Here is a 113743-nt window from a genome sequence, read left to right on the forward strand (position 1 = left end):
CGGCGGAAGCGTTCAAGCTCATTAAACAGCAGGTGAACGTCCCGCTGGTGGCCGATATCCATTTCGACTACCGCATCGCGTTAAAAGTCGCCGAGTACGGCGTCGACTGCCTGCGCATCAATCCGGGCAATATCGGCAACGAAGAGCGCATTCGCGCCGTCGTCGATTGCGCGCGGGATAAAAATATTCCCATCCGCATCGGCGTTAACGGCGGCTCCCTGGAAAAGGATCTGCAGGAAAAGTACGGCGAGCCTACGCCGGAAGCCCTGCTGGAGTCCGCCATGCGTCACGTCGATATCCTCGATCGTCTCAACTTCGACCGTTTCAAGGTCAGCGTAAAGGCGTCCGACGTTTTTCTGGCCGTGCAGTCCTATCGGTTATTGGCCGCGCGCATCGATCAGCCGCTGCATCTAGGGATCACCGAAGCCGGCGGCGCGCGCAGCGGCGCGGTCAAGTCGGCGATCGGTTTGGGAATGCTGCTGTCGGAAGGCATCGGCGATACGCTGCGTATTTCTCTGGCCGCCGATCCGGTGGAAGAAGTAAAAGTCGGTTTCGATATTCTGAAGTCGCTGCGCATCCGCTCGCGCGGCATCAATTTTATCGCCTGTCCCACCTGTTCGCGCCAGGAGTTCGATGTCATCGGCACCGTCAATGCGCTGGAACAACGCCTGGAAGATATCATTACGCCAATGGACGTATCGATTATCGGCTGCGTGGTTAACGGGCCGGGCGAGGCGCTGGTTTCCACTATCGGCGTGACCGGCGGACACAATAAGAGCGGTTTCTATGAAGACGGCGTTCGCCAGCGCGAACGTTTCGATAATGAGCGGATGATCGATCAGCTGGAGGCCAAAATTCGCGCCAAGGCTTCCATGATGGATGAAAGCCAGCGCATTACGATAAATCTGGTTGATAAATAACCGCTCCGGCGCGGTCTGATGCCGCCGTGCGCGGAAAGATGATTCTTGAACCCGACGGGGAGGCTCTGGCGTTGAAGATGCAGTGCCGATCCCCCTATAATCGGGTTTATTTTTTGAAAAATAGATAGAGAACTGACGTGGCAAAAAATATTCAAGCCATCCGCGGCATGAACGATTACCTGCCGGCCGATACGGCGTTGTGGCAGCGTATTGAAAACAGCCTGAAGCAGGTGCTCGGCAGCTACGGCTACAGTGAAATCCGCACGCCGATCGTTGAACAGACCGCGTTGTTTAAGCGCGCCATCGGGGAAGTGACCGATGTGGTCGAAAAAGAGATGTATACCTTCGAGGATCGCAACGGCGACAGCCTGACGCTGCGCCCTGAGAATACGGCGAGTTGCGTTCGCGCCGGTATTGAGCACGGCATCCTCTACAATCAGGAACAGCGCCTGTGGTATTGCGGGCCGATGTTCCGCCACGAGCGTCCGCAGAAGGGACGCTATCGCCAATTTCATCAGATCGGTTGCGAAGTCTTTGGCCTGCAGGGGCCGGATATCGACGCCGAACTGATTATGCTGACGGCCCGCTGGTGGCGGGTGCTGGGTATTTCGCAGCACGTCAATCTTGAATTGAACTCGATCGGCTCTCTGGAAGCGCGCGCCGTTTACCGTGAGGCGCTGATCGCTTTCCTCGAACAGCATAAAGATCGGCTTGATGAAGACTGCCTGCGCCGCATGTACACCAACCCGCTGCGCGTGCTGGATTCCAAAAACGCCCGGGTTCAGACGCTGCTGAATGACGCGCCGGTGCTTACCGACTATCTCGACGATGAGTCTCGCGCCCACTTCGCATCATTGTGTGAACTTTTAACGCAGGCTGGCATCCCATATACCGTTAATCCGCGTTTGGTTCGCGGTTTGGATTATTACAACCGTACCGTGTTCGAGTGGGTGACGAGCAGTCTGGGCGCGCAGGGCACGGTCTGTGCCGGCGGCCGTTATGACGGCATGGTCGAACAGCTGGGGGGGCATGCTACGCCGTCCGTAGGGTTTGCGATGGGCCTGGAGCGTCTGGTTCTGCTGGTGCAGTCCGTCAATCCTGAGTTTAAAGCGCTTCCCGGCGTCGACGTCTATCTGATCTCTTCAGGCGAAGGCACGCAGATTGCGGCGATGAAACTGGCGGAGACGCTGCGCGACGCACTGCCGCAGCTAAAACTGATGACCAACTACGGCGGCGGCAATTTTAAAAAGCAATTTGCCCGCGCCGACAAGTGGGGCGCCCGTATCGCGCTGGTGCTCGGCGAGAACGAAGTCGCGGCGGGTCAGGTGGTGGTTAAAAACCTGAAAAACGGCGAGCAGGATACATTGGCACAGGCTGACGTCGCCGCAAGACTGGCGACGTTGCTGGATTGAGGAGAGAGACACCGTGGAAGTCTATACCACAGAGAATGAGCAGGTTGATGCGTTACGTCGTTTCTTCGCCGAAAATGGGAAGGCGTTGGCCGTCGGTGTTGTGCTTGGTGTCGGCGCGCTGGTGGGATGGCGTTTCTGGCTGAACCATCAAAGCAATAGCGCAATGGAATCATCTACGTCATATCAGCAAATCAGCGAGCGCCTGGCGGAAGGTAAAGCCGAAGGCGTCGCCCAGGCCGAGAAGTTTTCCGCCGAGAATAAAAATAGCTATGGCGTGCTGGCGTCGCTGGAGCTGGCCCGTCACTATGCGGATCGAAAAGATTTTGCCAAAGCCGAGCAGCACCTGATTCAGGCGCAGTCCCAAACCAAAGACGCCGATCTGCTCTCTCTGGTGAACTTGCGTTTGGCGCGCGTTCAGCTGCAAGAGAACAGGGCGGATGAGGCGCTGAAGACGCTGGATGCCGTCAAGCTGGATGGCTGGGTCGCTTTGGCGGCGGAAATCCGCGGCGATGCCCTGGTCAGTAAAGGGGATAACCAGGCCGCGCGCGAAGCCTATGAAAAAGGTCTGTCCGCTAACCCGCCGCAGGCGTTACAAGCATTCCTGCGTATGAAACTGAACAACCTGTCCAGCTAAGAGGAATTCCATGCAATTGCGTAAAACACTTCTGGTAGGACTGGTTTCCGCCGCCCTGCTGAGCGGATGTTCGCTGTTTAACAGCGAGGAAGATGTCGTCACTATGTCTCCGTTGCCGACGGTGACCAATCAGTTTACGCCGACGAAAGTCTGGAGCCGTTCTGTCGGCGGCGGCATCGGCGAATTTTATTCTAATCTGCATCCCGGCTGGCAGGGCGAGCGCGTATTCGCCGCCGATCGCAAAGGAACGGTAAAAGCGCTGGATCTCGACAGCGGCGCCGAAATCTGGCGCGTCGACCTGTCCGAAAAAACCGGCTTCTTATCCGCGAACAGGCCGGCGTTATTATCCGGCGGGGTAACGGTATCGGGCAATCATGTCTATGTCGGCAGTGAAAAAGCCCAGATATTCGCCCTGAACGCCGAGGATGGCGCGGCGGTATGGCAAACCAAGGTCGCCGGCGAAGTAGTTTCGCGTCCGGTAGTCAGCGACGGTGTGGTGCTGGTTCATACCAGTAACGGAATGCTGCAGGCGTTGAATGAAGCCGACGGCGCGATTAAGTGGACGGTTAATCTGGATATGCCCACGCTGTCTCTGCGCGGCGAATCCGCGCCGGCCGTGGCTTTCGGCGCGGCTATCGTCGGCGGCGATAACGGCCGGGTGAATGCGGTGCTGATTAACCAGGGACAGTTAATCTGGCAACAGCGTATTTCACAGCCGAGCGGGGCGACGGAAATAGACCGCCTGAACGACGTCGATACCACGCCGGTTATCGCTGGCGAAGTGGTCTACGCGCTGGGCTATAACGGCAACATGACCGCGCTGGATCTGCGTTCCGGCCAGATCCTGTGGAAACGGGAGATGGGCTCGGTACATGACTTCATCGTCGACGGCGACCGTATCTATCTGGTCGATCAGAACGATCGCATCGTGGCGCTGAACACCAATGGCGGCGTGAACCTGTGGCGTCAGAGCGATCTGCTGCACCGCAACCTGACGGCGCCCGTGCTGTATAACGGCTACCTGGTGGTGGGCGACTCCGAAGGCTACCTGCACTGGCTGAACACGGCCGACGGCCGTTTTGTCGCGCAGCAGAATGTCGATAGCTCCGGTTTCCTGGGTAAACCGGTGGTCGCCAGCGATAAGCTGCTTATCCAGGCGAAAAGCGGCGAGGTTTACGCCTTCACCCGCTAGCTGAAAACGGAAATATCCGGATCCCGCCGCCTGCGGCCGCGATCCCCCAACGGCTCCTGACGGCATCAGGAGCCGTTTCGTCTTTTATCGTCAGCGAGTATGCTTGCTGTAACGTACTGAAACATAAGTAATGAGGTTGTAACAATGATACCTGTCGTCGCGCTGGTCGGACGTCCGAATGTGGGGAAATCCACGCTATTTAACCGCCTGACGCGTACGCGTGATGCCTTGGTGGCGGATTTCCCCGGGCTGACTCGCGACCGCAAGTATGGTCGTGCGGAAGTGGAAGGGAATGAATTTATTATCATCGATACCGGCGGTATCGATGGCACCGAAGACGGCGTGGAAACCCGCATGGCCGGTCAGTCGCTGATGGCGATTGAAGAGGCCGATATCGTGCTGTTTATGGTGGATGCCCGGGCGGGGCTGATGCCCGCCGATCGGGGCATCGCCCAACATCTGCGCAGCCGGCGGAAAGCCACGTTCCTGGTCGCCAATAAAACGGACGGTATCGACCCCGACGCCGTCATCGGCGATTTTTACGCCCTCGGAATGGGGGACATTTATCCGATAGCGGCGTCTCACGGGCGCGGCGTCACCTCTTTGCTGGAAAAAGCCCTGCTGCCGTTCGTACAGGACGACGCGTCCGAAGCCGTCGCGCTGACGGAAGAAGAAGAAAACGCCGCCTACTGGGCGGAGCAGCTCGGGGATGAGCAGGCTGCCGCCGAGGCGCAGGCCGAAGAAGACGACTTCGATCCTGAAACGCTGCCGATTAAGCTGGCGATTGTTGGGCGTCCCAACGTTGGCAAGTCCACGCTCACCAACCGCATTCTGGGGGAGGAACGGGTGGTGGTGTACGATATGCCGGGCACCACGCGCGACAGTATTTATATCCCGATGGTGCGCGACGAACGGGAATACGTGCTGATCGATACCGCCGGGGTGCGTAAGCGCGGCAAGGTGACCGATACGGTCGAAAAGTTCTCGGTGATTAAAACGCTACAGGCGATTGAAGACGCCAACGTCGTGATGCTGGTTATTGATGCCCGCGAAGGCATTGCCGATCAGGATCTTTCGCTATTGGGCTTTATCCTCAATAGCGGGCGTTCGCTGGTGATTGTGGTCAACAAATGGGACGGCCTGTCGCAGGATGTCCGCGAGCAGGTGAAGGAAACGCTGGATTTCCGCCTCGGTTTTATCGATTTCGCCCGTATTCATTTCATCTCCGCCCTGCACGGCAGCGGCGTGGGCAATCTGTTCGAGTCGGTGCTTGAAGCCTATAACTGCGCGACCCGCCGCGTGGGCACCTCCATGCTGACGCGCATTATGCAGATGGCGGTCGATGACCATCAGCCTCCGCTGGTGCGCGGCCGCCGGGTGAAGCTGAAGTACGCCCATGCGGGGGGATATAACCCGCCTATCGTGGTGATCCACGGTAACCAGGTGAAGGATTTGCCCGACGCCTACAAACGCTATCTGATGAACTACTATCGCCGTTCGCTTCAGGTGATGGGAACGCCGATCCGTATTCAGTTCAAAGAGGGGGAAAACCCCTTCGCGGATAAGCGTAATACGCTGACGCCCAATCAGCTGCGTAAGCGTAAACGTCTGATGAAGCATATTAAAAAGAGCAAATAACGCCATTGGGGCGGGCATGCGGCGCGGCCTGGCGCGACTGAGTCACAAGGGAATCTATGTCTTGGGAAAACTGGAGTTTTGCGTTTAACGTTACGGTGCCTAACCTATTGATGCTGTTGCTCGGGATTGCGCTACGTAAGCTGAACCTATTGAATGACGATTTTTGCGATTCGGCAATGCGACTGGTTTTTAATGTCTCGCTGCCTTGCCTGCTGTTTTTCAGCGTCGCCGCCAATCATCAGCCGATTATTGAGCAACTGCCGCTGGTGGTTTATGGCGTCATCGGTACGTTGCTGACCTATTTATTGTTGGAAGTGGCCGCTGTTTACCTCGTTAAGCAGCCGTCCGAGCGCGGCATCTTTGTACAGGGCGGGTTTCGTTCCAATACCGGCATCATGGGGCTGGCATTTGCCATGAGCGCCTATGGCAAGGAAGGGGTCGCTGTTGGCTCCATGTATCTGCTGGTAACCGTCATTATGTTTAACGTGCTCTCTGTCATTACGCTGACGCGCAGTTTAAAGCGGAGCGCCGACGGACGGGGCGTGGGCACTCTCGCGTTGCTGAAGAGTATCGTCACCAATCCGCTGATTATCGGCCTGCTGGCGGGATTGTGCTATGCGAAAAGCGGTTGGCCCATACCGTCGGTGATTCAGCAGACCGGGAGCTTCATCTCCGCGCTGTCGCTGCCGTTGGCGCTGCTGTGCGCCGGCGTCAGCCTCGACTGGCGTATGATTTTTCGCTCATCCAACGTGGCGGCGCTCTCTTCATTGGCTAAGCTGCTGGTGGTGCCGGGTATTTTGACGCTGGGGGGCTGGCTGGTCGGTTTTCGCGGCGTGACGCTTGGGGTGATTTTTTTGTTTTCCGCCACGCCGACGGCCGCGGGCAGCTATGCGATGACCCGGGCAATGGGCGGCAACCCGACGCTGGCGGCCAATATTATTGGCTTAACCACCGCCGGTTCGTTTTTTGTGATCGCGCTGGGCGTCTATTTTTTACGCTCGCTAGGGGTGATTTAGCGGAGGGGAGCCATGCATTATCGTTGTCGTCGTTGCGAACATGAATTGAGTATGAACGACTCGGGGTTTCATTGTGAAAATTGCGGCGCGGATTACGCCCGCGCGGCCCGCTGTCCTGAATGTCGCCAGCTTTTACAGGTATTGAAAGCCTGTGGCGCGGTGGATTATTTTTGTCAAAACGGGCACGGCCTGATTTCGAAAAAACGGGTTGAATTTGTACCGCAGGAGTAAACCGCAAGGGATATCCAGGTAGCGTTTTACTCCGATACGCTAATAAACATAACGATTTGATATCGCATGATTCTTCGGTTCGCTCGGCGCCCGTTGCCGCCGCGCGCGAACCTTAGCGCCTCCTCGTCTCCATCCAGAGTTTTCTAAATTGCGTTGCCATTCTTTGTATACGGCAATACAGCACGAATGCGGCAAACGATCGGCTATTCATCAGCGCTCGGCCAAGGAAGAGGGACGATAATACGGCGATGGATGTCGTCAACGCGACGGGAGAAAAAGAGATCGCGTTCACGGCATTGGCGCAAGAATAAAAAAATTGGAATAGTCCCAGGGCGAGTATGACGATGAAAAAATAGTTATATAGCATGAGCCCGCGATTATATCCCCGCGACAACAGATAGCTCGCGGAAAATATATAAATAATAAACAGAATACTCGGAATGAAAAACAGAGCGACGTGCGCCGGCGGCGTATTAATCGCGAATAGATCCAGCAGAAATAATAGATTCAGTGTAAAGGATAATAAAAAGAGAAATAGCGTCAGCGCGACGGGGAAAGCGTTTTGTCGCGGAATTTCCAGGACGGGTTTGCCGAAATAACTTTCGAGCGCCTCTAATGAGCGCGCAAGCAACGTTCGATCGTTGCCGGCCATGAGCGCCTCGGTTTCCCTTCCGTGGCGGATAAGTTCGGCCATTTGCGCTCCGAGCAGTTTGCTGCCTACATTCATGCGATAACCCTAACAGATATTGGCCCGTCCGGGAGAGTCGACGATTCCGCCCGCGTCCGGCGAGAGCGCGCGGCGGCGTTGATTTAACAGCGCTATTTGCCTTCGCGCCATAGGGCGGCGAGCTCCGGTGGCGCCAGATCTTCCGGAATCAAAAACTCTTGTTCCATATGATGCGTTTTCTCTGCGGAGGAAGAATAGATATGGATGCGGTAATAGAACTGATCGCCGCGTCCCGGCGAGTCCGGTCTCCCCGGCTCGCGCGCCAGCGGCAGGGCGGTGCGGATCGCGGCGCAAATATGTTCGCGCGCCGGCGCCGGCAGGCCGGCCAGCGCGAAACGCCGCAGCCCGGCCAGCTTGGGGATCCAGGCAATGCCGCCTTCGCGCGCCAGCTCTATGACGGCGTCGTCGGTGAGTTCGGGCAGGTTCTTCATCATTCCCCCACCGCGGATGCCACGCCCACTTTTTCCCAGGATTGCCTGACGATATCGGCGACGGATGGGTCGAAAAGCCGTTCGGCATGCTGAATGGTCAAGCGGGAGAAAACGTCGAAGTCGGCGTTTTGCGGCAGCGACTTGTCGCATAGCGTGTCGTACCATATTTTACCCGCTTTTTCCCAAGAGTAGCCGCCCAGGCCGGTGGCCGTCAGGTAGAATGCCCGATTGGGGATCCCCGAGTTGAGATGCACGCCGCCGTTATCCTCTCGGGTGTTGATGTAGCCGTCCATATGGGATGGCTGCGGGTCTCGGCCCAACAGCGGATCGTCATAGGCGGTGCCCGGCTGCGACATCGAGCGCAGGCCGGTACCGTGGATCCCTTCCGCCAGCAGCTCTTCGCCGATCATCCAGTCCGCCTGCTCCGCCGTTTGTTTGCGGTGGAACTGTTTCACCATGGAGGCGAAGACGTCGGATAGCGACTCGTTCAGCGCGCCGGACTGCCTTAAGTAGATGAGTCCCGCTTCGGTTTCGGTCACGCCGTGCGACAATTCATGCGCCACAATATCGATGGCGATGGTGAAACGGTTGAAGATCTTGCCGTCGCCGTCGCCAAACACCATCTGTTGTCCATTCCAGAACGCGTTCTGATAGTCTTGGCCGTAGTGAACGGTGCCGGTCAGCGTTAATCCCTGGTTATCCAGAGAGTTGCGCTGAAAAATTTGCCAAAAGAAATCGTAGGTGGCGCCAAGATAGTCATAGGCTTCGTCGGCAGCGATATCGCCGTTGCCGTTTTGCCCCTCTTTACGCACCAATTTCCCCGGTAGCTGCTGCTGATTTTCCGCGTCGTAAATTTCGCGATAGGCCTGCCCCGCGGATGCCAGGGCGTGGGGTGCCGGACCGGGATGCGTAGTGACCATCAGCGACTGGACGTGCATCAGGGTTTGTTGGGCGCAGCGGCGCTGCTCCTCAGACCCGTTGGCGATGATTCGATGCAGAATGTAAGGGGGGATCACGCTGTGAATCGGCCTGGATTTCATACCTCTGTCTCCTCTTTTCTCTTGACATCGAGAAAGGTGGCTAATGGCAATCAGACGATCGAAAGGAGCGATGCTTAATAATTTATAAGGGTAAGTATTTATCCCTCATCTTTCAAGCCGCGCGCCCGCCGGTTTGCGTCGGCGCGGAAGCTTTCGGCATTTTCTCAAATGCGGGGGACAATCGGCGGCGCTAATCGTGCGCGGGCTTGCGTTGTTTGGCCGTAGATGGCGCCGCTTTTTCCGGCGTAAGCCGGGTGACCCGGCTTTCAACCCAGCCGTCCTGCAGGCGGGTTTGCAAAAGGTCGTCCGGCGCGACCTGGGCGACGCTCTTCAGCACTCTTCCATCCTGCGCGGTGGTTACGTTATAGCCACGCGCCAGCGTCGCCAGCGGGCTGACCCCCTCTAGACGCGAACAGGCGACGCCCAGCCGCTGCTTATGCTGATTGAGTCGACGCTCGACGGCGCGCCGCATCTGATACTGCAACTGCTGTAAACGCTGCTGGGCGCGATGAATTTTGGCCTGCGGCTGCTGCTGTATCAGCCGCTGCCTCAGGCGTTCGCTGCGGCGCGCCAGCTGTTTGAGCTGCGATTGCATCCCCTCATCCATCCTCTGGCGCAGCTTGACCAACTGCGTCTGCTGGCGGGCCAGACGCAGCTGCGGGTGCTGCTGCTGTAAGCGGTGTTGCAGACGGGTAAAATCACGGCCGCGCTGGGCAAGGTAATAATCCATCGCCATTTCCAGCCGCTGGCGCTGCGACTGTATCTGGCGGATAAGTTCAAGCTGATTACGGCTAACCAGCTCCGCGGCGGCGGAGGGCGTCGGGGCGCGCAAATCGCCGACGAAGTCGGCGATGGTAACGTCGGTTTCATGACCGACGGCGCTGACGACGGGAATACGGCTGGCGAAAATCGCCCGGGCGACCCGTTCATCGTTGAAACTCCACAAGTCTTCCAGCGAACCGCCGCCGCGGCCTACGATCAGAACATCACATTCGTCGCGTTGGTTCGCCAGCTCAATGGCGCGCACAATCTGCAGCGGCGCGTCGGCGCCCTGTACCGCGGTCGGGTAGACCACCACCGGCAGCGACGGATCCCGGCGTTGCAGAACCTGTAAAATATCGTGCAGGGCGGCGCCGCTGGCTGAAGTAATCACCCCGACCTGTCTGGCGGGGCTTGGCAATGCCTGCTTGAACTGCCGATCGAAAAGCCCTTCCGCGGCCAGGCGCTGCTTTAACTGTTCGAACTGCTGCTGCAGCAGGCCGTCGCCCGCGGGCTGCATGCTTTCCGCCAGCAACTGGTAGTCGCCGCGCGGTTCATACAGCGTAATCGATGCGCGTATCAGCACCTGCTGGCCGTTTTGCGGACGGAAAGTCACGCGCCGGTTGCTGTTGCGAAACATGGCGCAGCGCACCTGGGCGCGCTCATCTTTCAGCGTGAAATACCAGTGGCCGGATGCAGGTTGAGAGAGGTTGGAAATTTCGCCGGAAAGCCATATCTGGCCCATTTCCATCTCCAGCAGTTGCCGAACCGTCTGGTTCAGTCGGCTAACGGTGAAAATCGCGGCAGAGGGGAATTGAGACATTGTGAGCCAGATCAAATTTTAAAACAGTGACTTAATTGATTGATACTACCTGCCTGCAACAGGTAATCAAGCATTTTTTAAAAAAACACTGGAGACAACCGGTTACGCTCTGTATAATGCCACGGCAATATTTTATCTGTTCTTCACATTCACCTTGGTGAGATATTGCCCATGTTACGTATCGCTAAAGAAGCATTGACGTTTGACGACGTCCTCCTGGTTCCCGCCCACTCGACTGTTCTGCCTAATACGGCTGATTTAACCACCCAACTGACGAAAACCATCCGTCTGAATATTCCTATGCTGTCCGCCGCGATGGATACCGTAACGGAATCCAATCTGGCTATTGCGCTGGCGCAGGAAGGCGGTATCGGCTTTATTCATAAAAATATGTCTATCGAACGTCAGGCTGAAGAAGTCAGCCGCGTAAAAAGACATGAAAGCGGCGTGGTGGTCGATCCTCAGACCGTTACGCCGACCACTACGCTGCGTCAGGTAAAAGAGCTGACCGAACGTAATGGTTTCGCCGGCTATCCCGTAGTGGCCGGAGGCAATGAACTGGTCGGCATCATTACCGGCCGTGACGTGCGTTTTGTCACCGACCTGGAAAAACCGGTCAGCGCGGTGATGACGCCGAAAGAACGTCTGGTTACGGTAAAAGCCGACGAAGCCCGCGACGTGGTTCTGCAAAGAATGCATGAAAAACGCGTTGAGAAAGCGCTGGTGGTGGATGACGACTTCCATCTGCTCGGCATGATCACCGTAAAAGATTTCCAGAAAGCGGAACGTAAACCCAATGCTTGTAAAGACGCGCAGGGCCGTCTGCGCGTTGGGGCGGCCGTCGGCGCCGGCGAAGGCAACGAAGCGCGTATCGATGCTCTGGTCGCCGCCGGCGTTGACGTACTGCTGATCGACTCTTCCCACGGTCATTCCGAAGGCGTGCTGCAGCGTATCCGTGAAGCGCGCGCCAAATATCCCGATCTGCCGATCATCGGTGGCAACGTGGCCACCAGCGCCGGCGCGAAAGCGTTGGCGGAAGCCGGCGTCAGCGCGGTTAAAGTGGGTATCGGCCCCGGTTCTATTTGCACCACCCGCATCGTGACCGGCGTGGGCGTGCCGCAGATCACCGCGATTTCCGACGCGGTTGAAGCGCTGGAAGGCACCGGTATTCCGGTGATCGCCGACGGCGGCATTCGTTTCTCCGGCGATATCGCCAAAGCGATCGCCGCGGGCGCGGCCTGCGTGATGGTGGGCTCCATGCTGGCCGGTACCGAGGAATCCCCCGGCGAGATCGAACTCTACCAGGGCCGCTCTTTCAAATCCTACCGCGGCATGGGTTCGCTGGGCGCGATGTCCAAAGGCTCTTCCGATCGCTACTTCCAGAGCGACAATGCGGCGGACAAACTGGTGCCGGAAGGTATTGAAGGCCGCGTCGCGTACAAAGGGCGCCTGAAAGAGATCGTCCATCAGCAGATGGGCGGCCTGCGTTCCTGTATGGGGCTGACCGGTTGCGGAACCATTGATGCGCTGCGCACCCAGGCCGAGTTTGTCCGCATCAGCGGCGCCGGAATTCAGGAAAGCCATGTTCACGACGTTACCATTACCAAGGAATCACCGAATTACCGTATGGGTTCATAAGGTGATTACAGGCTGATTTAATTCGTTAAACCCGGTAATATTCACCGGGTTTAATTACTTTTAGCTTTTATATCCAATAGATTTCACGGCAAAGGCGGCGTAACCGCCGCGGCGACGTGAGATCCGCGGGATATATTCGTATTTGGAATACGTTTCCCATGACAGAAAACATTCATCAACACCGCATTCTTATTTTGGATTTCGGCTCGCAATACACGCAGCTGGTTGCACGACGTATTCGTGAACTGGGTGTTTATTGTGAACTCTGGGCATGGGATGTCACAGAAGCGCAGATCCGCGAATTCAACCCCAACGGCATTGTGCTTTCCGGCGGCCCGGAAAGCACCACCGAGTTCAACAGCCCGCGCGCGCCGGAGTATGTCTTTAACGCCGGCGTTCCGGTATTGGGCATTTGCTACGGCATGCAGACGATGGCGATGCAGCTGGGTGGACGCGTCGAAGGTTCCAGCGAGCGCGAATTCGGCTATGCGCAGGTTGAAATTAAAACGGACAGTCAGCTGGTGGGCGACATTCAGGATGCGTTGAGCGCCGCCGGCGCGCCGCTGCTGGATGTTTGGATGAGCCACGGCGATAAAGTCACGGCTATTCCCGCCGGTTTTGTCACGGTCGCCAGTACCGACACCTGCCCGTTCGCCATTATGGCCAACGAAGAAAAACATTTTTACGGCGTACAGTTCCACCCGGAAGTGACGCACACCCGCCAGGGGCAGCGCCTGCTCGAACGTTTTGTGCGCGATATCTGCCGGTGTGAGGCGCTGTGGACGCCGGCCAAAATTATCGACGACGCGGTCGCCCGTATTCGCCAGCAGGTCGGCGACGACCATGTGATTCTGGGGCTGTCCGGCGGGGTTGACTCCTCCGTCACCGCCATGCTGCTGCACCGCGCCATTGGCAAACGCCTGACCTGCGTATTCGTGGATAACGGCCTGCTGCGCCTGAACGAAGCCGATCAGGTGCTGGAAATGTTCGGCGACCAGTTCGGTTTGAATATCGTGCACGTCCCGGCGGAAGAGCGCTTCCTGGCGGCGCTGGCCGGTATTGACGATCCGGAAGCGAAGCGTAAAACCATCGGCCGCGTCTTTGTCGAAGTTTTTGACGAAGAAGCCTGCAAACAGTCTGAAGTTAAGTGGCTGGCTCAGGGCACTATTTATCCTGACGTTATCGAATCCGCCGCTTCCGCAACCGGTAAAGCCCACGTGATCAAATCTCACCATAACGTCGGCGGCCTGCCGAAAGAGATGAAGCTGGGTCTGGTCGAACCGTTAAAAGAGCTGTTTAAAGACGAAGTGCGTAAAATCGGGCTGGAGCTGGGCTTGCCGTACAATATGCTTTACCGCCATCCGTTCCCGGGGCCGGGCCTGGGCGTACGCGTGCTGGGCGAAGTGAAAAAAGCGTATTGCGACCTGCTGCGTCGCGCCGATGCTATCTTTATTGAAGAGCTGCACAAAGCCGAACTGTACGATAAGGTCAGCCAGGCGTTTACCGTCTTCCTGCCGGTGCGCTCCGTCGGCGTAATGGGCGACGGCCGTAAATATGACTGGGTTGTCGCGCTGCGCGCGGTGGAAACCATCGACTTTATGACCGCGCACTGGGCGCACCTGCCGTACGATTTTCTCGGCCGCGTATCCAACCGCATCATCAACGAAGTCGACGGCATCTCCCGCGTGGTGTACGACGTATCGGGTAAACCGCCGGCGACGATTGAGTGGGAGTGAGGATTTAGCATCCACTGAGTTCCGCTAACGTCTAAAATCGCCAGTAAAATCATAGGATTTACTGGCGATTTTTTCTTTTGTGAACCATGGAAATCATTGTAATCCACTCCCTGATGCCGTCATTTTTGGCGGTATCAGGGAACAACATGACCGGCGTCCGGCGGATATCATTGCGAATTTAAGGAAGTGGGGGAGCGGCGATGTACCATAAGGCTGGCTGGCGGTGGAAGGGACGGTGAGCGACAAGGCCCGGGCCAGTCTTTTACCGTTAATGTCATCCCGGTGTGAGAAAAAATGCATATAAACTCGTATCTAAAAGCACTCTATGAAGCCAACTGGCCCGCTTTACTTGAAAATGGTCGTCAGATTGCAGGCCCGGCGCCTACCAATCCCTTGCTTCTTTGCTTTAATGAAGCGGAATTTTTACAAGCGAATAAACGCATTTTGATCTGTGGTCAAGAGACTTGGGGGTGGGGGGCATTCGGTGCGACGGTTGAAGATTGTATGGCGGGTTATCGACGCTTCTTTATCGATGGTGCGTTTTATGACGGTTACGGCGTCAGCGCTTTCTGGAAGGCTTTCAGGTTTTTCGAATCGCAGTTGGTCCGGATTTTGGGCGGGCAGCAACTCCAGTTTATTTGGCAGAATTTAGCTAAGATTGGCCGCAACGATGGAAAGACCGGTGTTACGGATGAGATTCGCACTCTTGAGAGAGCGTATTTTCCTGTTTTTAAGGCGGAGATGAAGTTACTCAAGCCCGATATAGTTCTGTTTCTGACAGGGCCGGATCGGGATCTCGATATCCGGTTCCATTTTCCTGATGCGGTATTTTCTCAAGCTGGCGATGAATCCAATCTCCGGCGACGGGCGTGGGTTTCATCGGCTGAACTTCCTGCGGCCTCGCTCCGGCTTTATCATCCCAGGTACTTTGGCGCGTGGTCGCATCAATATAAAAACGAAGTCGTTTCCCTATTGAAAAGCCGGTTTTAACAAGGCATACCGTTCGCGACTTTTGGCCGTTGGTTTTTTTCCTGGGTTTCTCGGCATAAAACTTGATTAGGGGAAACGTAAGACAGCGATACTGCATTTGCTCAGAATCCCCGAAAAGAGGTTATGACGTTTGACGCCGATGGGGATATAAAAATGTCACCGCTTGTCAGGTTTCGGCCCGTCCCCGGCAAGCGGCAATAATCGTTCGTCGGATTGATTTTCGCTAAGAGCGAAACGCGCGCGAACTCGCGACGCGGTTAGCCATTATTTTATCTCATAGGTCACCATTTTTGATGCGGTTTTATATTTATTAACATGGGACATCATAAAAGAGATAATTTTACCCATCCGCTTATATTCACTGAATTCGGTAAAAAGCTTTGTTTTTACATGGGTTAATTTGCTATTCCAGCGCTCGATCTCTTTTTCGTCATCGAGGCCGAAGGAAAACTGCACGCCTGAATTTTTCACGGTATCATGTTTCGCGGAGTTTTTACTTAGCCAGGTATTAAGCATGTCGAAAATCATTCCGCTGTTACTAAAGTTCTGACAAAGCGCATTAAATATTTTTTTCACCTGTTCTTCTGTGAAATACATCAAAACCCCTTCTATAATAAAAAACAGATGTTCATCATGATGTAATTCTTTTTTTACCGCATAAATCCAGTCGTTATCCAAAATAGAACCGGATATATATTTTTCGTTTTCGTGGCAAGGGATTAATTTTTTCCGCGCATCGATCACATCCATTAAATCGATATAGTAAAATCTTGCCTGTTGGGCCGCATCGCCAATGCGTTGGTAGCGGGCATCCAATCCGCAACCGAGGGTAATTATCACCGGATTTTCGTTTTTATTAATAAACTCAATGGTTTCATTGTCAAAATATTTTGCTCTGATAGCCGTTCCCACGCGACTGGTTTTTTTGTTTTTATATTTTTTTATATCGAAACGCGTTTTTTTTAAGATATCGCAGGCGACATCATCGACGATGATGGGATGTTGCCGCATGCTTTCTTCAGCTTTACAGGCCAGTGGAATTAATAGCGTGTTTGATACTTTATCTTCGAAATAGTTCTCTTTCATTGTAATACCCTACCTAAATCGATATGCGAAAATAAATGATTCCCGTTATCATTATCGACGCTTATCTTAAGCCTTGCCGTTTTATTGATAAAGCCATTAGCGGAAAAATGGGGCTTTTTAACGTATTCGCTGATTTTACGCCCGTTTCAGCGCACGCGGCATCGTTCGGCGATAAAGTCGAGGAACACGCGTACACGGGTTGGGAGCTGCTTGCCCGGTCCGATAAAGAGCGCATGTATCTCTTCCCGATCGCCGGGATTTTCGCTCTCTAACAGCGGCACCAGTCGCCCGGTTTCTATGTCTTTTTTTACATGGAAATGCGCTAACCGAGCCAGGCCAAGGCCGGCGATCGCGGCGTTAAGCATGGTTTCGCCGTCGCCTAGCAATAAGTTTCCGGATGGAGGAAGCAGGTGTGGTTCATCAGGCCCATTGAATGGCCACGCTTTGATATGGCGGGTGAAACCGAAGCCGAGCCGGTGATGCCTCACCAGATCGGCTGGTGTCTTCGAGATGCCTTCACGTTCAAGATAGGCGGGGGCAGCGACCACCACCATGCGGCTACTCCCCAGACTGCGCATCACCAGACGCGAATCGGTTAACGGACCGGTTCGGATGGCGACATCGGTGCGATCGTCCAATAGATCAACTACTTGATCACAAAGAACGATATCCAGCGTTATTTCCGGATACCGTTTAAGGAATTCCGGGATCTGTGGCATCAGATAGTGTTTGCCGAACGCGACGTGCGAATTGACGCGGACATGACCGCGTGGCGTTGCGCCTCGCGTCGCCTCCATCTCCGCCGAAGAGATATCGTCCAAGATGCGCAAGCAGCGCTCATAGAATAGGGAGCCTTCCGGAGTGAGCTGACGCTTGCGCGTGGTGCGATTGATCAGGCGAATTCCCAGCCTGGTCTCAAGCCGGTGAAGAAGTTTGCTTACCGCAGAAGGCGTCATGTCCAGTTTCCGCGCAGCGGCAGAAATGCTCGCTGACTCCACGACCTGAACAAATGTCGCCATTTCAGTAAAGTGATTGGAACGGTTGAACGGGGGCATGGATTCGTGAATTTATTTCCAAGATCCATTGACCGTTGAATTATAGTTCAAAAGCACGAAGTCTTCTAAAGTTACCGCTACACTTTTCTGCTTGGAGATAAACGTGCAAGTTCGTTCGCATAATCCAGCATTGTGGGCGTTGATGCTCAGCGCTTATGGCATCGGAACCACGGAATTCGTTGCGGTAGGCATTTTGCCCAATATCGCGCTTGATATGGGCATTGATATTCCTGTCGCCGGCCTCGTCGTAAGTCTATATGCGCTGGGCGCTACCGTTGGCGCGCCTGTTTTGACTGCGTTGACGGGGCGGGTGCCGCGCAAGACGTTACTGCTGGCGCTGATGGCATTGTTCACTATCGGTAATATGGTCGCGGCGACCAGCGTCAATTACGGCGCTCTGCTTGGGGCCAGAGTGGTTACTGCATTCTCACATGGCGTTTTTTTTGCCATCGGCGCCACTATCTCTGCGAGTTTAGTTCCTCATGACCGCCGAGCTTCAGCTATTGCCATGGTGTTCTCCGGGTTGACTATCGCCATCGCCACGGGGGCGCCTATTGGTACCCTTGTGGGTCAACAATGGGGATGGCGGATAACTTTCTGGATGGTCGCCGGCCTGGGGTTGATTTCATTCATCGGTATCGCCTTGTTGTTGCCGCGTACGATTAACGTTGACCGTCCGGGAAGTTTGCGAGACCAGGCCAAAGTATTGAGCAGCGGACGGCTGTTAATCGCGTTTTCCATGAATCTGTTCGGTTATGGCGGAACGTTCGTTGCGTTCACCTACTTAGCGCCATTGCTGGAACAGATAAGCGGATTCCAGTCGAGCAGTATCGGTAAGATCTTGTTTCTCTATGGGCTATCGGTGATAGCGGGGAACGTTATCGGCGGGCGTATCGCCAACCTTAAACCGATACCCGTACTCGTGGTGTTTTTCACGCTACAGGCTTTGGGGCTGCTGATATTTAGTTTTACCGCCTATTCCCAAGTAGGCACGCTTATTACCTTAGCGTTCCTGGGGGGACTTTGCTTCGCCAATGTACCGGGGCTGCATTTGTATGTTGTTCAACTGGCGCAAAAGCATCGACCGAAAGGTGTCGATGTTGCGTCGGCATTGAACATTGCTGCCGCCAATTTGGGGATCGCATTGGCATCTTTTATCGGCTCGCGTGTGGTTGCCTCGCCTCTGGGCTTACAGGCGACGCCCTGGGTCAGTGCGTTGCTGGTCGTTGTGGCATTACTGCTCACGGTATGGAGTGGTTTCCTGGACCGCAAGGCTTTGGCAGAAAATAACGGGTGGAAACATGATGCAGATTAAAACGAGCATCCCCTCGGCCTTAGACCTGATACGAGTTCCCGGCCAATTAACGCTAGGGATTGAACTTCCTCTGGACAATGACTGGTCTGTTGGCGCGGAACAGCGTAGTGAAGAACGCTATCGTCCGCACGGTATGCCTGACTTAAGCCGGCAGGAAGGGTTGGTACGCCAGGTCGACGCCTCTGGCTTTGCCGCCATCTGGATGCGTGATGTGCCGGTTTTCGACCCGCACGGATTTGGTGACGCGGGTTCTGTCTATGACCCTTTTGTTAATCTGGGATTCCTGGCCGGTATCACTCGTCATGTTGCTTTGGGCACCGCCGCGGTGGTTCTTCCATTGCGTCATCCACTACTGGTGGCAAAAGCTGCCGCATCGGCTGACGTGCTATCAAAGGGACGGCTCATACTCGGTGTCGCAACTGGCGAGCGCCCCGTGGAGTTTCCGCTTCTGATCTATAGGTGTTTTTACCGTGTGGGTTTAGCCGAACAGGAAGATGCTAAGATTAGCCCCCAATAGGCTCAGGCGTTCGCCAGGCAGATATCAGCACTCGTGCATCTTGTTGGTGGTCTAAATATGGTCTATATTAAAACCGATACATAAACAATGACTATCAGGTGGACGCATCATGAAAGTAGAGACAATCAGCTACGTTAAGAAAAACGCGGCAACGCTTGATCTGTCAGAACCGATCCTGGTCACGCAAAATGGCGTTCCGGCTTATGTTATAGAATCCTATGACCAACAGCAGGAACGGGAAAACGCCATCGCTTTGCTGAAGCTGCTAACCCTGTCAGAGAAAGATAAAGCTGAAGGGCGCGTGTTCTCAAAAGACCATTTGCTGGATGGACTTGCGGATTAAGCACAGAGCATCCAACGTTAAGGGACTTCCATGGAACAGCAGGTTACCTTTGAGTACACGCTTACGGTAAAGCACTGCATCGACACAATTGCGGGCTTCCTCCGACGCGTTGATGTCGAACCGCGCCCGGTTATTGCAGATATACTTACACAGTTTGAGAGTACCGTTGGCCAGTTCCCGCTGGGATGCCAGATTTGTCCCGAACTACTGAAAATTGGTTGTGCAAAGTACCGGGAATTTAACCACGCTGAAGGTTACCGGGTGTTGTATTCTGTAGATGGAACGTTAGCGACAGCACATGCGATCTTGTCACATCGGCAGGACGTCCAGCAGCTGCTGTTTAAGCGCCTGATAATGGTTTGATAACCAGATTAGTATCTATCATGCAACCGCGGCGATACGGCGAAGGGCGGGACGCGGAGAGATCGCTTGTGGTCTGTCTCTTCCGGCAGGCGCTGGATCTGTTTATGCAGCTGCATATTCTGGTCGCAGGTTTGCCGTTTGGCAGACAAATCAGCTGGCGTATGAAATAAAAAGCCTCAGTCCATGTAACGGGCGGAGGCGAAAGAGGGGAGTTCTGCGTTATCGTTTTAACGAAATGACGCAGGTTGATCCGAGGATTATTTTTTATAAGTTGGCAGACGGTGCTTTCTTTGATGTGTGTTTTATAACCACATGAACTAAAAGGATTTAGCATGGAGATCATCGGTGATAACACCTGCGTAACCAATGTCAGATCGAGCGGTAAAGTCGTTTTGTGTAGTGGTGAACCGCATAAGTATTGGTTGGAACTGCAGTTTGTGGATGAGAATAACACGCCCGTTTCCGGGCTGAAAGTGCAGTTGGAGTATCATCCGCTTGCATCCGCGGAGCAGGTGGCGATGTGGCGTAAATTCGGCGGTCACGCTTGTAATCCCACTCCGCCACCCAATCCCCCTGCGGGTGTCACCGACAGCCAGGGGCTGATCCGGTTTGATGACCTGTACTGGCTGAGCGTGGACGTGAAAACGGACGGCCAGCAGATAGCCGATGAGATGACGCAGTGGCCGCTGGGCGTCCGGCGCAATCCGAATAGCCAACCAGTGAATAAAAACGCCTTCCGGCGGGAAATGCGGGACAAAAGCTGGCGATCGGACGTACAGGAAAAAACCGAAGCAGCCGGACACGTACATCACTATGTGACTATCGGGGAACTCTGTGACCGATTGCCTCAGATAGAGGGCTGATATGAGCAGGAGCCGCCGGAATTTCATTTTCCTCCGGGGCGTTCGTTGAAGGGCATGGCGATAGCCCCGGGAGAGTTGAAGCGACGGCACGTCATCGAAATTTGCCCGTTCCGGGCATGGGTGCTGGCGCTACACGACACGAAAACGTACGACCTCGCCAACGGGCTGAACCTTGGTATTATGGCCGATCTGGTTTACTCTGCTGAAAAAGAGAATAAAAACATCGACTATTTTTTCCGGGAGAAATGCCAGGATTTGTCTTCCATTCCTCAGTTTGCTGAGTTCCCGTCCTACTTTCACACGCTGGCAGTGGATGTGCCGTTCCGAGATCGTTATCTTGCGCCGGTGTACCTGAGCACGAAGGATAGCGAGCAACCGCAGGGCGATACTCGACTGTTTACGGTGGAATGCGGAACGCATGTGCTGGTTGCCTGGTGCGGTACTGACAGTCTGTTGAACGTCCTGACCGATTTATCCTTTGGGCCGAAGCGATACCTGCCGGAGTTGGGCGGGGAGGGAAATATTCATGGTGGTTTTCTGGAAGCCTATGAGCTGGCTAAACGGAAGTTCGGGGATGAACTGGATGCGGTGAAGACTGCCTTGGGGAAGCGAAAAAAGCTGTTTATCTGCGGGCACAGCCTGGGCGGGGCGCTTGCGCTGCTGTATGCCGCCGAGATGAAATCCAGCCAGCCGGTACTGTATACCTACGGCATGCCGCGCACGTTTACCCGCGCGGCGATGCCCTTGCTGGACGGGATCACTCACTACCGACACGTCAATGATAACGACTCGATCACGCAGATCCCTCCGGATGCCGATCTCGATAATGTGTTCTATGAAAAATGGGGGACGCTAGGCGATAAGCTGGGATTTGACTGGTCGCTTACCACTGCAGCCGGGCTCGGGGTGGCCGTGAGGGATTTGACGTTTCAGTCGGCGGGATTTGCGGAGAAAAAAGACCCGTACTGGCATCACGGCAATACGGTGGCTTTTCTCCGGGCGCAGCAGTGCGTGATAAGCAAAAAGTCGACATATAATCCGAGCGATCCTTTTCCGGTGACAATGTCTTATGTAAATCAACAGGCGGTGAAACTCTTTCTGGTGCCATCCCTGAATGATGAGTGTTTGAAATCCACCGGCGAGCATCAGGAAGCGTTTATCCAGTGTCTGAGTCCGGGGAGCCTGAAAAAAACCTTTCCGCAGAATACCAATCCCGTGCAGAAAGGCCTTGCCAGCAATCCACGCAACCATTCGATGGCGCATCGCTATCTGCCTTATATCCATAATCAGGTGCTGGAACTGGCGAGCCCAGAGCGGCCAATGAAAAGAAAGGCTATGCGCGAACTGTTCCTCGAGGAGATTGAGAAGGGGAATTTATGCAGCGGTAATCCGGATGAGGTCCAGCGCAACCGTGAGTTTCTGGCGCTCCAGGATATGTTGCCGGTGACGCTGCAACGGATGCAGGCGGAAGATACCGGGAAAAATGCCCTGATCCGCTTTGCGGCGGTAACGGAGGAAGAAATTGAACTGCCTAACTAAAATTCTTGTCATCGTGCTTGGCGCCACGCTGATTTGCGGGTGTGGCGACAAAACGGACCAGACGCTTTCTCCGCCTGATAATGCCCATTATGTCAGGGTGTTATTCCGGGTTCCCGACGGCACAACGCTGATGCCGATGCAGGTGCTGTACCGTTCTGAAAAATGTATGGATAAAAGCTATAACTCCAGTTTTGAATCTTATCCGGTACGGGGCTATAACGGCTTTACACAACCCTTTGTCCGGCAAGGGCACGGTAATATCTGGCAGACGTCTATTGCGATAGACGGTGGAGGCTCGTGTCAGTGGCAGTTGAACTCGCTGCGGGTGAGTTTTAAGATTGCCGATAATCATCCTCTGGTGAAGGGTAAAAAGGTGATTGAGACCAGTTATATCTTTGATTTCGGAGATTATGGCCTCAGCGACGGTTATGGGACGGGAAGGGCAAAAGAGGTCAGTGGCGATCTGGACTTAAAGACGGATTTTTTCCCGATGGTGACTAATCACATCGACAATACAGTGAGTTTGAAGTTTTTTGGGGGTGATACCGGGCTTGAAAAGTGGCGCAGACGCTTTCTGCTTAGTGATACACAAAATATCTTTATTGAACCTTCCGTTCATCTTACGAAAGTTGTTATGTTGAATCCCCCTGATAATCCGGGCAATCTGACGGCAATTTACCCGGATGGCAGCAGTGAAGAGATACCGCATATTTATCCTGATTATGAAAAATTGCTGTCGATGAAATAATTGAGATGCGTATCGAATTAAAAAGGGTTTTTTTGAGATTTTTTTCTGCGCACAGACTGGCATTTGCCCTGCCGACATTGTTGTAGGTCAATGGCGCTACGCGCTAATGCGTGTTCACATTCTTATTCTCTTTTGACTGGCCCGATTAAACATCAGCCCGAGCAGCGAATATTTCTGGGGCGCCGCTGCTCGGGAGCCTGCTGGCAGCGCGCCGGAATCAGTCATCCTCCTTTCTATTTAATACTGGCGGCCCGACATCACTCATCTCGGATAAATGCGGACTGCGCTTGCTTCAGCTTCATTTGTAGGTAGACTGGTCTACCTACTTATTTCGTCAGGAGGCCGATTATGGCGCCCGTATCCGCCGGTTCAGAGACCGCCTATGAAAAGCTACTCAGCGCCGCGTGCGTGCTGTTTTATAATCACGGTATCAACGGCACCGGCATTGATGCCATCGTGAAGCGCGCCGGTGTCGCCAAGAAAAGCCTGTACAATAATTTTGCCTCCAAAAACGCGCTTGTTGCGACCTACCTCAGGGTGCGCCATGAAGAGTGGCTTTCGCTGTATCAAAGACGGTTAGAAGCCGCCATAACGCCGCGGGAGCGGGTGCTGGCCGTATTTGATGCCTATAGGGATCATGCCGAATATGCCTATGAAAACGGTTTTCGCGGTTGCGGCTTGCTGAACGCGGCGGCAGAGCTGCCGGCGGGGGCCGCGGGGCGGCAGGTCGTGCGCGCGCACAAGGAGGAGGTGGAAGCTATTCTGGCTGCGCACCTGACTGACCTGATGAGCGGAAACGTTGCAGGCGCGCGCAGCATGGCAAAACACTTCGCTTTTTTGCTGGAAGGCAGTATTTCACGCGCAGGTCTGGAAGGTAACAGCGACTGCGTGACGCAGGCCGGCGTGATTGCCGAACGAATGATGGAGGCGTACTGATGCCGTCATCAAGACAACGCCTGAGCGGTATGGCGGGCGTGTTCATCGCGGCCGCTCTCTGGGGCACCACCGGTACGGCCGCGACTTATGCCCCCGACCTGAGTCCTCTGGCCGTAGGGGCGGTCGCCATGGGGATCGGCGGGTTACTGCAGGGGCTTATTGCCATCGCCGCCATTATCCGTCAGCGCCGGCTGATTTCCCGGCACCGGCATTTTCTGCTGACCGGGGCCGTCGCGGTGGCGGTTTACCCTCTCGCCTTTTACGCCTCCATGCGCTATGCCGGCGTCACGGTCGGCACTGTGATTTCCATCGGCTCAGCGCCGCTTCTGTCCGCGCTGATTGAATATCGCCTTGACGGACTCCGCCTGACAAAGCAGTGGATGTGCGGAGCGGCCGTGGGCATCGCCGGTATGATACTGCTCTGCCTGGCGGAAAGCGGCGGGCGCGGTACCTGCAACGATCACGCCACGACGGGGATCTTGCTGGGCCTGCTGGCCGGCTTCACCTATGCCTGCTACTCGTGGTCCGCGCGGCGGTTAATGCAGGCTGGCGTGGCTTCCCGCGCCGCGATGGGCGCCACCTTTGGCGCCGGCGGTATTCTGCTTATGCCTGTGCTTTTGATGACGGGGGCGCCGCTTCTGGCCGCCTGGAACAATACCGCCGTCGGTATTTATATGGCGCTGGTTCCGATGTTTGTGGGCTACGTCTGTTATGGCTACGGGCTGGCGCGCATTCCTGCCAGCATGGCAACCACTATTACCCTGCTGGAACCGGTGGTTGCCGCCCTGCTGGCCGTAATACTGGTCGGTGAAAGACTACCGGCATCCGGATGGGCAGGGGTTGGGCTGATTGTTGCCTGCCTTGTCGTGATTAGCGTTCCGGCCGGCATGCGCCCTTTCGCTCCAGCCAAGCGCCGCGCCGATTCTATTTAACGCGTAAACAGGAAAAGTAATCGTGAAGGAAAAAGCGACGGTTGACTTGTTTTCGTCCCTGGGTATGCGCACAGGGACCATTGTTAAAGTAGAAGAGAGTAAAACCACGAAACTAGCCGTTTGATACCCGCGATTGCAATCAACTTCTCCGCGCAGCGGGGCGGCGATAATCCTTATCCGGCTTTACCCTCTTTTTTAATTTCATCGAGATAGTTGTAAACGGTGTAGCGGGTAACGCCGAGTACTTTTGCGGCTTTCTCCACGCCTCCCCGCACAATGAACATGCCTTTTTCCTGCATTTTGCGGACTATCTCGACCTTCTCCTTTTTCGTCGTCCCGATTCTCAACTGTCCCGTCGGGGGAAGGCAGTCGTGAATAATCTCATTCATCTTTTCTTCCAGCCCCGTTTCGCCGCTCTCTTTGGCTTCAACGCCAGGCGGAAGCAGCAGCGCCAGCGCATCCCGGGCCGCGTTGATTGCGCCGTCGTCGGCATTGAAGCAGAGCGATAACGACGCCTTTCCTGACTCATCCTTAAACAGCACGGTAGCGCTGCGCAGCGGTTTGCCCTGCAGGCTGACGGTTTTATAGTCGGTAAAAATAGCGGGCCTGGTGTCTTGCGCCGATGGCTTGTGGTTAAGGATCCCCATAAAGCCCATATCATTTTCCGGTCCGTCAAGCAGCGAGCTCCCCGGCACCCGGCCCGAAAGATGGCCATTAATGATTTTCAGAACGGAAGAGTCCGGTTGCTGAAGATCGTGCAGGACGACCTCAATATTCTGGCCGACGACGGAAGCGAGGGCTTCCATAGCGGCGCTAAGTCCCTCGATAAGATGCGCCTTTGCGCTATCGTTTTTCATCCAGATTGGCCCCGTTTGCTCAAACAATTTCTGATTATGCATTTAAACAGATTGTTGAAAATCAACAAAGTATTTGTGCGGTCGCGGCAATCTCCGGGAAGGCGATGCCGACAAGCCGCAGCCCGGCTGGGCTTATCGTTATTCTTTTAATTCAACAATAAGTTGATAATTCAACTTATTGTTGCTAGTTTGATGCCATTATCGAACTTACCGGCCTGGTTTATTAGAGGAAATCATGAACAAAACGATAAAACGAGTCGAGAGCCAGCTTCCCTTTCCCTTTGCCACCGCGACGGAAGTGAACGGCGTGCTTTACCTCTCGGGCCAGGTGTCGATGACGGAGACCGCCGAGCCCGTTTATGGGAATGTCGCCACGCAGACGGCGAATATTCTCGGCAATATCGCCAAGACCCTTAAGGAGGCGGGCTCGGGCTTTGACAATATTTTTAAGGTCACGGTTTGGCTGTCCGACATGAAATACTTTTCTGAATTTAATCAAGAGTATGCAAAATGGTTTGCCGGTGGTTATCCGACGCGTACGGTCGTGAGCAGCAAACTGGCTTTTAATCTGGACGTTGAAATCGAGGCGCAGGCTTTGGCGGGGAAATCCGACGCCTGATGACGGTTCGTACACAATAGGTTTGGTGATATAGCATGCAACTACATATCAATACGCCGCTGCTTAACTCAAGAGCTCTGGGTCAGATCGCGGGGAGAAATGTCTGGCTGAAAATGGATGCGCTGCAGCCCTGCGGATCGTTCAAGATCCGCGGCATCGGCCTGGCCTGTCAGACATATTATGAAAACGGGGCCAGGCGCTTTATCTCTTCATCGGGCGGCAACGCGGGGTTGGCGGTGGCATACGCGGGGCGCCTGCTGGACGTACCGGTGATTGTGGTGGTGCCGGAAACCACCTCGGCGCGGGCGCAGGAGCTGCTGCGGCTTGAGCAGGCGGAGGTGATTGTTTATGGCGGTTCATGGCAAGAGGCCAATGAGTTTGCGCTCTCGCTGGTGAAAGAGACGGATGCCTTTCTGCATCCGTTCGATAATCCTTTGCTCTGGCAGGGGCACGCCACCATGATCGATGAGGTCGTCTCCTGCGGCCTGCGTCCCGATGCGGTTATTTTATCCGTCGGCGGCGGCGGTCTGCTTTGCGGCGTTATCGAAGGGCTACGGCGCAACGGCTTCTCAGAGGTTCCGGTGATCGCGGTGGAAACCGAAGGGGCGGCGTCGTTTCATGCCGCCGTCAACGCCGGCCATGCCGTTGAGATTGAACGCATCAATACCGTCGCCACCTCCCTCGGGGCAAAACGGGTTTGCGATCGGGCGGTGGAATATGCCGGTTCGCACGCCGTCATAAGCGAGCTGGTTAGCGATGCGGAAGCCGTCAATGCCTGCCGGAAATTTACCGACGATCACCGGGTTGTCACCGAGCCGGCGTGCGGCGCCAGTCTGGCCTGTCTCTATGAGAGAAAAGCGGTATTGGAGCCTTTTAGCAATCCGCTGGTTATCGTCTGCGGCGGCGCAACCATGACTCTGGAACAGATGATAGCGTTGGGTGGTTGATTCCGGGACGATAGGCGGCGCTCAGACAGGCTGCCTTCTTTTTGCGTTCCGAAATCGTGTTTTACTCGCTGACAGGCGCCATCGCGCTCAATTTTTTGGTGGCCTGGAATCATCGCAAAGAGTGGTATATAGCCAGCTGATGCCGTTTCCCACCATTTTTGCCGCGGGGTCAGCGCGGCGTGCGTTTATGCGGCTTATGGCCGGTTTTATCTCGCCGGATATGTAATAGCCGTCGATTGCCAGAAAACCGACCGCCGTTCAGATAGGGATATAGGTCAGCCATTCTTGCGTCTGGATCTGCTCGCCCAGCAGCAGAGAAACGCAAACCATCAGTACGGGTTCGACGTATCCCAGCAGGCTAAACAGACCGAATGAGAGCAGACGGCTGGCGACAATATAGGACATAAACGCCGCCGCGCTGATGACGGCGAGAAGCAGCAGCGCCGTTTGCGGGGGTTTCTGGAGGGGAAATGCGCGCCGGGGACAACGGGCGCGGCGCGTTAGCCGCCGAGGGCTGCGCCGGCAAATGGAAATATCGCGTGCGTATCGCCTGTCGGACGGCATCCGTTGCGCTATGCGTTTGCGCCGTATTGCAGAAGCGCGGCGTTCTCCAGCACCAGATCGCTGAGAAAATCCGCCACCAGCCGTACGCGCCGCGAATGCGCCAGATCGGCGTGGATCGCCAGCCAGATGGGCCGATCGCAGTCGATATCGTCGCGCACGCATACCAGCCCTTGTTCCCGCGCCAGCCAGTGCGGCAGCACCGCCAGGCCGAGACCGGCGCGGGCGGCGGCCATCTGCGTGGAGATTGCGGAGGTCAGCATGCGGCAAGGCCGTCCGCGCAGCGCGCTCTCCAGCCATTGCGCGGCGGGGAGGTGCTGCTGGGTCTCCGTCCAGCCGATGAATGCATCCGCCTCCTGCGCCGCCTCGCGCCGGCGCAGGTAGTCCGGCGCGGCGTACAGGCCGAATCCCATCATTCCCAGGCGGCGAATGCTCAGATTGCCGCGTTCGGGCTTGATCATGCGTATCGCCAGATCGGCGTCGCGCCGGTGCAGATTGACCGCCGCGACGCCGGTTACGACTTCCACGCTCAGATTAGGATGCGGCGCCAGCAGGCCGGGCAGCGCCGGCACGATAAAGTGGTCGGCCAGCATCTGCGTCGTCGCTAGGCGCACGTGGCCCGCCACCCGATCCGTGCGTCCCTGGGCGGCGGCGCCGAAAGCGTGCCCCGCCTGTTCGAGCGCCTCTGCGCGCGCGACGAGCGCCGTGCCATCGTCGGTCAGTCGGTGTCCGCCCTGGTCGCGGGTAAACAGCGAGACGCCCAGCGCCGCCTCCAGCCGTTCCAGGCGGCGCGACGCCGTGGCCAGGCCCAAACCCAGCGTCTTGGCCGCGCCGCTGAGCGTGCCCGTGCGGGACACGGCCAGGAACACCCGGGCGTCGTCCCAATGAAGTTCCTGGTGCGCCTGGTTTCCGATTTCGGAAAACTGATTCGCATATTTGTCCATTTATTACTCCTTATTCGGAAATCATACTAACAACCTTTCAACCGGACAAGGAACACAGAGATGCAACAGCGCGCACGCGAAAAAGATCTTCACGCTCCGGCCAGCGGCTTCGGCCGCATGGCGATAGGCGAATTTTACGGCCCGCGTAACGGCGCCGAAGACATTAAAGGAGGAAATGTATGAGCGGCGTGGGTACGCAGGGACTGGATTGTGGATGGCGAAACTGGCTGGCCGTGGCCATGCTGGGCGTGGGGGCGTTCGTCGTCGTCGCCACCGAGCTGGCGCCGATCGGCATGCTATCCGGCATCGCCGGCGATCTGGCGCAAAGTCCGGGCCGCACCGGACTGGTGGTGACCGCCTATGCGTGGATCGGCGCGCTGGCGGCCCTGGCGGCCGTGCTGACCGTCAGCGGCTGGCCGCGCCGGCCGCTGTTGCTGGGGATGATGCTGCTGCTGGCCCTGTCCAACGGGGCCGCCGCGGCCAGCGGCTCCTTCAACGCCCTGCTGGCGGCCCGTCTGCTGGGCGCGCTGGCTCACGGCGCCTTCTGGGCCATGGCGGCCACCCTGGGGGCTCAACTGGTGCCCGCGCGCCTGATCGGACGCGCCACCGCGATTATCTTCGGCGGCGTTTCGGTCGCCAGCGTGCTAGGCGTGCCTCTGGTCAACGTTATCAGCAACCATGCCGGCTGGCGCGCGGCCTTCGCCTGCCTGAGCCTGCTTGCGCTGGCGGCCGGCCTGGCGTTGGCGATTTCGCTGCCGCGCATGGCCGGCGGCATATGTTTACGTCCGACCCAGCTGCTGTCGGTCCTGGGCAATGGGGAACTACGGTGGCTTTACGCGATCGCCGCCGGGGCTATCGTTGCCCATTTCGCGGTTTTTACCTATGTCGAAGTGCTGCTATCGTCGCGCATGCGCGTCTCCGCCGAATGGGTCGCGATCTGCCTGTTCGCCTTCGGCGCGGCCGGCATCGCGGGCAATCTGCTGTGCGGCGTGCTGATCGACCACTGCCTTAAAGGCATGCTGGCCGCGGCGCTGCTGACGACGGCGCTGTGCCTGCTGGCCATCGGTTCCGGCATCGCGCAGGGCGCGGCGGCCGCGACGTTGCTGGCGCTAGGGTGGGGGATGGCGGTGTCGGTGCTGTTCGTCGGCATTCAGGCCGGCGCGATCCGTCTGGCGGGCGACGCGGCGCTGCCGGCATCGGCTATCTCCGCCGCCATCTTCAATAGCGCCCTCGGCGCGGGAGCGCTTGCCGGCGCCGGCGTCCTGGAGAGTTGGGGAAGCGGCGCGCTCTGCCTGAGTGCGGCCGCGATCGCGGCGCTCTGCTCCGGGCTAGTACGCCAACTCCGGCGCGCAAACGCCGCGCCTGAAAATTAAGGATGGGCTACCGGCATGCCATTTCGCCGACGCCGGCGCGGATAAATGGCATGCTAACTTCCCCAGGGCGGCTGCCGCCAGCGTTCGGCAAGGAACTCGATAAACGCGCCGACCCGGCGCGGAACGGGAGCCCGCTGTACGCGCACCGCCTGGATCGGCACCGCGGGTTCGGCCCAGTCGGGCAGTACGCGCATCAGGTCGCCGCTGCGCAGTTCCTCGGCCACGTCCCAGGTTTCGCGCAGCGAAATCCCCAACCCGGCCCGGCTCCAGGCTCGCAGCGCGTCGCCGTTGTCGCTGCGCAGATCGCCCGCGACTTCCACGCTCTCGGTTTTGCCGCCGCGGCCCGCATGTTTGAGCGTCCAGCGGTTTTGGCGCAGGCCCGGATAGGCGAACAGCAAGCATTGATGCCGGGGAAGTTCGCGCGGGTGCGCGGGCGCGCCCGTGCGCCGCAGGTAGGCGGGGGCGGCCACCAGAATGCGCCGGCTTTCGGCCAGCCGGCGGCTGATAAGGCGCGAATCGGCCAGTCGGCCGACGCGCACGGCCAGATCGAGGTCGCTGTCGTAGAGGTTGACGACGTGATCGCTTAATTGCAGATCGAACCCCAACTGGGGATGACGTTCGCGGAACGCGGCGATCGCCGGCGCCAGGTAGCGCGCGCCCAATGGCGTCGGCGCCGTCACGCGCAGCGCGCCCGTCAGGCTCCCCACGCCTTGACGGGCGACATCGGCGGCTTCATCCAAGAGGGCCAACGCGGGCCGGGCGCGTTCGGCGACGGCCCGCCCTTCGTCGGTAATGCGCAACTGGCGCGTGCTGCGTTCGAACAGCCGCGCCCCCAGCGACTGCTCCAGACGCGCGATCTGCTTGCTCACCGTGGCCGGCGCCAGGTCCAGCGCGCGGGCGGCGGCGGAGAAGCCGTTGCAGTCCGCGACCTTCAAAAACACCGCCAAATCATCCAGGTTGCGTATCGTCATTTATTCCAATCCATCACAAGTATTTCGCCAATTTACTCCTTTTCGGCAGTAGATGAAATTTCCAGAATAACGGCTGAATCGCTGCGTTGGTCGCGATCGATCGCGACGCGCCTTACTCTGGAGCTGCCCTATGCCTGCCGTTATCTCTATTTTCGCCTTCTGCGCCTTCGCCATCGGCTTCACCGAGTTCATCAGCATCGGGCTGGCGGCGTCGCTGGCCGACAGCCTGCAATCCAGCGCGGCGCAAGTCGGGCTGGCGGTCACGCTCTACGCCGCCGGCGTGGCGATCGGCGCGCCGGTTCTGACCGCCTTGGCGTCCGGGTGGGGGCGCAAGCGTCTGCTGTTGGCCGCTATGCTCGTCTTCACCGCCGGCAACGTGCTGGCGGCGCTGTCCACCCAGCTGCCGCTGCTATTGGCGGCGCGCCTGCTGTCGGGACTGGCTCACGGCGTCTTCTTCGCGACGGCCTCCGGCGTGGCGACGCGTCTGGTGGCGCCGGAGCGCGCCGGCGCCGCGCTGTCGCTGGTGTTCGGCGGCGTGACCGTGGCGATGGCGCTGGGCGTGCCGGCGGGCGCCTGGCTGGGCAGCGTGCTGCCCTGGCAATGGATCTTTGCGCTGATCGCGCTCTGCGGCTTGGCGGGCGCGCTGGGGGTGGCCCGATGGATGCCCGCGGGGGCGGGCGATAGCGCCGGCGGCGGCTGGCGTCAGCTATCGGTTCTGTTTGACCGGCGTTTGCTGGCGGGGGCCAGTTTACCGCTGTTGTCTTATACCGGCTCCTTCGTTGTTTATACATTCATCGCGCCGCTGCTGTTGCAGGTGACGCACGCCGATATCCGCGGCGTGAGCGCGATCCTGCTGGCGTACGGCATCGGCGCGGCGATCGGCAACGTCGCGGGCGGGCGGATGACCGACCGTATCGGCATGGACCGCGCCGCGCTCTGGCTGCTGGCGGGCATTGCCGCCGTACTGGCGCTCATCGGGTTGGCGCAGGGCAGTTTTCCGTTGATGGCGGCGTTGGTTCTGGGGCTGGGTCTGACGACCTACGGCACCATTCCGCCGCTGCAAGCGCGTATTCTGGGGCTGGCGCGCCGCCATCGGCCGCAGGCGGCGGATGTGGCCTCCGGGCTGAATATCGCGGCCTTCAATACGGGCGTGGTGGCCGGGTCGATGCTGGGAGCGGCCAGTCTGGAAAGCTGGGGGCTGACCAGTCTGGCCTGGGTGGGGCTGAGCGCGGCGCTGCTGGCGCTATTGGCGCTGGTCTGGCAGCGGCGGCTGCCGTCGATGCGCTTCGCCGCGCCGGCGTCGGCCGGGTACGGCGATCCGGATGCCGCCGGCGGCCTTCGCCGCGATCTGGCGGCTGATACCAAGCGCATTGAGCCGGATCGCGACCGCGACGATCCTCACCGCCCGGATGCCAAGGCGCCATTGCGCAAGCTGCCGTAGCCGGCGCAAGCGACGCCTTAGGCTGAGCGTCGCGCCGCGGCCTGCTCCCCGCGCGGGTTTCTCAGCACGCGCAGTCCGCAGAGCGCCACGAAGGCGCTATAGCCCGCCAGCAGCCAGAACGGCGTTAGCGGCGGCATGTCCGCCACCACCTGGCCGACGATCAGCGGCCCGAGGACGCCGCCGGCCAACGCCGCGGTAACGATTATCGAGCCGGTTCTGGCGTCTTTCCCCATCCGGTTCGAGCCAAATACAAAGAAGTTGGGGAAAATGCTGCCGATAAAGAATCCGGCCACCGGGTAGGTCAGCGTCGGGTAAATGCCGCTTCCCGCGCAGGCCAGCAGCGCCGCGCCGCCCACAAAACCGCCGATCAGCATCGGCGCCGCCGGCAGGCGGTGGCCGATAATGCTAAGAGTAATGCGCCCGCCCAGAAAGAAGGCGAAAAATAGCGATAGCGCGCCGGCGGCGGCGCTGTCGGAAAAGCTGGCGCCCAGCAGGATCACCGGCCCCAGGCCGATCAGACAGGCTTCCACCGCCGTGCCCGACGCGCCGACCAGCAGCGTCGGGATGGAGATCTTGCGCGTCCGTTTTTCGTCGGCGGCCGGTTCTTCCGTCCGCTGGCGCGGGAAAAAGAACGACAGCAGAAACGGCAAGATCAGCCCTGCGGCGAGAATGCCGAAACTTAATTCCGGGCTGCGGGCCAGCGCGACGAACACCAGCGGCGCGACGATGGCGCCACCGCCGAATAGCGCGTTCACCAGGCTGACCATCGAGGGCCCGGCTTTTTCAAACGCCTGCAGCAAACGGGAGTTGACCAGCGCCAGACTGGCGCCATAGCCGGCGCCGAAGATCAGCGATCCCAGCAGCGTAAGCGGCCAGTTAATCTGCGACGCCATCAGCGCCGCGCCCGTCACCAATAGACCGAACGCCAGACGGGTCCAGTCGCGCCGGCCGCCGAAAAATAGCGCGATAACGCCGAGCAGCGCGCCGACCCACTGCGCCGTCACCGCCATACTGGCGGAGGCGACCGATAGGCTGAAAATTTGGCGAAATTCAGGCAGCGCCGGCCCCATCAGGGACTGGCCCGCGCCCATAAGCACAAAGGCGATAATGCTTCCGACCAACAGCAAAGCGTTTTTTTTGACCGATTCCATATAACTCGCTCCGAACGATATCGATATCGTTTGTTATCAGGGTGATGTTCTACCGGGGGCGCCCGCCGCGACCCGCAGGCCGGCGCCGCTCTGGCGATGGGTACAGAAAAATTATAATTTTCAATTAGTAACATCTTATTTAGCCTAAATCCCTGGCTAATCAGCGCAGTGAATTTATGATGCCTGTTCACATTACTGTTACATTGATATTGACATTAGTCTATGGTTGTTGACATATGTAATGCATGCATAACGTTAAATAATGATGGATTCGTGAGGTAGATCGCATGTTCAGCAATGTAGAAAACAGTCAGTCACAACCGGTAAGGCGGCATGCCTGGGAAGCGCTGAAAGCCAACCCCGCCCCTGATGTCCTGATCATCGGCGGCGGCGTCAACGGCGTCGGGCTATTGCGCGATCTCTCCCTGAACGGCGTAGCGGCGACGCTGATCGACAGCGGAGATTTCTGCAACGGCGCCAGCAGCGCCTCTAGCCGCATGGCGCACGGCGGGCTGCGCTATCTGGAGGGGCGGGAGTTCGATCTGGTGCGCGAATCGGCGCGCGAGCGCAATATGCTGCTGCACGACGCCGGGCATCTGGTCAAGCCGCTGGAAATGGTGGTGCCGGTGATGCACTGGATGAAAGGGCTGCCGAAAACCGCGCTGCGTTTTTTCGGTCTCTCCCGCCAGCCGGGGCCGCTCAGTTTTGTCGCGCTGAAAAGCGGTTTGCTGGTCTATGAACGGTTCGGCGCCATCCGGCGCGCGCTGCCTCACCATAAGGTGGCCGTCCGCCGCTCGACGTTTCCGCCCGGCACGCCGCGGGCGGTGCGCGCCGTCATCAGCTACTACGACGGACAGCTTACCGGCCCTGAAGCGCTGATTCTCGAGATGCTGGAAGCCGCGATTAAGGTAGAAGGCGTAACCGCGGTCAATCACCTGGAGTGGCGTTACCGCGCGCCGGGGCAGTTTGTGATAACCGATCCCGTCAGCCGCGAAACGGCGACGCTGCGGCCGCGCGTGATTATCAACGCGGCCGGCGCGGCCATCGACCGGGTCAACGGCCTGCTGGGACGCCCTTCGCAGCTGGTGCGCGGGGTAAAAGGCGCCCACCTGGTTTTACGTCATCCTGAGCTGCATCGGCGTATGGCCGGGCGGGCGTTCTATTTTGACGACGGGCGCGGACGCATGGTGATCTCCCTGCCGGTTGAAGATGTGGTGCTGATCGGCACCACGGAGGTGGAAACCCGCGATCCGCACGATCACGATGTGGCGGACGATGAGATCGCCTACCTACTAAGCGCGCTGAATAAGCTGTTTGACGATATTCGCGTCACCTCGGACCATATGGTGGCGGTGACCAGCGGTATTCGCCCGCTGCAGGCGGGCGGCGGCAGCGCCACGCAGGCCGCGCGCGATCACGCGCTGATCGAGGATAGCGTCGACGCTCTGCCGCTGATCTCTCTGGTGGGCGGCAAATGGACGACCTTTCGCTCCTTTGCGGAGTCGGCCGCCGATAAGGCGCTCGGCCACCTGGGGAAAACCCGAACCGCCTCGACGCTGGACCGGCCCTATCCCGGCGCGGGCGCGATAGACGCGGCGCAGCTGGCGCGGCGCAGCGGTCTTTCCTCCGCGCGCATCGAGCAGCTCTATGCCCGCTACGGCACCCTGGCCGAGCCGATAGCGCTGTTCTGCGCGCAGGGCGACGATGCGGCGATTAACGACGCGCCGGACTACTCGCAGCGTGAAATTCTCTGGCTGACCCGTAACCGAATGGCGCTGTCGCTGGAAGATATGGTCCTGCGGCGCACCAACCTGGTGATGACCGGTCGTCTGTCGACAGCCGCGCTCGACCACATCGCCTCCGTCATGGCCGACGCGCTCGGTCATGATAACGCCTGGGCCGCCGCTCAATCTCGGAGCTGCGCCGCCGATCCTCGTATACTTTGGAATGGAAGATAATAATGATGACGCAACCCTACACGCCGCTCGTCCTTGCCATCGATGCGGGCGGAACCGCAGTAAAAGTCGCCCTGTTCGACGCCTCCGGGCGCATCGTCAGCCACCGTAACGCGCAGGTGACCACCGATCACTATCCCGACGGGCGCGTCGAGCGCGACGGCGAAGCCTTCTGGTTGGCCACCCTAACCGCGGTTTGCGATGTGCTGCAGGATGGCGCCGCGGAGCGCGTGGTCGGCATCGGCTGCACCGGTTTCGGCAACGGCATTTTCCTGGTCGATGAAGACGGCCAGCCGACGCGGCCCGGCATTGTCTCCGTCGATCACCGCGCGCAGCCGATCGCCGATCGGGTGATCGGCAGCGGCCGGGAGCGGGCGTTAAGCACCGAGAACGGTCATCGCCCCTGGGGCGGACAAACCCTGATCCAACTGGCCGGTTTGGCGGAGAATGAGCCGGAGGTGATGGCGAAAACGCGTTGGGGCCTGGCCTGCAAGGATTTTATTCGTTTTTGCCTGACGCAGAGTGCGCTGACCGATCCCTCAGACGCCAGCGGCGGCGGGTTGATGAATCTGGATCGGCAGGACTATTCCCATGAAGCGTTAGCGCTGCTTGGCCATCAGGGGCTGGCCGACAAGCTGCCGCCGATCGTCAACAGCTCGGCCATCGGCGGCCGACTGAGCGCGCGCATCGCGCGGGAAACCGGCCTGCCGGAGGGCACGCCGGTGGCCGGCAGCATGATGGACGTCGCCTCCTGCGCGTTGGGCGCCGGCGTGACTTCGCCGGGGTGCATGGTGTTTATCGCCGGCACCTGGGCGATCAACGCGTTGGAGGTTCCCCAGCCGGTGACCGACAATTACCCCCTGCTGAACATGCTTTACCGCGACGGCGCCGCCCGGCTGGTCGCCGAGGGCAGCCCCTCATCCGCCGCCAACCTTGGCTGGTATTTAAAAAACGCGCTGGGCGATCGCCTGACCGTGTCCGAAGCCATCGCTCTGGCGGAAACCTGTCCGGTCGAGAGCAAACGCTGCTATTTCATGCCTTATATCCACGGCCCGCAGCCCTATCAGGGCAGTTTTATGCGCATGGGCGCCTCGGACAATGAAGCCTCGATTATTCGCGCCATCTGCGAAGGCGTCGCCTTTGAACACCGGCGCCACGCCGAGTCGCTGATCGTGCATACCGGCGGGCGCTGGCCGGAAACCATCCGTTTGGCCGGCGGCGCCGCCCGTTCGCCGTTCTGGGCGCAAATTTTCGCCGATACCTGCAACCGTCCGGTGGAAGTCGTCGATGCCGTCGAAGTGGGGGCGCTCGGCGCCGCCATCTGCGCCGCGGTGGCCGGCGGGCTCTACCGCACGCTGGATGAGGCCGTCGCCGCCATGAGCCGCATTGTGCGCCGCCACGAGCCGATCGCCGCGAATGTGGCGGTACTGCAGGAGCGCTATGCCGAATTCACCCGCCTCGATCGCGGAATCAAAGCGCTGCTTGAATCTGATGAATAGCTCAAATAAGAGGGAAAACACCGTGGTTCGACTTGAACATCAACATACGCGTTTCGCGGAAAAAATCGCCCGCATCCGCGCCGGACGGTATCGTCTGGGCGACTTTATGATCGCCGACGCCAAAGATGCGGATCTGGCGGGCGGCGTCGGCGCCATGGGGAGACGCCGCGACGCCGACGGCAGGGCGGCGGGCTACCGCACCCGCCCCGAGTTTCACGATCAGATCCGCGCGCTGATCGAGCAAGATGTCCTGGATATTATGCTGGCGTCAAGCGCCACCATTGAAACGCTGGCGCAGGAGCGCGCCTTTGACGGCACGCGCGTACTGGCGGCGTTTCGCGGCAATGAAGCCACCGACGCCTGGGTGGGCATCCGCGGCGGGCGCTATCGGGAATATGCGCCGCAGCCTTATCGAGGCGCGGCGCTGGACCTGGCGCTGGCGCCGATCTGCCTCTATTCGCTGACCTATGTCAACGACGCCGCGCGGGATGCCGCGTCGCTGGAAGCCTACGCGCGCTTTCGCGCCGAGGCGCGGCGGCACGGGCTGATGCACTTCCTTGAGGTGTTCAATCCCAATATCGATACCGGGCTTTCCGCCGCCGACACGCCCGCGTTCGTCAATGATTGCATTATCCGCACGCTGGCTTCCCTTACCCAGGCCGAGCGCCCGGCGTTTCTCAAGGTGGCTTATAACGGTCCTGACGCGCTTGAGGAACTGGTGACGCACGACCCCTCCGTGGTGGTGGGCGTGCTGGGCGGCGGGCAGGGCACGCACCGCGATACCTTCGAGCTGCTGGCGCAAACGGAGCGGCGCGGCGGCAGGCTGGCGCTGTTCGGCCGCAAGATCAACGCCGCCGAGCACCAGCCTTCGATGGTTAGCTGGATGCGCCGGGTGGTCGATCGGGAAGTCGCCGCGCAGGAGGCGGTGCGCGGCTACCACGGCGATCTGCAGCGTCTCGGCCTGCGGCCCGATCGCCATCTTGAAACCGATAGTCAGATAACGGAAGATGTGCTGCGGGCGGACGCACAATAACCGGGAGCAGGATAATCAATACGCCAAACAAAAACACGGCGCCTTCGGATCGCATTATCGCCGAGGCGGCGTGGCTCTATTATGTCAAAAACCTGACGCAGAATGAGATCGCCGCGCGCATGAAGCTATCGCGCCCGACGGTGATCAACTATCTGCGCCTGGCGAAAACCCGCGAGATTGTCTCGGTGCGTTTGAGCGGCGAACATTTTCGCCTTAACGACCTTGCCGAGCGCCTCGCCGAACGCTTTGCGCTGGAGGGGGCCTATGTTATTCCGGCCGACGGTCTATCCGACGAGAGCCGATTTAACGAAGTGTGCGAAGCCGCCGCGCATGTTCTGCTCGATTTTCTCCAGCCCGGCGATCAGCTGGGCGTGAGCTGGGGCTCCACGCTGAGCCTGATCTCCGACAAGGTTCCCTACTGGCCGATCGAGAACCTCACCGTGCGCCAGCTTATCGGGGCGATGTCAAACCCGCTGCTGCCTACCGCCGAGCGCTGCTCCACGGAGATCGCGCACCGGCTCGGCGCGCTGTGCGTCAATCTTAATGCGCCGGCGGTGTGCAGCAACGCGGCGCTGGCCGCCCTGCTGCGCGCCGAGCCGATTATCGCCGATCAGCTGCGCTGGTTGGCAAACTGCAACAAGGCGATCTTTACCGTTAGCCCCTGTACGCCGGACGGCCACGTCACGCAGTTCAAAATCGTGACGGAAAAAGAGGTTGAGCGTTATGTCGCCCAGGGCGCCGCGGGCATTATCGCCGGCCGTTTTATCGATGGCGACGGCCGGCCGCTGCTGGGCGAGGTCGATGAACGGCTGATGGGGGTAGAGCTGGATATCCTGCGCCGGATGAGCGGGCTGCTGGTCGCATCGGGGATGGATAAGCTGCCGGCGCTGCTGGCGGCGCTGAAAGGCGGCTTCGCCGACCGTCTGGTGATCGACAGCCTGTTGGCGCAAGGCATTCTGGCGCAGGTTGAATAACCGGAAAGCGCCGCCGCGTTTTTTAGGCGCGAAACAGCCAACGTCCGCGCATCGGCGATCATCCGCCGATGCTGACGCGCTCGACGAGGAAATCGAGCAAGGCGCGCACCCGTAGTGGCAGGTAGCCGCCTTGGCCGACGAAGATGGCGTGGATCTCCTCAATATCGCCGGGGTTGAACGCTTCCAGCACCGGCAGCAGGCGGCCGGCGGCGATATCTTCCCGCACCTGAAAGGCTGCCAGTCGCCCCAGCCCCAATCCGGCGAGCGCCAGACGGCGCAGCGCGTCGCCGTCGCTGGCCTGAGCGTTGCCGCTTACCGGAACGACGATATCCCCCTGCGTATCGCGCAGCGGCCAGCCGGGCTGGGCGCGTACGTAGTTGGCGCCCAGGAGATTATGCCGCGCCAAATCCCCCGGCGCGACCGGCGTGCCGCGGCGCGTCAGATAGTCGGGGGAGCCGACGATAACCATGCGCGTCTCGCCGAGTTTACGCGCCACCAGATTCGAGCTTTTGAGCGGGCCGGCGCGCACCGCCACATCGGTACGCTGTTCCAGAATATCAATCACCTCATCGGTCAGCACGATGTCCAGCGTTACGTCGGGATAACGCGCCAGAAACGCCGGTACGAGCGGCAGCAAAAAGTGGTGGCCGAACGGCACGTTTGCATTCACCCTCAGCCGTCCGCGCGGCGCCGAATGCGCGCCGGCGCAGCGCTCCGCTTCGCTCAGATCGGCCAGTATGCGCACCCCGCGTTCGTAAAAGGCGCAGCCTTCCGGCGTCTGGGCGCTGGCCGTCACGGCGTTCGCCATCGGCGTAGCGGAATTTATCGTGGTCGGCGTACTGCCGGCCATCGCCGCAGAGCTCGACGTACCGCTGGCGCGCGCGGGCGGGCTGGTCGGATGGTACGCGTTGGTATTAGCCATCGGCACGCCGCTGGTGGTGTTGGGGCTGGCGCATTTGCCGCGTAAGCCGGTGCTGTTGGTATTGGTCGGGGTCTTTCTTATCGGCAACCTGGCGTCGGCCTTTTCCCACAGTTACGCGATGCTGCTGATTGGGCGTAGCGTCACGGCTGTGGCGCACGGCAGCTTTTTCGCCATCGGCGCGACGATAGCCGCCCGGCTGGCGTCGAAAGGGCAGGCCGGCAGGGCCATTGCGCTGATGTTCGCCGGATTGAACCTGGCGATGGTGATTGGCGTGCCGCTGGGAAGTTTTATCGGCAACAGTTTTGGCTGGCGGCTGCCGTTCTTCGCGGTGGCGTTGTTGGCCGGGCTCGCCCTGCTGGCGATCCTGCTATGGATGCCGCCGCTGGCGCTATCGACCGTCGGACGGGTCAGGGCGCAGCTGGCCGCATTACGCCAGCCGGCGATCCTAGCGATGATGGGCGTCACCGTGTTGGGCTTCGGCGCCAGCTTCGCCGTCTTCACTTTTATTACCCCGATTCTGGCGGACATTAGCGGCTTTGCGCTTCAAACCACCAGCCTATTGCTGGCGATCTTCGGCGCGGCGACGCTGGTCGGTAATCTGGCTGGCGGCCGTCTGGCGGCCGGCCTGGGCTGGTCGAAGGCGCTGCGGCTCATGCTGACGGGATTGCTGTCGGTGCTCGCGGCGCTGGCGTTATTGATGCCCTATAAACTGGCGATGGCGCCGTTGCTGTTCGTCTGGGGAATGCTGGCCTTCGGCATGTCGCCGGGTTTTCAGGCCGGTATGCTGGATACCGCCGAACGCTGGGCGCCGCGCGCGCTGGACTTCGCCTCGGCGTTGAATATCTCGGCTTTCAATCTGGGGATTACGCTTGGCGAAACCTCCGGCAGCATACTGGTGGCGCAGAAGCACATGGCGCAAACGCCCTGGGCGGGATTTGCGCTGGCTTTGCTGGCGCAGCTCCCGTTAATGTGGGTATCGCGCCGCCACTCCCATCATATACGTCGGCAAAAAGCATAATTGCATCTCCGCGATATAAATGGGTAGTATTGACCTAAACTATGCTTAACTTTCTTTTTAAGACATGCGCTCATTTTTAATTATCGTCCCCGACGGGGGCATGCTGTTCGAAGCCGTGGGCATCGCCGACATTCTGATGCAGGCCAACCGCCTGCAGCCGGCGGATGCCGATCCGTCGCGCTACCGGCTGACGATCGCCACCACGCAGCCGCACAATGTGGTGCACGGCATGTCGGGGCTGAATCTGCTGGCCGACCTTCGCCTGTCGGCTCTCGACCCCGAAGTTAAGCGCGACACCATCATGATCACCGGCAGAGGCGTGAGCGAGGAAGAGGGCGCCGGTGTCGCTGACTGGGTGCGCCGGGCCGCGCCTTACGCCGAACGTGTCGTTTCCATCTGCGGCGGGGCGCTGCTGCTGGCGCAGACGGGGCTGCTTGACGGCCGCCGGGCCACCACGCACTGGCGGCTGCTGGACACGCTGCAGGAGCGCTTCCCCAGGGTAAAAGTCGAAAGGGGGCCGATTTACGTTCAGGATGGATCGATATGGACCTCCGCGGGGGTCAGTTCCGGCTTCGATCTTACCCTGGCGCTGGTGGAGAACGACTACGGTTTCACCCTGGCGCGCGATGTGGCGCAGGATCTCGTTATGTTTCTGCGCAGGCCCGGCGGGCAGTCCCAGTTCAGCCGTTATCTTCTGAACCAGTCCAAGAGGGCCGGCCCTATTCGCGATCTGCAATCCTGGATACTGGAAAACCTTGCAGGCGAACTCTCCGTCGACAGGCTGGCCGAGCAGCTTTCCATGAGTCCGCGTAACTTCACGCGGGTGTTTACGCGTGAAGTGGGAACGTCGCCCGCCAAATATGTGGAAGAGATACGCCTGGATGCGGCCCGGCAGCTTCTGGAGCAGACGATGGAGGGGATTGAGCAGGTCGCGGCGGCCGCCGGATTTGGCAACGGCCTCAATCTGCGCCGCGTTTTTGAACGCAACCTGCAGCTTACGCCGACGGAATACCGTGAGCGATTCCACGCGCGCCACTTTGGCGTAAATTGATCTTTTTATGTCATTTACGACATCATCGCCTTAACCTAAATTACCTCCATCGGTTAACGAAGGAGGTCTATTATGGTCAACGTAGGTATCAATGGATTCGGAAGAATCGGGCGCAATGTTTTGCGCGCCGCGTTAGGGAACCGCGATTTTCGCGTTGTGGCGATCAACGACCTAACGGATAGCAAGACCCTGGCCCATCTGTTGAAGTACGATTCGCTTTCCGGCGTCCTGCCGGCCAGCGTCGAGGCCGGCGAGGGGCAATTGATTGTCGATGGCGAGCCGGTGCGTATTTTCTCCGAGCGGGATCCCGGCGCGATCCCGTGGCGCAGCGTCGGCGTCGATATTGTCATTGAAGCGACGGGATTTTTCACCGACAGGGCTCAGGCCGAGGCGCATATCACCAAAGGCGGAGCCAAGCGCGTTATCATCTCCGCGCCGGGCAAGGACGACGATATCACCGTGGTGATGGGCGTAAATCATGACAAATACGATCCGGCCCGTCACAAAGTTATCAGCAACGGCAGCTGCACCACCAATGGCCTGGCGCCGGCGGCGTTCGTTCTGCATCAATCCTTCGGCATTGAACACGGCTTGATGAACACCACGCACGCCTATACCAGCAGCCAGGCGCTGCACGATCGGCCGGAAAAAAATCTGCGCGGCGCCAGAGCGGCGGCGCTCTCAATCGTGCCATACTCCAGCGGCGCGGCTAAAGCGATTGGCAAAGTGATTCCCGAGCTGGATGGGCGTTTGACCGGCTACTCTTTACGCGTTCCGGTGCCGGTGGTTTCCATCGTCGATTTATCGGTGACGTTGAAGCGCGCGGTGACGGTGGATGAGGTCAACGCCGCTTTTCGTCATGCGGCGGAGTCAGGCGCGTTAAAAGGCATTCTCGGCTATAGCGAGGAGCCGCTGGTGTCCAGCGATTACCGGGGCGATCCCCGTTCGTCCATTATCGATGGGCTTTCCACGCTGGTTATTGGCGGCAATATGGTCAAAATCCTCGCGTGGTATGACAACGAATGGGCTTTTTCCAACCGCCTGATCGATCTGGCTCTCCTGCTGGAGAAAAAAGGCCTATGACGACCGCCCGCCATCAAGAATAACCCCGGGATTTCATCCCTGACGCAGCGTATCGCGCCATACCGGAGGCGCCTTAAACAGGCGCCTGCCCGGCACGCGGGGCGTTGATGAGGGATGCAGCAACGCGATGATGGCGTCCGCCATCTCCGCCAGCGGCTGGGCGAAGGTGGTGAGCCGATAGCCGACCCAGCCGGCCTGTTCGATGTCGTCGAACCCGATGATGCAAATGTCTTCCGGAATACGTAAGCCGAACTCGTGGCGCGCCACATCGATAAAGCCGCAGGCGATCAGATCGGTGACGCAAAATACGCCGTCCGGCCGGTTGTTGTCGGCCAGCAGCTGGCGCGCGGCGGCGGCGCCGGTTTGGTAGCAGGTCGGCCCTGGACGCGCTAACCGGCACTCGCCGCCGGCCTCCTCGGCGGCGGCGAGAAACTTGGTTTCGCGGACGACCATGCTGGGCGAGCGGGCGACGGAGGAGACAATGGCGATGCGCCGGCAGCCGGCCTGGCTGAGCATGCGGTAAGCCTCCGCCATGGTCGAGGTGTAGTCGATTTCAATGTTATCGGCGCCGGCGAACTGCCCCATGCGGTTAATCAATATCACCTGCTGACCGCTCTGCAGACAGATGTCGATCAGCGAGGTCTGAGGGCGCCCCGACAGAACGATCGTCGCGGCGGCGCGGTAATTCAGCGTCTGGCGCAGCGCCGCGTTTGAGCTCTCTTCCCCGCCGTCGGTATTGATCACCATCACCGCGCGCTGCGCCTGATGCAGACGCCGGGTTAGCTGATCGAGCAGGCTCGCCTGATAGGGGGCGTTGAGATTGCCGCCGAGAATACATACCGGACGGCAGGCTTCTTTGGAGAGGCCGCGCGCCAGATGGTTAACGTGATAGTTAAGCGTTGCGGCGGCGGCCAGCACTTTACGGCGCGTTTCGGCCGATACGCTGCCGCCGGGGGTAAAGGTGCGCGACACCGCCGAACGGGAAACGCCGGCCAAACGCGCCACTTCCGCCGCGCTGGACATATTTTTCCCCGGCAACCCTTTATTGCTCGAAACTCCGCTCATTCGCACTCCTGTTATTTTCTTGCCGACAAACGGGCCGCTCATCCCGCCCGCTGATTAGCCGCTTTTTTATTGGGCGGCGCCCAGCCCCGCGGCGCGTAACGCCCGCTCCATTCCGATAGCCTGCTGCGCCAGCGCAATCAGTGCCGGCTTCGGCGTTTCGCTCCACTCGTCCGGGTGCAGCCGGCGTTTATCCCGGATATGGGCGACGGCCGACTCCAGCGTCGGGTAGCTCTCCGGGCATTCCAGATGCATAAACACGGCGACTAACGCCACGGAACGGCTGCGCCCGCCGCGACAGTTGACCAGGACATTGCCCCGTTCGCGATTGCGATAAGAGGGTTTATCGGGAATCTGCTGCAGTAGGGCGGAGCGCATCAGGTGATAGCCCGCGTGCAGCATGGCCGGCGCGTTGCCGGAACCGTCGACCAATCCGAGTTTGTAGTAGCGGATGGGGCCGGCGCCGTGATTAAGCAGATGGGCGTCGATATGCGCTTCCGGCGAGGAGACCCAGTCGATATCGAGGTTAACGGCGCAGTTGATGACCGTTCTGATGCCGTACCGCTCCAGCAGCGCCAGATCGCTGACCCCGGCGGAGCCGCCGATATAAATGTCCATCCCCCAGCCGGGGAAGTCGGATGCGATCAGGCTGACGGCGGGGCGCGGGTAATGCGGCGTAGCCGACTTGCCGTCGATCCGCCCATCCGCCGGCCGTTGATTAATGGCCGGCGGAGTATCCGCGTCGGCCAGCGGGATCCCGCTGGCGCGCGCCAGCGCGTGCGCCACGCCCGGCGCGGCGGCTAAAACCGGCAGGCCGTTAAATATGCCTTCGATGCTGGTGGGAATGTCTCCGGTGCGCCCGCCGGCTTCCCGCACCAGCAGCAATCCGGCCAGACAGTCCCAGGCGTTCATATGCAGTTCGGCGTAGCCGTCGGTGCGGCCTTCCGCCACCCAGGCCAGCGCCAGCGCGCCGGATGACCCGCGGCGCACGTTCGCGCCCTGGTTTAGTATCGCGCTCATGACATCCAGATAGCGGCGCTGGGTAATGCGGGTGGACCAGCCAAGTTCGAAGGTGGCGTTACGCGCGTCATCGGTGCGCGCGGTATGCAACGCCTGGCCGTTTTTCCGCGCGTAGCGGCCGCGCCGCGCCATATACAGCTCCTGGCTGGCCGGATTATAAATGGCGCCCAGCTCGGTGATGCCCTGGTGGAGGAAGGCGATAGCCACGCAAAAATGTTCGATGCCGCGCGCGAAATTGGCGGTGCCGTCGATAGGGTCGACCACCCACAGGCAGGCGGTATCGCAGACCTGGCCGCCGGTCTCTTCGCCCAGCAGGGCGTCGTCGGGAAAGAGATCGGCGATGGCCCGGCGAATCTGTCGTTCCACCAGGGTATCCGCCTCGGTGAGGAAGTCCTGATGGCCTTTAAGCGAGAATTCGCCCGGCCGGCGGGAACGAAAATGGCGCAGCGCGGCGTCGCCGGCGTCGAGAATAATACGTTGTAAAGCAACTTCACGCTGCTCCAGGTTAATTTGCGTCAAGACGTACTCCTGATACGAAAATAATAAACAAGGTGGCAATGGCGCGAATGCGGGTCACTTAAGCCGGTTTTTAGGGGAAACACCGGGGAAGGTTCCCGTAGGGACGCCTCACCCCGGCGGTCGCCCCGCGCATCTCGATACTTAAACGATCGGCATTAGGCAATCGCGCTGCTATTTCCGGTAGTTCAGATTCCACAGATCCTGCCAGTCCTGGCGGCTCTGCCAGTCGGTTTTCGCCGTCGAGGTTTTGTACACCATCAGCTCATCGCGATACTTTTCAATCCCGGAGGCTTCATTCGCCGGCAGTTTTATTTTTTGATTGGTGGACATCTTACCGTCGACGCCCTGCGGCGCGATGCCTTCATCGGTCAGCAGATAATGCATAAACAGCTTCGCGGCGTTCGGGCTATGGCTGCCGGCGGCGACCACGCCTAGGCTGGGATAGTTCCAGCCGATAAACGGCTTCATGCCATGGCAGAGGCCCAGCTTCATGCCGTTCTTGTTTTCGCGAAATTTCGCCGTGGACACCATGCCGACGAAGTCGCCTTTGCCGTCCGGCGCGCCGATGACTTCGGCGGCGTCGGTGTCGGAATGGGTCAACAGCGGGCTGTTCGCCGCTAGCGCCTTGACGAATGCGGCCATCGCCGAGCTTTCGTCGGTTTTCAGCGGCTTGCCGAATGCCTGTTGATAGGCATCGCGCACCAATTGATCGTAGTTGGTGGACATCTGGCTGAACCAGTCGGTGTAGGCCGGTTTGCCGGCCGGATCCTGCATGGCGACTTTGCCGCGCCACTTCGGCTCCGTCAGCTGCCAGATATTGGTGATCGGGCAACTGCTGTAATGGGCGGTGTTATAGGCCAGCACATTCGGCGCCAGCACCACCGTCAACGGCTGTTGATAGTGCGCGGGAATATCGGCCTTCATCTCTTCCGGCACCCAGCTTTTCACATAGCCTTTGTTCAGCAGCTGCTCGATACCGGCGGGAGCGTCTTCGACGATCGCCACGTCGGCCTTGACATTGCCCGCCTGCGCTTCGCGGCTGATGATTTCGATAATCTGCGGCGCATCCGCCTTAATGCCCACCGCGTTAACGCCGTATTGCTGACTGAATGCTTTAGCCTGATGAACGATCTTGCCGGTTGACGCGTAGACGGTGATCGGCGCCTCTTTTTGGGCGGCGGCGATCAGCGCCTGCAGATCGGAGGAGTCCGCCGCGCGGGCGCCGGTCGCGCAGGTAGCGAGTATCGCCAGGCTGGTTAACAATTTGCGTTTCATAACATTTCCTTGGGTTGCAAGTTTGGGGTGGTGTTGCGTGAATCGGTGTTTACCGCGCCGTCGTTAGCTGACGGAGAGCTCCTGACGCTGCCCCTGCCGGTTGAAAAAATGCAGCGAGTCGGCGGGCAGTTGGCAATGCACCTGCTGATTCGCCTGCCAGCGCGGGCGTAATTGCGTGGAGTGAAACAGGCGGTCGCCGTCTCCGACCAGCTCAATCACCCAGCTGCCGCCGGTGGGCATGATGTTATCGACGATCATCGGTACGCTATCGCTTTGCGGCTGCGCGCACAGCGCGATCTCTTCGGGACGGATGCCGCAGATATGCGTGGTGTTTTGCAGGGAAAAACGCCGCTGGATATAGGCCGCCAGCGCGCTGGACGGTTGATTCAGCGGGATCATGTTCAGTTTGGGCGTACCGATGAACTCCGCCACGAAACGGTTGGCGGGTCTGGCGTAAATCTCGTCCGGCGTTCCCACCTGCTGTAAGTGCCCGGCGCTCATTACCGCGATGGTGGTGGCGAGGGTCATCGCCTCCCACTGATCGTGGCTGACGAAGACGATGGTGGTGCCGAAGGTTTCATGCAGACGGCGCAGCTCGGCGCGCATCTCCAGGCGCAGGGTGGCGTCGAGGTTGGATAGGGGCTCGTCGAGCAGCAATACGCCGGGATTGACCGCCAGCATGCGCGCCAGCGCGACGCGCTGCTGCTGGCCGCCCGATAGCTGGGCCGGGTAGCGATCGGCATATTCGGCGATGCGCAGTTTTTCCATCACATCCTGACAGCGGGCGATGCGCTCTTTGGCCGGGACCTTTTGCAGCCGCAGGCCGAAGTCGACATTCTGCCCGACCGTCATATGCGGCCACAGGGCGTAGCTCTGGAAAACCAGACCGATGCGGCGCCGTTCCGGCGGAATAAAGGTCGCGCGGGCGACGGAATCCATCACCGTATCGCCGATGGCGATTTCGCCGCCGCTGGCGTGTTCAATGCCGGCGATCATGCGCAGAATGGTGGTTTTGCCGCAGCCGGACGGCCCCAGCAGACACATGAATTCGCCGTCTTTGACGGTCAGGTTGATGGCGTCCACGGCGGGCTTCGGGCTGCCGGGGTAGGTTTTGCTAAGGTTAGTCAAGGTAATCGCAGGCATATCAGCTCTCCAGACCTTCGGCCAAACCGGTACCGGAGATCTTTTGGATCAGTACCGTGCCGGCCCATGAAATCAGCGCGATCATCAACACCACGGCGTTGGCCGCCTGCTGGTAGTTGTAATCGATCAAACGCAGGGAATAAGTGGTGAGGACATCGGTGGCGGGAATAGCCAGAATGATGAACAGACTGACGCCTTTGATGCCCGAAATGAACGGCAGCAGAATGCCGGTAGTCAGCGGCGCGGCCTGAATAGGGATCACAATCCGGCCGATGCGGGTAAACCAGCCGGCGCCGGCGACGCGCGCGGCTTCTTCCGGCTCTTTGCCCAACTGGGTCATGGCGGCGATCCCGGAGCGGCTGGCGTACGGCATCTTTTCCGCGATCAGCGCGATCACCAGTATCAGGGGCGTGCCGTACAGGGCCGGCACCGGGCCGCGCGCCACGGCGAACAGCGACAGGAAGGCGGCGGCGAAGGCGATGCCGGGAACCAGATAGGGCAGGAAGGTGACCTGACGCAAAAATCCCCCGATCCAGCGGAAGGAGCAGCGGATCACCGCATAGCCCACCAGCAGGCCGAGGATGCCGGAGGCGAGCGAGGCGGAGCCGACGATAACGACGGTATTCCACACCGCGCGCCAGAAGTCGGGCGTAAGCAGAATGCCGTCATGCAGAGCCACCGTATCCAGATTGTGGCCGATCCAGAAATCGAAGGTAAAGTTGTCGGCGCTAAAGCGGCCGGGCAGCTTCATGATGGTGGAGAAGAACAGGGTGAGCAGCGGGATGGCGACGCCCAGCAGCACAAACATCAACGGGATGCCGGCGGCGGCGAAACGCCAGCGGCCGAGCCGGCGGCGGCGATCCATGCCGCCTTTGCCGCTTACGGTCACAAAGCGTTTGGCTTCGCGCAGCATGCGCATATCCAACAGCAGCGTGATCATGCCCATCAGCATAATCACCGCGGCGATCACCGCGGCGACGCCGGTCTGGCGCGATCCCAGCGCGCGGTACAGGCCGGTGGAGAGCGTGTCAAAGTGTACGGGCAGGCCGAGAATATAGGGAATGGCGAACTCGCCGATGCAGTCGGCGAAAATCAGCAGCGCGGCCGAGAGCAGGGCGGGGCGAACCAGGGGCACGACGATACGCAGCGCGATGACCTTGCGCGATGCGCCGAGCACCCGCGCGCACTCCTCTAACTGGGTGTCCAGACGTTTCAGGGCGTTGCCCACGATCAGGATAACCAGCGGCGCGTAGTGGAGCACCATAATCGCCACTATCGGAAAATAGCCGTAAGCCAGCCAGTCCGGCGTATGGAAGCCGAGCGTCGCCAGCCAGCCGGGCTGGCCGCCGACGGTGTGGTTCTTAAAGATCGTGGTCCAGGCCAGGGCAAAGGTCCAGGATGGCAGCATAAAGGGTACGATCAGCGCGGTGGCGAACCATTTCCGCCCGGCTATATCGGTACGATTGATCAGCCAGGCCAGGGTTACGCCGATAACCAGCGCCCCCAGTACGCTGCTTACCGCGACGGCGAGGGTGTTGATTAACGGCGTCCACAGCAGCAGGTCGGACATGCGCGACGCCAGGGTGCGCAGCAGATAATAGCGGGTAAAGGCGCCTTCGGCGGCCTGTACGCGCTGGCTATCGCCGTTTTGCACCACGACGGCGTCGAGCAGAATAGACAATACCGGCGCCAGAATAATCCAGGCGAATAGCGCTATCAGCGTCACACCGATGACGTTCGCCGGCTCATGGCGGGCGATGGCGAACAGATGTCGTAGCTTGTACCACCATGAAGGTTCTGCTGGGTTAACGGCTTCGGATGTCACTGGCTTATCCCTTTTCTGGTTGTAAACAGGGAGGGACTATATCGGCGCTTTATGACGCTTCGGTGATCGTTTTGCACCTATGTGCATTATTTTTTTATGACCGTCGGCGGGCGGCGAAGCTAACGTAGCGGCTACTTGACGTATGATAGGCGCACGGCCGGGCGGCGCGTGCTTGCCGGCTACGGAGGAAACGATATGGCGAATACGAATAGCGAGTTCAGAAAGTTACATCAGGCGCCCGGCGCATTCATCATTCCCAACCCGTGGGATGCCGGTACGGCCAGGATTCTGGCGGCGCTGGGCTTTAAAGCGCTGGCGACCACCAGCGCCGGCATGTCTTTTACCATGGGGGTGAGGGAGGGCTGCGTTAATCGGGAAAGCGCATTGGCGCACTGCCGCGCGCTGGTCGAGGCGACGCCGCTGCCGGTGTCGGCCGATCTGGAGAACGGTTTCGGCGACAGCCCGGAGTGCGTGGCGGATACTATCCGCGCCGCGGCCGCCGTCGGCCTGGCCGGCGGTTCGATCGAGGATTACACCGGCCGTGCCGAACGGCCGATTTATGATTTCCACCTGGCGGTTGAGCGCATTCAGGCGGCGGCGGAGGCGCGCGATCGGCTGGCGCGGGATTTTGTGCTGACCGCCCGCTGCGAGAACTACCTGTGGGGCAAACCGCATCTCGACGATACCATCGCACGGCTGCAGGCCTTTGAAAAAGCGGGCGCGGATGTGCTTTATGCGCCCGGCCTGCGGGATCTGGACGCTATTCGCGCCGTATGCGGCGCCCTGTCGAAACCGGTTAATGTTATCGCCGGCATTCCGGGCGCCGCCTTCAACATGGCGCAATTGGCGCAGGCGGGGGTGAAACGCATCAGCGTCGGCTCATCGTTATCCCGGCTGGCGTTGGGCGCGTTTATCCGCGCCGCCGAGGCGATGGGAGAGACGGGCGACTTTACCGCCCTGGAAGGCGCGCTGGGCTTTAGCGATATTGAGCGCTATTTCCCGCCGCGCGGGTGAGCGATGGCGACGCCGGCCGATTCGGCAAGATGGATTCGCAGGCCGCTCTCTCCTGGCGCTATCTCCTCTTTGAGCGTCAGCTCCGGGATGGTATACGCCCCGGCGTTTTGCGGCCGGAATGGCAGCGGCGGGGCGCTCCACAGGCTATCGAGCCGCCGCCCGAGCTCAGCGCTCACCTGCGCAAAGCGCTCCTTGTCCATGCGGCCGGTGCGGTAAACCACAAGCGGCGGCAGCACATCGAAACCGGGGTAGAACAGCGTGCCGTGCTGGATCGGGAACAGCAGATCGTCGATCGGTCCGTTAACCCCGCGCGGGCCGTAGTGGCTTTCCCAGCCGCCGACGGTCACCAGCAGCATCGCCCGTTTTCCCTTCATCGAACCTTCGCCGTAGCGATCGCCCCAGTGGCTGTCGGAGTGTTCGCCCACGCCATAGGCAAACCCGTTGGCGTAAACGCGGTCCACCCAGCCTTTGAGGATCGCCGGCATCGAAAACCACCACAGCGGGAACTGTAGGATCAGCGCATCCGCCTGGCGCAGTTTCTCCTGCTCGGCGCTGATATCCGGGCTTTGCGTCCCCAGCTTATAGGCGCGTTGAGAATCGAGCGCCGGATCAACCGGGTCGCCGGCCGGTTTCGCCGTGTCGTCGTCGCCGTCGAGCACCGCTTTCCAGCCCATGGCGTAGAGATCCGATACCTGCACCTGGTGCCCGGCGGCGACAAGGCGGCGAACGGCGAACTCGTTAAGCGAACCGTTCAGCGATGTCGGTTCGGGATGGGCGTAAACAATTAATACTTTCATCAGTAGACTCCGTTAAGTGACCTCTCTCTTAGTCACATTTTTATGCAGGCGCAGAGAGGGTTTCGTGCGCCGCAATGCCGCCGTTTTCATGCGGCCTTGCAGCACGCGCCCGACGTGGCGCAAGCTTTCGCCGCATCCATGCGGCTCATCCTAAGCCTGCTATCTCCTCAGCATAATTTTTTACGCCGGGTAACGACAAACCCCATCATGAATCCCTGTACTTGTGTATCAGAGACAGGTTAAGTGATAGGGGCAGAGTAGAGGGCGCTGGGGTATAGTTGAAATGAATTAGGGCAATAACAGGTATTGCGATGAGTAATTTCTCTACCCTGGATCTTAATCTGCTGTTGACGCTGGACGCGCTGCTGGCCGAACACAATGTCACCCGCGCGGCGCGGCGTTTAAACCTCTCCCAGCCTTCGGTTAGCGTGCAGTTGGCGAAGCTGCGCGAATTCTTTGACGATCCGCTGCTGTTGCCGGGGCCGCGCGGCATGCGGCCAACCGCCCGGGCGGAAGAGCTGCGCGCGCCGCTGCGTCAGGCGCTAGCCTCCCTTGAACACGCCATCGCGCCGTCGCGTCCCTTCGAACCGGCGGCGTCCCGCCAAACGTGGCGCGTCGCCGCGTCGGACTACAGTGAATTGACCATTTTGCTGCCGGCGCTGGCCGGTCTGCGCGCGGCCGCGCCCCATAGCCGGCTGGCCATTTTCGGCAGGGAGCCGGCGCGCATCGCCGAACTTGCGCAACAGGGGGTCATTGATTTGGCCTTTCACACCCTCGACGGGGCGCCCGAGGGGCTGCGCCACCGGCTGTTGTTTTCCGAGCGCTACGTGCTGGCCGGCCGTTGCGGCCACCCGCAGTTGCAAACGCGGCCGACGGTCGAACAATTCAGCGCGCTGGCGCATGTTATCGTCTCGCCGGACGGCGGCGGTTTTCAGGGGATTACCGATAGCATCCTGGCGGCGGCGGGGCTGACGCGCCACGTGGCGCTTTCGGTGCCGCACTTCCTGTTTGTGATATCGGTACTGGAGAGGACCGATCTGGTGGCGATGCTGCCCGAGCGTCTGGCGCGCAATCAGCCCGGGCTACAGGTGACCGAGCCGCCGGTCGCGGTGCCCGGTTTTGAAATGGCGATGCTGTGGCATGAGCGGGTTCACCGCGATCCGGCTCACCGCTGGCTGCGGGAGTTTATTACCGCCGCGGTGTGAGCGGCGCAAACCGATTGGCGCCGCCCGCGCGGCGGCAACCGGCCTCTTTGCGCTCCAGTCCGGGCGAAATGGGCACAGGCCGCGGCCGAGCGCCCCGAACGGCGGGCCGCGCTTACTCAATCCGATAATGGAACGTATTTTTCACCTGCGGCACGTCCACCGGCTGGCCGTTGATAATGCGCGGCTGGTAGCGGAAAGTTTTGGCGGCGTTGACGGACGGGCGTACGAACAGCGGATTACAGTCGCTTTGCGCCTGCGGATCTTCCACCTCGCCCCGGCGGTTTACCCGGTAAACCACGGTGCAATCGCCCTCAATTTTGCGGCTTAACGCCTTATCCGGATAGTCCGGCGCCTGCTTGCTGATGGGCTGATACTGGCGTCCGGCCATATCCTCCGTTTGGCGCGCGCTTTCCGCCGCCCGCGCGGCGGCCTGGCTTTGCAGCGCCGCCTGACGGCGTTGTTCGTCTTCGGCCTGCCGCTGCGCCAGCGCCTGCTGTTGCCGACGCTGCTCCTCCCGCTGCCGGCGCCGGGTTTGTTGCGCGTCGCGCTCCTGCCGTTGACGCGCCAACTGCGTTCTGTCCGGCTTGGGAGGCGTCGCGATCGGCGGTTCGGCCGCCGTGGGCGGCGGCGTCTGGATCGGGGCCGGCTCCGGCGCGGGTTCCGGCTGCGGCGCGGCGGCCGGCGTTTCCACCGGCGCGGCGGGCAGGGCGATCAGCGTGGTGGTGAGATGGCGGACAACCGGCGCCGGAGGCGTTTCCATCTGCCAGTGCTGCAGTAGAAACGCCCCCAGCAGCAGGTGGGCCGTTAGCGCAATCGTCGCGGCGGCGATACGCCGGGGCCAGAGAGTTTGTCGCTTCATCGCATCCTCGGCCGTTATCTGATTATCGGCAGGGTAGCAGGCGCTCATTGCACTCATTGCGGCGCCTCGGTGATCAGGCCGATATTTTCGACGCCGCTTTTTTGCAGCGCGGCCATGCAGGCGACCACGCTGCCGTAGTTGGCGGCCTGGTCGGCGCGGACATAGACCTGGGTATCGCCTTTGGCGGCGATGACGGCCGCGACCCTGGCGCTCATCTCCTCCAGCGTGACCGCCAGCGCCGAGTCGTCACGCTGCTCGGGCCGCACGTCGCCGGCCAGATTCCAGTAATAGGTGGCGTCAGCTTTGACCGACAGCGTAAGAATTTGCCTCTCGCTGTCGGCGGGGAGGGTTTCGCTGGCGACCTTGGGGAGTTCCAGCTTGACGCCCTGCAACAGCATCGGCGCGGTAACCATAAAAATCACCAGCAGCACCAGCATGACGTCGATATAGGGAACGACGTTCATTTCGGCCTTCGGGCTATGGCGTAACGGTGGTCTGCGCATAAACGACTCCTGTCAGGCGGTTTGGGAACGGGAAGCGGTCTGATGGGCCGCGGTGTGCAGCTGGCGGTGCAAATAGCCCTGCAGCTCATTGGCGAAACTGTAATAGCGGTTCACCAGCGTCTGCGTGCGGGCGGTAAAGCGGTTATAGAAAATCACCGCCGGGATGGCGGCGAACAGCCCGATGGCGGTGGCGATCAGCGCTTCCGCGATGCCCGGCGCCACCGTGTTCAGCGTCGCCTGCTGGACGTGCGCCAGGCCGATAAAAGCGTTCATAATGCCCCACACCGTGCCGAACAGGCCGATATAGGGGCTGACCGAGCCGATGGTGGCCAGCATTGTCAGGCCGTTGGTCAGGCGCTCCTCCTGCTCGGCGATGGCGACGTGCAGGCTGTGTTCCACGCCGGAGGTCACGGCGTCGGGCGAGACGCCCTGCACCTGGCTTAATTGCTGGTATTCATGCCAGGCGGCGGAAAAAATGTGTCCGGCGCCGGCATCGCGGGCGATATTGCCCTGAATGGCGCGCTGCAGCGACGGCAGATCGCCGTCCTGACGAAAACGGCGGCGGAAGGCGATGATATCTTTCTCGCTGCCGCGCAGCACGCGGCCGTGCGCCACAATCAGATACCAGGAGGTCAGCGATCCCAGCAGCAGGATCGCCATGACGCACTGCACCAGCAGGCTGGCGTTGCCGATCAGGCCGCCGAGCGTCATGGCGTGATCGGAAATTACGCTATTATCGGGGGTCATGCTCTATTCCTTACGGTTGTCCGCCGGCGCGACGGCCGGCGAATGAGTTAGTCATTAGTCATCCAGTCGCAGCGCTTGGGCGATCGCCGACCAGGGAAGATATTTGTAATTTTGCGCCTGCTCCGGCAGGCGGTTGCGGCCGTCCTGAACCACCAGCATGCCTTGCCGCCACGGGCCGCCCAGATCGGCGGCGGTGACGTCCAGACCGTCGGTTTCGGACGCGCCGTCAATGCCCGCATCGGCGTTCAGACCGATGCGGAAGGCGCCGCGCAGGGTATAGGGGGGCTGGGCGTCGAGCACCAGATAGCTGTTGTTTCCCTGGCTGGAGACCACCAGATAGCCGTGCCGGCTGCCCTGGTACAGCGCCATGCCTTCGATATCCGCCTGCAGCGCGCCGCCGGCGGCGATAACCTGCTGTAGCCGCGCGGGCTGCGAGGGGCGGGCGTCCAACGCATGGACGGCGACATCCTCTTCGCCCACGAACAACCGCTGCCGGCGGTCATCCGCTACGCAGCCTTCCGGCTGGCTGGCGATGCTGAATTCGCGCACCATGTCGCCGCGCACGCCGCCGCGCTCGCCCCACAGCCGGTACTGAAGGAAGCGGCCGCTCTTGTCGTTGGCGATGGCGTAGATGGCGCCCTGCGCATCCTTAAACATGCACAGGCCGTAGATCTCGGACAGCGGGGTGGCGATCTCGCCCAGCACGGCCACCTCTCCGCTGTGCGGCGCGATGGAGAACAGCTGCAGCGAGTTATTGTCGCGGTTGCTGGCGACCGCCAGATCGATGGTTTTGCCGTCGAGTTGCAACCCGGTGCGCAGATCGACATTGTTCAGGCGTCCGACCGGCAGCTCCTGCAGCTTACGGCCCTGCAGGTCGTATACCAGCAGCCCGCGCTGCTTATCGGTGGCCAGAACGCGGCTGGCCGCGCCGTCGGCCGGGTTAACCCAAATGGCCGGATCGTCGGCGGCGTCGCCTAGGCTGGCTACCGGATCGGTTTCCACCAGGGCGGGCAACACCGGTATTGCCGGCAGCGGCGCGCTATCCGGCGGCGTCCAGTCGAGGCGGCCGCGATGCAGCCCCTGCTTATCGGCGACGGCGATCTCCGTCCCCCGCGCCGCCGGGCGCGCCGTCAGCGTCTGCGGTTTTTTCAATCCCGGCAGCGGCAGCGCTGGCTCGGCGAGCCAGCGCCCTTCCTCGTAGCGGTAGCGGTGCAGCCGTCGGTTTTTGGCATCCAGCGCCAGCACCGCGTCGGGGAGCGCCGCCATCCCCGCTACTTCGCCCTCGATGGCGCCGAACGGCTGGCGCAGGTCGACCGGCCGGCGGCGTAACGGCGCCTCGCTCTCGGCGTCATAGGCCCAGAGACCGACCGAGCCTTCATTGACGTACAGCAGCGCCCGCCGGTCATCGGCCTGACAATATTCGCTTTCCGGCGGCATGCTCAGATCGCGCACCTTGCGCGGCGTGTCCAGCAGCCGGACGCCCCGGGCGACCAGCCATTGCTCCGCCACGCCTCTGTCGCCGATCAGAAAGACGAAACCGTTGCCCGCTTCATCGCGGAACAGGCAGCTGCCTTCAACGCTGAAAGCGGGGGCCGGCAGATAACGCACCTCCTCCCAGCGGCGTTTGGCGCCGTCCAGCCGCGCCAGCATCGGCTGCCGGCGCGTCTTGTCCAGCGCCGCCGCCAGCATGCCGTCGGCGTCGGTGCGTACGTCGAGGGATTGGTAGCTGCCGGGCATTTCGGCCAGCGTCGCGCCCTGGCTATCCTGCAGGCGCAATCCCTGCTTATCGCTGAGCAGCAGCCGATCCGCGCCCGGCCAGAAGCGGTCGTCGGCCAGCAGTTTGAGTTCGTCGTTATTGGCGCTGCCTGCGACCTGAGTCAGCAGCGGCGCTTCCGGTCCGGGCGTTGCGGCCCGGCAGACGCCGCCGGCGTTCAGCGCGCCGCCGATCGCCAGTAGCGCCAGCGCCGCCGGCCGGAGTGGAAATCTGAAAAACATGCGCGAATCCCTTTAGAAATTGGTGTAAGTCACGCCCAGCTTGAAGGTCGGGCCATATTGTTCGTACTGCGAGTTGAAGCCGTAATTGCCGGTATAGGTGTAGTAGCGTTCGTTGGTCAGGTTTTGCGCCTCGAACGAGAGCTGCAGCTGTTTGCTGAGGAAGTAACGTACGCTGAGATCGACGAACACCTGATCGTCGACGTAGCTGTCGTAGGCGCTATCGTTGACGTTGGCCACTTCGCTCAGGTAGTCCGACTTATAGTTGGCCGACAGACGCACGCTCACCCGATCGTTTTCCCAACCCGCCATCAGGTTGCCCACCACATCGGACTGGTCCGGCAGCGAAATTTTGCGCGACGCGCCGCTGCCTTCGATACGGGCGCTGGATTTGCTCAGCGTCAGGTTGGCGCCGGCCAGCAGGCCGTTCCACGGCGACGGCAGCCAGTCGAATTTTTGCGAGTAGGCCAGTTCGGCGCCGTACAGATGCGCTTTCCCGCCGTTGGCCCAGGTCTTGGCCTCGCTGAAATCGGCCCAGGCGCCGCTGCCGGCCAGGTCGGTTTGATAGGCGAAGTCGCGGATATCCTTATAGAACAGGTAGCCGGAGAGCGTCCCGGCGCGTCCCATGTAGTGTTCGATCCCCAAATCGAAGTTTTTCGACTTCAGCGGGGAGAGATCGGGATTGCCGAACTCGGCCTCGTCGCCATCGATGGTGTAGCCGGGGGTCAGCTGGCCGAACGCCGGGCGCACCACCGAATTGGTCCAGGCCGCGCGGATCTGGGTATTCTTATCCAGACGGTAGCGGGCGTGCAGGCCCGGCAGCCAGTCGTGGTAGCTGGAGCGGTGGTTGGAGTCCTGATACTCGCCGTCGCGCAGCCCGGTGCCGTCGGCGGTGAAGCGCGTGCCTTCATAGCGCAGCCCGCCGATAAAGCGCCAGTTATCGATATCCAGCGTGTTCATCAAGTAAGCGGCGTTGATGTCTTCGCTCATCCGGTAGTCGTTGATGGTCGACTCTTCCCGATCGTAGAAGCCGTCTTTGCCCAGCGTGTCGATCAGGCTGTTGATGCCGGCGGTATCGATCGCCGGACCGTCCTGGCCAAAGGCGTAGCCAGCGTTGCCGGAGGAAAACCGGCTCAGATTGAGCTGTTCGTCGGACAGGCCGTAATTGCCCAGCTTTTTGTATTTCCAGACGTTCATATCATTTTTCTTGTCGCGCCGGCTGAGTTTGCCGCCGAATTTGACCTGGTTGTCGGTATCAAGCCAACTGTAGTCGCGCGCCAGATCGAGGCGGATATTTTTCTCGGTGTCGCTGCTTTTCTGCGTTTCCCACTCCATACTGTCGAGCCGGTAATTGCCGGCGTCGGCATAGCCGCCGCCGATTTGGCTGGACGGTTTAACCGTGTCGGAAAAGCCGCTGTCGGCGAACGAATCCAGCCCGGAGAAGGTGGCGTAGGTGCTGCCCGGCAGATTTTCGCTGGAGCGGCTGTAGGCCATCTGGCCGCCGATCGTCCACGGGCCGAGCAGGTGTTCGCCGCCCAGGACGACGCTTTTGACATCCTGGGTCTCTTCGCGGCTTTTCAGCTTACGCTTGGCCTCGGCGTCGCCCTGTTCCCCCTCGGCCAGCGGATCGCTGAATTCGACGGCCGATGACTGACGGGTTTCGCTATCTTTGAAACGGCTGTACAGCGTGCGCAGGTAGTAGCTGGAAAGGTCGCTCGGCTTATAGTCGAAATTGAGGCCGAAGCCGGTGCGTTCGCGTTCGATTTCATAGCGCCGTTGTTCAAAACCGTTCAGCCGCGCGCCGTCGCTGAAATCCCAGTCGCCGCCGGTTTCCACGTTATCCGAAGCGAAACTGCGCTTCTGCCAGCTGAGCGCCGCCGCCACCCCGAAATTGTTTTCCCCGCCGCCGATGCTGAAAATATCGCTGACCGCGCCGGAGAACTTCGGGCTGCTCTTGTCGCTGTTGGTATCATAGCCGCCCTCCGCGCCCAGGGTGTAAAACAGCCCGTCGTGATCGAAAGCCGACAGACTGTTGACTTCGACGGTGCCGCCCAGCGAGTTGGCGTCCATATCCGGCGTCAGCGTTTTGACCACCGACAGCGATTGCACCAGTTCCGACGGTAGCACATCCAGCGCCACGGCCCGGCGGTCGCTCTCCGGCGACGGCATGGTGGTGCCGTTGATCTGCACGCTGTTCAGGTCCGGCCCCAGCCCGCGCACGCTGACGTAGCGGCCTTCGCCCTGGTCGCGTTCGACCGAGACCCCCGGCAGGCGCTGCAACGCCTCTGCCGCGTTGTCGTCCGGCAGCTGCGCCACGCCGTCGGCGTGCACCACGTTGCGTACGGAATCGGAAGCGCGCTGTTCATTCAGCGCCTGGGCGATGCTGGCCGCCTGGCCGATGACCTCCACATGTTCGGTGGTCTCTTCCGCCAGCGCGGAGACGGTCAGGCCGCCGATGGCGATCGCCAGAGCGCTAAGTCTGAATATGGTCCTTGAAGCCCTATTGTTTCGCTGTGATTTCACGTGTTTTCCCCCAGAGTGGCGACGAATTGCCGTTGGCTGACCGGCTTATTGGGGAAGGGATGCTAGAAATCGCCGATGTCAGTTATATGACACGTAAAGGCGGTTGCGGGCGGATCGACGGCGGATCGCGGCGTTTAACCCGCGTGTTGAGCTTAAATGACTGTAGCAAACCGGCGGGGCATAAAGGAAAAAGCGCAACAGCGTTCCCGGCGGACGGCGGTTGACGGCGTCAGGCGAAAAAAAGAGTCATCTGAGGTGAGCTGAATTGACCCCCGCGCTGTCATTCTGTCGTCATCTGCGCCTGTATGCTTAGGTCATCCGACGATGACCCATAAGAGTCTTACCGATGTATCGCCTCTTCCGACAACACGGCAGCAAGCTGTTGCTGCTGGCTTTTTTCGCCAACCTCGGCCTGCTGATCGAACTGATTATCGGCGAGGTCAAACCCTGGCCGATAATCGACTGGATGGACGTGTTGGCCGAAGGCGGTTCGGCGCTGCTGGCGCTGAGCTGGTTGGTTATGCTGCTGGTCAGCCGGCCCGCCGGGCGCGTAACCACGCTGCTGGGGCTGGGGCTGGCCTGCATTTTCTTCTCCTGGTGGATGGACAGCCTGGATGAATTCATCAAGCTGCCGCCGGGGGCGAATGCGGGAGAATGGCTGGAAAACGTTCCCATGCCGTTCGGCCTGATTCTGATTACGCTGGGGATTTACCACTGGCATCAGGAGCAGCTGGCGATTAGCGCGCAGTTAAATAAGCGCGAGCGGTTGTTTCGCGAACATCTGCTGTTTGACAAACTGACTCCGCTGGGCGGCGCCGATTATCTGCGCAAGCAGCTGGCGTTATCGCTGAAGCAGGCGGCCGCCGAACGGCAGCCGCTGTCGCTGGTGGTGGTCGATTTAAATGATTTTGACGCGATCAACCGGCGCTTCGGCACGGCGGAGGGCGATTATGTGCTGCAGGCGCTGTGTCAACTGCTGCTGCTCAATCTGCGCCGGCAGGATCTGCTGTGTCGGCTGGCCGGCGACCGCTTCGTCGCCTTATTGCCCAATACCGGCGAACAGCAGGCGGACATGATGGCGCAGGACCTGAGCGCGGCGATCGCCGCTCTGGCGCATCACACTCAGCGGCATGGCGAGCGCGTCAGGCTACAGGCCAGCGTCGCCGCGGTTATGGCGCTAGACGAGGATCAGGAGCGGCTGCTGCAGCGTCTGAATTATACCCTGAGTCAGGTCAAAGCCGCGCCGGGCAGGGTAGCCGGATGACGGGAAGCGAACGCTGGTATGAGTGCGATGAGCGTTTTATCGTCGGGCACCATCAGCCGGGAATTCTGATCGATCTGGCGCTGTCGCGGGATATCGGCGGGCACCGCCTGCTGCGCGGCACCGGCGTCTTTCTTGAGGATATCGCCGCCGGCACGGCGCGCTTTAGCCAGCGCCAGTTCGGCCAGTTTATCGACAACAGCATACGCCTGCTCGATGCCGACGATAGCAGCTTTCTGTTCGGCCAGCGTTCGCTGCCCGGCTGTTACGGCAACTTCAGCCATGTACTGCAGCAGGCGGATAACCTGCAGCAGGCGCTGGACGACGTTACGCGTTTTTGCAGCCTGTTCAGCCCGCTGCTGGCGCCGCGCATGCATCTGGACGATCGCTATCTTTGCCTCTATTGGCCGCAAAGCGGGGCGGATGCGGGGCGGCAGCGTTTTCTGCTGGAGGCCGCCATGACCTCCATCGTGGCCCTCGGCCGCTCGCTCTGTCCGCAGCGCCCTTTACCCTGGCGCTTTTTGTTTAACTACCGCCAGCCGCGTCATATCGAACAATATTGGGTGCATCTGGGGGACGGCTTAAGCTTCGACCAGCCGCTGAATATGATGCTGCTGCCGGTAGAATACGCCCGGCTGGCGTCGCCCCACGCCAACAGCACCGTTTGCGCCGCCGTACGCCAGCAGTGTCAGCAGCAGCTGGCGACGCTGGGGCCGCACCGCGGCTTTATAGATTATTTTTACGACCATCTGCGCCGCAATCTGCGCGAACCCCTCAACCTTGAACGCATCGCCGCGACGCTCGGCATGAGTCCCGCCACGCTGAAACGTAAGCTGCGCAAGCACGATAGCAGCTTCCAGCAGCAGTGGGATCGGGTGCGCAAGCACACCGCGCTATTTCTCTATTGGTTCAACGGGTTAAATAATGAAGAGGTGGCGCAGCATCTGAATATCAGCGATATCAATAACTTTCGCCGCACGTTTCGCCGCTGGACCGGCGTGACGCCCAGCTTCCTCTCTTCGCTGCCGGCGTACTGACGCCCCGGTCTTTAGCCGTTCCGCCCGCCGCGACAGGCGGTTCTTTCCGACGGACGCGCCGCCGGCGCTTGCCCTGCCGCCCGACGCCCGCGCCGAGCGGTTTAACCACGCCGGCGCGGGCTAATTTCATTTCTCTATATATTATCTTTTTTGGTTATTTGCTGGACGGGACCGAGAAGCGAATACTTTGATTACCTTATAATTTGAATGCGATCGATTTACTATGCTGCAAATGATTTTCACCGGGCTGTTGTGCGGCGCGCTGCTCGGCTTTGTGATGCAACGGGGGCGGTTCTGCCTTACCGGCGGCTTTCGCGATATGTACATCGCCAAAAACAACCGTATTTTTTACGCCTTGTTGATTGCTATTGCGATTCAGAGCGTCGGGGTTTTTGCCCTGATCGCCGCCGGGCGGTTGAACTATGATGCCGGCGCTTTCCCCTGGTTCGGCACCATTCTCGGCGGCTATGTCTTCGGCATCGGCATTGTGATGTCCGGTGGTTGCGCGACCGGCACCTGGTACCGGGCCGGAGAGGGGCTTATCGGCAGCTGGATTGCGCTGTTCGCCTATATGCTCGCCAGCGCCGTGATGCGATCCGATCATCTGGCCGCGTTTAATCGTCAGATCAAGTCGCTGAGTACGGAACACAACTCTATCGCCGATACCTTCGGCCTGTCGCCGTGGCCGTTTATCGCGCTGCTGGTTCTGGTGGCCCTGTGGCTGGCGGTGAAAGAGCTGAAAAAGCCCAGGCTTAACATCGCCTCTCTGCCGGCGAAGAGATCGGGTCTCGCCCATTTGTTATTTGAAAAACGCTGGCATCCGTTCGCCACCGCCGTATTGATCGGCCTGATCGCGTTGCTTGCCTGGCCGCTCAGCGCCGCTACCGGACGCGTTTTCGGCTTAGGGATTACCGCGCCCAGCGCCAATATTCTGCAATATTTGGTGATTGGAAATGACAAATTTCTTAACTGGGGCGTTTTTCTGGTGCTGGGCATTTTCCTGGGATCGTTTATCGCCGCCAAGGGCAGCCGTGAGTTCCGCATTCGGCCCGCCGATGCCGCGACCTCGGTGCGCAGCTTCGCCGGGGGGATCCTGATGGGATTCGGCGCGAGCGTCGCCGGCGGATGCTCCATCGGCAATGGCCTGGTGATGACCGCCATGATCACCTGGCAGGGCTGGATTGGGCTGATTTTCATGATTCTCGGGGTATGGACGGCTTCCTGGTACCTGTTTGTTCGTCCGCAACGTCAGGCGCGTCTGCAATCCGTTTCCGTCTGATAAGCTAATTTGAGGTTGTTATGATTAAAAAACTTGATGTCGTAAACCAGGTCTGTCCGTTTCCGCTGATCGAAGCGCAGGCGGCGATGGCGCAATTGCAAGCCGGCGATGAGCTGGTCATCGATTTCGACTGCACCCAGGCGACGGAGAGCATTCCGCTCTGGGCCGCGGAAGAGGGGCACACCGTTTCCGACTATCGGCAGGTGGGCGACGCGCAGTGGAGCATCACCGTGAAAAAAGGCTGATTGACCGCTTTATGGGCTGCCTCAAGGCGCTGAGCATCGGGTTTATCGGCGTGCTGCTGCTCTCATTTTGGCAGAGTTACGCGCAGGCGCCGCAGCGCGGGGAGACGTTCGGCGGGCAGAGCTTTTGGGGCGCCCGGCGCGATTCCGCCGGCATCGCGCCCGATCCGCTGAAATTCCGTCAGACGGCGATCGTGCAGGTCTACGCGGCGCCCACCTACGGCTGGCGCGGGCTGGTGGCGGTTCACCCCTGGATCGTCTTCAAAAAGGCCGGCGAAACGCGATACAGCCGCTATGAGGTCACCCGTTGGGGCGACGATAATGTGATTCGCCGTAACCGATCGCTGCCCGACGGATACTGGTACGGCGCCCGTCCGGCGCTGCTGGCGGATCATCGGGGCGCCGCGGCCGCCGCCATGATCCCGCGGATTGAAGCGGCGATCGAAAGCTATCCCTATCCCCATACCTACCGCGCCTGGCCCGGACCGAACAGTAATACCTTTATTGCGCATATCGGCCGGGAAGTGCCGGCGCTGAAACTGGATATGCCGGCCAACGCCGTCGGTAAGGATTATCGTCCGCTGACGCGTCCGATCGGTTTGCCCCCTTCCGGCAAGGGCGTGCAGCTATCGCTGCTCGGCGTGCTGGGGCTGACGCTGGGCGCGGAAGAGGGCGTCGAGATCAATGTGCTGGGGCTCAATCTGGGCGTGGACTTTACCTCTCCGGCGCTGCGTTTACCCTTTATCGGCCGGCTCGGTTATGCCGAGGTGAAAAAAGAGGAAGACTGACGTCGAATACGGGTCACTTAGGCCGATTTTTAGGGGAAACACCGGGGGAGGCTCCCGTAGGGATGCCTCACCCCGGCGGTCGCCCCGCGTATCTCGATGCGTAAACGATCGGCATTAGGCTGACGCCGCCCATATTCGCCGGCTGCGATATACCCGTCATACTTCGAGTCGCCTGTGCGTTGGATTTATTATTCGCCCCATCCGTGGGGCCAGCGCAAGCGCTGTTCAAAAACGCTTTGGAGTTTTTGAAAAGCGACTCGAATTATTTAGGGTATATACAAGCGCCGTTATTTTTTATTGTCGCAATACAATTTATTAATAAAATGAACGATTGTTTCCAGGCGGAAACAATGGCGGATTAACAATGATATTCATTGTTAATCCGCTATGGCGCGTTATGATAATCCCGACTTCAAATATACTCGTCATACTTCAAGTTGCCTGTGCGTTGGCTTTGTTATTCGCCCCGTTGGGGGCGTCGCCAGCGGCGTTATTGTCCGGCGAATTGAATGAGTTAGGGAACGTTTATCTGGATAAATTAATCGTCGGTAACAACAGGCTGCGCCGATAATTTATTTTTTATATCTATCGATACGCCGAATGCCGTTTTAAATAAGCATAAAGATAATGGGGAAATATAAATGAAAGAGAAAATGATTAAGTGGAATGGCGGCGTGCAGCCGGAAGCGCTGGCTATTTTATCCGGCCAGGGCGGGATGATCGTCAGCCCCACCAAAGTGGGCTATATCATTATGACTTCGGATGCCGAAGGGCTGGAGCGTAAATTCGAAGCCAAACAGCGCAAGCGTAATAAGCCGGGCGTGGTGCTGTGCGGTTCGCTGGAGCAGGTAAAGGCGCTGGCCCAGATGACGCCGGAAATCGAGCGGCTGTATGAGCGCCATTGGCGGCAGGATATTTTACTGGGCTGTATTCTGCCCTGGAAGCCGGAAGGAAAGGCGTTAATCCCCAATGACGGCAGCCGGGCGCTGATGATGGACGGCCGCGAGACCAGCTGTTTCGTGATCAAGTTCGGCACGCCGGGAGAGAATATCGCCCGTACGCTGTGGGAACAGGGGCGCTTCGCGTTCGCCAGCTCCGCCAACCCTTCGGGGAAAGGGAACCGGGGGCAGGTGGAGGGCATCGGCGAGCGCATCGCGCAGCGCGCGGATTTGATTATTGAGGCCGACGATTACGTTAAATCCATCCAGCCCAACGAATCGGATGAAACCCGCTACGAGCAGGGCGTGATGGTCTCGCTGGTCGATGAGTCGGGAAAACTGGTGCCGGAGCAGCACGGCCGGCGCGGCGTCGCGCCTTGCCCGACGCTGATCCGCAAAGGGCTGCAGGTGGAGCGGATTATGGCGATCCTCAGCGATATTTTCCCTAGCTGGGACTATCGCCACGGCAACTATTACTGATGCGGCGCGGCGATTCTTCGCGCCGGCCGCTCTTTTAACCGGCGGACAGCGCGTTTTGCAGGCTTGCGATAAAAGATCCGATCCGCGGCGCGTTGAATTGTTCGTTTTTAAACAGCGCGTAAGAGTTGTAGGTATCCATCTGCCACTGCGGCAGCAGACGCACGATATCGCCTTTTTTGACGTAGTCGTCGGTGATATAGGCCGGAAGATAGGCAATGCCGAGATTATCCAGCGCCGCATTTAATAACGCGCCGCTGTTATTCGCGCGCAGCCGGCAGTGGACCTCGATATTCAGCTTCTGCTTATCTTTATGAAAAGGTAAGGAGATGGTGTGCGCATTGCCGCGAAAAAGCAGATAATCGTGGCGCGGCAATTCGCTGGGATGGGTAATAACAGGGTGCGATTTAACGTATTTCTCGTTGGCATATAATCCCCATTCGATATCGATCAGCGGTTTAAATGACGCGTTTTTCGGTAATTCCCGCGCAATAGCGATGGCGACATCGTAATATTCATCGTCGATATTAATCGGCCGGTCGGTTAAATCAAGATCGACGGTAATGTGAATATTTTTTTTAATAAACTTGTTGATAACCGGCATAACGCACTGCGTGCCGAAAGTGACCGGGGCCGCAATACGCAAACTGCCGCTGGGATCTTCATGCGTTTGCCTGATGAATAGCTCGGCTCCTTTCATCTCTTGCAGAATGCGATGGCAATATTGGTAATAGGCCAATCCCAGTTCGGTCACCTGAATTTTTCGGGTGGTTCTTTGTAAAAGTTTGGCCCCGAGCCTGATTTCAAGTTGGGAGATCTCTTTACTCACCGACGACTTGGCCATATTTAATTGATTGGCGGCGTCGGTGTAGCTCAACGTTTCGACCACATTGGCGAACACGATCATCCCGGTGAGATTATCAAGCTTATTCACTCCTGCTCCTTATTGTTTTCCGCCCGGAAGCCCTTGGCGATGCTAACACGATTTTCCTGAACGACGGCCGGGAAAAATGAGGCGTGAGATATTGCCGCCGCGAGGTTAATCCCGCATCTTGCTCAGCAGCCAGCTTCTCAACCGGGCGATATCTTGCCGTTCGGCATACTCGGGCAGCGTCACAAGGTAGTAGTTCGCGCCGGGAAGATAATCTGCAAACGGCGCGCAGAGAACGCCCTGCCGAATGAAATCGTGCGCCAGCAGGTCGCTGACGATAGCCACTCCCTGGCCGGCGACCACCGCCTGAATGGCATGGGTTTCGTCGGTAAAGCGTAAGCCGGCGTCGCTATTCAGCGCGGCGGGGCCGAAGCGGCTGCGCCAGTTCTCCCAGCTTGGCGCAAGCGCGGGCACGTGGCGGCCGTCGACGTGCAGCAGCGTTGCCGAGAGCAAATCTTCCGGCCGTCTGACGGCCAGCATCGGGCTGGCGATAAGTACAAAACGATCCTGATAAAGCAGCGTCGAAGTCAGCGCTTCCTCTTTCTCCTCGCGGTAGCGGATCGCCGCATCCACCGTTTTCCTTGTTAAGTCAATGCGCTCCACGCTGGTATGCAGACGTAAATCGATATCCGGCAGCGTTGTCTTCAGCCCGGCCAGGCGCGGAACCAGCCAGTGGGTAAGAAAATTCGACGTGGTGGTAATGGTTAACACCGGCGGTGGGGTAACGGCGTGAATTTTTTCTACGCTCTCCTGTAGCGCGTTAAAGACGTGCAGCGTGGTGTGAAAAAGTATCTCGCCGGCGGCGGTCAAGGCGACGCCTTTAGCGCTGCGTTCGAACACCTTCGTTGCCAGCCGCTCTTCCAATAGGCGTATTTGGTGGCTGATTGCGGTGGCGGTGACGCCGATCTCATCGGCGGCCAGTTTAAAACTGCGGTGAACGGCGACGGCGTTGAAGGCCCGGAGCGCGCCCAATGGCGGTAAACGTTTTTTTATCATGATGAATTTATCTCATCCATGGATGAAATCAATGACTTTGAGTTGCCGTTATTATCGGAAGTAAGCTGATTAAACGCCGCTTTGATGATGAATTCAATTCATTATTTAAACATGTTTTTATGAGGGGGAAGGTGATGGCGAGCTCTATTTCTGAGGATGGCGATCTCCGGTCGCGCTTAACGTGCGCGTTGATCACGCTATCGCTGGCGCAATTCGTTATCGCGCTGGACTATTCGATTATCTATGTCGCGCTGCCCGGCATCGCCGGCAGCCTGCAATTGGCCAACGCGCACGCGCAATGGATCGTTTCCGCCTATGGCGTGATATTCGCGGGTTTCTTGCTGGCCGGCGGGCGGCTGTGCGATGCGGCCGGCGCCAAAAATATCTTCATTTTTGCCGTGGCGCTGTTTAGTCTGGCATCGCTGCTGGGCGGGATAACCACCTCCGCCGCCGCGCTGATCGTCGCTCGCGGCATTCAGGGACTGGGGGCGGCGCTTCTGCAACCATCCATTATCGCCTTGATTTCACACCACTTCAGTTCGGGACGCGAACGGGAGAAGGCGTTAACCCTGTGGAGCGCCGTGGGCGCCGCGGGGCTCGTCGCCGGCGTGGCGCTGGGCGGCATTTTCACCCAAATCAGCTGGCGGCTGGTGTTTTTGGTCAATGTGCCGATCGGGTTGCTATGCATCTGGTCCGCGCGCCGCTATTTTTCCGCCAGCGTTCGCCCGGCGCGGCGTAAAACGCTGCCGCTGCTGTCGTCGTTATTGGGAACCGTCAGCGTGCTGAGTATCGCGCTGGCGATGACATCGTTGGCCGATCATGGCCTTAACCACGGCAACACTCACCGCTGGCTGGGAGCGGGCGCGATCTCTCTATCGCTGTTTCTACTCGGCGAGAAATACGGCAGGCGGCCGTTGGTCGACCGTGGCGTCCGCGGACTGGCCTCGCTGCGGCGCGGCAGCATTTCCAGCGCGTTATATATGGCCAGCGTGGGAACCGAGCTGTTTCTGCTCACCCTACTGATGCAGGAACGCTACGGCTACAGCGCGTTGCAGACCGCTCTGCTGTTTATTCCGTTGACGCTGATGATTATTGTCGGCAACGCCATCGCCGGTAAACTGTTTACGCGCATCCCGGCGCTCAGGGTGCTGCGCTGGGGGTTTCTGCTGGGGGCCGCGGGATTGCTGCTTATCGTTTTCTCCCTCGACCGCCTCGACTGGCCGCTGTTTATCCCCGGCCTGCTGCTGAGCGGCGTAGGGCACGGTATGATCTACACCGCCAAATTTGTGGTCGGCATGAGCGAGGTGCCGGACGATCGTCAGGGGATAGCCAGCGGAGTGATGATTACGGCGCAGTACGCCAGCGGGGCGATAGCCCTCGCCCTGATGGTGATTATTCTCAACGCCCATACCGGCATGGCCGGTTTTCACTACGCTTTCGCCGCGTTGATCGGTTTTGCCCTGCTGGGCGCGCTGCTGACGGAGGATATCGGCAGGCTAGAATAAGCGCGGGCCGGCCGCCTCTTCGCCGGGTTCATTTTTTCGTAATCAGGCCGGCGTTAAGTGATTAAGCCCAAATCCTAACGCCGCGAGATAAAGAAGGAAAAACACATGCTGGATCATTTTTGCATTCCGGTTTCGGATATCGAACGCAGTCGGCGATTTTATGAACAGGCGCTGGCCCCTCTGGGTTACTGTCGGATAAAAACGCGGCCCTCCGCGATTAGCTTCGGTATCGCCGACGGATACGGTCAATCGACCGATCCCGGCGGAGACTTCTGGATCTTTCAAGGGGATGTTTCATCGCGTCCCGCGACCCATTTCGCATTCAGCGCCGAATCGCGGGCGCACGTCGATGCGTTTTTTATCGCGGCTATCGCCGCGGGCGGCGAGGATAACGGTCGGCCCGGCCTGCGTCCGAACTACCATCCCGATTATTATGCCGCGTTTGTTCGCGATCCCGATGGCTACAATCTGGAAGCGGTCTGCCATCGCGTAGCATAATCGCCGAGGGCTGTTCGCCCATGATATCTGGAAACGGCGACGGGCGCCGGCGCTACCGCTTGTATGCCGCCGGGGCCGCCAGAAAGCGGTTTACGGCTGAGAAAAACCGCTCTCTTCCGGCCTCGTTCCGGTCGAGATGGACGAAGTGCGTGGCCCCAGGGATGGTCAGCGCCCGCGCGTCGGGCGCCTCCTGCGCCAGCGCGGCGGCATCTTGCGCGCGGCTCCAGAAATCTCTCTCTGAGCGAATGACCAGCACCGGCATGGCAAGCCGCGACGCCTGCCACTGTTTTTTCCCTATCGCCAGTTCAAAACTGTCGGCCATGGCGCCGGAAGGCGCTCGGAAACCGGGGGGATCCCTGCGGTAAGCGGTGTAGTCCGAAGCCAGCGCCGCATCGGCATAAGCCTGCGCGACCCGTTCATCTCGCCAGCGCGTCTTGTCCTGCGACGGAATGCCGTCGTCCCAGGCGGGGAATAGACTGGCGCGCGTATTGACCCGATAGCCGCCGAAGCGGGATGCGTTAAAGACGCCCGGTTTTCCGGGTGTGTCGAGCGGCGATCCCAGACCGAGGGTGTCGTGGCGGCTGCTGCTGCCGTAAAGGGTGTTGTAGAGCACCAGCCGCTCGACGTGTTGCGGATATTGCGCGGCGTAGGCGCCGGCCCAGTGTCCGCCGGTCGCCCAGCCAAGGATGCTGACCTTGTCGCTTTGGCTCCACTGCATAATGGCGCTGACCGCCGCGCCGATGTCGTCGACGGCGTCGGCCGTACGCATCAGCGGCGCGCTGCGTTCCGGCGGTTCGCTCATGGCCGCCGGCCGGCTGGAAAAACCGTAGCCGCGCAGGTCCAGGAGGTAAACGCGATGGCCCGCCGCCGCCAGATCGCCGGCGAGCGACCCGCCCGGCACCGACAGATCGAAGGAGGCGACGCCCGGCACGCGGGCGCCATGCAGCAGCAGCACCGGCGCCGCGCGGCCGGCGGAGGGCGCCGCCGGTCTGATTTCTCTGATGAACAGCGTTACGCCCGGCTGCACGGAAACGTATCGATCCTGTCTGACGATCGCGGTTTCGGCCAAGGTTTCAACGCCGCCGCCGGGCGCCGTCTTTTGCCCGGTTCCCTCGGCGGACGCCAGCGGCGCCGCGGCCAGCAGCAGGCCGGCCAGTATCTTTCCATTCCAGCCCGCGCTGAAGCGTGAAGCGTCTGAATGCGTCATCGTCGTATTCTCCGAGTGAAATAAGATTTATCATCGGCACGCGACAATGATATGTCTAATACTATCTATATCGTCGGTTAATACATTAAAGGTATCGATTTATGTTAAGCCTACGCCAGCTGCGGCAGTTTTTGGCCGTTGCGGAAACGATGAACTACCGCCGGGCGGCCGAACGGCTGAATATGGCTCAGCCGCCGCTAACGGCCGCCATCCGTAATATGGAGGAGGCGCTGGGCGTGCGCCTGTTTGAGCGCGCCAATCGTATTACCGGGTTAACCGCCGCCGGGGAAGTGCTGCAAAAAGAGGCTCAGCGGACACTGGCGCAGATGGCCCGCGCCGAGGCGCTGACGCGGCGCGCGGGGCAGGGGCTGACCGGTTCGCTGCGCATTGGCTTCGTCGCCAGCGCCGTGCGCCACCGTCTGCCCGATATGGTCGCCCGCTTCAGCCGGGATCGCCCGGATATCGCGCTGGACCTGCACGAAGCGACCAGCGCGCGGCAGGTTAAAGCCCTGCTGGAAGATCGGCTCGATATCGCTATCGTCGCCTTGCCCGTGCCGGAGTATGCGGCTTCGCATCTGGCTCTGCGGACGCTGCTCTCCAGCCGGCTGGTCGCCGCCCTGCCGCGAGATCATGCGCTGGCCGAGGCGGCCGCGCTGACTATTGGCGCGCTGGCGAACGAACCCTGGGTTATGTTTCCCCAGAGCGAAGGACCGGGGCTATATCGAACCATCCATACCGCCTGCGAACGCGCGGGATTTGCCCCGCGGATAGCGCAGCAGGCGGTGCAGATGGAAACCATCGTAGGATTGGTGGCGGCGGGACTGGGCGTCGCGCTGGTGCCTGAATTTATGCAAGGCTGCGGCTGGGATAATGTCGCCTTCCGTCCGCTGACGGGACAGGGCGCGCCGCTGGCGTATGAGGTGGCTTTCGCATGGCGCAAACAGAACGACGCGCCGGAGCTGGCCGCGTTTATCGCTTATTGATACGGCGGCTCGCGCGACCTCCCGCAGCTCGAATTATTTAGGGGCTATGCGCGAACGGCGATACCCCTTGGCCGCGCGGAAATCTTCCCGGCTTGATTTATCAGCGGGCCAGCGCGCTCATCGCGGTAATAATCGGGCCGCCGACGGTGCGTTTTAGCGCGCCGATGGCCAGCCCCTTCAGCAGCGTTTTCGCGCCCCGGCGGATAGTGCTGTCGATGTAATCCCGGTCTGTGGACGCGTTCAGCCAGCCGAGCCGTTCAAATTTTTCCAGCAGCTCCGCGACGGCGACTTTCCGACTGTCGAAACAGATGGCGACGGAGCCGGCGTAGATGCGATGGGTGACCTCTTGCACGCCATCCTGCCGGCTCAGCTCCTTAACCACCCGCTCCACCTGTTTGGGATTGCGCTGTATGTAGTCGGAGCGAACGCGAATACGATTCCGGGTCTGGTGTAGGTAGGGTTTCATGGCGACCTCTGATATGCGAATATACCCGTCATACTTTAAGTTGCATGCGTGTTGGCTTTGTTACTCGCTCCATCCATGGAGCTCGCCCCGTTGGGGCCGCCGTAAGCGGCGTTCAAATCTGCTCTTGGCAGATTTGTCGCTCACCCCAGTCGCCTACTGCTGTAAGCTCTTGGGGATTAATGAGAGACATCCTGCCTCTCACCGCAGGCCAGCCTTTGGCTGGTCAAATTCGCTCCTGACGAATTTGTCACTGCGTCGCCGCGTTATTCGGCCTGATGGCCTCACCCCTTCGGGGTCAGCGCAAGCGCTGTTCAAAAACGCTTTGGCATTTTTGTCCTGCAACTCGAATTATTTAGGGTATAGCGATTTATATGCAAAAAGCAATGCGAATAATTTACGTTACCACTATTGGCTTGTCCACCCGCTGACGCTTAATCCGGCGTTTTTATCACGGGTTTCCTACCCGCCGTCACCCTCCGGGCCGTCCCGCCGCGGGCCGAGCATATTCAAAGAAGTCTCGATGGGGAATTGCGCCCGGCGGCGCGACCGGTTACGCGGAAAGCGCGCGCGCCAGCACGTCGAAAATCCGAGCGTCAGTGGATTGCGCGACGTTGAAGCGCAAGAAGTCGCCGGCGCTTAATGACTGGCTGAACGCGTTGCCCGGCGCCAGCACCACGCCGTCTTTCAGGCAGGCGCGCGCAACGGCGGCGGCATCTACGCCTTCCGGCAGCCGGCACCAAAGGTATATGCCCGCCTGGGGCACCAGCCAAGGTTTAATGCCGAGCGCTTCAAGCCGGGCGATGGTCTGCGCCATTTCCGCAGCCAGCCGCAGCCGCACCGTCTCCATATGCTTGCGGTAGCCGCTGTCGGTCAGTGCCATCAGCGCGACATCGGCGGCCAAGCGTCCGCCCCCGAAGGCGGTGGCGATTTTCAGATCGGCAAGGTTTTCGATCCAATCCTTTCGCGCCGCGATATAGCCGCAGCGCAGCGACGCGGAGATGGTCTTGGAAAAGCTGCCAATCTGGATCACCCGCGACAGGCCGTCGAAGGCCGCCAGCCTCGGCGCCGGACTCACCTCGAAGTCCGCCCAAATATCATCCTCGACAATCACCAGATCGGAGCCGTCGGCCAGCTTCAGAAGCCGGTGCGCCGTCACGGGAGAAAGCGTCGCGCCCGTTGGGTTGTGGATGCCTGAATTGGTGATGTAGAGCCGGGGAGCGTACTGCTGCAACGCCGCCGCGAAGCGCTCGACATCCGGCCCGTTCGGCGTATAGGGCACCCCCACGGCCTGTACGCGATGCGCCTTGAGCAAGGCGTGGAAATTGAAATAGCAAGGATCGTCCACCAGCACGGTGTCGCCCGGCTCCAGCAGGAAGCGGCAAATCAGATCGATCGCCTGGGTTCCCGATTCGGTGAGCATGATCTGTTCGGGGAAGGCCTCGACGCCCGCGCCGGCCAGCCGCCGCGCAAGAAACTGGCGCAGCGCCGGGTGGCCTAGCGGCGTGGCGTATTCGGTCAGCGCCGTGGTATCGGCCCGCGCCAGCGCGCGCAGGGCGCGGCGCACCCCGGTTTCATACAGCCACGCGGCGGGTAGCCAGCCGCATCCCGGCTTGAGGACGGCGGCGTCGGTTTCCAGCGACTGACGCGACACCCACAGCGGATCGACCTCTCGGTCGAGCCGGGGGCCGAACTGAGTGAGCGCGAGCGGCGCGACCGGGCCGGCCACATAGAACCCCGATCCTGGACGCGCAGCAATAACGCCCTCGGCCGTCAGCCGTTCATAGGCCTCCACCACGGTCGAAACCGAAAGCCGCATGGCCTGCGCCTGCGCGCGCACGGAGGGCAGCCGCGTCCCCGGTAGATAGGTGCGCGAGGCAATCTTCGATTGAATTTCCGTCATTACCGCTTCTATCCGCGTGCCGCTTCGCGCCATTTTTTCCTCAACCGTACTGGATTTATATGCATAACAGTTCTTTTTAATTGTATTGGATTGTGCCTGGCTTGACCAGACGCGTCGGTGCTCTACTGAAACCAATCAACCAAGGAGTTACCGATGGAAAAAACAACAAGCGGCTGGATTAACGGGTTTATCGGCGTAGCGATTTTTGCGGGATCGCTGCCGGCAACCCGCGTGGCCGTCGCCGATCTCGCCCCGACGTTTCTGACCAGCGCCCGCGCAGCCATAGCCGCCGTGCTGGGCCTGGCGCTGCTTCTGCTGCTGCGGCAGCCCCGGCCGAAGGCCGCCGACGCGCCATCTCTGGCGTTGAGCGCGCTGGGCTGCGTGGTCGGCTTCCCGCTGCTGACCGCCCTGGCGCTGCAACACGTTACGTCCGCCCATTCGATCGTTTTCCTCGGGCTGCTGCCGCTGTGTACGGCGATCTTCGCGGTGATTCGCGGCGGCGAGCGCCCGCGCCCGCTCTTTTGGCTGTTCTCTATCGTCGGCGCCGTCTTTGTTGTCGGCTATGCGCTGATGGGAAACGGCGAGGCTTCGCTGAAAGGCGAGCTGCTGATGCTGGCGGCCGTTGTCGTATGCGGCCTGGGCTATGCGGAAGGCGCGCGCCTCTCTCGCAGGCTGGGAGGCTGGCAGGTCATTAGCTGGTCGCTGGTGCTGTCGCTGCCCATCATGCTGCCGATCGCGCCGTTGACTCTGCCCGCTTCGTTCGACCATGTGGGCGCGCCGGCGTGGATTGGCCTCGCCTACGTCTCATTGTTCAGCATGTTGCTCGGCTTCGTGTTCTGGTATCGCGGTCTGGCGCAGGGCGGCATTGCGGCAGTCGGGCAGCTTCAGTTATTCCAGCCTTTCATGGGACTTGCTCTGGCCGCGCTGCTGCTGCACGAAAAGGTGAGCTGGACGATGCTGGCGGTGACGGTAGCCGCGGTCGCGTGCGTCGCGGGGGCGAAGAAATACGCCTGATTAGCCGCCATATCTTATCGCGCGGCGTTGCGCGGCATCCTTGCCGGCCGCTGTTCCATAATCGCGTTCCGCGCCTCATTCGCCGCCCCCGTCAAGGCGGGCGCGTCAAATCGCATCCCACGGCGCTTGCCGCCAGCGCTCCAGCAGGAAATCGCTGAACGCCGTCAGCCGGCGCGGCACGGGTTCGCGCCGCGCCCGCACGATGCTGATCTTCGAAGGCGCGCCCTCCCACTCCGGCAACACGCGCACCAGCCGCCCGTCGCGCAGTTCCTCGTAGATGTCCCAGGTTTCGCGCAGCGATATACCCAGCCCGGCCAGGCACCATGCGTGCAGCACGTCGCCGCTATCGCTGCATAACGTGCCGCTGACCGTAACGGATTGCTCCCGGCGCCCCCTGCGCAGCGGCCAGGCGTTTTGCCGTAGGCCGGGATAGGCGAACACCAGGCAGTTGTGCCGCGCCAGATCCTCCGGCTGTTCGGGATTCCCCTGCGCTTTCAGGTAGGCGGGCGAGGCCGCCAGAATGCGCCGGTTGTCGGCGACCCGTCGCGCCACCAGTCGCGAGTCGGCCAACTCGCCCATACGAATCGCCAAGTCCAGATCGCCGCTATACAGATCCTGTACCCGATCGGACAGACGCAGGTCGAAGCCGATCTGGGGGTGTCGGCGGCAAAAATCATTAATCGCCGGAGCCACGAACTTGCGGCCAAACGGCGCGGGCGCCGTCAGGCGAATGGCGCCGCTCAGTTCCCGGCTGCCGCCGGCCGCCAGTTCCTGCAGCTCTTCCAGCGCCGCCAGCGCGACTCGCGCCCGTTCGGCGATGGCGCGGCCCTCATCGGTGATACGCAGATTGCGGGTGTTACGCTCGAACAGCGTAGCGCCCAGCGCCTGTTCCAGCCGGGCTATCTGCTTGCTCACGGTCTTGGGCGCCAGGTGCAGATCGCGCGCGGCGGCGGAGAAGCTCTGGCGCTTCGCCACATGCACGAAGACCGTCAGGTCATCCAGATTACGCAGGGTCATTTGGGTTATTCCGTAGAAAGTGTTTGTCTATTTAGGTCATTTAAAGGATATATCAAGCCCGTCAGAATGAAACGCTCTCTATTCCGCCTGTCGCCGCCGTCGATCCATCTGGATGATTTTCTCGGCGGCGCGTCTCATTCTTAGGAGTTTGCGATGATGCAACGTATTCTTTTCGTCCTCACCAGCCATGACCGCCAAGGGCCGGCCGGCGCTGACGCCGCGCCGAGCGGTTTTTATCTCTCCGAGGTCGCTCACCCGCACAAAGTCTTGAGCGATGCCGGCTACGCCGTCGATTTCGTCAGTCCCAAGGGCGGCAAGACGCATGTCGACGGCCTTGACCTGGACGATCCGGTCAATGCCGCATTCTGGAACGATACAACGCTGCGCGCCGCGACCGAAGCCACGCTAGCGCCGTCCCAGGTTGATGCCGGCGCCTATGCCGCAATGTTCTACGCCGGCGGCCATGCGGCGATGTGGGACTTCCCGCACAGTGCCGAGCTGGCGGCCATCGCGGTACGCATCTACGAGCGCGGCGGCGTGGTCGCGGCAGTCTGTCACGGTCCGGCCGGGCTGGTGAACCTCAGGCTGTCCGATGGCCGCTATCTGGTCGACGGCAAAGACGTGTCGGCCTTCACCAACGATGAGGAGCGCGCGGTCGGCCTGTACGACACCGTACCGTTCCTGCTGGCGGACGCATTGCGAAAGCGCGGCGCCCGGCACCTTGCCGCGCCGAACTTCCAGGCGCGGGTGGTGGTGAGCGAACGTCTGCTGACGGGCCAGAACCCGGCATCGGCCAAGGGCGTGGCTGAAGCGATGCTGCCGCTGCTGACGGCGGAGAAGAAGGGGTGAGCTATGAATGAGCGCATGCCTTCGGTTATCTATGTCTTCGCGTTCTGCGCCTTCGCGCTGGGTTTCACCGAGTTCGTCACCATCGGTCTGGTGTCCACGATTTCCGCCGGCCTGCATGCCAGCGTCAGCCAGGTGGGAACGGCGGTGACGGCCTATGCGCTGGGCGCGGCGATCGGCGCGCCGGGTCTGACGGCGCTGGCCGCGCGCTGGCCGCGCAAGCGCTTGCTGCTGCTGGCGATGGGGCTGTTCACGTTGGGCAATACGGCGGTCAGCCTATCCGATGCGCTGATGTCGATGCTAGCGGCCCGCTTTGTCTCGGGGCTGGGGCACGGCGTGTTCCTGGCCGTATCGTCCAGCGTTGCCGCGCAGCTGGCGGGGCGGCATCGGTCCGGCGCGGCGGTGGCCGTGGTATTCGGCGGGCTCACGCTGGCGCTGGCGCTGGGCGTGCCGCTCGGCACCTACCTGGGCGGCGTTTTGCGCTGGCAGGTCATCTTCCTGGCGGTGGCGGCGTGCGGGGCCGGCGGTTTTCTGGGGTTGCTGGTCATGATGCCGAGGGATCGCAACGATGCCTCGGCGCAGGCCAGGGCGATGGACGGCCTGAAAGCCCTGTGCAATTCGTCTTTGCTGGCCGCGGCGGGCATTACCGTGCTGGCCTATGCGGGATCGTTCGCGCTCTACACTTATATTTCGCCCATTCTGCTGCGGGTGACGAGCGTCAGCGAGAGCACGGCCAGCCTGCTGATGCTGGGCTATGGCGCGATGGCGGCCATCGGCAATGCGTGGGGCGGACGATTGACCGATCGCAAGGGGGCGGATGCGGCCGTAATGATCGCGCTGGTCGGCCTGGCGGCCGTGCTGCTGGCGATCTGGCCGTCGGCGCGATCCCTGCCGCTGATGGCGTTGCTGACCGGTCTGCTGGGCGCGCTGACCTATGCGGTGGTGCCGGCTTTGCAGGCGCGGGTCATTGGGCTGTCGCATGTTCATGCGCCGCAGGCGCCGGAGGTGGCGGCCGGCCTGAACATCGCCGGATTTAATGGCGGCATCGCGCTGGGTTCGCTGCTGGGCGGAGCCGGTTTGGAGACGATAGGATTGACCAGTACGGCATGGGTCGGCGCCCTTGCCGTGTGCCTGGGGATCGTCTGGATGCGCTGGCAAATGCGGCGTCCGGCCTTCCTGATCGCGCGGCTTTAAACATGGGCGAATTATGGAGCTTCGGCATTTGCGCTGTTTTCCCGCTGTTGCCGAAAGACGCTCCCTCGTCCGTGCGGCGCCCCGTGGGTTTTCGGCATCCTCGGGCATAAGGCGTCCCTACGGGCTGAGGGATCCCTACACATTCGGGGGAAGAATTTCTGTCAGCGCGGTGGGCGCGCCAGCCGGCATAAATTTCCACATTCCCTTGCAAAAACGCGTGGTTTTTTTCTTGCGGAAGTTTTTTATGGCGGGCGTCCTGCCCGCCCCCTTCGGGCCGTCGCAAGCGACGTTAAAAAACGCTCCCGGCGTTTTTTTATGTTTCGGTCAACAAAAACCGGAGCCACTTGATAAACCGCAAAGAATCCCCCCTCCATCGGCTGATAATGATAGCAGTTGTTTTTTTACGCTTGTCCGCTTGATTCCGGGCAGGTTTTGATGTCCGCCACGTTTGCAGATGTAGGAAGCAGTATGGAGTCAGAAGAGTTAAGCGGGCTGATGATGTTACGCCGTTTCGTGACGGTGGAACACCATATACCGGGACGTATGCGTTTACGCTTCACCAATCGGCTGATCCCCACTCTTGGCAAGGGAAAGCTGGAAAAACTAGCGGCGTTATGCCGCCCGGACGGCGTACTGCGCAGCTATCGCCTCAATACCCAGACCGGAAGTTTGCTGCTGGAATATGACGCCGGACAAATCGATCCGGCGGTATTGACGCGGCTTTTCAGCGCGGATGATGCAGCGGCCCGGCAAGCGCTGGAACAGCTGATTCAGTCGCTCGCGCCGTCATCCTAATCATTAAGGAATTACATATGAGCAATGATAATAGCAATCCTGCCAATCAAGGGGGGGCCTATTACCCGCCGTTCGGCTATCCTTATTATCCGCCCGTCGCTCCCGCCGCGGAGGCCGCCGCGCCGCCTCAACAGCCGCCGATGTATTGGCCGCAGCCGCCCGTGTGGTACCCGCCGCATATGATGCCGGGATTCCCGCCGATGGGATATCCGCTGCCGCCTCAACCGGGCATGCCGCCGCAGGCCATGACGCCGCCGCAACACTCGCACCATCATCAACACCATGCCCAGCCGGCGTTTGACTGGAACAATCAGGCGCAGAATATGGTGGAAAATATGATGGGCGAACAGGCCGGGATCCTGAAAAGCATTATCGGCACCATCGGTATGGACGATAAAGAGTTCTGGAAAGGGGCGATGATCGGCGCCGCGGCCACGCTGCTGCTCACCAATGAAAGCGTGCGCAATATGCTGCTGCAAACCGTCGCCAGCACCGGCGATTTACTCAAAACCGGCGGCGCGAAGGTGAAAGACGGGGTGAAAAGCGGCGCGGAAACGCTGAAAGAGACCGCCGCGACCGGCTCAACGATTTTTCGCGATACGCTGAAAGCAGGGAAAGAGGGCTTCAACGAGTCGGTGGAGCGTCATCGCCAGCAGGCGCAGCCCGCCGCCGAGCCAGCCAGCGAGGAGCCGCGGAATGAGCAACAATCGTGATCGCCTCAGCCCGGTAAGCCGGGCCGTCATCGCCGGGGCGCTGGTCGGCACCACGGCGTCCTGCGTTGAACAGTGGCGGCGCTACCAGGACGGCGAGAAAACCCTGCATCAGACCGCGGCCGCCGTAGTGCGCGATGCGGCGAAAGGGGGGCTCGTGGGGGGCGCGGTGATGGCCGTCGCGGACGCCACCGCCGGCCGGCCGGTCTTGACGTTGCTGACGTTGCTGAGCGCCGGCGCCGCCGGCATCTACCTGATGGACGCCATCAGTAAAAAGGACGTAGATAATGAAACAGCCTGATTATCCTTATGCGTACTATCCGTACTACACGCCTTATCCTCCCGCCCAACCGCAGCCGCAGACGCCTTATCGTCAGGCGAACGGCAGCGCGCACCTGATTACCGGCGTGGTCGCCGGCGCCGCGCTAGCCTATCTGTTGAGCAACCGCGAAGTGCAGCGGGGCATCACGACGACGGCCAGCAAAGCATGGGGCACGGTGCGCGGCGAAGTGGAAGAGTTGAAGGAACGGTTGGCCGACTTACAGGCTGAACTTGAGTACTACCGCAACCGTGAACAGGATGCCGAGTGATCGCTAATTTGCCTGATGCCGTTACGCGGGTGCATCAATTGCCGGGACGGGTGCGGCTGCGTATTCCGCAGATGCGCCGCTACCCGGAAAGTCTGGCCTGGCTGAAACGGCGGCTGCTCTCCTTCAGCGGGGTGAACGGAGTGCGTCTGCGTCCTGAAGCCTGTTCCGCGGTCATTACCTACGACTGCGGGCAGACCAACGGCGAAACGCTGTGGCAAAAGGCGCTGGCGCTGGACTGGCGGGAGAGCGCTTCGGGCGACTATGAGGCGGAATACAGCGGCAGCGACAATCTGCTCAATCTGGGGGGCATCGCCCTGACGCAGCTGCTGCCGCGGCGCTGGGCCGCGCTGCCGGCCCTGTTGCTCACCGCCCCCACGCTGGCCGAAGGCGCGAAAAGCGTGGCCCACGGTCAGCTGAAGGTGGAAGTGCTGGACGCTATGGCGCTGGGGCTATCGATGGCGCGGGGCGATCACCGCACGGCGATGATCACGCAGTCGCTGTTGACGCTGGGCGAGTATCTGGAACAGGAAACCAGCCGTCATTCCGACGCGCTTTTGGCCGACCTGATGCAGCCCCGGGAACACCCGGTCTGGGTCGAACGGCAAGGCCGGCGTGAGGAAATCCAAAGCGGCGAGCTGGTCAACGGCGATCTGATGCTGCTGGGGCCGGGCGACAATATTCCCGCCGACGGCGCGGTTGTCCGCGGCGTGGGGCTGATCAACCAGTCCTCGATGACCGGCGAGGGCGTGCCGGTACGCCGGGAGCGCGGCGCCTGGGTCTACGCCGGCACGCAGGTGCAGGACGGCAATATCGTCGTCCGGGCCGAACGGGTCGGCGATGAGTCTTCCACGGCCAATATCCGGCGCTTTATCAGCGAGTCGTTGAGCCAGCGCAGCGAAACCCAGCGGGTGACGCAGCAAATGGCCGACCGGCGCGTCGCCATCACCATGGGCGTGGGCGCGGCGGTTTTCGCCCTGACCCGCGACTGGCAGCGCCTGGCCGCCGTATTCCTGGTGGACTACTCCTGCGCGCTGAAGCTGAGCACGCCGATTGCCTTTAAATCGATCATGAGCCGCGCGGCCCGTCAGGGGCTGTTGCTGAAGGGCGGCCGGGCGATCGAGCAGTTGGCCGCGGTCGATACCGTGGTGTTTGATAAAACCGGCACGCTGACGTATGGCGATATGCTGGTGACCGATGTCGTCAGTTTCGATCCGCAAAGGGCTTGGGCCGAGCGCTTGCTGGCCATTGCCGCCTCGGTTGAGGAGCACAGCAACCACCCGCTGGCGAAAGCGGTGGTCGCGGCGGCGGCGCACCATGAGTTGCCGCATATTAATCATGGCGAAGTGGAGTATGTCATCGCCCACGGTCTGCTGTCCGAGCTGGACGAACACCGGATGGTGGTGGGGAGCCGTCATTTTCTGAGTTGTCATTATGATATTGATTTTTCAGAGTTTGAAGATGAAATCAACCGGTTGGAATCGCTGGGGCGTCATCTGTTGTTCATCGGTTTGAACGAGCGGCTGGTCGGCATGATCGGCCTGCAGGATAATGTGCGGGCGGAGGCGGCCGGGGTGATCCGGCGGCTGCGCGAACTCGGCGTGAGAAACGTCGTTCTGCTGACCGGGGATAAGACCGAAAAGGCGCGGCAGCTGGCGCAGGAATTGTCCATCGACGGCTTCTTCGCCCAGGCGACGCCGGAAAGCAAGGTTGATGTGGTGCGCGATCTGCAACGGCAAGGGCGGCGCGTGTTGTTTATCGGCGACGGCATCAATGATGCGCCGGTGCTGACTCAGGCCGATGTCGGTATGGCGATGAATCAAAGTACCGAACTGGCGCAGCAGGCCGCCGATGCCGTACTGTTGCAGGATAACCTCGACGGCGCGGCGACCGCCTGTGAACTGGCTCAGGAGGCCATGCGTCTGGTTAACAGCAACATCAAGCTGACGGAGTGGGTCAACAGCTCGATTATGCTGGCGGCCGCCATGGGCTGGCTGAAGCCGACGGCCAGCGCGCTGCTGCACAACGGCACCACGCTGGGGGTGTTACTGCGTTCGCTGGCGGCCAAAAACCGCAGGTGACGGATGAACCCGCGCGCTCGGCGCTGACTGCGGACGCGAATCGTCATAACGGCGGGAAAACGGTACGGCTCCGCGCTTTCTCGCGCGATGCGCCGCAATAGCGTTTCGGCGGCCGATGCCCCTGCTCATACATACGGGCGCCGATGCTGGCGAGCCGTGCAAGAAACTTGTTTTTGGTCGCCGTCGAGGGCGTGCTGAAGAACGATAAAATGCTTGCCGACGGCAATTACTACAATACCCTGGTTATGGGGCGCTGGCATGACGGGGTAAAAGAGTCGCGCCGTCAAAAGGCCCGGTGTGAATAACGAAACCGGGCCTGCAGTACGATTATTAATGCTTAACCAATGTCGCGAAGTAGTAAATCAGCGGCACGGCCATGATCCACAGCCCGATAGGGATTTCCCGCCATTTGCCGGCGATGGCCTTGATCAGAATATAGAACAGCAGGCCGCCCGCGATCCCGGTTCCGAAGCTGTTGGCGATCAGGGTAATCATCACCATCATCAGCACCGGTAATCCATCGGTAAAATTCCCCAGGTCGACTTTCCGCAAGCCGCTGAACATATTCAGACCAATCAGAATCAGCGCCGGCGCCGTGGCCTCTTTGGGGATCATCAGCGCTATCGGGGTGAACAACAGCATCAGCAGAAACATGACGGCGGCGGCCAGCGCGGTCATGCCGGTCTTGCCGCCGGCCTCGGCGGCGGCGGAGGACTCAATCAGCGCCGTCGCGGCGGGAATGCCGACCCAAGGACCCAGCGCGGCGGCGATGGAATCCACCATAAATGGCCGGTTGATCAGCGGCATATTGCCCTCTTCGTCCAGCAGACCGGCTTCGCCGCCCACCGCCAGCGTGGTGCCCATGGTGGAAAAAAACTCCGAGGCGAAAAAGACGAACAGAAAAGGCAGGAAAGCTATGTTCAGCGCGCCCAGCATGTCGATATGGCCGAGAACCGGCGTCAACGAGTGGGGCAGGGCGATAAAACTTGCCGGCAGCCTGGTGACGCCCGCCGGTATGCCCACCAGCGTGGCGAACAGAATGGCCCACAGGATGGCGCCCGGTATCCGCCGTGCCTGGAGCGCTATCGCCAGAAACAGTCCGCATAACGCCACCAGCGCGCCCGGTGAAAGAAAGTCGCCCAGCATCAGCGCGTTGGTTTTGGCGTTGGCCAGCACCAAATCGGCGTTGCGAAAGCCGAGGACGGCGACAAACAGGCCGATGGAAGCGGTTAAGCCCAGCTTAATGGCTTGCGGCACGGAGCGCGTGACCACTTCACGCAGGCCGAATTTCGTCAGCAGGAAGAATAGAATTCCGGACCAGCAGGCAATGCCGAGGCCAATTTGCCAGCCGATGCCTTCACTGCCCGCCAGCGTTACGCCCACCAGCACCGAACCGCCGATTCCCGGTCCCACGATAAATGGCAGGTTGGCGTAAAACGCCATCAGCAGCGTGCCGGCGACGAAGACCAGAATAGTGCCGGTGGTGGCCGCGCCTTTATCCATGCCGCCGACGGCCAGCAGCCCCGGAATCACCACCAGTAAATAGGCGGCGGCGAGAAACCCCGTGACGCCGGCCAGACATTCCGTTTTGGCCGTGCCGCCCCTTGAGTACAATGCGAAACGTCTTTCCAACCAGTTCCCTGATGCTGGCGTGTGAACGGTATTTTCGGCCATTATCCGGCTCTCCTGTCGCTATATTATACTGGTCATACTTCAAGCTGCATGTGCGTTGGCTTTGTTACTCGGCCCATTCATAGGCCTCGCCCCGTTGGGGCCGCCGCCAGCGGCGTTCAAATCTGCTTCCGGCAGATTTGTCGCTCACCCCGGTCGCTTACTTCGGTAAGCCCATGGGGATGAATGAGAGACATCCTGTCTCCCACCGCCGGCCAGCCTTTGGCTGGTCGAATTCGCCGCAGCAATGCCGCCTTTCTGCAACTCGAATTATTTAGAGTATATTGGGTATTGGGGGTTGCGAATGGTCGGGAATTTCCCGCCAGTCAATAAGCGGGTCGACAATCTGGCGCGTAGCGCCGTCCGTCAGCCCAAGATCGGTCAGATGCGGCCCCGCGTTGCAAGCCAGGCAAGTTCCCTCGATGGCCTTAAACACGCGGTAGGGCGGCTCCCAGTCGGCGATAGCGCCGCTGCGCTCGCGCAGTTGACGAAACTGGGCCGCCAGCTCCTTCGCCGGCAGTTCGGACAACATGCCGGCTATCGGCATCGCCACATGCGCGATGATCGCGCCATACTGCGCCAGCGCCATGCCGCCGCCGCCGTCAATCAGACAATTGGCCGCCAGCGCCATCTCATGAGGATCGCGTCCCAGCACCACCAGATTATGTGAATCGTGCGAGTAACTGGTGGCAATGGCGCCGCGCAGTTCGCCCCACCCCTCGAGCAAGGCCATCTGCGGCGGAGCGTCGTGGCGGCCGTGGCGATGCCGGACCCAGATCAGATTGAAACCGTCGGGCAACAGCACCTTGCCATCGCGTATTTCTACTTCTTTCTCGCCCCATTGCGTAAAGCGCGCTCCGCGGATGTGCCGCAGGCGGGCAACGCCGCGGCGCACCGCGCCGATGCGCATCATAAAATCGGTATCCGCTACCGGCGCCAGACGCAGCGTGTCGCGCGGCGGCAGCACATTCTGCGGATCGAGGACGCGAGTTAACATCACGCCGTTGTCGGCGATAAGCTTTCCGGCGACGTAAACCCGCCGCGCCTGAAGTTTTTCCAGCGAATCGAACGCCACCAGATCCGCGCGCCGCCCGGCGGCGATCAGACCGATGTCGTTGCGCCGTAGGCGAATTGCGGCATTCAGCGTGGCGAAGCGCAGCGTATCCGTCGCCGGTAACCCGTGTTCAATCAGCAGGTTGAGCAGAGCGATAATGCCGCCCTTTTCCAGCAGCACATCCGGGGGAACATCATCGGTACAGACGGTAATCTGCGACGACAGATGCGGCAACGTTTTAAGCGCCGCGACGATGTCGGGCAACAGGTAGGGATGGGAGCCGCGTATTTCAAGCGTCAACCCGGCGCGCAGTTTTTCCAGCGCGTCGTCGGCGGAGGTGAGCTCATGATCGGAGGTAACGCCCGCCGCCAGATACGCCTGCAAATCGGCGCCTTGCAGGCCGCGCGCGTGGCCCTCGATCGGTTTGCCGCTGGCCAGGCCGGCCTCGAGGATCGCCGTCATGCGCTCGTCGCCGTGCAACACGCCATGCATATCCATCACCTCCGCCACCCCGGAAATTTCCGTCCAGCCGAGCATGGTCGTCATCTCATCGCCGGAGAAGTCGGCGCCGGACATTTCCAGCCCGGGCGTCGAGGGCACGCTCGACGGCGCGGCGACCATTACCTGCAACGGCAGGTTACGGCTGGCGTCAATGGCGTAACGCACCCCTTCGACGCCCAGGACGTTGGCTAGTTCATGCGGATCCCAAAACACCGCGGTGGTGCCCTGCGCCAGGACGATTTCCGCGTAGCGCGCCGGCGGAAGGTGTGAACTTTCCAGGTGTACGTGGGTGTCCATCAAGCCCGGAGCAAGATAGGCGCCGGCAAGATCGTGGATTTCCGCGGCGTCGGCGCGGCTGCTACGCGGGTGCACGCTGGCGATCAGCTCTCCGACGATCCCGACGTCCGCATCGCGGATCTCTCCGGTCGCCATATCCACCACCCGAGCCTGGGTCAGCAGCAGATCGAAGGCGGTTTCGCCTCTGGCGGCCTGTACCGCGCGGCGGCGATTTTGTGCAGCAACGCTCATAATCAACTATCCGGCAAACATTATTAATGTCCTACTCTAGGGAGGCGGCAAACGTTTGCCTAGCTGAATAAATTTATCACTCGATAAGAAAGGGTTATTCTGCAGCGTTAACCCATAGCGAATCAGAACAGATAAGACCATGACCGACCCCTGGCAACGCCTGCCCGCGCTCTCTTTAAAACAGTTGCAATATTTTGTGACGCTGGCGCAGCTGCGTCACTTCACCGATACCGCCAGCCGCCTCGCCATCAGCCAGCCGGCGTTAAGCAGCGCGTTGCGGCAGATAGAGCGGGTGCTGGGGGGAAAACTGGTTAATCGCACCGCTTCGTCCGTGACCCTGACGGAGCTGGGGGCGGCTATTCTACCGCATGCCGAGCGGGTGCTCAGCGTCGCCCAGCGGTCATTTCACGATATGCGGCAGATTGTGGAAGCCGGCGGCGACGGCACCGTGCGTATCGGTTTGGTGCCGTCCGTCGGCTCTCTGCTGTTTCCGACGATACCGCAGCAACTGGCGCGGCAGTTTCCGCGCCTGAAGGTGGAGTTTCACGATCAAACCAACGATTCGCTAACCGCGCAATTGCTGACGGGACAAATCGATTTTGGCCTCGGCGCGTTGGATAGCTCGGTGGCGCCGGAGCTGAAGGTGTTCGCCCTACAGGAAGACCCCTTCGTTGCCGTTCTGCACCGTGACGACGTACTGGCGCAATCCGCGCATTTGCCGTGGAAACTCCTTGCGGGGCGCGATATCGCCGCGTTTTCCAAAGGCAATATCCAGCGGCTTGTGGCGGCGATGGCGGAGAGCAACCGCTTGACGCTGCGCACCCGCTATCAGGTGGATTACATCGAAACCCTGTATGGTCTGGTTCGCTCGAAGCTGGCGGTGGCTATCCTGCCGCAACTTTACACCACGCATTTACAGGACGCGGAATTGACGGTGGTGCAGCTACAGCAGCCGGCGTTGACGCGCACCGTGGCGCTGATGCGCAATCCTCAGCCCTTGCCGCCCCTGATCGAATCCTGTTTTCAGCTTTTGCTGGCGGCTTTGCGCCCGGGGGGACATCAGCGCCCCTGACAAGACGCGCGCCTGTCGTAAAATCTGATGATTTTCGGCGCTGAGCGTATGACGTCTTTATCACACAACCTGTCGCACGAGGTTAAAAGATCCGTTTACAATGCTCCCTGCCGGCATTACTATCCTGAGCAGGGATTAATGTTGAACATTAATTGTAACCTATTGATTTTGATTTAAATGACTCGGGGTGCCCTTCTAGGTGAAGGCTGAGAAATACCCGTATTACCTGATCTGGATAATATAATTATATTATTTATCATGGTGTTATGAATTGTTTTCCCTATTCACTTCCCTAGCCATTCCCAATCTTAGGGAAGTGAGGTGGTACCTATCTCGCTCAATCCCCTGAAATACTCTGCAACAAAACACCAGAAACTGTGCTTTTCGTTTCCTGTCTTCCATCTGTGAGATAGCGTTGTTGCTATTGCTTGGCATAAGATAACGCTCAGATAAATCGGGCATAAAAAATCGTTCGGTATCAGAACAGGATAATAAGAATGAAGTCAGGTGAGGTTATCAAAGCTGCGAAGCAATGGTTCAGGCTGAGCAACTATGATGTTTTACAGGAAATCACGTTAAACGACCTTAGTGACGAGCTGAGTCGCCGGGCAGTTTTGTTCCGTTATGATTCCACCAATGAACAAAGTCCACGCTATCAGCGCTATCTAGAAGAAGAAGCCAAGATACTGGCTGGCACTCCGCTATTAATCAGCTCAACCAAAACTATCCCCCCATCATCCAAAAAGAAAAACCCTCTGGCTGATGCCACATTACATGTTCAGCATATCACCGTTGGGGATATTAGCCGCTATGAGGCAGACTTACGGAAACTCAATTTACTCCAACGTAGCGATGCTTCGTCTGATGCACCATCAGTACCAGTATCAAGAGAACAGGGTAAACAGCGATTAACGGACATCGATCGTCTGAATGATGATCACCCCTTGTATCTGTGGCTAAACATCAAACGTCTGACTGATGATGAAGTTATCGAACATATCAAAATCATGCTCCCACAATGGCGTAAGGAGTATGGCATAACGGAACCAGAGATCGGTTTATTTCGCTTTGGTCTGAGCACGATTAAGAAAGTGATCTCCCTGAGAACTATCCCTATGCTGGATCTGATGTTATGGGCTAATCATCGAGGGGTAAAAATCTCTAATGAGCAAATGTCACGTTTACTCTATCCGAATGATTCAGAGGTGATTAGAGGAGGGGCGCAAATTAAGGATACCGATAAACCTTTTGCGGAAAAAGCACGGACCCGTGAGTTTGCGCGTTTGTTTAACCTCTATCTGAGCAAAGACAGCTACATGATGGATGTCAGAGTGGCTGATGCCATGAAGATGAACGAAAAAGAAGAAGAAAACTAACCTTTCCCACTATCTCCGGGAGCCTGCCATCAAGACAGGTTCCCTTATGCAAAACCAGCGACATTCGCACATTTTCATTTTCCCCAAAATCATATCCCTTCATTGTCTCGAAAGATGTTGTTTACCAACGTCTGCATCTTGTCATTGCCACTTTCCCTAGAATTACTCCTGTCGAAACAAACAGGAGAAGACAATGAAAAATAACAATAAAAATCAACAACAAACAGCGCTCTATGAGCAAAACGAAGTCACACCAAGAAGGCTTATCCGCCTCCCGGAAGTGCTAAAAAGGGTAGGGTTAAGTAGGGCAAGAATGTATGGACTGATCAATGCTGGTCGCTTTCCTAAACAGGTCAGGATTGGTCTGAGATCGGTTGCCTTTATCGAAAGTGAGATAGAAGCGTGGATGGATAGTGTTATTGCTGCCCGTAATGAATCTCACTAATAATATTTTAATAACAACAAGAGGAAATAAAATGAATAATCAAGAAATGAAAAATATCAAAGAGTCATCTACCAATATTTTTACTGCTATGGCGAAGAATCTTTATATCACAGGAATACGTATATATAAAGAACAAGAAGAGTATGAGGTATTGGAAGCCATTATGTTGGATAGTAATAGAACGGAATCATATCTTTCGCATGTAAAAGAGTATCTGGCAAAATGCTTTGATGCACATATGGAAGAAGCGGGTAAAAGAGAAAGACTTATCTATGTTAATATGGATAAAGTCATGTCTGAAATGAGATATATACATACTCAAGCATTACTTTTTAGTATGAGTTAATAACAGCGTATTCAGCCTCGAAAGGGGGTAATAAAAAACACAATGAATTAAATAAGCATTTAACTATGAGGATATAAATATGTCTAAAAAAAGTATAGCTAGTAATAAATCAACCGAACTGTTCTATGACCTTGCTTGTAGGTCGTTTACTGCAAGCTGGAATATGTTCATGGACGTTAATGGCGATGGGGATGCTAATAACTATTTAGATGACCCAGATTTTATGAGTCCATTTATTATCCATGTGATTGACCATATTCAGAACAACTTTGAAAGATTCACTGCCCAAGAGGGAAATAACGGTGATATTAATCAAGTTAACTTTGAACAGGTTGCTGCCATGTTAGTCGAGTATTCAGACAGCTTTAGGAAATAAGAACTAATCTTGCCCCGCAAGGGGCTAACCAAAAATATAAGAGGAAAATATAAATGGTAAACAACAACGAACAAAGTTCTATGACAAATAAAATATCTGTAGTAGTAAGTATGTTGTGCGAAGGAACCCCGAAAGTGATGAATGCTATTCAAGAAAGCTTTGATGTGTTTGTTGCCCTTAGTGGGTATTCAGTAGAAGAAATGATAGAGAATAAGGGTTTGATTGATGCCTTAAATCGACATATCAATAACGATTTAGTTGATGAGTTAGATCTGGAATATGGCTCTGTTATCATCAATATCGTTTATAACAACTAATTACTTTTACTAACTATTAACATAATAAGAGGATTAAAGATGAAAGAGATTATATTAAATAAAAGTGAAGAAGAACAAAACGAACTTATTGCCAACATCTTACAAGGATACTGTGATGAAATATATGCCATTTATGAAAAACATCCTGAAACAGCAATCGATATTTTGAATGATGGGTTCCTTTCAAGCATCACATATGATGTTTTGATAACTCGTGAGATGAAGAAATACTCTATAAAAAATGATGCATCTGATATCAATAGAAGAGATTTAAAAGCCACAATCTTGTATTGGCATCAGGAGCATATCGTTGAACTTGTATCGAAAAATATAAATCAGGATGAAAATCAAGATCCTGTTTATTGGAAACTGAAAATGACAGTTGTTTGATCTTTAGATGTAATGAGTATTCCCTCGAAAGAGGGAAATAACATGAATGATAAACTAAGGGTTATAATATGATTGATGAATTCCACGTAATGTATATGTATAGAAAAATCCAAGCTGAAGCCGCTACTACTGATATAAAGACACTGGAACAGTTTTTGAAGAAGTTCCGCCAAGTTGTTGCGGAGCGTCGTGAGGAGTATTATCAGGAGATTGGCGAGAAGAAGGCGCGTAAGCTGAGGATGAAGAGGCTCCTCAAGTTGATGGCGGAGGATAGGGTATCACCAGAGGATCTCATTGATCGGCTATAGTCAGACATACTAATGCATATTCATCAAAAAATGGAGGTGGTTATGGGCTGGGAGCTTCATATAACAAGAACTGAGCATTGCTTTGATAGCAGCGATAACCCTATAACCAGTGCGGAATGGCTCCAGCTTGTTCATGATGATGAAGAGCTGTCCATCGATAATAAAAATGGTGAGTTTTTCGCTATTTGGAGCGGTCATAGTGAATATGACGAACCTTGGCTAGAATGGGATGATGGAAGAATCTCAACCAAACATCCCGACGAGGCCCTCTATTGTAAGATGTTGCAAATAGCTAAGAAATTAAATGCAACAGTTATTGATGAAGATGATCATAAATATGCCCTACCAAGTGATCTTCTAAATCCATCATGGGCGAATCCGGCACCTGTTGTTAAAAAATATTCTTTTTGGGATAAGTTAATATCAAAACTAAAAAAATAGTTTTGAAAAAGATAGGATATCAACAGAAGAGTTTTGTCACTGACATCACCGTAGGTGCTATCGATGACATCCATATTTCACCCTCCATCGAAGTGTTCAGTGCTGAAAACGGTACAGTCATACCCATGTCTAATACATAGAGGGTAAGAATGTGATCGCAGTACTTTTTGAAGCAGATGTTGTTGCCACACAGCAAGAGCGTTATCTCCAGCTTGCTGCTGAATTGAAACCGTTATTAGCAGATATCGATGGTTTTATTTCTATCGAGCGTTTCCAGAGTCTGACAACGGCAGGAAAGATACTGTCATTGTCTTGGTGGCGGGATGAAGAGACCGTATTGCTATGGAAACAAAATGTTTTGCATAAGGCGGCTCAATCAGAGGGACGTCAATCTATCTTCTCGTTTTATCGCATCCGTATTGCTCATGTACTCAGAGACTATTCATCAGAAACCAGAGGTCAGACCGATGTATGACATCCATGTTGTTTTAAAGAACACGCCGGGCGAACTGGCTGCACTGGGGATGGTATTAGGTCAAAACGGTATTGGCCTTGAGGGTGGTGGCGTATTTTCCGTCTCTGATAAAGCACATGCGCATTTTCTTATTGAAAAGGGAGATGCAGCCAAAACGGTGCTTGAAAAAGCAGGTTTTCAGGTTGAAAGCGTGTGTGAACCATTGATCCGCAAGCTTAAGCAAGAGCGGCCCGGCGAGTTAGGAGAGATAGCGGCAGCGCTGGCTGAGAAAGGGATTAATATCCTGTGCCAATACAGTGACCATGCAAACCAACTGATCCTCGTGACCGATAATGATAGGCTTGCCAGTAAAGTAACGGAGAAATGGGCTGTCGTACCTAAGTAAAATGTTAAAACACGCTAATTCAACTGATAGCGGTGATGAACTGGAACATGCAATGGCAGCCTTAGCTGCTGCCATGTCTGATCCTTCCCGCATAAAAATGCTCTGTGCATTAATGGATGGGCGTGCGTGGACAGCTACAGAGTTAAGTGCGGTCGCTGATATAGCGGCATCAACTGCGAGTGCACACCTGTCCCGACTTGTCAGTGAGGGATTGATTACCTGTCTTTCTCAGGGGCGTCATCGTTATTACCGTCTGGCAGGAACAGACATTGCCGGGCTGATTGAAAACATGATGGGCGTGTCATGGCGTTCGGCATCATCAGCTAAAATCAGCACACCTTCCTCGTTACGGGTTGCCCGGACGTGTTATGACCATCTTGCAGGTGAAATCGCTGTTCAGATCTATGATTATATGGTTGTTGAAGGGTGGATAACGCCAGATGGTGTTTCACTGACGCTATCGGGACAAAAAAAGTTCCGGGAGTTAGGTATTATGCTCAACCCCAAAACACGGCGTAAAGCGTGCTGTGCTTGCCTTGACTGGAGTGAGCGGCGGTTTCATCTTGGTGGCGAAGCGGGGGCTGCATTTTTTACGTATTGTGAGCAAAAAGAATGGTTAACCAGAATTCCGGGATTTAGGGAAGTAATCATTACTTCCAGTGGAAAACGGGCGTTTAAAAAATTGTTCAAGTTGCATACGTAATATAATTTAAACAGCCATTTTCCTGCGTTTTGTATTCGATGTTCCAAAACCTGATGAGATATGAGAAAGCTGTTCCAGACTCAGCTCAACAGAACGCTGAAACTCAAAAGCTGATTCTGTGCGTTGCTTTACCACCAGAGCAACAATCTCAGCGTCTGTTTTTTCTGAAATAGCTCTCTGGTAGATCATGCGCTCATGCATAACATCAAGATTACCGGATGATTTAGCGGCTGTTCTTGCTGTAGAGCTGCTTATAGGATTGAGTTCAACAATAAAGTTATCTATGAGTGATTGTCTCTTCTTATCCAGTCTGCGCAGTTCACTATGAGCAGACCTATATTTATCAACTTCGGTGCCAAAAGGCGTAGCCTCACGAACTTTACGATAACCTTCCAGATAATCATCCATTGATGGTTGTTGTTTTAGTTTTTCTACAGTCTCAAAATAGGTTAATAAATCACTGTTATCTAGTTTTATTTTTCTCATAATATCTCCTTTAATTATATACGTTATAATATATATTAAGGGGTGGAGAGAAAGTGTCAAATATAGAGAAATGACACTAATACAATATACGGATGATAAGATTATATTGTTTCATTGTCATTGATGTATTCATGATAATCATTGAACATGTTATTTTCTGAAACTGAGTCCCAATCAATATCATCATCAGGTGCAGAAAGTAATGGTGTTTCATCTTCCTTTGTTGTTTTTTCTTCGGCGTCCTTATTATTTATAAATATGGACTCTTTATATACGGTAGAAAAAACATTCTCTACGCCTTCACAAGTAGTTCTGAGTGATTTTTTTACATATTCCTTGCGTGTTCCATTAAGAGTCCTGTATTGGCCTTTCAGAAAGAGATTGGCATTTATTAGTGTATGTTTACCATCTAGGATAAGTATGCCTTTATTGATAAGTTTTTTCCAGCATTTGCATACATTTGATTTACTCATGTTCAGTTCTTCAGCGAGTGCTGATTGAGATATACTGGCTATAAGATTACCATGTTGCATGAGCTTACATAATCGGATCATTATTGTATATTCTGCGCCAGACATATTCTTTCCGAGCTTTTCCAGATTATCTAAAAAAGCATGAACATAGGCTATTCCCGGTTGTATATCAGAACTATGCTCTTTCCTTACATTAACAGTTATTTTTTCTTTTCTATTTCTGTTATAAAAACTGTAAATCTCTAGCTTTTGTTTATCTGTGAAGTGATTTCTGTTGATATAGTTTTCTACTTCTTCACTGCTTGAGTTCATTATTGTGTTGTAATCAATGCTCATAAGTATTCCTTTTATTATTATAATGTTTGTTATATATAATGCAGGGCGTTATCTTGTCAAAAATAAATGTGAAAAAAGGAAAAATAATACACTTTTGCGAAATTGCGTTCACTTTTCTGGATATGTCAGATTAGTGAAAAGTTTCCACAGAAGAAACTTTAGTTTCCGTACAGGAAACTTCGGTTTCCTCAGAGGAAACTTAAATTTCCGTACAGGAAACTTTTATCGTCAAATCTCTTTTGAATATAATGAGTTACGACTCCTTAATACTATAATATGTTTAATAACCTTAACGTGAAGTGTGCCGACTAAAATGCACCATCTGATTTAGGTTTTATTTTTACTCTAGGTTATGAACAGCGAGTGATTGTTTTATACAATCACGAAGCGCTGCCGATGACACGGAAGTATTGTTATTGTTTTACTTCTATTTACTGGCGGCTACTGCCGCAATTCTTTATGGATAAATCCATCATTAACAGGGATGAACCCTGTTTCAGCAATGTGATTGTTTTGGACAATCACTAAGTGCTGCTAGTGGGAATATAGTTTTCCTATACGTTTAAGAGCAAATGCTATATGTCAAAGATAACTACTATGTTCGAACATAGGATCAATTTTATAACTTGATGATAAAATGATCTAAAACCGATCCTTTTTGTCTTTACTATCAAACATTGAAACTACCTTATCAAGATAAAAATATATTAATGTCAGAGTTAGGGCGTAGCCGTGCTCATGAAAACAGGTTCATCGTTTTCGTCAGCACATGAGCGTTAGCTCATAGATGGTGGTGATTTTCAAAAAAAGGTCTTAGTGAAATGAAAAGGAAAACTGTGCAATAAATAATATAAGCTGTAATCCTCAATTGATAATTTTATACATTTTGAAACCCCATATGGCGATCATGAAAATCGCCCGGTTTCTATTAATCCTCTTAAGTATTATCTCTTACTTCTTGCAAAATTAAATTAAGAAAAAACCGGCCTGTAGCCCTTATGGTATAAGGCTTAGGACGAAAATATACGACTGACTGTACGGTCAGTGTTCCTGACTCTATAGTCAGTATTCCTGACTGCACGGTGAGCTTTCCTGACTTTGCAGTCAGTTTTTATGTCATTTTTTAGCTTAAAAACGACAGTGCTTTAAATTATCGTCACTGGAATATTTGCGATATTTAAAATATTTTCGCAAAAAAATATGCAAAAAAACTTGATATCTATTTTGTGCATGGTATTTAATTTATTATATATAAAATAACAAGAGGTAATAACATGATGAATGAAATGGATGTTGACTTGGATTTAGGCCTAAATCCCTTTTGCTTTGAAACAGAAATAAAGATTGAAACACGAAAGAAAAATCTGACCGTTTCAAGAGGAACAGAACTTATTGAAAAGAAAGATACCAGTAAAAGTTATTTCGCCAATATTGTTCATACACAAGAGGTCGATAAAGAAGAGTTCATTAAACTCTATACATCTCAGATAAAAGCGTACTTTGATCTCACGAAAACAGCATACAAAGTATTTTTCATCTTTTTACGTATTTATCAGGATGCGATAGGAAAAGATCACTTTTACCTGAGTTGTAAAAAAGCAATGTCGCTTGCGGAAAAGATAGATCACTTTGTCTTATCTGAATCTATCTTTTACAGAGGGATAAAAGAACTCATCGAAAAACGTATTATTGCTAAAACCAATGAGAAAAACTGGTATTTCATAAACCCTGCAATTGTCTTCAATGGTGATCGTGCTCGCTTTGTTTCAGAGATTATAAAAAAGAAAGAAATAATAGAATATGAAAAAAACGAAAATATTATTGGTAATGGCGGTAGCAATAGAAAAGATAAAGACAGGTCCATTGAGGCAGTTATACAAGAAGTTAATAACCAAGAAGACATAGATTTGTTAATCGCAAGATTGCAGGCTAAAAAATCCCAAGGGGAAATGATGAGTAAAAGCATGGATAAATGTATCTCTGCTGAGGGAACAACTCTTTTACCACCAGAAGATCCGTTAGATTGGGATAATATTCAGGGTGAGGGTTTATTTACAAAGATGATATTCAGTGATTGAGTAAATAAGATACGCGAGAGTATCTCATATGGAAGTGCTGGGTAAAATGTTATTGATATGAGCTGAGTTAAATTTGATTTCCCTAAAGAAAATATGGTATTAAAAAATAAAGCAAAAAGGAAAATCAAAGAATGAATAATATTAAAGTCATTACACTCTTTCACGCCCATGAAAAAATTCCATTCCTGACCTGCATAGTAAAAGACATGGAAGAAAATGAACAAGGAATAAATCTTATCCTTGAAAACGGTAATAACATTTATGTGAAAGATTACGATTCTTACTTCTTATCAGAATCTGCAAACGCCTGTGATAGTGAGCGAATGGTAAATGTTTATGGGAGATTAATTTCTGAACTCAGCCAAGTCAGCGAAGATACAATAAGATCGCTGATGTCAGAAACTGAAACCTATAACTGTCAGCATCCCAACACGCCCGTTAGCAAACTGGATGATTATTATTACTGTGGCAGAATGAAAGCTAATCACTCGGATGAACCCAAACTGATGAACGTTCTTGGCTTGCAGGATCTGCGTGAATCCCTACACCAAGACAGCTTCTTGTCAGTGCTGGAAGCCGATGGTGATATCGTTATCCATGACAACATGGGCTATCCAGTGGCTGAGTATTTACATTCTGGCATCAGCATTGGTATAGAACCTGTAAACTCCATACGTCAGCGAGATCTGACCAATGGCTATGTGGTGATGTTCAGGAATGGTGAGTACGAGCATGAGATTGAGGGCGATCTCTATGAAGCGTTATCTCATGCTGTTGATAGGCTTAAGATCGCTGTTGTCATGTTCAAAGCTGGATGATAAACACAGGTACATAGTGTATTAGGTTAGGACTGAACTAATACGTATAAGATGATATTTTTTGATAATAATTTTTCTTTTGTTATAGACTTAGTCATCCTTAGCTAAAATATTTTCTCCATCGGTAGGACGGTGATATCATCCTTGATGCGTGGTCGTATTTATTTAAATGATGGTTTTATATTGAATAATGTTATTAAATTATATCATTACTGATGACAACAATAACCGGATGCTATTTTTTAGAGTGATGCTTATTTATTTCTTCAATAGAGTCAAAAATTCGAACAAAACTTGTGAAATCAATTTTTTCTTTGTTTTTTAAAACCACGTGTTTGGCAAAATATTCCTTCCCATACTCATTGGACTTACAGGTTTTATTGGTCTTGTTAAATACTTTACCATTAAGAGTGGTGGCTAATGTTTTAGCATCGAATAAATCTTCAAGCGACGAATCCTTATCATCTTTTAGAGGCGTGAATATAATATAAAGATTCTTTGTAACCCATAACCAATTCTTCTTTCTTATATCTTCACGGCTTAATTTTATGCTTGGAAAAGTATTTGATGAAAGCAATGACAATATACCATTGTTTCCAGTAGAACCGCTGTCATTATCCAAGATAATGATAACGGGATTAATACCACCTTTCGCCTTATATCTTTCTATATTTTTATCATAGTCTTTGATGAAATTTTTTATATGTGAGCTACCGTCTTCTAACTTTAACAAAAATTTTGTTTTTGCATTTTTAATAAAAAAAGAAATCTTATAATTATTTATCTCCCCTTTATATGATTTCTTTTTTTCAATAAGTGATGGGTATTTTTTGTGCAGTGAGTTTAATGCCACTCTTAAGTAGGTTATGTCAGTCTTCCCTTCTGTGATGATTGTTGGCTTTGCATTAACGTGAAATCTTATAAAATAAATAAAATCAGCAAGCAACCTTTCTCGCTTGTTTAGATTGCTCTTTATATTATAGGGAAGGCCATTATTATATTTATCGATTGAGTCAATAAATCCAAGCATGCCTTGAATTTCATTTATTGTACCAGCGCGAGTTTCTCTTGTTTTTTTGTCTACAAGAGTATATTCTCCGGTTAAAAATAGGTTATGAACCATAGCTCTAACTTTACGAGAGTATTTATTATCAACTGCAACTTTAGAGTTTACTGTTAACCCCGTAACCTCCTGTCTTAGCGTGTTATCACGAAGGCGAACCTTGTCATTATTTATACTAAACCCAGCCCGTAGTATCTCCTTAATAAATCCACCATTTAGATTAACATCTGTATCACTATGGCTTGATATAATAGCTTTAGGGAATATATTTTTATTTGTAGATATGGTTATATCATCAGCATAACGGCTATAAGTACAGCCATTTCTTTTACAAATATTATTAAGTCTCTGATCAAGTGATTGCATAATTAAATTTGTAATCACTGGCGAGCAAGGACTCCCCTGAGGGAGCCTATTTTGATAACAAGCTATCTTGGCTATTAGATTGGCTATATTATTTTGTAGTTCAAAGAACTTATTTTTAATAAAATAACCGCTTACTCTTCCATAATTAAATTGGTCGAAGAAGTTTGAGAGATCAATATTTAGAACCCATTTTCTTGACTTATGCCTTTCAGCATTGGTTATTATATTTTTACCCAGTTCAAAACCATGAGATAATTTATTTTCAGATTTATTCTCATGGCGTATAGTGGCAAGACAATCCAAAAGCAAGTCAGAAATTTTTCTTTGTATCTCTTTCAACTCTGTGTCTGGAGCTGAAATAACTCTTTTTGTTTTATTTTTTTTTAAGATAGTAAAATCAGTATAGAGTTTCTCGGTATCTCTCATATAGACAACTCTAGTTAAAAATACCGGATTTAATTCTAATAGCCGAGCAAAATCTGGTTTGCTAAAGCAAAGCTTCAAACGTGAAAGCTGAGTTGTCATCGTCGCTCCTTGAATAGCGGTGCGCGGGCACTCCTATGCATTTAACCGTTGACCGCAAGATACGCTATGAGAATCATAGCAGGCGAGAACTTGTAACATTGAAAATAAAAGGTTGCGAAACACAACCTAAAAATCTGCCTGCGCACCATTTCTTATGGTTTCATAATAAATATCATTTTTCAATTCTTTTTTTCATTAAACTGCTTTTGATTGATTATCGTTAATATACCGCCGCGAATTATTTATAATTGTAACTATCTATCTTTTAGATAAGTTTTTATGGCTAAAATAAGTAGATTAATCCAATAATCCACGAGATATCTTACTCGCCGTTTGACTGAAATTATATCGGTCAACAACATCCCCTTTGAACCAGATCTCTAAGGATTTCATATGGGCCGTGCTGCTGTTCTTCAGTAGAGCCAGACCGGGAATGTAGTTAGATATCTGGCTCTCACCTGACATGCTGGAATAGGACCACATCTCTTGGCCGTCATTAGTTGCTCGTGTTTGTGGTTCACCAACTATACCTAAAAGAAGTTGGTGAATTGGCAATAAGAATTCAAAAGGATGCCGAAAATGATTAGGAGATATCTGCATAGGTTGATTTCTTATGTATAATACTCAGGTTTTATCTGGCAGCGCTCTGTGTTAAAACACGATTAAACCTAATAATCGGCAGTGAACAGTTGAACTCACAGCGAGAAATGGGCATAGACACATCATTTTGTGTCAAATTTATAACGGTGCAGAATTCTATCCGGCAACAGTATTACCTACAGTCTGCATCGTTACTCTTCTTGTGACACATGAGGATGCTTTCCGATAGTCTTTGCCTCGCATATTTCATTTATAGTTTTTACTGTCCAGCAAAGACCGAGTGCAGCTCCTTCTTCTTTTAAACCTATCCGGCCACTGTAGCAACCAACAAATTCCATTCTATTCTCACCCAATGCTATGTCATCACGCTGCCAGAATAAGGGGTCATCTGGATTAATTGGATTATATGGATTAGTCATGTCCCAGTTTCCTGTATAGGATGCGAAAACTGGTGATCCTGACATTCCTGCGCGAGTTAAGGTGTCTACATAGAATGCAGGTAGTTCTTTGCCATTTTTTAGCCCCCCAACTTCAGAAACCTCACCCCCGATTTTAACAGGATAGTAAGGCTCTGATGCTATATATCCTGATTTCCATAAAGGGAGACCAAATCCAATACTTAAAGAACTGGGAAAGCCAATGATAAATGAGCTATTCCCCGGTTTTACTGGAATCCTTTTGGTGTTAATTAGGTTTACAGCATTATGCATGAAATCAGGACAATTTTGGGGCCTTACCATAGGTATTGCAATAACATCGCAATCTGATCCTAAAACAGGATGTTCATACCACACTGGTGTGTAGTTTTCATATATATTAATTTTATGTCCAACAGGTAGGAAATCATTATTGGATGATTTTCCATCTTTGTAATATACTGAAATTTTCGCTTTTATGTATGTTGGAAATCTATTTCCAGATAGAGGTTCTTTACTTAGAAAATTTTTCCCGGAAATATTGTGCCAATTTGTAATCAGGAACCATGTTTCAGCCAGAGAATAGAAAAATGCCGTACCAGTTGAAATAAGACCCTGATCATCGTACATCAATATTTGAAAGGGACTCTGAGAGTATGTACTCCGTATTCCATTTTCTGGCATATGCTTTTCCTTTGTGTATATAATAATAACAATTTAATCGAAAGTATTATGCTTACATATTAAAAAACCTTACTCTATCCTTTATAACTTCTTTTAAACACTATTTCAACCTATTTTTTAAAATAAAAAATTCTATATATAATTGATAACGTTTTTACAGACAGTATGTAAACTGTTCAAAAAATATGAAACGTTTCCATATAAAACTAAATAATAAATTATTTTTTGTGCAAAAAAATCCAGAGCAAGGAAAAACTCTGGATTCTTTAAGGTATGTAATAAAATTAACATTTGGAGTAGTTATTTATTTACTACTTAATAATACTTAAAACAAAATCATTGTCAAATTTAAAATAGACGTTTACTTGATTAATTTAAAAATATTTAATATATATTAATTGATCCTGTTTATTTAAATTCTTAAACAAGTGAGGTCTTAAAAATAAATTTAACAATGGAGTATGAAATGAAAAAGAACAACATAAAGAAAAACGAACAAAGTTCTATAATTAAAATAAAATATATTTTACCTTTCGCTATATTCATGTCTCTTGCAGCAACAAATGCCAGCGCCGCTGTGTGTAGTCCTACCGTAGAATCGAGTATGAAACAAGCTCAATATAATGCGATGAAAAACGATGCAGCTCAATTAGAGACAGTAGCCGAAGATTTTATGTCAAATATTAATAACTCATTAGAGACTATTGGATGTACCGATGCGTGGCCTACGGGAAACATTGGTATAAACTTACCAAGTTTTGATTCTATCATTAAAAAAGCCAAAGATGCGGCGATAAGTAAAGCCTGTTCTCTTGCGAGAGAAAAGATAAGTTCATTGATGGGAAATATCTCAGAAAGTATTTCAATTGATATGCCTGTGATTGGGAATGTGGCAAGCGGAAGCATTTCAACAGGAACCGGATCTTCATCAAGTAGTTCAGTCAATGTGAATGGCAGTTCAACTGATGTCTGGAGCAGCATCAGTAATTCAATGAAGTAAAAATAAAGAGAAATATAACTATTTGGCTTTGCCGAAATATAAATATTTCGTTTTTAGCATGTAACTCACGTTGTGAGTTGCATAAAAAACAGGGAATGAAAAATGAAAAACATAAAGAAAAAAGAACTATCTGCGATATTATTAGCAATATTAGTTTGCTTGCTCTTAATTCAATCAGCTCATGCCGCTGATCTTTTTACTGTACCAGAAACTGACAAATCAAAGCTATGGGTATTAGATATATTGTTCCCGGAGGATCTATCAAAAAGCCCACTATCGAGTATGTTCACTATTTTAAATAGTGCAGTTTTATTGGTTGGTGGTATTTTGGCAGCGTATACCCTTATTGCAGGAACCATGTCAACGGCACATGACGGGGAAATGCTGGGTAAGAAATGGTCTTCTATGTGGTTGCCAGTAAGAACCGCATTAGGTACGGCAATGATACTTCCTGCAGCAGGTGGTTTCTGTGCGGCACAAGTCGCGGTGTTGTGGATGATCAATCAGGGTGTTGGTCTTGCGGATACAATATGGAATACCTATGCTGCAAATCCTTCCGATGGCGCAGTTATAACGACCTCAGCGTCTTATCAGGAACTCGATAGTGTTGCTAAGACGGCTTTTATTAATCATGTATGTATGATTAAAGCCGATGAATTGTGGACCAAATCATTTAAAAATATGCCACGCTCAGGACAACCTAAGTTTGGTATAACTGAAGACAAAACAGCGTCAGTGATTGCCTATTACTATGGTGCCAATAATGAAGGCAACGAAATGAATAAAAGTCTGCTTTATTCACGATCTGCCTGTGGTGTGATTACTTTAACCGATCCTGACGGTGTTAAAGAACAAGCCTCTGGCATTGCTATGAGGTATAGCGGATACGTGCCAAAAGATCTGCAAGGTGAAGTTAATGAAGTCATAACAACTCAATATTCTGAGTTCAAACGCCTTGATGAAAAAATGGAAACGTTAGCACATGCCTATGTAGCTGATAACAATCTTGATCTTCAAACATATATTAATAGTGCTGTTGATAATTACGTTAATAACATTGACGTTAAGGTAAAGGCATTGTTCTCTGATGGATCAAAATGGGATGGTTTTAAAGAGAATATTCAGCAAGATGGCTGGTTTATGGCCGGAGCTTGGTCGATGAAGCTTATCAGGATCCAAGATGCGATAAATGGTGCGGCCCATAAATTACCAAAAGCTGGCATAGGAACGCTAAAATATGAAGATATTTTCGATAGCCAGTTAAAAGCCATTATGGATAAAGTGGGTCAGGATATGGCAAGAACAACATCTGCATCAAAGTATGCTAACGGATTGGATAAGCAAATTAAGAGCAAAAATACAGAAGAGGATATTCTGAAAGATCGAAACGAAAAAGGTGCAAAAGATGCAGGTATAATCGTTAACAGTTTGAAAACGGAAGCCGATAAAAGTTTGTCAGGAGCAATTACAGGATTTCTCAATAGAAGCGTCATAAATGGCATGAAACAGGGAGATATTGTTTCCTTCTCTACTGATACTACCCGTTCAAATCTACAAGCAGTCAACCCAATTTTAGGAGTAAAAAGCCTTGGTGATACGATTACATGGGCTGGATGGGGATTAGTGGGTGGTGGCGCTATAGCGGGTTTAGCGTCTGGCAGCGTATGGGGAGGAATACAAACAGCGATGGTACTGGCGGTTCCTTTGTGGATGGCCGGAGATACTTTGTCGGTGATTATTCCTATGATGCCTTACCTGATGTGGTTCGGTGTTTGCTTTGGCTGGATCGTGTTATGTGTTGAAGCGATGGTTGCTGCTCCACTATGGGTAGTTGTCCATTTGAACCCAGATGGCGATGGTGTTGTCGGTCGTGGTGGTGCGGGTTATAGCCTTGTCCTTTCATTGACGCTACGTCCAGCATTAATGGTCATCGGATTCATTGCTGCATTAACGATAATGCCAATTTTAGGTGGGATCGTTAATGAGACGTTCGGCGGCGCATTTTCGATGATGGCAGGAGACAGTTTTATTGGGTTGATTGAAGGTCTGGCTGTAATAGGGCTATATGCATATACCATGATCATGGTAGTCAGAAAATCAATGTCATTAATCCACGTCTTACCTGACGAAGTGATGAAGTGGATGGGCGCTCATAGTGGGCAAAACATGGGAGGATATGCTCAGTCAGCAACGAAAGGTGTTGAAGCGGCACAATTTACTCAGGCTTCACTAAATCAGATGTCTCATGCTCTTAATGGCATAAATAACCTTGGTAATCAGAAAAAGAGTAATGATCAGCAGAAACAGCAACAAGAACTTATGAGGCAGCAAAAGCAGCAGGATGGGCAAAAGCAAGCTTCTAATAGAGCAAGGGAAACAGGATCTTCATTTAGAACGCATATGAGCAATGCTGGCCCCTTAGATCAACAAAATGAGTATCAGTCTCTTGAAACAGCTAACTCTGCTTATAATGCGGCTGAGGCTGCGGAAGAAGTAGGAGATACAGCAGGAGCAGCAGGCTATATGGATGTCGCTCAAAAAGCGGCTAACAGAGCGGTATCTTTTGGTGAGCATAACAGACCGTTGTTGCCACAAAATCTTCAAAGTAAAGGAACTCCAATAGAAAATTTTAAGGCTCCTGATAAAGGGGGGAGTAATGGATCTTCTGGTGGAAGTGAAGAACCGAGTCAGTGATGAATAAAGTATTAACAGAGGGCTACGACCCTCTTTAATTTTAAGTGATAAATACAAATTTATTTATCTGAAAATATTTCAAGATATTTATTAAATGGTTATTTGTCATTTATATAAATGTGATTAAATAAAGCAGCGCTTGGTGATTGTTGTCAACATCACATCGCTGTGATGAGCTTGTCTCTGAAATGATGGATTTATCCATATAAAATATCAATAGTGGTCGATAATAAATAAAGTGGAGAATTTTTAGCACTGTATTCTATTTAAATTCTTGTTGTTATTTGACAGTGCGTATTAAATTGATTAATTAACAAGGAGTGTAATGAATAAAAGGAGTAGGGCAATGAATAATAATCAATTTAAAATAAAAGCATTAAGAACAACATGTGCAATATGCTTCGCCATTTTATATACAAACTATGCAGCGGCCGCTTATCCAGTAACGAACTATGTTCTTGATCCTTATTTGATGGGACAATCTCCTACGTCATTAGGAAATGGTTTGATTGAAACACTGGTATCGATGAATGATAAATTGGCACAGGCAACGATAACAGCAAATGAAAATCAGAAAAATCAGGTTGTAAGTAATGCCAATCAAGCCATCCAAGAACAGAGAATGCAAAATATTTTAAAAAGAATACCTGATGCCAATGCTTGTGAAGAAATTACATCAGCGGGTGGTCGTGGTTCAGCAGGATCGAATACAAGCTCAGCTAAAGAAGCTCTGTCTGAAAACAGTGTTAAGATTTTTACAGAAGCGAAAGATGGTAAAAGCGAAGCAATAAGTAATGTTATTGGCAGGGTGTCGATAGGTGTTTGTTCCGAAGAGGACGTAAAATATAACAGAGGTGGATGTAGCACTATAGGCCAGTATCCTGATAAGGACAAGTCTGCATCCAGCTTAATTACGCCACCATTATCTAAATCCGATATTGTAGCTAATAAGGTTTCAAATCAATCTTATAATATTAGTCAGATAAAAGTTGCCGAGGCTGCAAAAAGAAATCTTATAGGAAACTTACCTGTTGAACCATTAAAGAACAAAGGTCTGGAAGATACGTCTGAAGGGCGTGAATATCTTTCAGCTTTTTCAAGCTTTGTCGCCAGAAGCACAGCTGGAACAAACGCTATTGATTCCATACTGGCAATAAAAAAAGCAAGTAATGTATCGGTTAACTCCAGAGGAGCCAACATAGGATCTTCATTAGGTTCTACACAGGGCGCTAATCTTGCGTGGACTGATACGACCGTGAAAAGTAAGTATGCAACCCTTTTCCCCGGCGCGACATTCCCTGATAATCCATCGGAATGGGAAATGTTGAGATATGAGATCTATTCCCGTTATGCGGATACAACAGGTGCTGATGCTTGGCAGGTTAAGATCAGTAGTGCTGATGAAAAGGAAACTGCGCATGAGCAAGCAAGAATGCAGGCGCTTGATTTAAGATTACAAATGCTTCAAATCGAAAGAACAGAAGACACAAATATTTTGCTTGCAGCTCTGATAGGCCAACAGCTACAACCCATTGATAAGCAAATATTGAATAATCTGAAAACTAATGCGTCAAAATCAACTCAGGCTTCATCCAATTAATTTTCATTGTAATAAATGAGGGTATATAGAGAGTTTCGGCTCTCTTTTTATTACATGGTTATTAATACATGAGGTAATGAATATTTTTTTCAATTTACTAAATTTGCTTTTTCTAAAGCGATCAGTTAATTAAAGATAAAAAATTATGGAGATATTGATGATTAAGGTATATGAGCAGTTTGAAAGCATAATGGGAAAACTAAGAGGTAATATTTTATTTTTGGTTTTGATCCTCGTCCTGTTTGATTCGTGCATTAGAAATAAACACGATTATCTTGTTGGTGTCCCTTTGTTTTTTGTTTGTGATGTTTTTTCAGAGTGGCTTTATAAGCGTTTCGAGAAAAATAAAATATTGATAAAGATAGTATCATTAATTATTTCCTATGGAGTAATGATAGTGTTGGTTGTGGGTTTTATAAAATCTCGATGAATAAAGCTATGTTTTATAATCAATGAATTATATATTAACTCCAGATATAGAAAATAATAATGGTGGCATTATTTATCTAAAGTATTATCTTTTACTATTATATTATCTGATTGTTTTTTCTTAGCATAATCCCTAAAAATATCTTCATACTCTTTTAATTCTTTAGGAGAAGTATAACGTTTGTGCTTAAATTCAATACTGGAAAACCAATAGTAGAGAACGACTCCTGCGGTGGCTGAGAATCCAAGTGATGCGGATTTTACCCAGTTGTTTCGGTGATTTTCATAATTTATGGCTAAAAATATCAGAGAGATAAAAACCATAAAATGGACAAAATACGATAAAAGGTTTTCTTTACCCACAAAATCCCCATACCATTTTTTATTTTTCTTGATTTCTATATAATAAGGTAAATCTAATGTTAGACGACCTTCTAATCTTGAAAAATATCCAACAGGTTTATTATATTTATCTATGATATCTACCAGTATTTCATGAAACTGTACATCTTGAATACCAGTTAAATAAGCGTTTAGATCGTTTTTAACGATCTTTAGTTGTGGAGATGCATCAATCTCTTCAGGAGTGAATTGTGCTAAGTCAATAACCTCTTTCACGCGCGGTTCTTTATTTTTGAAGATAACAGCAGCCAACGCAGCTGAAGCTCCAATCAATGCTATCGATGATAGTCCAATTGCCATTGTTTTTCTCTGTCCCCGTCGTTGATTATAATGCCACTAATCTGCCATAACCTGTCCGTGTTGAAAAGTTCTATTAGTGCAGTAGAGCGGTTCTTTTCGGCAAGGTTAGTTCGTTTTTGAATGGTTTCAGCATTGCTACGCGAATACTGTGATGTTCAGTATGGATGAGATTTGGAGAATTTACGTAGAAAACGGGGATAGAGCCTCAACAGATGCTGAGGCATTACGCAAGGCAATTTATTCAATCTTAAGGATCGCTACAATGATGGCTAGTCCTACAAAGAAAATAGTATTCTTTATCCACTGCTTTTGATTGATTGTGTTTCTGGATAATATCTTAAATTGTTTAACTATGCTTGTTGCTTTAATATTTGAAATTATTTTACTATCTTCTGGGATCTTTTCGATGAGGCCAAATAACCAATTCGCTTTAACAAAAGTTAGAATAAAAGCTACAGGAATAGCCAAAGAAACAGTTAGGTGTTTTTGTTTAAGGGAAAAAGTAATTACAAAAATAATCAGCAGTATAATCATGAGGATAATCCATGTTGGTATATTGCAGATACTATTTTGGCTACTCATTTTAATTGGCTGTTTTTTATTTCCTTTTCGCTTGACACTTTCTTCTTCGTTAAATAGGTTGGGATTGATTGGTTCTTTTGTTTTAGGATCGTCGTATGATTTTTTCATCAAAATATCCATGAAGAGGAATTATAGGCGAGTGAATGGGAAGCATGATTAACGGCGCTTTAGTAAATGCAATAGAGATTTATGAAGAGATAGGCATATCTCTCCTTATGGTTTATTTTTTAGCTCTCTATCAGGGAACGGGAATTTTAAACAATTTGCCTCCAATGTAAGACCACCATCATTTATCCATTTCCACCATTTTTCTCTGTATTCTTCGACTGAACAATGGTCTTTCTGAAGCTGGATTTCATCCAATATATTTTCCTTATTATCAGGCCATTGTTCTTGAAGACGATTTAATGTTCGCTCAAATATATTTACTTTCATTATCAATTTAAATGAAATCATCCTTTGTTGTTCCAAGCGTTGCTCATACCCATCAATAACCTTCTTGTGACTATTGATTGTCTGGTTAAGGCGCATTTGAAGATTATGAGTTTTATCGTTTGCTGCGGATGCTTCAAACTGCGCTGCCTGAGCATCTAATTGTGCCTGATTTGCATTGGCATCTGCTTGATTCAATCTTGAACGATTGTTAGCTGCTTCATAATCATAGTTCCAATATGGATTATTACCTTTACCCCAATATCCACCCGCCATATTATATATCCCCTTGTCAAATATTTATTACATAGTTATATAATTAAACATTAATCAATTAAAAAGCAAATAATTTTATTAATTAATGTTTTTAATAAGTAATCATTCAGTAAAAAATATTAATAATATTAACTAGCCAAGTATTGTTATAATATATATTTATGGAATACCAATATCCAACGCTCGCAAAGACCTTGATTGCCTGCAGATGATTTATTTACGGCTGGGATATTTACTTTCCAAGCCGGATTATGAATATCATCGGTTAAGATCGTTATCCCTGAACGTTGATTCGCTAAAAGCTTTTCTTTTCCATTAGCGATAGCGGCATTATTCATTCCTCGCAACGTCCCATTACCATAAAATTTACCGGCTTCTGATATGGTGTAGTTAATTTCCCTGATGTTGTCATAAGAGTAGGTTTTATCTTGTTCTTTATTAAAGATGCGAACGGTGCGCTGCTTGGTATCAATGACAATCCCTGTGTTCTGGCATTCATACGATAAAATATCACCGTCCAATACTTCTGAAAAAGAGTTGTAATGCTTCTTTTTTTGTATGTCTATGGTGGTAATGATAATGATAAAAGCCACCACTAAAAATATGATAAGAACAGCTTCCACTTTGCTTGTCTCCCCGCCAATGCCTTAACTACATCCGCTAATCATTAAAAGACGCTTCTGGCTTGGTTTTTCTCTGCCAAAGCATCTATCCCTGCGTGGCAAGCATACCATTCTAAAAGCCAATCTCAAGCAAAATGATCGGTATAACAGATCGATAATTACATATTGATAGATAGTAACGATTAAAAATCGTTTATCGATCGGTGTTTTAATTAGTTTAATCGATCGAATAACTAATTATGATAGTTAATTACTATCGTTATTTTGTTTTTGATCGTTATAAACGATATGACGAGTCGTGAAAATAATTAAATTATATCAATTGGTTAAACAGGTTATTTTGTTGGGCTATGCCTATCAAAGCTTGATGACGTCTCTACTGGCGCAGGCAAAACACCTAAGAACACGCATTGGTAATCATTCAGAAAGGGATGGAAAGATGAAGAAGATTTTACTCGTTGCTGGCACAGCTCTGGTTTTGGCGGGATGTGGTGAGAAAGGAGACTTTGAGAAAGCGATTAATGCGAAAATTTCAAAGTCCAAGCTGTGCTACTCATTGCAGGACAATAACATTGTATTTAATAAAGGTTTTCCTATCCGGGTTAACAGTGGCTATCGTTCTGCCGGATACAGCGCCAGCGATGAAATTTTAAGGGGGTTATCTGATCAAGGGTTGCTTGCTGTTTCGAGGCAGTCTAACGGCTTTAGTAGCGTTGATGTTCTGGAAGTGACGGATCAAGGCCAACAGGTTGAGTTTTGGGACAAAAAAGACGGTGCCTGTGTTGGTCATCGTGTTGTAGCTGAGATAACGAACTGGACAGAACCCAGTGAAGCTGATGGCCTAAAAGTGACGCAGGTTTCATATACATGGAAATTGGCCGATGTGCCGGGATGGGTTGATAAAGATGTCTTCTCTGGTGTGAAAGGTATGGCTGAACCAGAAGAAGCCAAAATTGTTCTGGTGAAAACCAATAACGGTTGGAAAGCTAACTAAAGACGTTCTCACTAAATAAAATGCAGTGTCCTTTTTGCTTCAAAGAAAGCCAGCGCGGCGTTCATGTCTGTACGGGGTGTCAGGCTTCTGTTTTATATGGGGCCTTTCCGCAGTGGTATGCTGTTGTGATTATCTTACTGTCTTTCGGCCTGTCGATCCTGATAGGGATGTCTACAGGAATAGCCGGGGCTACTATCAGTTTACCGATAATCGCTATTGTGGGTTTTGTAGCGGGTAAGCTGATTTTCTCTGATAATGTGGTTTTCAGACGAAGGCTGTAATCAGCCTCAATACAGAAAACCATACTTTTGATTTATCAGGGTATGGTTTTTTTGTATGTGAAAAGGCGAAACTAATACACCAACTCACTACAGACTGTAGACTGACTGATCCGTGCCTGAAGCGGACATTCATGCGATTTGTTATTAATGACATCACACCTTCATGTGAGTCATAACCATAATCATTCAAATATTCACCAAGTCAGGCCAGTCCCAGTTATCATATCTTTGAATTTTTGTCGTAAGTTCCTGTGGTGCTTCGCTGCCTGTAAGATTTTCACGATAACTAATTGAACCTATTGGTATTACTTGCTCAACACTGAGGGTATTAGGTTTCCAAGGCGTCAGGCGTTTATTAGGTTCAAAAACTTTAACGTCTCTGTTTATAGTTTTTAACCACGAAATACTTACGACTTCAGCACCAGCAGCATTGAGATACATCCTTGCGGTTTCATGAGCATTTCCCTCCGTACAAAAATCATCAATAATTAAGACTTTGGCTCCTCTTAATTTTGGTGGGTTAACATAACGCTCACCAGTATTTGAATTTTTTATAGGGGCCGGATTCAGGTGGACTGTATTAATTTGAGAGGTTATTGATACATCGCCACCTTGTCTGCGGACATTTTGTGATTTATCCGCCGAAGTATGCCTGATAAATAGGTCTTTTAAGTATTTTCCCTTAAATGCTACTGCGAGGCCTTTTAGATCATGCTCCATTATCCCACCAAGTTTGTAAGGATTGTCAGAGCTGTGGCCCACATATGTCGTTATGTATTTTGCGCCATTACTTAATCCAGAGAAAAATATACTCGCCGCTAAGTATCTGATCCAGAAATCTGGAGTCCCTATTGATAATTTTGCTAACGACCGGGCATTTTCTGAGTAAAGACTAAAATCTGCAAGATAAGTGCTAAAAGGGGCTAATGCGTAGTAATGTGCATTCTTTAAATTGCCTTGCCATCCCCAAGTGGTTTCGCGCAGACAAAAAATATCTATAAAACGGGCAATTTCTTTAGGTGATGAAAAAAGAAATCCATATTCATTAACTGGTTCAAACCACGTTGCATTAAGAAATAAAACTTTTCCATTAGTTGCGGCCTGCAAGTCCTCATCAGAACGGCCTACATATATAATTTCATTTCTTTCGAGATTTAGATCTTTCATTATAAAACTAATCGCCCGACCACTTTGTTTGGCTGGGATGTCTGAATTTAATGCACGGCAGTAGTGTTTTGAATTTGGATAGTATTTAGCAAAAAACTCATTTAACGGTATCTGTTTGTTATCGCTGAAAACCATCCTGTTGTTATTTGTAAGAAATATTGTTTGAATATTCTTAGATGATAGGAAGTTTAATAATTTTCTGAATTCTTTGTTTATGGATTTCTTTTTTTCAGTTGAATGAGGGTTCGATCTTGTCGGTAATACAACATCGCTTACAGAGAATATGACAGCTTTGAGAAGCATAATGACTCCCATTAAAAAAATGTCAGTTGCTGTAGTGTATTGAGTGAGGGGGAGTTTAGAATTTTTTCAAATTCTTTATCATTGGTTAGTGGTGTTTTAAGTAACACTGCACCGTAGTTACTTTGCGCAAATTTAATTTCTTCATTTTCAGCCATGTCTCCAAATACTGGACATAATATTTTTCTTTTGAGTTCAGAAGCACTTTTAACAGTGTGTGCAGTTCCGCTTTTAATATTCCACTCAACAGGGATTAAGATATCACTGATTGCAGCCTGAATTCTGTTGCGACGAACGAAATTTTCTTTGCTGGGTTTTTGGTCTGGTAAGTACTCAGTCACAATCAGGCCACCTTTGCTGACAATATCATTTCTGATAGCTTCACTGTTTTTAGGGTAATTTGAGTAAATGCCGGTACCTAGAACAGCAATAGTTGGCACCTTAAACATCAAAGCGGATTCATGTGCAATCTGATCAATTCCAAACGCTAACCCACTTACTATCGAATAGTCCAAATTTATGAAGTTTGATATTACAGACTGAGTAAGAAACGTTGCTAATTTACTTGGTTCTCTAGTTCCTACGACACCCACACATTTTTTAGCCAATAGGGACATATCCCCTTGTGTAAAAAGCCAATACGGTGGGTTGGTAAGTTCTTTTAGTTTTTCCGGATAGGATGGTGAACCATGATGAATTATTGAAAATCCCTGCGCATGATAATTAATTAATAATGATTTTGCGGCGTCAATCATGCTGTTTCTGAATTCGGGCCAAGTGGTCTCAGAAATATTAAAAAAAGTTTTATTAAGCCTTACCCCTAAAAGATCCTCGAACTTCTGAAATGTATTTGCTGTTATGATATCCCGAAACCTTATACCGTTTTGAGCTACTTTATATAAAGACCAGTAGCTGACGCCACGTATAGATGAAAGAGCCAATAATGCAGCACTTTCAGTGTTCCATCGAGCCTGTTCAGTATCTGTCATTTTCACACGCCAAGTTACAAGACTTTTCATTGTTCTATCATATATTTGTTCAGTTGTGTAGAAGGGGCACCGCCAAAACAAAAGCGTGTGGTTAAGTATGTGATATCATACAGTTAAGCGTATAAATTTGAGAGCAACGTTTGTAAGTCACTATGTAAAATCCTATTCATGCTAGTAATTGACACGGCATGGATGAAGTTACATGTAGACAAACCATGAACCTCGGCGGTTTGTAGGGATTGCACAAGAGCGTTAGAAATTCCGTTTCATTCCAGTAACATATCCCAAAAAAGGAATGACACATGTCCCAACCCTTCGATTTCGACAAAGCGCTGAAAGCGCTCCAGTCCGGCCAGTCCCTGACCGGCAAAGATGGCATCTTAACGCCGTTAATCAAACAGTTAACTGAATCTGCCCTGTTCGCCGAGCTCGATTCTCATCTGGCTCAGGATGTGGACGCCAATCGTAAAAACGGCTCCGACAAAAAGACCATCAAAGCGACAACCGGCAGCTTCGGACTGGCCACGCCGCGCGACCGCAATGGCACTTTCGAGCCGCAACTGGTGAAGAAGCACCAGACTACCCTGTCCGACGAGATTGAGCACAAGATTATCCGCCTGTTCGCCCTCGGCATGAGCTACGCCGACATCAGCCGGGAAATCGAAGACCTGTACGCGTTCAGCGTTTCCACGGCCACCATCAGTGCCGTTACCGACAAGGTCATCCCCGAACTCAAATACTGGCAGCAGCGCCCGCTGGAACCGGTGTATCCTTTCGTCTGGCTGGATGCCATCCACTATAAAATCCGTGGGGATGGGCGCTATGTGAGCAAGGCGGCGGAGACAGCGCTGGATGAGTTGGATGCCAAATGGGGCCAGCAGTATCCGATGGTTATCCAGTCGTGGCGTCGGAAATGGGAAAA

General features: G+C 55.0%; 114 protein-coding genes (2 of these 114 cut by a window edge). 72 read left to right on the plus strand and 42 right to left on the minus strand.

Features of this window, described 5'->3' with window-relative positions; genetic code table 11:
• The 7 genes from ispG to VSX58_RS10770 form a co-directional block, all read left to right on the plus strand.
• A protein-coding gene (ispG, locus tag VSX58_RS10740; protein WP_327613455.1) for a flavodoxin-dependent (E)-4-hydroxy-3-methylbut-2-enyl-diphosphate synthase crosses the window boundary here: on the plus strand, positions 1-920 show its 3' portion. It extends 202 nt beyond the left edge of the window; only the last 920 of its 1122 coding nucleotides appear in the window; its start codon lies beyond the left edge, outside the window; the stop codon is at positions 918-920.
• A gap of 137 nt (positions 921-1057) precedes the next feature.
• Positions 1058-2332 (plus strand): histidine--tRNA ligase, encoded by a 1275-nt coding sequence (gene hisS / locus VSX58_RS10745; protein WP_327618051.1) that lies wholly within the window; start codon positions 1058-1060, stop codon positions 2330-2332.
• Positions 2333-2345: 13 nt separating this feature from the next.
• Positions 2346-2966 (plus strand): YfgM family protein, encoded by a 621-nt coding sequence (locus VSX58_RS10750; RefSeq protein ID WP_327618052.1) that lies wholly within the window; start codon positions 2346-2348, stop codon positions 2964-2966.
• A gap of 10 nt (positions 2967-2976) precedes the next feature.
• On the plus strand, positions 2977-4158 hold the full coding sequence (gene bamB / locus VSX58_RS10755) for an outer membrane protein assembly factor BamB (protein WP_327613452.1): 1182 nt from the start codon (positions 2977-2979) through the stop codon (positions 4156-4158).
• A 144-nt stretch (positions 4159-4302) separates the two neighbouring features.
• Entirely contained in the window at positions 4303-5796 is a 1494-nt protein-coding gene (gene der / locus VSX58_RS10760; protein ID WP_327618053.1) for a ribosome biogenesis GTPase Der, read from the plus strand.
• A 56-nt stretch (positions 5797-5852) separates the two neighbouring features.
• The gene (locus VSX58_RS10765; protein ID WP_327618054.1) at positions 5853-6812 is read left to right on the plus strand and encodes an AEC family transporter; all 960 of its coding nucleotides are present in this window, start codon (positions 5853-5855) and stop codon (positions 6810-6812) included.
• 12 nt (positions 6813-6824) lie between these two features.
• Positions 6825-7043 carry a zinc ribbon domain-containing protein gene (locus VSX58_RS10770; protein ID WP_327618055.1) on the plus strand — a complete coding sequence of 73 codons (219 nt, stop codon included), beginning with the start codon at positions 6825-6827 and terminating at the stop codon, positions 7041-7043.
• A gap of 112 nt (positions 7044-7155) precedes the next feature.
• Here the strand turns inward: VSX58_RS10770 and VSX58_RS10775 are convergent, their stop codons facing one another.
• The 4 genes from VSX58_RS10775 to xseA form a co-directional block, all read right to left on the minus strand.
• Positions 7156-7770: a hypothetical protein gene (locus VSX58_RS10775; RefSeq protein WP_327618056.1), complete on the minus strand. Its 615-nt coding sequence runs from the start codon at positions 7768-7770 to the stop codon at positions 7156-7158.
• Positions 7771-7862: 92 nt separating this feature from the next.
• Entirely contained in the window at positions 7863-8201 is a 339-nt protein-coding gene (locus VSX58_RS10780) for a protealysin inhibitor emfourin (protein ID WP_327618217.1), read from the minus strand.
• Positions 8201-9241 carry a M4 family metallopeptidase gene (locus tag VSX58_RS10785; RefSeq protein WP_327618057.1) on the minus strand — a complete coding sequence of 347 codons (1041 nt, stop codon included), beginning with the start codon at positions 9239-9241 and terminating at the stop codon, positions 8201-8203. Before VSX58_RS10785 ends, VSX58_RS10780 begins: the two co-directional genes overlap by 1 nt.
• Before the next feature lie 190 nt (positions 9242-9431).
• Positions 9432-10823 carry an exodeoxyribonuclease VII large subunit gene (gene xseA, locus VSX58_RS10790; RefSeq protein WP_327618058.1) on the minus strand — a complete coding sequence of 464 codons (1392 nt, stop codon included), beginning with the start codon at positions 10821-10823 and terminating at the stop codon, positions 9432-9434.
• 171 nt (positions 10824-10994) lie between these two features.
• On the opposite strand from xseA, the gene guaB reads away from it, so the two are divergent.
• From guaB to VSX58_RS10805, 3 genes are all read left to right on the plus strand, one after another.
• Positions 10995-12461, plus strand: coding sequence for an IMP dehydrogenase (gene guaB / locus VSX58_RS10795; RefSeq protein WP_327618059.1), 1467 nt, complete (start codon positions 10995-10997; stop codon positions 12459-12461).
• Between the two features lie 158 nt (positions 12462-12619).
• A complete protein-coding gene (gene guaA / locus VSX58_RS10800) occupies positions 12620-14197 on the plus strand; it encodes a glutamine-hydrolyzing GMP synthase (protein WP_327618060.1) in 1578 nt (525 codons plus the stop codon).
• Between the two features lie 294 nt (positions 14198-14491).
• Positions 14492-15187, plus strand: a complete 696-nt coding sequence (locus VSX58_RS10805; protein ID WP_327618061.1) for a hypothetical protein — start codon at positions 14492-14494, stop codon at positions 15185-15187.
• A gap of 264 nt (positions 15188-15451) precedes the next feature.
• On the opposite strand, the gene VSX58_RS10810 is transcribed toward VSX58_RS10805, so the two are convergent.
• Together VSX58_RS10810 and VSX58_RS10815 are read right to left on the minus strand one after the other, a co-directional pair.
• Positions 15452-16273, minus strand: a complete 822-nt coding sequence (locus VSX58_RS10810; RefSeq protein WP_327618062.1) for a class I SAM-dependent methyltransferase — start codon at positions 16271-16273, stop codon at positions 15452-15454.
• Between the two features lie 146 nt (positions 16274-16419).
• Positions 16420-17328 carry a LysR family transcriptional regulator gene (locus tag VSX58_RS10815; protein WP_327618063.1) on the minus strand — a complete coding sequence of 303 codons (909 nt, stop codon included), beginning with the start codon at positions 17326-17328 and terminating at the stop codon, positions 16420-16422.
• Between the two features lie 103 nt (positions 17329-17431).
• On the opposite strand from VSX58_RS10815, the gene VSX58_RS10820 reads away from it, so the two are divergent.
• The 10 genes from VSX58_RS10820 to VSX58_RS10865 all read left to right on the plus strand — a co-directional run bounded on the left by VSX58_RS10820 (position 17432) and on the right by VSX58_RS10865 (position 24884).
• The gene (locus tag VSX58_RS10820) at positions 17432-18643 is read left to right on the plus strand and encodes an MFS transporter (RefSeq protein WP_433913810.1); all 1212 of its coding nucleotides are present in this window, start codon (positions 17432-17434) and stop codon (positions 18641-18643) included.
• Positions 18630-19160 carry an LLM class flavin-dependent oxidoreductase gene (locus VSX58_RS10825; protein WP_327618064.1) on the plus strand — a complete coding sequence of 177 codons (531 nt, stop codon included), beginning with the start codon at positions 18630-18632 and terminating at the stop codon, positions 19158-19160. Before VSX58_RS10820 ends, VSX58_RS10825 begins: the two co-directional genes overlap by 14 nt.
• Before the next feature lie 109 nt (positions 19161-19269).
• On the plus strand, positions 19270-19503 hold the full coding sequence (locus VSX58_RS10830) for a type II toxin-antitoxin system Phd/YefM family antitoxin (protein ID WP_327618065.1): 234 nt from the start codon (positions 19270-19272) through the stop codon (positions 19501-19503).
• Between the two features lie 30 nt (positions 19504-19533).
• Positions 19534-19866 carry a type II toxin-antitoxin system RelE/ParE family toxin gene (locus tag VSX58_RS10835; protein ID WP_327618066.1) on the plus strand — a complete coding sequence of 111 codons (333 nt, stop codon included), beginning with the start codon at positions 19534-19536 and terminating at the stop codon, positions 19864-19866.
• A 20-nt stretch (positions 19867-19886) separates the two neighbouring features.
• Positions 19887-20036, plus strand: coding sequence for a hypothetical protein (locus VSX58_RS10840; RefSeq protein WP_327618067.1), 150 nt, complete (start codon positions 19887-19889; stop codon positions 20034-20036).
• A gap of 162 nt (positions 20037-20198) precedes the next feature.
• Positions 20199-20729, plus strand: coding sequence for a hypothetical protein (locus VSX58_RS10845; protein ID WP_327618068.1), 531 nt, complete (start codon positions 20199-20201; stop codon positions 20727-20729).
• 54 nt (positions 20730-20783) lie between these two features.
• The gene (locus VSX58_RS10850; protein ID WP_327618069.1) at positions 20784-22268 is read left to right on the plus strand and encodes a lipase family protein; all 1485 of its coding nucleotides are present in this window, start codon (positions 20784-20786) and stop codon (positions 22266-22268) included.
• Positions 22252-23016: a hypothetical protein gene (locus tag VSX58_RS10855; protein ID WP_327618070.1), complete on the plus strand. Its 765-nt coding sequence runs from the start codon at positions 22252-22254 to the stop codon at positions 23014-23016. Before VSX58_RS10850 ends, VSX58_RS10855 begins: the two co-directional genes overlap by 17 nt.
• A 348-nt stretch (positions 23017-23364) precedes the next feature.
• Positions 23365-23952 (plus strand): TetR/AcrR family transcriptional regulator, encoded by a 588-nt coding sequence (locus tag VSX58_RS10860; protein ID WP_327618071.1) that lies wholly within the window; start codon positions 23365-23367, stop codon positions 23950-23952.
• Positions 23952-24884 (plus strand): DMT family transporter, encoded by a 933-nt coding sequence (locus VSX58_RS10865; protein WP_327618072.1) that lies wholly within the window; start codon positions 23952-23954, stop codon positions 24882-24884. Before VSX58_RS10860 ends, VSX58_RS10865 begins: the two co-directional genes overlap by 1 nt.
• A gap of 173 nt (positions 24885-25057) precedes the next feature.
• Here VSX58_RS10865 and VSX58_RS10870 read toward each other — a convergent pair whose 3' ends face one another.
• Positions 25058-25741, minus strand: a complete 684-nt coding sequence (locus VSX58_RS10870) for a helix-turn-helix transcriptional regulator (protein WP_327618073.1) — start codon at positions 25739-25741, stop codon at positions 25058-25060.
• Between the two features lie 235 nt (positions 25742-25976).
• On the opposite strand from VSX58_RS10870, the gene VSX58_RS10875 reads away from it, so the two are divergent.
• Both VSX58_RS10875 and VSX58_RS10880 read left to right on the plus strand, forming a co-directional pair.
• Complete coding sequence (locus VSX58_RS10875; protein WP_327618074.1) at positions 25977-26360, plus strand: RidA family protein; 384 nt, start codon at positions 25977-25979, stop codon at positions 26358-26360.
• Between the two features lie 35 nt (positions 26361-26395).
• Positions 26396-27307, plus strand: a complete 912-nt coding sequence (locus tag VSX58_RS10880) for a pyridoxal-phosphate dependent enzyme (protein WP_327618076.1) — start codon at positions 26396-26398, stop codon at positions 27305-27307.
• A gap of 258 nt (positions 27308-27565) precedes the next feature.
• Here VSX58_RS10880 and VSX58_RS10885 read toward each other — a convergent pair whose 3' ends face one another.
• Together VSX58_RS10885 and VSX58_RS10890 are read right to left on the minus strand one after the other, a co-directional pair.
• Entirely contained in the window at positions 27566-27712 is a 147-nt protein-coding gene (locus tag VSX58_RS10885; RefSeq protein WP_327618077.1) for a hypothetical protein, read from the minus strand.
• 167 nt (positions 27713-27879) lie between these two features.
• Positions 27880-28812, minus strand: a complete 933-nt coding sequence (locus VSX58_RS10890) for a LysR family transcriptional regulator (protein ID WP_327618078.1) — start codon at positions 28810-28812, stop codon at positions 27880-27882.
• Positions 28813-28872: 60 nt separating this feature from the next.
• Between VSX58_RS10890 and VSX58_RS10895 the strand changes: the two genes are divergently transcribed.
• Both VSX58_RS10895 and VSX58_RS10900 read left to right on the plus strand, forming a co-directional pair.
• A complete protein-coding gene (locus tag VSX58_RS10895; protein WP_327618079.1) occupies positions 28873-28995 on the plus strand; it encodes a hypothetical protein in 123 nt (40 codons plus the stop codon).
• Positions 28992-30185, plus strand: a complete 1194-nt coding sequence (locus VSX58_RS10900) for an MFS transporter (RefSeq protein ID WP_327618080.1) — start codon at positions 28992-28994, stop codon at positions 30183-30185. Before VSX58_RS10895 ends, VSX58_RS10900 begins: the two co-directional genes overlap by 4 nt.
• Positions 30186-30238: 53 nt before the next feature.
• Here the strand turns inward: VSX58_RS10900 and VSX58_RS10905 are convergent, their stop codons facing one another.
• Positions 30239-31156, minus strand: a complete 918-nt coding sequence (locus tag VSX58_RS10905) for a LysR family transcriptional regulator (protein ID WP_327618081.1) — start codon at positions 31154-31156, stop codon at positions 30239-30241.
• Positions 31157-31286: 130 nt separating this feature from the next.
• On the opposite strand from VSX58_RS10905, the gene VSX58_RS10910 reads away from it, so the two are divergent.
• Positions 31287-32597 (plus strand): MFS transporter, encoded by a 1311-nt coding sequence (locus VSX58_RS10910; protein WP_327618082.1) that lies wholly within the window; start codon positions 31287-31289, stop codon positions 32595-32597.
• A 17-nt stretch (positions 32598-32614) separates the two neighbouring features.
• Here the strand turns inward: VSX58_RS10910 and VSX58_RS10915 are convergent, their stop codons facing one another.
• Complete coding sequence (locus tag VSX58_RS10915; RefSeq protein ID WP_327618083.1) at positions 32615-33748, minus strand: MFS transporter; 1134 nt, start codon at positions 33746-33748, stop codon at positions 32615-32617.
• 287 nt (positions 33749-34035) lie between these two features.
• Between VSX58_RS10915 and VSX58_RS10920 the strand changes: the two genes are divergently transcribed.
• From VSX58_RS10920 to VSX58_RS10935, 4 genes are all read left to right on the plus strand, one after another.
• Positions 34036-35706, plus strand: a complete 1671-nt coding sequence (locus VSX58_RS10920) for a glycerol-3-phosphate dehydrogenase/oxidase (protein ID WP_327618084.1) — start codon at positions 34036-34038, stop codon at positions 35704-35706.
• Between the two features lie 2 nt (positions 35707-35708).
• Positions 35709-37202 (plus strand): FGGY-family carbohydrate kinase, encoded by a 1494-nt coding sequence (locus VSX58_RS10925; protein ID WP_327618085.1) that lies wholly within the window; start codon positions 35709-35711, stop codon positions 37200-37202.
• Between the two features lie 22 nt (positions 37203-37224).
• A complete protein-coding gene (locus VSX58_RS10930) occupies positions 37225-38235 on the plus strand; it encodes a hypothetical protein (RefSeq protein ID WP_327618086.1) in 1011 nt (336 codons plus the stop codon).
• 119 nt (positions 38236-38354) lie between these two features.
• Positions 38355-39209: a sugar-binding transcriptional regulator gene (locus VSX58_RS10935; protein WP_327618087.1), complete on the plus strand. Its 855-nt coding sequence runs from the start codon at positions 38355-38357 to the stop codon at positions 39207-39209.
• Positions 39210-39267: 58 nt separating this feature from the next.
• Here the strand turns inward: VSX58_RS10935 and VSX58_RS10940 are convergent, their stop codons facing one another.
• Entirely contained in the window at positions 39268-40059 is a 792-nt protein-coding gene (locus VSX58_RS10940; protein WP_327618089.1) for a LysR substrate-binding domain-containing protein, read from the minus strand.
• Between VSX58_RS10940 and VSX58_RS10945 the strand changes: the two genes are divergently transcribed.
• From VSX58_RS10945 to gap, 3 genes are all read left to right on the plus strand, one after another.
• Positions 40037-41149 (plus strand): MFS transporter, encoded by a 1113-nt coding sequence (locus VSX58_RS10945; RefSeq protein WP_327618090.1) that lies wholly within the window; start codon positions 40037-40039, stop codon positions 41147-41149. The genes VSX58_RS10940 and VSX58_RS10945 overlap by 23 nt on opposite strands.
• A 64-nt stretch (positions 41150-41213) precedes the next feature.
• The gene (locus VSX58_RS10950; RefSeq protein ID WP_327618091.1) at positions 41214-42200 is read left to right on the plus strand and encodes a GlxA family transcriptional regulator; all 987 of its coding nucleotides are present in this window, start codon (positions 41214-41216) and stop codon (positions 42198-42200) included.
• Positions 42201-42272: 72 nt separating this feature from the next.
• Positions 42273-43283, plus strand: a complete 1011-nt coding sequence (gene gap, locus VSX58_RS10955) for a type I glyceraldehyde-3-phosphate dehydrogenase (RefSeq protein ID WP_327618092.1) — start codon at positions 42273-42275, stop codon at positions 43281-43283.
• A 33-nt stretch (positions 43284-43316) separates the two neighbouring features.
• Here the strand turns inward: gap and VSX58_RS10960 are convergent, their stop codons facing one another.
• The 5 genes from VSX58_RS10960 to VSX58_RS10980 all read right to left on the minus strand — a co-directional run bounded on the left by VSX58_RS10960 (position 43317) and on the right by VSX58_RS10980 (position 50127).
• Positions 43317-44348, minus strand: a complete 1032-nt coding sequence (locus tag VSX58_RS10960) for a LacI family DNA-binding transcriptional regulator (protein ID WP_327618094.1) — start codon at positions 44346-44348, stop codon at positions 43317-43319.
• Between the two features lie 66 nt (positions 44349-44414).
• Complete coding sequence (locus VSX58_RS10965) at positions 44415-45884, minus strand: inositol monophosphatase family protein (protein WP_327618095.1); 1470 nt, start codon at positions 45882-45884, stop codon at positions 44415-44417.
• A 171-nt stretch (positions 45885-46055) separates the two neighbouring features.
• On the minus strand, positions 46056-47159 hold the full coding sequence (locus VSX58_RS10970; protein WP_327618096.1) for an ABC transporter substrate-binding protein: 1104 nt from the start codon (positions 47157-47159) through the stop codon (positions 46056-46058).
• Positions 47160-47222: 63 nt separating this feature from the next.
• On the minus strand, positions 47223-48302 hold the full coding sequence (locus VSX58_RS10975; RefSeq protein ID WP_327618098.1) for an ABC transporter ATP-binding protein: 1080 nt from the start codon (positions 48300-48302) through the stop codon (positions 47223-47225).
• Position 48303: 1 nt separating this feature from the next.
• Positions 48304-50127 carry an ABC transporter permease gene (locus VSX58_RS10980; RefSeq protein ID WP_327618100.1) on the minus strand — a complete coding sequence of 608 codons (1824 nt, stop codon included), beginning with the start codon at positions 50125-50127 and terminating at the stop codon, positions 48304-48306.
• 195 nt (positions 50128-50322) lie between these two features.
• Here VSX58_RS10980 and VSX58_RS10985 point away from each other — a divergent pair, with 195 nt between their 5' ends.
• A complete protein-coding gene (locus tag VSX58_RS10985) occupies positions 50323-51141 on the plus strand; it encodes an isocitrate lyase/PEP mutase family protein (RefSeq protein WP_327618102.1) in 819 nt (272 codons plus the stop codon).
• Here VSX58_RS10985 and VSX58_RS10990 read toward each other — a convergent pair.
• Complete coding sequence (locus VSX58_RS10990) at positions 51120-51938, minus strand: NAD(P)H-dependent oxidoreductase (RefSeq protein ID WP_327618103.1); 819 nt, start codon at positions 51936-51938, stop codon at positions 51120-51122. The two genes, VSX58_RS10985 and VSX58_RS10990, sit on opposite strands and share 22 nt — an antisense overlap.
• 311 nt (positions 51939-52249) lie before the next feature.
• Between VSX58_RS10990 and VSX58_RS10995 the strand changes: the two genes are divergently transcribed.
• Positions 52250-53143 (plus strand): LysR family transcriptional regulator, encoded by an 894-nt coding sequence (locus VSX58_RS10995; RefSeq protein ID WP_327618104.1) that lies wholly within the window; start codon positions 52250-52252, stop codon positions 53141-53143.
• A 112-nt stretch (positions 53144-53255) separates the two neighbouring features.
• Here VSX58_RS10995 and VSX58_RS11000 read toward each other — a convergent pair whose 3' ends face one another.
• From VSX58_RS11000 to VSX58_RS11020, 5 genes are read right to left on the minus strand one after another with little or no spacing between them, the layout of a single operon-like run.
• Positions 53256-54059, minus strand: coding sequence for an energy transducer TonB (locus VSX58_RS11000; RefSeq protein WP_327618105.1), 804 nt, complete (start codon positions 54057-54059; stop codon positions 53256-53258).
• Positions 54056-54505 carry a protein TolR gene (tolR, locus tag VSX58_RS11005; protein WP_327618106.1) on the minus strand — a complete coding sequence of 150 codons (450 nt, stop codon included), beginning with the start codon at positions 54503-54505 and terminating at the stop codon, positions 54056-54058. The genes VSX58_RS11000 and tolR overlap by 4 nt, the downstream gene beginning before the upstream one ends.
• A gap of 12 nt (positions 54506-54517) precedes the next feature.
• A complete protein-coding gene (gene tolQ / locus VSX58_RS11010; protein ID WP_327618107.1) occupies positions 54518-55252 on the minus strand; it encodes a protein TolQ in 735 nt (244 codons plus the stop codon).
• A 54-nt stretch (positions 55253-55306) separates the two neighbouring features.
• The gene (locus tag VSX58_RS11015; protein WP_327618108.1) at positions 55307-57247 is read right to left on the minus strand and encodes a phytase; all 1941 of its coding nucleotides are present in this window, start codon (positions 57245-57247) and stop codon (positions 55307-55309) included.
• A gap of 12 nt (positions 57248-57259) precedes the next feature.
• Positions 57260-59767 (minus strand): TonB-dependent receptor, encoded by a 2508-nt coding sequence (locus tag VSX58_RS11020; protein WP_327618109.1) that lies wholly within the window; start codon positions 59765-59767, stop codon positions 57260-57262.
• Positions 59768-60113: 346 nt separating this feature from the next.
• Between VSX58_RS11020 and VSX58_RS11025 the strand changes: the two genes are divergently transcribed.
• From VSX58_RS11025 to VSX58_RS11050, 6 genes are all read left to right on the plus strand, one after another.
• On the plus strand, positions 60114-61031 hold the full coding sequence (locus tag VSX58_RS11025; RefSeq protein ID WP_327618110.1) for a GGDEF domain-containing protein: 918 nt from the start codon (positions 60114-60116) through the stop codon (positions 61029-61031).
• Entirely contained in the window at positions 61028-62065 is a 1038-nt protein-coding gene (locus VSX58_RS11030) for an AraC family transcriptional regulator (RefSeq protein ID WP_327618111.1), read from the plus strand. The genes VSX58_RS11025 and VSX58_RS11030 overlap by 4 nt, the downstream gene beginning before the upstream one ends.
• A 223-nt stretch (positions 62066-62288) precedes the next feature.
• The gene (gene tsuA, locus VSX58_RS11035; protein ID WP_327618112.1) at positions 62289-63344 is read left to right on the plus strand and encodes a thiosulfate utilization transporter TsuA/YeeE; all 1056 of its coding nucleotides are present in this window, start codon (positions 62289-62291) and stop codon (positions 63342-63344) included.
• Positions 63345-63364: 20 nt separating this feature from the next.
• The gene (gene tsuB, locus VSX58_RS11040) at positions 63365-63589 is read left to right on the plus strand and encodes a thiosulfate utilization sulfurtransferase TsuB/YeeD (RefSeq protein ID WP_327613384.1); all 225 of its coding nucleotides are present in this window, start codon (positions 63365-63367) and stop codon (positions 63587-63589) included.
• An 11-nt stretch (positions 63590-63600) separates the two neighbouring features.
• Positions 63601-64374: a DUF3750 domain-containing protein gene (locus VSX58_RS11045; protein WP_327618219.1), complete on the plus strand. Its 774-nt coding sequence runs from the start codon at positions 63601-63603 to the stop codon at positions 64372-64374.
• 641 nt (positions 64375-65015) lie between these two features.
• Entirely contained in the window at positions 65016-65792 is a 777-nt protein-coding gene (locus tag VSX58_RS11050) for an L-threonylcarbamoyladenylate synthase (protein ID WP_327618113.1), read from the plus strand.
• A 34-nt stretch (positions 65793-65826) separates the two neighbouring features.
• Here the strand turns inward: VSX58_RS11050 and VSX58_RS11055 are convergent, their stop codons facing one another.
• Together VSX58_RS11055 and VSX58_RS11060 are read right to left on the minus strand one after the other, a co-directional pair.
• Positions 65827-66723, minus strand: a complete 897-nt coding sequence (locus VSX58_RS11055; protein ID WP_327618114.1) for a LysR family transcriptional regulator — start codon at positions 66721-66723, stop codon at positions 65827-65829.
• Between the two features lie 105 nt (positions 66724-66828).
• Positions 66829-67716 carry a LysR substrate-binding domain-containing protein gene (locus VSX58_RS11060; protein ID WP_327618115.1) on the minus strand — a complete coding sequence of 296 codons (888 nt, stop codon included), beginning with the start codon at positions 67714-67716 and terminating at the stop codon, positions 66829-66831.
• A 134-nt stretch (positions 67717-67850) separates the two neighbouring features.
• On the opposite strand from VSX58_RS11060, the gene VSX58_RS11065 reads away from it, so the two are divergent.
• Both VSX58_RS11065 and VSX58_RS11070 read left to right on the plus strand, forming a co-directional pair.
• Positions 67851-69221, plus strand: coding sequence for an MFS transporter (locus tag VSX58_RS11065; RefSeq protein WP_327618116.1), 1371 nt, complete (start codon positions 67851-67853; stop codon positions 69219-69221).
• Between the two features lie 105 nt (positions 69222-69326).
• Positions 69327-69719, plus strand: a complete 393-nt coding sequence (locus tag VSX58_RS11070) for a VOC family protein (RefSeq protein ID WP_327618117.1) — start codon at positions 69327-69329, stop codon at positions 69717-69719.
• Positions 69720-69771: 52 nt separating this feature from the next.
• Here the strand turns inward: VSX58_RS11070 and VSX58_RS11075 are convergent, their stop codons facing one another.
• Positions 69772-70926 carry an alpha/beta fold hydrolase gene (locus VSX58_RS11075; RefSeq protein WP_327618119.1) on the minus strand — a complete coding sequence of 385 codons (1155 nt, stop codon included), beginning with the start codon at positions 70924-70926 and terminating at the stop codon, positions 69772-69774.
• Between the two features lie 101 nt (positions 70927-71027).
• Here VSX58_RS11075 and VSX58_RS11080 point away from each other — a divergent pair, with 101 nt between their 5' ends.
• Positions 71028-71909 (plus strand): LysR family transcriptional regulator, encoded by an 882-nt coding sequence (locus VSX58_RS11080; RefSeq protein WP_327618120.1) that lies wholly within the window; start codon positions 71028-71030, stop codon positions 71907-71909.
• 100 nt (positions 71910-72009) lie between these two features.
• On the opposite strand, the gene VSX58_RS11085 is transcribed toward VSX58_RS11080, so the two are convergent.
• Both VSX58_RS11085 and VSX58_RS11090 read right to left on the minus strand, forming a co-directional pair.
• Positions 72010-72375 carry an HMA2 domain-containing protein gene (locus VSX58_RS11085; RefSeq protein WP_327613377.1) on the minus strand — a complete coding sequence of 122 codons (366 nt, stop codon included), beginning with the start codon at positions 72373-72375 and terminating at the stop codon, positions 72010-72012.
• Between the two features lie 550 nt (positions 72376-72925).
• Positions 72926-74410: an aminotransferase-like domain-containing protein gene (locus VSX58_RS11090; protein ID WP_327618121.1), complete on the minus strand. Its 1485-nt coding sequence runs from the start codon at positions 74408-74410 to the stop codon at positions 72926-72928.
• 18 nt (positions 74411-74428) lie between these two features.
• Between VSX58_RS11090 and VSX58_RS11095 the strand changes: the two genes are divergently transcribed.
• The gene (locus tag VSX58_RS11095; RefSeq protein WP_327618122.1) at positions 74429-75289 is read left to right on the plus strand and encodes a DMT family transporter; all 861 of its coding nucleotides are present in this window, start codon (positions 74429-74431) and stop codon (positions 75287-75289) included.
• Positions 75290-75394: 105 nt separating this feature from the next.
• On the opposite strand, the gene VSX58_RS11100 is transcribed toward VSX58_RS11095, so the two are convergent.
• Positions 75395-76306 (minus strand): LysR family transcriptional regulator, encoded by a 912-nt coding sequence (locus VSX58_RS11100; RefSeq protein ID WP_327618124.1) that lies wholly within the window; start codon positions 76304-76306, stop codon positions 75395-75397.
• A gap of 153 nt (positions 76307-76459) precedes the next feature.
• Here VSX58_RS11100 and VSX58_RS11105 point away from each other — a divergent pair, with 153 nt between their 5' ends.
• The 8 genes from VSX58_RS11105 (at position 76460) to VSX58_RS11140 (ending at position 82824) form a co-directional block, all read left to right on the plus strand.
• Positions 76460-77155: a type 1 glutamine amidotransferase domain-containing protein gene (locus VSX58_RS11105; protein ID WP_327618125.1), complete on the plus strand. Its 696-nt coding sequence runs from the start codon at positions 76460-76462 to the stop codon at positions 77153-77155.
• 3 nt (positions 77156-77158) lie between these two features.
• Positions 77159-78346 (plus strand): MFS transporter, encoded by a 1188-nt coding sequence (locus VSX58_RS11110; protein WP_327618127.1) that lies wholly within the window; start codon positions 77159-77161, stop codon positions 78344-78346.
• Between the two features lie 468 nt (positions 78347-78814).
• A complete protein-coding gene (locus VSX58_RS11115; protein ID WP_327618128.1) occupies positions 78815-79141 on the plus strand; it encodes an HMA2 domain-containing protein in 327 nt (108 codons plus the stop codon).
• A gap of 17 nt (positions 79142-79158) precedes the next feature.
• A complete protein-coding gene (locus VSX58_RS11120; protein WP_327618129.1) occupies positions 79159-79854 on the plus strand; it encodes a YtxH domain-containing protein in 696 nt (231 codons plus the stop codon).
• Positions 79838-80152: a hypothetical protein gene (locus VSX58_RS11125; RefSeq protein ID WP_327613370.1), complete on the plus strand. Its 315-nt coding sequence runs from the start codon at positions 79838-79840 to the stop codon at positions 80150-80152. The genes VSX58_RS11120 and VSX58_RS11125 overlap by 17 nt, the downstream gene beginning before the upstream one ends.
• On the plus strand, positions 80139-80441 hold the full coding sequence (locus VSX58_RS11130; RefSeq protein WP_327613369.1) for a YtxH domain-containing protein: 303 nt from the start codon (positions 80139-80141) through the stop codon (positions 80439-80441). Before VSX58_RS11125 ends, VSX58_RS11130 begins: the two co-directional genes overlap by 14 nt.
• The gene (locus VSX58_RS11135; protein ID WP_327618130.1) at positions 80438-82519 is read left to right on the plus strand and encodes a heavy metal translocating P-type ATPase; all 2082 of its coding nucleotides are present in this window, start codon (positions 80438-80440) and stop codon (positions 82517-82519) included. Before VSX58_RS11130 ends, VSX58_RS11135 begins: the two co-directional genes overlap by 4 nt.
• 143 nt (positions 82520-82662) lie before the next feature.
• A complete protein-coding gene (locus tag VSX58_RS11140) occupies positions 82663-82824 on the plus strand; it encodes a hypothetical protein (protein ID WP_327618131.1) in 162 nt (53 codons plus the stop codon).
• A gap of 25 nt (positions 82825-82849) precedes the next feature.
• On the opposite strand, the gene VSX58_RS11145 is transcribed toward VSX58_RS11140, so the two are convergent.
• Together VSX58_RS11145 and VSX58_RS11150 are read right to left on the minus strand one after the other, a co-directional pair.
• Positions 82850-84193, minus strand: coding sequence for an NCS2 family permease (locus VSX58_RS11145; protein ID WP_327618132.1), 1344 nt, complete (start codon positions 84191-84193; stop codon positions 82850-82852).
• A 271-nt stretch (positions 84194-84464) separates the two neighbouring features.
• Positions 84465-86273 (minus strand): adenine deaminase, encoded by a 1809-nt coding sequence (locus tag VSX58_RS11150; RefSeq protein ID WP_327618133.1) that lies wholly within the window; start codon positions 86271-86273, stop codon positions 84465-84467.
• 139 nt (positions 86274-86412) lie between these two features.
• Here VSX58_RS11150 and VSX58_RS11155 point away from each other — a divergent pair, with 139 nt between their 5' ends.
• From VSX58_RS11155 to VSX58_RS11210, 12 genes are all read left to right on the plus strand, one after another.
• A complete protein-coding gene (locus VSX58_RS11155; RefSeq protein ID WP_327618134.1) occupies positions 86413-87345 on the plus strand; it encodes a LysR family transcriptional regulator in 933 nt (310 codons plus the stop codon).
• Between the two features lie 497 nt (positions 87346-87842).
• The gene (locus tag VSX58_RS11160) at positions 87843-88721 is read left to right on the plus strand and encodes a DUF6387 family protein (RefSeq protein WP_327618135.1); all 879 of its coding nucleotides are present in this window, start codon (positions 87843-87845) and stop codon (positions 88719-88721) included.
• A 193-nt stretch (positions 88722-88914) separates the two neighbouring features.
• A complete protein-coding gene (locus tag VSX58_RS11165; protein ID WP_327618136.1) occupies positions 88915-89166 on the plus strand; it encodes a helix-turn-helix transcriptional regulator in 252 nt (83 codons plus the stop codon).
• Between the two features lie 31 nt (positions 89167-89197).
• Positions 89198-89512 carry a hypothetical protein gene (locus VSX58_RS11170; RefSeq protein ID WP_327618137.1) on the plus strand — a complete coding sequence of 105 codons (315 nt, stop codon included), beginning with the start codon at positions 89198-89200 and terminating at the stop codon, positions 89510-89512.
• A 79-nt stretch (positions 89513-89591) separates the two neighbouring features.
• Positions 89592-89888: a hypothetical protein gene (locus tag VSX58_RS11175; protein WP_327618138.1), complete on the plus strand. Its 297-nt coding sequence runs from the start codon at positions 89592-89594 to the stop codon at positions 89886-89888.
• 80 nt (positions 89889-89968) lie between these two features.
• Positions 89969-90205 carry a hypothetical protein gene (locus VSX58_RS11180; protein WP_327618220.1) on the plus strand — a complete coding sequence of 79 codons (237 nt, stop codon included), beginning with the start codon at positions 89969-89971 and terminating at the stop codon, positions 90203-90205.
• A 39-nt stretch (positions 90206-90244) separates the two neighbouring features.
• On the plus strand, positions 90245-90595 hold the full coding sequence (locus VSX58_RS11185; protein WP_327618139.1) for a hypothetical protein: 351 nt from the start codon (positions 90245-90247) through the stop codon (positions 90593-90595).
• Positions 90596-90663: 68 nt separating this feature from the next.
• On the plus strand, positions 90664-90903 hold the full coding sequence (locus tag VSX58_RS11190; protein WP_327618140.1) for an H-NS family histone-like protein: 240 nt from the start codon (positions 90664-90666) through the stop codon (positions 90901-90903).
• A 42-nt stretch (positions 90904-90945) separates the two neighbouring features.
• Complete coding sequence (locus tag VSX58_RS11195; RefSeq protein ID WP_151241760.1) at positions 90946-91344, plus strand: hypothetical protein; 399 nt, start codon at positions 90946-90948, stop codon at positions 91342-91344.
• A gap of 151 nt (positions 91345-91495) precedes the next feature.
• Positions 91496-91819, plus strand: a complete 324-nt coding sequence (locus tag VSX58_RS11200) for an antibiotic biosynthesis monooxygenase family protein (protein WP_151241761.1) — start codon at positions 91496-91498, stop codon at positions 91817-91819.
• On the plus strand, positions 91812-92204 hold the full coding sequence (locus tag VSX58_RS11205) for an amino acid-binding protein (RefSeq protein ID WP_151241762.1): 393 nt from the start codon (positions 91812-91814) through the stop codon (positions 92202-92204). Before VSX58_RS11200 ends, VSX58_RS11205 begins: the two co-directional genes overlap by 8 nt.
• Position 92205: 1 nt before the next feature.
• The gene (locus VSX58_RS11210) at positions 92206-92907 is read left to right on the plus strand and encodes an ArsR/SmtB family transcription factor (RefSeq protein WP_151241763.1); all 702 of its coding nucleotides are present in this window, start codon (positions 92206-92208) and stop codon (positions 92905-92907) included.
• A gap of 6 nt (positions 92908-92913) precedes the next feature.
• Here the strand turns inward: VSX58_RS11210 and VSX58_RS11215 are convergent, their stop codons facing one another.
• Positions 92914-93393 carry a DUF4756 family protein gene (locus VSX58_RS11215; RefSeq protein ID WP_151241764.1) on the minus strand — a complete coding sequence of 160 codons (480 nt, stop codon included), beginning with the start codon at positions 93391-93393 and terminating at the stop codon, positions 92914-92916.
• Positions 93394-93494: 101 nt separating this feature from the next.
• Positions 93495-94202: a replication protein gene (locus VSX58_RS11220; RefSeq protein ID WP_151241765.1), complete on the minus strand. Its 708-nt coding sequence runs from the start codon at positions 94200-94202 to the stop codon at positions 93495-93497.
• A gap of 1277 nt (positions 94203-95479) precedes the next feature.
• Here VSX58_RS11220 and VSX58_RS11225 point away from each other — a divergent pair.
• Both VSX58_RS11225 and VSX58_RS11230 read left to right on the plus strand, forming a co-directional pair.
• Entirely contained in the window at positions 95480-96280 is an 801-nt protein-coding gene (locus tag VSX58_RS11225; protein ID WP_327618221.1) for a hypothetical protein, read from the plus strand.
• 131 nt (positions 96281-96411) lie between these two features.
• Positions 96412-97098, plus strand: coding sequence for a hypothetical protein (locus VSX58_RS11230; protein WP_327618141.1), 687 nt, complete (start codon positions 96412-96414; stop codon positions 97096-97098).
• Between the two features lie 235 nt (positions 97099-97333).
• On the opposite strand, the gene VSX58_RS11235 is transcribed toward VSX58_RS11230, so the two are convergent.
• From VSX58_RS11235 to VSX58_RS11245, 3 genes are all read right to left on the minus strand, one after another.
• Entirely contained in the window at positions 97334-99052 is a 1719-nt protein-coding gene (locus VSX58_RS11235; protein WP_327618142.1) for a retron Ec67 family RNA-directed DNA polymerase/endonuclease, read from the minus strand.
• A 297-nt stretch (positions 99053-99349) separates the two neighbouring features.
• The gene (locus tag VSX58_RS11240) at positions 99350-99607 is read right to left on the minus strand and encodes a hypothetical protein (RefSeq protein ID WP_407654867.1); all 258 of its coding nucleotides are present in this window, start codon (positions 99605-99607) and stop codon (positions 99350-99352) included.
• Between the two features lie 236 nt (positions 99608-99843).
• Entirely contained in the window at positions 99844-100752 is a 909-nt protein-coding gene (locus tag VSX58_RS11245) for a hypothetical protein (RefSeq protein WP_327618143.1), read from the minus strand.
• Between the two features lie 466 nt (positions 100753-101218).
• Between VSX58_RS11245 and VSX58_RS11250 the strand changes: the two genes are divergently transcribed.
• The 3 genes from VSX58_RS11250 (at position 101219) to VSX58_RS11260 (ending at position 106046) form a co-directional block, all read left to right on the plus strand.
• Entirely contained in the window at positions 101219-101752 is a 534-nt protein-coding gene (locus VSX58_RS11250) for a hypothetical protein (RefSeq protein ID WP_327618144.1), read from the plus strand.
• A gap of 102 nt (positions 101753-101854) precedes the next feature.
• Positions 101855-104446 carry a DotA/TraY family protein gene (locus VSX58_RS11255; protein ID WP_327618145.1) on the plus strand — a complete coding sequence of 864 codons (2592 nt, stop codon included), beginning with the start codon at positions 101855-101857 and terminating at the stop codon, positions 104444-104446.
• 346 nt (positions 104447-104792) lie between these two features.
• Positions 104793-106046, plus strand: coding sequence for a hypothetical protein (locus VSX58_RS11260; RefSeq protein ID WP_327618146.1), 1254 nt, complete (start codon positions 104793-104795; stop codon positions 106044-106046).
• Between the two features lie 498 nt (positions 106047-106544).
• Here VSX58_RS11260 and VSX58_RS11265 read toward each other — a convergent pair whose 3' ends face one another.
• From VSX58_RS11265 to VSX58_RS11280, 4 genes are all read right to left on the minus strand, one after another.
• Positions 106545-107177, minus strand: coding sequence for a hypothetical protein (locus tag VSX58_RS11265; RefSeq protein ID WP_327618147.1), 633 nt, complete (start codon positions 107175-107177; stop codon positions 106545-106547).
• Between the two features lie 237 nt (positions 107178-107414).
• Complete coding sequence (locus VSX58_RS11270) at positions 107415-107867, minus strand: hypothetical protein (RefSeq protein WP_327618148.1); 453 nt, start codon at positions 107865-107867, stop codon at positions 107415-107417.
• A 105-nt stretch (positions 107868-107972) separates the two neighbouring features.
• The gene (locus tag VSX58_RS11275; protein WP_327618149.1) at positions 107973-108467 is read right to left on the minus strand and encodes a hypothetical protein; all 495 of its coding nucleotides are present in this window, start codon (positions 108465-108467) and stop codon (positions 107973-107975) included.
• Between the two features lie 146 nt (positions 108468-108613).
• Positions 108614-109090 carry a DUF4755 domain-containing protein gene (locus tag VSX58_RS11280; RefSeq protein WP_327618150.1) on the minus strand — a complete coding sequence of 159 codons (477 nt, stop codon included), beginning with the start codon at positions 109088-109090 and terminating at the stop codon, positions 108614-108616.
• 439 nt (positions 109091-109529) lie between these two features.
• On the opposite strand from VSX58_RS11280, the gene VSX58_RS11285 reads away from it, so the two are divergent.
• Positions 109530-110084 (plus strand): membrane lipoprotein lipid attachment site-containing protein, encoded by a 555-nt coding sequence (locus VSX58_RS11285; RefSeq protein WP_327618222.1) that lies wholly within the window; start codon positions 109530-109532, stop codon positions 110082-110084.
• Positions 110085-110104: 20 nt separating this feature from the next.
• A complete protein-coding gene (locus VSX58_RS11290) occupies positions 110105-110365 on the plus strand; it encodes a hypothetical protein (RefSeq protein ID WP_327618151.1) in 261 nt (86 codons plus the stop codon).
• 186 nt (positions 110366-110551) lie between these two features.
• On the opposite strand, the gene VSX58_RS11295 is transcribed toward VSX58_RS11290, so the two are convergent.
• Together VSX58_RS11295 and VSX58_RS11300 are read right to left on the minus strand one after the other, a co-directional pair.
• Entirely contained in the window at positions 110552-111835 is a 1284-nt protein-coding gene (locus VSX58_RS11295) for a hypothetical protein (protein ID WP_327618152.1), read from the minus strand.
• An 11-nt stretch (positions 111836-111846) separates the two neighbouring features.
• Positions 111847-112851 carry a DNA-processing protein DprA gene (locus tag VSX58_RS11300; RefSeq protein WP_327618153.1) on the minus strand — a complete coding sequence of 335 codons (1005 nt, stop codon included), beginning with the start codon at positions 112849-112851 and terminating at the stop codon, positions 111847-111849.
• Between the two features lie 272 nt (positions 112852-113123).
• Here VSX58_RS11300 and VSX58_RS11305 point away from each other — a divergent pair, with 272 nt between their 5' ends.
• Positions 113124-113743, plus strand: the 5' portion of a protein-coding gene (locus VSX58_RS11305; protein WP_327618154.1) for a transposase. 265 nt of this gene lie beyond the right edge of the window; the window shows 620 of its 885 coding nt (coding positions 1-620); the start codon lies at positions 113124-113126; its stop codon lies off the right edge, out of view.

It is taken from the genome of Brenneria populi (assembly GCF_036016195.1).
In the GTDB taxonomy this organism is placed as follows: Bacteria; Pseudomonadota; Gammaproteobacteria; order Enterobacterales; family Enterobacteriaceae; genus Brenneria; species Brenneria populi.

Bases quoted from the DNA above. Each gene is read 5' to 3' on its own strand.
- tsuB (WP_327613384.1), top strand. From the start codon at position 63,365: ATGATTAAAAAACTTGATGTCGTAAACCAGGTCTGTCCGTTTCCGCTG.
- VSX58_RS11150 (WP_327618133.1), bottom strand. From the start codon at position 86,273: ATGAGCGTTGCTGCACAAAATCGCCGCCGCGCGGTACAGGCCGCCAGA.
- VSX58_RS10780 (WP_327618217.1), bottom strand. From the start codon at position 8,201: ATGAAGAACCTGCCCGAACTCACCGACGACGCCGTCATAGAGCTGGCG.
- VSX58_RS11000 (WP_327618105.1), bottom strand. From the start codon at position 54,059: ATGAGTGCAATGAGCGCCTGCTACCCTGCCGATAATCAGATAACGGCC.
- VSX58_RS11070 (WP_327618117.1), top strand. From the start codon at position 69,327: ATGCTGGATCATTTTTGCATTCCGGTTTCGGATATCGAACGCAGTCGG.
- VSX58_RS11180 (WP_327618220.1), top strand. From the start codon at position 89,969: ATGACAAATAAAATATCTGTAGTAGTAAGTATGTTGTGCGAAGGAACC.
- VSX58_RS10785 (WP_327618057.1), bottom strand. From the start codon at position 9,241: ATGAAATCCAGGCCGATTCACAGCGTGATCCCCCCTTACATTCTGCAT.
- VSX58_RS10920 (WP_327618084.1), top strand. From the start codon at position 34,036: ATGTTCAGCAATGTAGAAAACAGTCAGTCACAACCGGTAAGGCGGCAT.
- VSX58_RS10765 (WP_327618054.1), top strand. From the start codon at position 5,853: ATGTCTTGGGAAAACTGGAGTTTTGCGTTTAACGTTACGGTGCCTAAC.
- VSX58_RS10845 (WP_327618068.1), top strand. From the start codon at position 20,199: ATGGAGATCATCGGTGATAACACCTGCGTAACCAATGTCAGATCGAGC.
- VSX58_RS10830 (WP_327618065.1), top strand. From the start codon at position 19,270: ATGAAAGTAGAGACAATCAGCTACGTTAAGAAAAACGCGGCAACGCTT.
- VSX58_RS10900 (WP_327618080.1), top strand. From the start codon at position 28,992: ATGAGCGGCGTGGGTACGCAGGGACTGGATTGTGGATGGCGAAACTGG.
- VSX58_RS11285 (WP_327618222.1), top strand. From the start codon at position 109,530: ATGAAGAAGATTTTACTCGTTGCTGGCACAGCTCTGGTTTTGGCGGGA.
- VSX58_RS11275 (WP_327618149.1), bottom strand. From the start codon at position 108,467: ATGGCGGGTGGATATTGGGGTAAAGGTAATAATCCATATTGGAACTAT.
- VSX58_RS11160 (WP_327618135.1), top strand. From the start codon at position 87,843: ATGAAGTCAGGTGAGGTTATCAAAGCTGCGAAGCAATGGTTCAGGCTG.
- VSX58_RS11225 (WP_327618221.1), top strand. From the start codon at position 95,480: ATGAATGAAATGGATGTTGACTTGGATTTAGGCCTAAATCCCTTTTGC.
- VSX58_RS11295 (WP_327618152.1), bottom strand. From the start codon at position 111,835: ATGCTTCTCAAAGCTGTCATATTCTCTGTAAGCGATGTTGTATTACCG.
- VSX58_RS11140 (WP_327618131.1), top strand. From the start codon at position 82,663: ATGCTGGCGAGCCGTGCAAGAAACTTGTTTTTGGTCGCCGTCGAGGGC.
- VSX58_RS10815 (WP_327618063.1), bottom strand. From the start codon at position 17,328: ATGCCCCCGTTCAACCGTTCCAATCACTTTACTGAAATGGCGACATTT.
- VSX58_RS10960 (WP_327618094.1), bottom strand. From the start codon at position 44,348: ATGAGCGGAGTTTCGAGCAATAAAGGGTTGCCGGGGAAAAATATGTCC.
- VSX58_RS11265 (WP_327618147.1), bottom strand. From the start codon at position 107,177: ATGGCAATTGGACTATCATCGATAGCATTGATTGGAGCTTCAGCTGCG.
- VSX58_RS11060 (WP_327618115.1), bottom strand. From the start codon at position 67,716: ATGATAAAAAAACGTTTACCGCCATTGGGCGCGCTCCGGGCCTTCAAC.
- VSX58_RS11095 (WP_327618122.1), top strand. From the start codon at position 74,429: ATGGAAAAAACAACAAGCGGCTGGATTAACGGGTTTATCGGCGTAGCG.
- VSX58_RS10865 (WP_327618072.1), top strand. From the start codon at position 23,952: ATGCCGTCATCAAGACAACGCCTGAGCGGTATGGCGGGCGTGTTCATC.
- VSX58_RS10950 (WP_327618091.1), top strand. From the start codon at position 41,214: ATGCGCTCATTTTTAATTATCGTCCCCGACGGGGGCATGCTGTTCGAA.
- der (WP_327618053.1), top strand. From the start codon at position 4,303: ATGATACCTGTCGTCGCGCTGGTCGGACGTCCGAATGTGGGGAAATCC.
- VSX58_RS10875 (WP_327618074.1), top strand. From the start codon at position 25,977: ATGAACAAAACGATAAAACGAGTCGAGAGCCAGCTTCCCTTTCCCTTT.
- VSX58_RS10860 (WP_327618071.1), top strand. From the start codon at position 23,365: ATGGCGCCCGTATCCGCCGGTTCAGAGACCGCCTATGAAAAGCTACTC.
- VSX58_RS11270 (WP_327618148.1), bottom strand. From the start codon at position 107,867: ATGAAAAAATCATACGACGATCCTAAAACAAAAGAACCAATCAATCCC.
- VSX58_RS11050 (WP_327618113.1), top strand. From the start codon at position 65,016: ATGAAAGAGAAAATGATTAAGTGGAATGGCGGCGTGCAGCCGGAAGCG.
- VSX58_RS11100 (WP_327618124.1), bottom strand. From the start codon at position 76,306: ATGACCCTGCGTAATCTGGATGACCTGACGGTCTTCGTGCATGTGGCG.
- VSX58_RS11175 (WP_327618138.1), top strand. From the start codon at position 89,592: ATGTCTAAAAAAAGTATAGCTAGTAATAAATCAACCGAACTGTTCTAT.
- VSX58_RS10975 (WP_327618098.1), bottom strand. From the start codon at position 48,302: ATGCCTGCGATTACCTTGACTAACCTTAGCAAAACCTACCCCGGCAGC.
- VSX58_RS11145 (WP_327618132.1), bottom strand. From the start codon at position 84,193: ATGGCCGAAAATACCGTTCACACGCCAGCATCAGGGAACTGGTTGGAA.
- VSX58_RS10850 (WP_327618069.1), top strand. From the start codon at position 20,784: ATGGCGATAGCCCCGGGAGAGTTGAAGCGACGGCACGTCATCGAAATT.
- VSX58_RS11080 (WP_327618120.1), top strand. From the start codon at position 71,028: ATGTTAAGCCTACGCCAGCTGCGGCAGTTTTTGGCCGTTGCGGAAACG.
- VSX58_RS10990 (WP_327618103.1), bottom strand. From the start codon at position 51,938: ATGAAAGTATTAATTGTTTACGCCCATCCCGAACCGACATCGCTGAAC.
- xseA (WP_327618058.1), bottom strand. From the start codon at position 10,823: ATGTCTCAATTCCCCTCTGCCGCGATTTTCACCGTTAGCCGACTGAAC.
- VSX58_RS10890 (WP_327618078.1), bottom strand. From the start codon at position 28,812: ATGGACAAATATGCGAATCAGTTTTCCGAAATCGGAAACCAGGCGCAC.
- VSX58_RS11105 (WP_327618125.1), top strand. From the start codon at position 76,460: ATGATGCAACGTATTCTTTTCGTCCTCACCAGCCATGACCGCCAAGGG.
- VSX58_RS11065 (WP_327618116.1), top strand. From the start codon at position 67,851: ATGGCGAGCTCTATTTCTGAGGATGGCGATCTCCGGTCGCGCTTAACG.
- VSX58_RS10880 (WP_327618076.1), top strand. From the start codon at position 26,396: ATGCAACTACATATCAATACGCCGCTGCTTAACTCAAGAGCTCTGGGT.
- guaB (WP_327618059.1), top strand. From the start codon at position 10,995: ATGTTACGTATCGCTAAAGAAGCATTGACGTTTGACGACGTCCTCCTG.
- VSX58_RS11125 (WP_327613370.1), top strand. From the start codon at position 79,838: ATGAGCAACAATCGTGATCGCCTCAGCCCGGTAAGCCGGGCCGTCATC.
- VSX58_RS10995 (WP_327618104.1), top strand. From the start codon at position 52,250: ATGAGTAATTTCTCTACCCTGGATCTTAATCTGCTGTTGACGCTGGAC.
- VSX58_RS10840 (WP_327618067.1), top strand. From the start codon at position 19,887: ATGCAACCGCGGCGATACGGCGAAGGGCGGGACGCGGAGAGATCGCTT.
- VSX58_RS10835 (WP_327618066.1), top strand. From the start codon at position 19,534: ATGGAACAGCAGGTTACCTTTGAGTACACGCTTACGGTAAAGCACTGC.
- VSX58_RS11030 (WP_327618111.1), top strand. From the start codon at position 61,028: ATGACGGGAAGCGAACGCTGGTATGAGTGCGATGAGCGTTTTATCGTC.
- VSX58_RS11230 (WP_327618141.1), top strand. From the start codon at position 96,412: ATGAATAATATTAAAGTCATTACACTCTTTCACGCCCATGAAAAAATT.
- VSX58_RS10885 (WP_327618077.1), bottom strand. From the start codon at position 27,712: ATGTCCTATATTGTCGCCAGCCGTCTGCTCTCATTCGGTCTGTTTAGC.
- VSX58_RS11235 (WP_327618142.1), bottom strand. From the start codon at position 99,052: ATGACAACTCAGCTTTCACGTTTGAAGCTTTGCTTTAGCAAACCAGAT.
- VSX58_RS10910 (WP_327618082.1), top strand. From the start codon at position 31,287: ATGCCTGCCGTTATCTCTATTTTCGCCTTCTGCGCCTTCGCCATCGGC.
- VSX58_RS11165 (WP_327618136.1), top strand. From the start codon at position 88,915: ATGAAAAATAACAATAAAAATCAACAACAAACAGCGCTCTATGAGCAA.
- VSX58_RS11250 (WP_327618144.1), top strand. From the start codon at position 101,219: ATGAAAAAGAACAACATAAAGAAAAACGAACAAAGTTCTATAATTAAA.
- VSX58_RS11110 (WP_327618127.1), top strand. From the start codon at position 77,159: ATGAATGAGCGCATGCCTTCGGTTATCTATGTCTTCGCGTTCTGCGCC.
- VSX58_RS11155 (WP_327618134.1), top strand. From the start codon at position 86,413: ATGACCGACCCCTGGCAACGCCTGCCCGCGCTCTCTTTAAAACAGTTG.
- tolQ (WP_327618107.1), bottom strand. From the start codon at position 55,252: ATGACCCCCGATAATAGCGTAATTTCCGATCACGCCATGACGCTCGGC.
- tolR (WP_327618106.1), bottom strand. From the start codon at position 54,505: ATGCGCAGACCACCGTTACGCCATAGCCCGAAGGCCGAAATGAACGTC.
- VSX58_RS11260 (WP_327618146.1), top strand. From the start codon at position 104,793: ATGAATAATAATCAATTTAAAATAAAAGCATTAAGAACAACATGTGCA.
- VSX58_RS10770 (WP_327618055.1), top strand. From the start codon at position 6,825: ATGCATTATCGTTGTCGTCGTTGCGAACATGAATTGAGTATGAACGAC.
- VSX58_RS11045 (WP_327618219.1), top strand. From the start codon at position 63,601: ATGGGCTGCCTCAAGGCGCTGAGCATCGGGTTTATCGGCGTGCTGCTG.
- VSX58_RS10825 (WP_327618064.1), top strand. From the start codon at position 18,630: ATGATGCAGATTAAAACGAGCATCCCCTCGGCCTTAGACCTGATACGA.
- VSX58_RS10905 (WP_327618081.1), bottom strand. From the start codon at position 31,156: ATGACGATACGCAACCTGGATGATTTGGCGGTGTTTTTGAAGGTCGCG.
- guaA (WP_327618060.1), top strand. From the start codon at position 12,620: ATGACAGAAAACATTCATCAACACCGCATTCTTATTTTGGATTTCGGC.
- VSX58_RS11015 (WP_327618108.1), bottom strand. From the start codon at position 57,247: ATGTTTTTCAGATTTCCACTCCGGCCGGCGGCGCTGGCGCTACTGGCG.
- VSX58_RS11025 (WP_327618110.1), top strand. From the start codon at position 60,114: ATGTATCGCCTCTTCCGACAACACGGCAGCAAGCTGTTGCTGCTGGCT.
- VSX58_RS11120 (WP_327618129.1), top strand. From the start codon at position 79,159: ATGAGCAATGATAATAGCAATCCTGCCAATCAAGGGGGGGCCTATTAC.
- bamB (WP_327613452.1), top strand. From the start codon at position 2,977: ATGCAATTGCGTAAAACACTTCTGGTAGGACTGGTTTCCGCCGCCCTG.
- VSX58_RS11195 (WP_151241760.1), top strand. From the start codon at position 90,946: ATGGGCTGGGAGCTTCATATAACAAGAACTGAGCATTGCTTTGATAGC.
- VSX58_RS11205 (WP_151241762.1), top strand. From the start codon at position 91,812: ATGTATGACATCCATGTTGTTTTAAAGAACACGCCGGGCGAACTGGCT.
- VSX58_RS11185 (WP_327618139.1), top strand. From the start codon at position 90,245: ATGAAAGAGATTATATTAAATAAAAGTGAAGAAGAACAAAACGAACTT.
- VSX58_RS11220 (WP_151241765.1), bottom strand. From the start codon at position 94,202: ATGAGCATTGATTACAACACAATAATGAACTCAAGCAGTGAAGAAGTA.
- VSX58_RS10940 (WP_327618089.1), bottom strand. From the start codon at position 40,059: ATGGCCGGCAGTACGCCGACCACGATAAATTCCGCTACGCCGATGGCG.
- VSX58_RS11245 (WP_327618143.1), bottom strand. From the start codon at position 100,752: ATGCCAGAAAATGGAATACGGAGTACATACTCTCAGAGTCCCTTTCAA.
- VSX58_RS11255 (WP_327618145.1), top strand. From the start codon at position 101,855: ATGAAAAACATAAAGAAAAAAGAACTATCTGCGATATTATTAGCAATA.
- VSX58_RS10970 (WP_327618096.1), bottom strand. From the start codon at position 47,159: ATGAAACGCAAATTGTTAACCAGCCTGGCGATACTCGCTACCTGCGCG.
- VSX58_RS11075 (WP_327618119.1), bottom strand. From the start codon at position 70,926: ATGACGCATTCAGACGCTTCACGCTTCAGCGCGGGCTGGAATGGAAAG.
- VSX58_RS10935 (WP_327618087.1), top strand. From the start codon at position 38,355: ATGAAGCTATCGCGCCCGACGGTGATCAACTATCTGCGCCTGGCGAAA.
- VSX58_RS10895 (WP_327618079.1), top strand. From the start codon at position 28,873: ATGCAACAGCGCGCACGCGAAAAAGATCTTCACGCTCCGGCCAGCGGC.
- VSX58_RS11210 (WP_151241763.1), top strand. From the start codon at position 92,206: ATGTTAAAACACGCTAATTCAACTGATAGCGGTGATGAACTGGAACAT.
- tsuA (WP_327618112.1), top strand. From the start codon at position 62,289: ATGCTGCAAATGATTTTCACCGGGCTGTTGTGCGGCGCGCTGCTCGGC.
- VSX58_RS11215 (WP_151241764.1), bottom strand. From the start codon at position 93,393: ATGAGAAAAATAAAACTAGATAACAGTGATTTATTAACCTATTTTGAG.
- VSX58_RS10805 (WP_327618061.1), top strand. From the start codon at position 14,492: ATGCATATAAACTCGTATCTAAAAGCACTCTATGAAGCCAACTGGCCC.
- VSX58_RS11130 (WP_327613369.1), top strand. From the start codon at position 80,139: ATGAAACAGCCTGATTATCCTTATGCGTACTATCCGTACTACACGCCT.
- VSX58_RS10810 (WP_327618062.1), bottom strand. From the start codon at position 16,273: ATGAAAGAGAACTATTTCGAAGATAAAGTATCAAACACGCTATTAATT.
- VSX58_RS11300 (WP_327618153.1), bottom strand. From the start codon at position 112,851: ATGAAAAGTCTTGTAACTTGGCGTGTGAAAATGACAGATACTGAACAG.
- gap (WP_327618092.1), top strand. From the start codon at position 42,273: ATGGTCAACGTAGGTATCAATGGATTCGGAAGAATCGGGCGCAATGTT.
- VSX58_RS11190 (WP_327618140.1), top strand. From the start codon at position 90,664: ATGATTGATGAATTCCACGTAATGTATATGTATAGAAAAATCCAAGCT.
- VSX58_RS11170 (WP_327618137.1), top strand. From the start codon at position 89,198: ATGAATAATCAAGAAATGAAAAATATCAAAGAGTCATCTACCAATATT.
- VSX58_RS10915 (WP_327618083.1), bottom strand. From the start codon at position 33,748: ATGGAATCGGTCAAAAAAAACGCTTTGCTGTTGGTCGGAAGCATTATC.
- VSX58_RS10870 (WP_327618073.1), bottom strand. From the start codon at position 25,741: ATGAAAAACGATAGCGCAAAGGCGCATCTTATCGAGGGACTTAGCGCC.
- VSX58_RS10985 (WP_327618102.1), top strand. From the start codon at position 50,323: ATGGCGAATACGAATAGCGAGTTCAGAAAGTTACATCAGGCGCCCGGC.
- VSX58_RS11115 (WP_327618128.1), top strand. From the start codon at position 78,815: ATGGAGTCAGAAGAGTTAAGCGGGCTGATGATGTTACGCCGTTTCGTG.
- VSX58_RS10775 (WP_327618056.1), bottom strand. From the start codon at position 7,770: ATGAATGTAGGCAGCAAACTGCTCGGAGCGCAAATGGCCGAACTTATC.
- VSX58_RS10925 (WP_327618085.1), top strand. From the start codon at position 35,709: ATGATGACGCAACCCTACACGCCGCTCGTCCTTGCCATCGATGCGGGC.
- VSX58_RS11290 (WP_327618151.1), top strand. From the start codon at position 110,105: ATGCAGTGTCCTTTTTGCTTCAAAGAAAGCCAGCGCGGCGTTCATGTC.
- VSX58_RS11085 (WP_327613377.1), bottom strand. From the start codon at position 72,375: ATGAAACCCTACCTACACCAGACCCGGAATCGTATTCGCGTTCGCTCC.